The following is a 112,787-nucleotide window of genomic DNA, read 5'->3' on the forward strand; positions in this document are numbered from 1 at the left end:
GCGTCACCGTGCGCCCGATCGATCAGCTCGACGGGCTGCCCGGCTTCGCCGAACTGTTCCTCGAGAACGTCTTCGTGCCCGACGACCCGGCGAACCCCGCCGAGTCCGGCGTGATCGGCGAGGTCAACCAGGGCTGGAAGGTGGCCATGTCCACCGCCAACAACGAGCGAGGCCTGTCGCTGCGCTCCCCCGGACGGTTCCTCGCCACGACCGACCGGCTGCTCGACCTGTGGGGCACCGCCGAGGCCGACCTCGACGACCGCACCCGTGGGTCCCTGGCGGACCGCGTCGTGGACGCGTGGATCGGGTCGCGCGCCTACGAACTGAGCACCTGGAACACGGTCACGAAACTCACCGGAGGCGCCAACCTCGGTTTCGAGTCCTCCATCAACAAGGTCTTCTGGTCGGACTGGGACATCGCGACCCACGAGACCGCCCTGGATGTCCTCGGCACCGCCGGCGAGCTCGCCGGTGAGCAGTGGATGGACGGCTACCTGTTCGCCCTCGCCGGCCCCATCTACGCGGGCACCAACGAGGTCCAGAAGAACATCATCGCCGAGCGACTCCTCGGCCTCCCGCGCGGCTGAGAAGGCGGTTTTCTGAACATGCAGTTCGCACTCGATCCAGAGATCATCGACTTCGCCGGCAGCATCGACTCCCTGCTGGCCAAGTCCGACATGCCCACCGTGATCCGCTCGTGGGCCGCCGGTGACACGGCCCCCGGCACCGCCGTGTGGGGCCGCGTCGCCGAGACGGGCGCCGCCGCCCTGCTCATCGACGAGGCCGCCGGCGGCGCCGGCGCCACCGCGGTCGAGGCCGTGGCCGCGCTCGAGGTCCTGGGCCGCCACGCGGTGCCGGGTCCCGTCGTGGAGACCGTCATGGTGGCGCCCCGTATCGCCGCCGCCCTCGGCGGGGACTCCGACGCCGGGGACGTGGCCGGGGAGATCGCCGGCGGGGCGCTGGCTTCCGTCGCCGCGCCCGGGGTCTCCCCGTTCGCCCCCGACGCCCACGTCGCCGGGTACCTGTGGGTCGTCGACGACGACGAGGTGTTCACCGCCTCCGCCGGCGAGACCCGTCGGTCGGTCGACCGGGCCCGCACGGTGGCCACGCCCACCGCGGGCGCCCGCGCGGCCGCGGTGAGCACGACCGACCTCGTCAACCACGGCGCCCTCGGCACCGCGGCCCAGCTCCAGGGCCTCGGGCAGGCCATGCTCACGATGAGCGTGGACTACGCCACGCAGCGCAAGCAGTACGGCAAGCTCATCGGCGAGTACCAGGCGCTCAAGCATCAGCTCGCCGAGGTCGCGATCGCGCTGGAGATGGCCCGCCCGCTGCTGTGGGCCGGCGCGCTGGCGATCGCCGAGAACCCCGGCGACCCCGACGCCGCGGTCCGCGACGTCTCCGCCGCCCGCGTGGCCGTGGCGGACGCCGCCTACCTGGCCGCCCGCACGGCGCTGCAGGTGCACGGCGCGATCGGCTACACGCTGGAGCACGACCTGGGCCTGTGGCTGACCAAGACCCGCGCCCTGCAGACGGCGTGGGGCACCCAGAGCTACCACCGCGGTCGGGTGCTGGACTCACTGCGCGGCGAGGGTGCCGGAGCCGCGGGGACCGCCCGATGACCGCGCCCGCCACCCCGGCGACCGCCACCCCCGGTGTCGATACCGAGGAGCAGGCCGCGTTGCGGCAGTCCGTCGCCGCGCTGCTGGAGAAGAAGTCCGACTCCGCGGCCGTGCGCGCCGCGTTCTCCTCCGACGACGGGTACGACCCCGCACTGTGGGCGACGCTGGTCGACCAGATCGGGGCCGCCGCACTGTCGATCCCCGAGGAGCACGACGGCGCCGGGGCCACCTGGCTGGAGACCCACCTGGTGTGCGAGGAGCTGGGCCGACGCCTCACGCCATCCCCCATGCTCGGGTCGGCCGTCCTGGCCGCGCAGGCCGTGCTCGCCACCGGCGACGCCGACGCGTGCGCCCGCCTCCTGCCCGGAATCGCCGCCGGCGACCTGTCCGCGCTGTGCTGGGCCGGGCTCGACGGCTGGGCCACCCCGGGTGTCCGCGCCGACGTCACGGCGCAGGGCAATGCGACGCTCACCGGCACCGCCCACCACGTGCTCGGCGCCGACACCGCCGCCACGCTGCTCGTCGTGGCGGTCGCCGGAGACGAGGTCGGCCTGTTCGAGTTGCCCGCCGACGCAGCCGGCGTCACCGTGACCCGCGTGCCGGTGATGGACCCCACCCGCACCCTGGCGCGCGTGGAGTTCGACGGCGCCGCGGCCACCGCGATCCCCACCCGTCCGAGCTTCCTGTCCCGCCTGCGCGCCGCCGGGTGGGCCGCACTGTCGGCCGAGCAGGTCGGTGCCGCCCGCGCCGTACTGGACGCCACCGTGCAGTACACGCAGGAGCGCAAGCAGTTCGGCCGGGTCATCGGGTCGTTCCAGGCGCTCAAGCACCGGATGGCCGACATGTACGTCAAGGTCGAGACCGCCCGGTCGCTGTCCTACTCCGCCGCCGCCTCCGTCGCCGAGGCGCAGGCGCTCGGCGACGGGCCCGCCGCCGACGAGGCGGCCTACGCCGCGGAGATCGAGGCCGCCGCGGCCAAGGTCTACTGTTCCGAGGCCCTGCAGTGGATCGCCGGGGAGTCGATCCAGCTCCACGGGGGCGTCGGCATCACCTGGGAGTACGACGCCCACCTGTACTTCAAGAGGGCCCACGGGACAGCGCAACTGCTCGGACAACCGCACGAACTCCTCGCCGCCCTGGAGGTCGCGGCGGGGCTGTAGCCGGGGCCACTAGAATCACCCGCATGAGCCCCTTCCCCGCGCACGGACGGACCAACGACCAGCGGTCGGCCGAGGACCTCGCGGCCCAGGCCGGTCGCCTGCTCACCGACCTGCGGGTCTCACGGGTGGCGCCGGAGGATCTCGGTGCGTTCGCCGAGGCCGAGGCGCAGTCCGTCATCATCGACCGACTGGCCGTGGCGAGGCCCGGCGACCTCGTGTTCGGCGAGTGGGACCCCGACTCCCGCGCCCGGCTGGAGGCCGACCGCGTGTGGTTCGTCGATCCCCTCGACGGAGTGCGCTCCTACGTGACCGAGGGCCGCCCCGACTGGGCCGTCCACGTGGCCCTGTGGGAGAAGGACCCCGAGGGTGTCGGGGGCATCACCGCGTGCGCGATCGCCATGCCCGCCTACGGCCGGGTCCTCACCGGGCGCGGCGCCACCACCTATCAACCCACGTCGATCATCCGCGGCCCGCGGCCCGGACCGCTGGTGCCGCCCCGCGAGGACGACCGCCTGCGCATCGCCGTCTCCGAGGCCGAGCCTCCCGCGTTCGCCGAGGAACTCGCCGAGGAGCTCGACGCCTCCCTGGTCCACCTCGGATCCGGCGGCGGCAAGACCGCCACCGTGCTCGAGGGTGAGTGCGACGCGTACATCCACACCAGCGGTCACCACCAGTGGGACTCCGCGGCCACTGTGGGCGTGGTGCAGCAACGCGGCCTGCACGCCAGCGCCCTGGACGGCTCCGAGCTGGTCTACAACACCGAGCAGATCGAGTTCCCGGACCTGCTGGTGTGCACGCAGGACGTGGCCGAGACGATCATCGACGCGGTCCGCAGATACCTCTAGCGCTCCAGGCCGCGGTAGCCGGCGAACCGCTCCGCGATCAGCTCCTCGCTGAGCCCGTAGTCGGCGAGCGTGTAGCGGTGCGCGGGGGCGCGGTCGCCGGACAGGCTCTTGTCGTTCTCGGCCACCACGCCCGCGCGCACGTCCTCCGGCAGCTCCGTGCCGACGGCGCCGTAGACGCGCTCCACCACGCCGGCCGGATCTGCCAGCAGTTCATGGTGATCGACGTCGACGAACGTCGCCCGTGACGTCGGGTCCGCCTCGTGCCGGGCGCGGGCGGCGTCGAAGGTCTCGACGCCCCGCGCCCAGAAGTCCAACTGTGACTCACCTATGTATTGAGGGGTGAACCGCGTGGACCATTCCGCGGCGGTCTTGTGCGCGAGCGAGCACATCGACGCCATGGATTTGCGCGGATCGCGATGCGTCTGCACCACGACCGCGTCGGGGTAGACCTCGAGCAACGCGTCGAGGGCGAACAGGTGACTCGGGTTCTTGAGCACCCAGCGTCGCTCGGGATCATTCGCCCCGATGAGCTGGAGGTTCCGCTTGTGCCGCCGGTACGCGGGCACCCAGTCGGCGCCGGCCAGCCACTGCGAGTAGCCGTCGAGCCGGGCCAGGCACTCGTACGACGCCGACGTGAGCGACTGCCGCAGCAACTGCCAGCACTCCTCGAGGTCGTCCGCGGAGATGTAGTGCACGCCGCCGTAGTCGGGGTTCTCCGCCATGAAGCCGGAGTACAGGTCCCGTAGGCCGACGTAGGCGGGGTCGTCCTCCCACGTCTCGCGCGGCGGCCGCGGCTGCGGCACCTCGGTCAACCACAGTTCGAGCCCCTGGTTGGCGGGGTCCGCGCCCAGGAGCCGGTGCAGCGCCGTGGTGCCGGTGCGGGGCAACCCGGTGACGACGACGGGACGCTCGATCGCCACCTCCGCCCCGGCCGGGTCCGCCGAGAATCCCGCGTTCGCCAGCAACCGGGCGGTGAGCGCGCTCTTGAGGACCGACCGCCAGTACTTGCTGCCGGCCGGGGTCAGGCCCGCGTCGGAGTGCAGGGAGTCCAGCAGGATCCCCAGCGCCTCGCGGTGCCCGTCCTCGCCGTCGCCGAAGTCCTCGAGTCCGACCGTGCGCGAGGCACTGGCGTGCAGGTCCTCGACGGTGCCGACATGCACACGGTCCGTGTCGCCTCCGGCCGAGACGGTCATGAGAGTCCCCTCCGGGCGAACGCGTCCTGACGGGCGGCGATCCGCTCGCGCCACTGCTCCGGCGTCACCCGCAACTCCTCGTACCCGGGCACCTCGTCGGCGAGCCGCTCGAACGGCACCACCTTCACGGTGGGGCCCAGCTCCGATGTGATGGGATCTCCCACCCGCTGCCAACGGAACTGCATGATGCCCTCGCGGCGGCCCAGCGTCTCGACCCAGTTGGCCAGACCCGGGTCGCGCCCGGAGACCACCAGATGGATCAGTCCGTCGGAGGTGACGTGCGCCTGGTCGGCGGTGAGACTGGTCTGGTGGTGCACGTACTCCAGCGAGGCGTACCACATGCTGCCCAGCTGGAAGCCCTGGTAGGGCACCCCGGCGACGGGCACAGAGATCACCATGGCCTCGTCCGGACCGAGCTCGAAGACGCCCGCGGACGAGAACTGCGTGGTGAGCCCACCCGGCGTCTGCCGCGGTTCGTTCAGCGTGTTGCGGGCCTGGTCGCCGAAGAACCACTCCGGGAACGCCAGCCACGTCCGCAGCCGCCCGACGAGCGCCTCGGCGAGTTTGGCGTAGAACTTCTCCTGCCCGGCGAGCGTCACCGGCTCCGGTGCGGTGCCGACCGTGTCGAGTCTGCGGATGATCGCCGACCCGGCCTCCTCACGGCTCCAGTCGGAGTACACCTCGCGGACCGCGATCATGGACGATCCCGGGTGGAGCACCACGTAGCCGGCGTCGCCCTCGTCGTCGTCGTACCTCGCCGGTCCCAATCGGAAGCGATACCGGCCGTCGGCGTCGATCTCCAAGGCACGGTCGTCGAACGCCGCGTGCGACGCGGCGCGCTCGTCGGCCGAATACGTCCCGGCCATGACCTGGAACGACAGGTCCGCGGTGGTACCGCGCCGACCCTCGATCTCGTACTCGGCGCCGTCGGTGAGGTTGGCGTAGAAGTACAGCGTGTCCGGGTTGTCCAGGCCCATCTTGGTGTACGGGCCCGTGGCCTGGAACAGCTGTGGGTGACTTCGCCCGCGGTGCTGGCCGGTCTCGATGGCCCCCCGGATGGTCCCCAGCAGGTAGTCCAGGCCCTCCGCGACGTCCTCCTCGGTGTGGACGTGCGGCGTCGAGCGGATGATCTCCTCCGCCTCGGCCAACGCCTTGGCCAGCGGCTCCGTGGCCCGCCCGACCTCGCCCACCGGCCCGCTCACAGCCACGTGTAGGAGTCGGCGGAGGTGATGAAGTTCTCCAACTCCTCCTGCTCGGGCGTCGGATCGACCACGTCCTCCTCGATGCTGAGGTAGGCACCGCGGTAGAACAGCAGCGGGCGGATGTCGCGCTTGGTCGGGCCGAGGTTATCGACCCGCCCCAGCACGATCCAGTGATCGCCGCCGTCGAGGACCTGGTCGATCTCGCAGTCCAACCAGGCCATGACGCCGTCGATCACCGGCGAGCCCAGCGGGCTGGGCGACCAGTCGATCTGCGCGAACTTGTCGTCACCGCGGCGGCCGAACGTCGAGGAGACGTCCTCCTGTTCCTCGGACAGGATGTTCACCACGAACCGTCCCGCCTTCTCGATCCCCTTCCATGAACCCGAGGTCTTCATCGGGCAGAACAGCACCAACGGCGGCTCGAGCGACAGGGCCGAGAACGACTGGCAGGCGAAACCCACCGGCTTGTCGTCCTCGATCGCGGTGATGACGGTGATCCCCGTACAGAACTGTCCCAGTGCGTCACGCAGTTCACGGCTGCTGAAGGACTGGCCCTCCGGGCTCTCGTCGGTGCTGCTCATGTGGGTCGTCCTCCCTGGACTTTCGGCTCGTGAACTGTCTGCAAGGCCCAGCCTAGGCGGCTACTTGAACCCGACGGAGAAGTCGTGGCCCCACAGGCTCACGGCCGTCGACTCACGCGCCACCCACTTCTCGTCGTCCTCGACCTGCACGCCCTCACAGCCGTACTCGCAGTCGAAGCCTCCGGGCGTCTTCATGTAGAAGCTCAGCATCTTGTCGTTGACGTGCCGGCCGAGCGAGGCCGACATCCTCACCTTCTTGCGCGTCGCCCGGTCCAGCGCCAGCCCCACGTCGTCCGCGGTACCAACCTCGACCATCAGGTGGATGATCCCGGTCGGGTTGGGGAACGGGGTGAACGCCAGCGAGTGGTGCCGCGGGTTGCAGCCGAGGAACCGCAGCCACGCGGGCTCGCCGTCGGCCGGTCGGCCCACGATCTCCGGCGGCAGGCTCATCGAGTCACGCAGCGAGAACCCCAGGACGTCACGGTAGAACTCGAGCGCCGCGGTCTCGTCCGGGGTGGACAGGACGATGTGGCCCGCACCCTGGTCGCCGGTGACGAACTCGTGCCCGTACGGCGTCGGGATGCGACGGTGCTGCAGCGCGATGGTGTGGTAGATCTCCAGCGTGAACCCGGCCGGGTCCTGACAGGTGATCAGCCCGCGCACCTTGCGGTCGCGCGCCACCTCGGCAGGTGCGTCCTCCCAGGGCACACCGGCCGCGTCGAGGCGCCGCTTGACGTCCTCGAACTCGCCCTCGTTCGCACACTCCCAGCCCACCGCGGAGAGCGTGTCCTCCTCGCCGGGGACGATGATCCACCGGTGCGGATGATCGTCCATCCGGAAGTAGAGCGACTCGGGATCGTCGCCCGCTCCCACCACGAAGCCCAGCACCTTCGTGCCGTACTCGTGCCAGGCGGCCATGTCCGTGGCGAAGACCCGGACATACCCGAAATTGCTGATCGCCATAATTGCCAGTCCTTTCGATCCGAGAGGCGGATCAGACCATCGAGTCGGTGACCTTTTCGCCGAACTCGTTCTGTCCATACATGATGTACGCCTTGGTGGCCTCGTTGGCGGCGTGGACCCGCCCGGCGTTGGCATCCCGCCAGAATCGCTGGATCGGCGAGGTCTCCTCCAGGGCGCGGGCCCCGGAGTTCTGGAACAGCAGACCGATGGCGTCGATCGACCGCTGCGTGGCGCGGACCTGGTCGCGGCGGGCGCGCGTGCGGATCTCCATGTCCGGGTATCCGCCGGCGGTGATGATGTCCTGCTCCTCGCGCACGTTGCGCATGAGCTGCAGCCACGCCGCGTCGATGTCGCCGGCCGCCTCGGCCAGGCGCACCTTGGCGAACGGATCGTCCTTGACCGCGGTGCCGAACGCCGCGCGCACGCGCTCCCGCTGGTGCTCGCGGTGAACGTCATAGCAGCCGAAAGCCATGCCGACGATCGGCGTCGAGATGGTGGTGGGGTGGATGGTGCCCCACGGCATCTTGTAGATGGGGTTGGTGTTGACCTCGAGCCCCGGGCTCTTGGTGGCCGCCATGAGGCCGAAGGACAGCACGCGGTGCTCGGGGATGAGTGCGTCCTTGACCAGGATGTCGTTGGAGCCTGTGCCCTTGAGCCCGGCGACGTGCCAGACGTCGAGGATCTCGTACTGCGACTTCTCGACCAGGAACGTGCAGAAGTCGACCATCTTGCCGTTGTCGTCGAGCACCGGGCCGCCCACGAAGACCCAGTCGGCGTGATCGGAACCCGAGGACCAGGACCACTTGCCGTTGAGCAGCAGCCCGTCGGCGGTCTTCTTCGCCGCACCCATCGGCGCGTACGAGGACGAGATCCGCACCGTCGGGTCCTCGCCCCACACGTCCTCCTGCGCCTGCTGCGGGAAGAGCGCGAGGTGCCAGTTGTGGATACCGAGGATGCTCGCGCACCACCCGGTGGACGGGCACGCCGTCGCGATGGTCTTGACCGCCGTATAGAAGGTCTCCATGTCCGCCTCGTACCCGCCCCACTGGGCCGGCTGGCACAGCTTGAAGAAGCCGGCCTCGTCGAGTTCCGCGATGTTCTGGGGATGGACCTTGCGCAGGTCCTCCGTCTCCTGGGCCCGCTCGGCGAAACCGGGCAGCAGAGCCGTGATGCGGTCGATGACCTCGTGGGAGGCGTACTCGCTCATGTGAACCTCTCTGGCGTTCGTGGGAGTGATGCGGACTAGACTAGAACACGTTACAGTTTTGCACCAGGCAACCGCCGCCGAGCAAGAGCTTCTGGCACCCCGTGCCAGCACTTACGCACCCTGGTTGTGGCCTGCCCGCCCATTCTATAACCTGTTCTCATCCGGCTCACGCCCCTCAGGAGGAATCATGACCGCACCCGGCTCAGCCCCCGGAGCCGTCCGCGAGATCGACACCGGCGAGGTCCGGGATCGATACGCGCGCGGATGGCACTGCATCGGCACCGTCAAGGAGTTCACCGACGGCAAGCCCCACTCCATCCAGGCCTTCGGCACCAAGCTCGTGGTGTGGGCGAACGACGAGGGTGAGATCAACGTCCTCGACGCCTACTGCCGCCACCTGGGCGGCGACCTGTCCGACGGCTCCATCAAGGACGGCAACATCGCGTGCCCGTTCCACGACTGGCGCTGGGGCGGCGACGGCAAGTGCAAGGGCATCCCGTACGCCAAGCGCGTGCCCCTCCGCGCCAAGACCCGCTCGTGGATCACCAACGTCCAGTCCGGCCAGGTCTTCGTGTGGCACGACCACGAGGGCAACCCGCCGCAGCCCGAGGACGCCATCCCCGCGATCCCCGAGTACGAGACCGGCGAGTGGACCGACTGGCAGTGGAACCGCCTCGTGATCGAGGGCTCCAACTGCATGGAGATCGTCGACAACGTGGTCGACATGGCGCACTTCTACTACATCCACTACGCCTTCCCGACGTACTTCAAGAACGTCTTCGAGGGCCAGAAGGCCACGCAGTACCTCAACACCAAGGGCCGCCCGGACCACGACCCCTCCGGCGGCAAGTACGGCGACACCCTGCTCGAGTCGGAGGCCTCCTACTTCGGCCCGTCGTACATGATCAACCCGCTCAAGCAGATGTACGGCGGCTTCGAGACCGAGGCCATCCTCATCAACTGCCACTACCCGATCGACCAGAACTCGTTCGTGCTGATGTACGGCCTGTCAGTGAAGAAGCCCCAGGGCTTCGACGACGCCACCTCCGAGAAGATGGCCGCCAAGATCGCAACCTTCTTCGGCGAGGGCTTCCTGCAGGACGTCCGGATCTGGCAGCGCAAGTCGCAGATCGCCAACCCGCTCCTGTGCGAGGAGGACGGCCCCGTCTACCAGCTGCGCCGCTGGTACGAGCAGTTCTACGTGGACCGCGACAAGGTCACGCCGGAGATGACGGACCGCTTCGAGTTCGAGGTCGACACCACCGCCGCCAACCAGTACTGGGAGAAGGAGGTCGCCGAGAACATGGCCAAGCAGGAGGCTGGCGAGGCCGAGATCTCCGACGAGCAGACCCAGTACACGGGCATGGCCGAGGTCGCCGGCGAGGCCAAGGCGTCGCGGTCCGGCAAGTGATGTTCAAGCAGTTCGATTCGCGGCGCGCTCCCACGTGGGACGAGACCGACCCGGAGCGTGCCGCGAAGCTCCACTCGTACACCGACCTCGACCGCGAGACGTACACCCGGGCGGGCTTCCAGCCCGTGGAGTGCCGCGCCTGCGGCACCTGCGTGAAGGTGCGGAAGAACAGCGAGAAGCACACGTCGATCCAGTGGGCCGACGGGAGCGATCGCGCGTGCCCCGTCCTGACCGACTGGCGGGCGGGCGGCGAGCGACCCGAGGGCGAGGACACGTGTCCCCGGATGCTCGCGAGCATCCGCTACGCCTACGCCGAGGGCCTGATCACCCTCGCCGAGACCGTCGACCCGGCCGACGACGAACACATGGTGAACCCGCTGTACGTACCCGAGTAACCACCCGACGGCCGGCGACTTCCACTGAGCGAGAAAAACTCGGGGGGAGTCGCCGCCGTCTGGGATAGTGCCCCGCGACCCCCGTCCCCGCGTATCAAAGCGATAGGCTCCGCACACATGACCGACACCCCACAGCTCGGCTCCTTCGTCCGCGAACTCACGATCGCCGACGTGATCGAGGAGACCGCCGACGCCAAGTCGATCGTCTTCGACATCCCCGCCGGCTGCGAGGACGACTTCAGGTACACACCGGGGCAGTTCCTCACCCTGCGCATCCCCAGCGACCAGACCGGCTCGGTCGCCCGCTGCTACTCGCTGTCGAGCTCCCCCACCGAGGACTCCCAGCTCAAGGTGACCGTCAAGCGCACGATCGACGGCTACGGCTCCAACTGGCTGTGCGACAACGCCGAGGCCGGCCTGGCCATGCACGTCCTCGCGCCGTCGGGCATCTTCACGCCGAAGAACCTCGACCAGGACTTCATCCTCCTGGCCGCCGGGTCGGGCGTCACCCCGGTGATGTCGATTCTCAAGTCCGCGCTCGCGCAGGGCACCGGCCACATCGTCATGGTGTACGCCAACCGTGACGAGAAATCGGTCATCTTCAAGGACGAGCTGCAGGAGCTGCAGCGCACCAACCCCGACCGCCTCACCGTGGTCCACTGGCTCGAGTCCGTCTCCGGCATCCCGACCGCCGAGATGATCGGCAACCTCCTCCAGCCCGTCGCCGCCAAGCGCCACTCCTACATCTGTGGCCCCGCGCCGTTCATGGAGACCGTCAAGAACGGCCTGCGACGCTCCGGCGCCGACATGCACCTCATCCACACGGAGGTGTTCTCCTCCATCGAGGGCGATCCGTTCGCGGAGATCGTCATCGACGACACCCCGTCCGAGGACGGAGCCGGCCCCGCCACCGCGATCGTCGAGCTGGACGACGAGGTCCACGAGGTGTCCTGGCCCCGCCAGACCCCGCTGCTCGACGTCCTGCTCTCCAAGGGCATCAAGGCCCCGTTCTCCTGCCGCAAGGGCGAATGCTCCGCGTGTGCCTGCATCGTCAAGACCGGCGAGGTCGAGATGATCCACAACGGCATCCTCGACCCGGAGGAGGTCGAGGAGGGATACGTCCTGAGCTGCCAACTCCTGCCGAAGACCGACCGCGTCGAGGTGTCGTACTCCGAGTAGTCCCCCTCGCGCCACCAGGGCCACCCGCTCCACTCCCGGAGCGGGTGGCCCTTGTCGTCGTCGCCCCTCCCTCCCCACCGAAATCCCTGTGACGGTTGACACACCACAGCTGTGAACGTAGATTCACTGCCAGTGAGTGACCGCTCATTCACCGGTCCCGGAGGCATCCCGAACCGGTGGCAGGTTTCCCGGAGGGCCACGAATGGACTTTTCTCTCGACCAGGACCAGCGCGACTTCCAGAAGCTCGCGCGCGACTTCCTCGACGCCGAGGTCGTACCCCACCGTGCGGCCTGGGACCGCGCCGAGCAGGTCGACCGGGACCTGATCCCGAAGCTCGCCGACCTGGGGTTCTTCGGGCTCACCATCCCCGAGGAATACGGCGGCGCCGGCGGGGACTACATCACCTACTGCCTCGGCATGGAAGAACTCGGCCGGGCGGACTCCGCCGTCCGGGGGATCGTCTCCGTCTCCATGGGCCTGGTCGGCAAGTCGATCCTGAGCCACGGAACCGAGGAGCAGAAGCACGAATGGCTGCCCCGGATCGCCTCGGGCGAGGTCCTCGGCTGCTTCGGGCTCACCGAGCCGGGCAACGGCTCCGACCCCGGCACCCTCCGGACCCGGGCGGTCCGCGACGGGGGCGACTACGTGATCAACGGGTCGAAGGTGTTCATCACCAACGGCACCTGGGCCGACGTCTGCCTCGTGTTCGCACGGACCGGCGCCGAGGGCGCCCGGGGGATCTCCGCCTTCCTGGTGCCGACCGATGCGCCCGGCTTCGAGCGCACGGAGATCCACGGCAAGCTCGGGCTCCGCGGGCAGGCCACCGCCGAACTCTCCTTCTCCGACGTCCGGGTCCCCGCCTCCGCCCTCCTCGGCGGCGAGGCCGGGGAGGGAAAGGGCTTCGAGGTGGCCATGGCCTCGCTCGACAAGGGTCGCGTCTCCGTGGGGGCCGGCTGCGTCGGCATCGCCCAGGGCTGCCTCGAGGAGTCGGTCAGGTACGCCGGCGAACGCCGGCAGTTCGGGAACCCCATCGCCTCCTACCAGCTCATCCAGGACATGATCGCCCGGATGGCCGTGGACGTGGACGCGGCGCGGCTCCTCACGTGGCGCGCCGCCGACCTGCTCGAGCGCGGCGAGCCCTTCGGCGTCGAGGCCTCGATGGCCAAGTACCACGCCTCCGAGACCGCCGTCCGCGCCGCCAACGACGCGATCCAGATCTTCGGCGGATACGGCTACATCGACGAGTACCCGGTCGCCAAGTACATGCGCGACGCCCGGGTCATGACCCTCTACGAGGGCACCAGCCAGATCCAGAAACTCCTCATCGGACGCGCCGTCACCGGCGTCAGCGCGTTCGTCTGACCCCGCTTCCCCACGACTCACCCGACACCACGTCAAGGAGAACCATCATGAGCAGGACCTACTCGGACATCACCTACACCGTCGAGGACCGCGCCGCGATCATCACGATCAACCGGCCCGACCGCTACAACGCGTTCCGCGCCCAGACCGTCGAGGAGCTCACCTGGGCCTTCCGCGCCGCGATGGCGGACAGCGGCGTCTCCTCGGTCATCCTCACCGGGGCGGGCGACAAGGCCTTCTGCACCGGGGGCGACGTCAAGCAGCGTGCGGAGACGGGCGACTATGGCCCCTCGGAGTCCGGCATGTTCGAGATCGGCTACCTCCACAAGCTCATCCGCGACCTGCCCAAGCCCGTCATCGCCGCGGTCAACGGCGTGGCCGTCGGTGGGGGCCACGTCCTCCACGTCCTGTGCGATGTCTCGATCGCCGCCGAGAACGCACGGTTCGGCCAGTCCGGACCGAAGGTCGGCTCCTTCGACGCCGGCTTCGGCTCGGCTTACCTGGCCCGGATCGTCGGCGAGAAGAAGGCGCGGGAGATCTGGTTCTGGTGCCGCCTGTACTCCGCCCAGGAAGCGCTCGACATGGGGCTGGTCAACAAGGTGGTGCCCGCCGACCAGCTCATGACCGAGGCCAAGCAGTGGGCCGCCGAGGTCGCGGAGAAGAGCCCCACCGCGATCCGCTTCCTCAAGCAGTCCTTCAACGCCGACACCGACCACCAGGCCGGCTTCTCGAACATGGCGATGACCGCTCTCGACCTGTTCGCCTCGACGGACGAGGCCCAGGAAGGCGCCCGGGCGTTCGCCGAGAAGCGCCCCGCCGACTTCGCCCAGTACCTCTGACCCACCAGCCGACCTGACACCCGGGAGACCACCATGACCCACCGAACCGTCCTCGTCACCGGTGCCGCCTCCGGCATCGGGCGCGCCACCGCACTCGCCTTCGCCAGCCGGGGGCACCGGGTCCTCGCCGTCGACCTCGACGGCGAGGGCGCCCGGGCGACCGCCGCCTCGGACCCCGAGCGCATCACCGCATTCGCCTGCGACATCTCCGACCGCGGGCAGGTCGAGGCACTCCGGGACGACGTCACCGCGCAGGTCGGAGCCCCGGACGTCCTGGTCAACGCCGCGGGATGGGACCGCACCGACAAGTTCCTCAACGCGAGCCCTGAATTCGCCGAGAAGGTCGTGTCGATCAACTACATGGGACCCGTCCACCTGGCCTCGGTCTTCCTCCCCGCGATGACCGAGTCCGGCAACGGGGGGCGGCTGATCTACCTCGCCTCGGACGCCGGCCGCGTGGGCAGCTCCGGGGAGACCATCTACGCCGGGGCGAAGGGCGGCGTCATCGCCCTGACCAAGTCCCTGGCCCGCGAGATGGCCCGGTACGGGATCACCTGCAACTGCGTGTGCCCCGGCCCCACCGACACCCCGCTCTTCCGCGCGCAGGACGAGAAGCTGCAGGAGGCCCTCATCCGGGCCATCCCGCTCCGCCGGCTCGCCACCCCGGAGGAGGTCGCAGCGCCCGTGCTGTTCTTCGCCTCCGACGACGCCTCCTTCATCACCGGCCAGGTCATCAGCGTCAGCGGTGGCCTCACGATGGCGGGCTGACATGGAATACGATCCCGCACCGTACCGCCGGTTCTTCGAGAAGGACGTCACCTACATCAACGCGTTCTGGCGCAACACGCGCCGGTACGCACACCGGCCCGCACTCACCGAGCCGGACGGCACGACGCTCACCTACGCCGAGCTGGGCACCCGCGTCCGCCGCGTCGCCTCGGGACTGCTGGCGGCGGGCGTCGGCCCCGGCGACGTCGTCGCGTACCAACTGTTCAACGGCGTCGAGTTCGCCGAGCTGTACCTGGCGACCCAGGCGATCGGCGCGGTGGGCTCGCCCGTCAACTTCCGGCTCGCCGCCGGGGAGACCGCGTACATCCTCGGGCTCAGCGCCCCCAAGGCGTTCGTCTACGACACCTCGCTGAACGAGATGGTCACTGAGGTCTTCGACCACGCCACCCACCGGCCCGCGCTCATCGTCGGCGTGGGCGACCCCCCCGCCGTCGAGGCCGCCGGCAGCACGACCATCGCGTGGTCGGATCTGGCGGCGGAGGAGGTCGATCTCCCGGACACCGGCGTCACGGTGTGGGACGAGACCACCCGGCTCTACACCAGCGGGACGACGGGCATGCCCAAGGCCGTGCCGATGAACAACATGATCGAGGTCTTCTCGGCCCACGACGTGATCATGCACTTCCCCCTCTCGCCGGAGGACACCACGCTCAACATGACCCCGTGGTTCCACCGCGGCGGCCTCTACTCCGGCGGCCCCAACCCGACCTTCTACGTGGGCGGCCGGGTGATCCCCCTGCGTGCGTTCGAACCCGGACTCACTCTGGATCTGGTCGAACGCGAGAGCGTCACGTTCCTCATCGGCGCGCCGACCAACCTCGCCATGCTCGCCGCCGAACAGGAGCGGCGACCTCGCGACCTGTCCTCTCTGCGCGGGATCGTCACCATGGGGTCACCCCTCGAGCGGGAGGCCGCCCTGCGCTACCAGCAGGTGCTGAACCCGCGGATCTTCAACGGGTACGGCACCACCGAGGGGTTCTGGAACACCTTCCTGCGGCCCGGTGACGTGGCCGCCAAGGCCGGCACGGCCGGCAGCGCCTGTATCGACGACGACGTCCGGGTGGTCCGCCTGTTCGAGGACCGCCTGGCCGAGCCGCACGAGACCGTGGACCGCGACGGCGAGGACGTGGGCGAGGTGATCATCCGCTCCCCCAAGTGCGCGAACACCTACTTCAACGCCTCGGACAAGGAGAACGCGAAGTTTAACAACGGCTGGCTCCACATCGGCGACCTCGCCACCTGGGATGCCGAGGAGTTCGTCACGATCGTCGGCCGGAAGGACGACATGTTCGTCTCCGGCGGGGAGAACGTCCATCCGGTCCAGGTCGAGGAAGCGCTCAACAGCCACGACGGGGTGAGCGACTCACTCGTCGTGGGTGTCCCGCACGCCAAGTGGGGCCGGATGGTCGTCGCCTTCATCGTGCCGGCGCCCGGGGCCGACCTCACCGCCGAGGAACTCGACGCCCACTGCCGTGCCCACCCCATGCTCTCGGACTTCAAACGCCCCCGCGCCTACCGGTTCACCGACTCGCTGCCGGTCACCGCGACGGGGAAGAAGGTCCACTACAAGGCCTCACGCCAGGCCGCCCACGACTACGAAGCGGGCCTGTTCACCGACACACCCGCCGCCCACACCGCCACGAGGAGCTGACCAGTGACGCGCACTCTCTCCGCACCCCCCACCTTCGATCCCGTGGACCCCCTGTCCCTGGACTCGCTGCTCTCCGACGACGAACTCGCCGTCCGCGACACCGTCCGCCGGTTCTGCCAGGAGCACGTGACCCCCTACGTCGCCGACTGGTTCGAGGCCGGGGACCTCCCCGGCTACCGGGAGCTCATGAAGGGCTTCGGCGAGCTCGGCGTCCTGGGCATGCACCTGGACGGTTACGACTGCCCCGGGGCCTCGGCGGTCCACTACGGCCTGGCGTGCCTCGAGCTCGAGGCCGCCGACTCGGGTATCCGATCGCTGGTCTCCGTGCAGGGCTCGCTGGCGATGTTCTCCATCTACAACTGCGGAACGGAAGAACAGAAGGAACGTTGGCTGCCCGGGATGGCCGCCGGCGAGATCATCGGCTGCTTCGGCCTCACCGAGCCCGACGTGGGCTCCGACCCCGCCGCGATGAAGACGCGGGCCCGCCGCGACGGCGACGACTGGATACTCGACGGCCGCAAGATGTGGATCACCAACGGGTCGATCGCCGACGTCGCGGTGGTCTGGGCCCGGACCGAGGAGGGGATCCGGGGCTTCATCGTCCCCACCGACACCCCCGGCTTCCAGGGCAACACCATCCATCACAAGCTCTCGCTCCGCGCATCGGTCACCGGCGAACTGGTCCTCGACGGGGTCCGACTCCCCGCGGACGCCGTCATGCCGGAGGTCGTCGGCGTCAAGGCCCCGCTGTCGTCCCTCTCCGAGGCCCGCTACGGGATCATCTGGGGGGCCATGGGTGCGGCGCGCTCGGCCTGGGAGGCCGCGCGCGACTACTCAGTCCAGCGCACGCAGTTCGGCAGGCCGATCGCCGGATTCCAGCTCACCCAGGCCAAGCTCGCCGACATGGCCGTCGAGCTGCACAAGGGTCAGCTGCTCTCGCTGCACCTCGGCCGTCTCAAGGACGGGCCGGGACTCCGGCCCGAGCAGGTGAGCTTCGGCAAGCTCAACAACACCCGAGAGGCCCTCGAGATCTGTCGGACCTCGCGGACGATCCTCGGGGGCAACGGCATCTCGCTCGAGTACCCGGTGATCCGCCACATGGTGAACCTCGAGTCGGTGCTCACCTACGAGGGCACGCCGGAGATGCACCAGCTGGTGCTCGGACAGGCCTTCACCGGCCAGAATGCGTTCCGATGAGCGCCCGGGCGGGCTATGAGCCCGAACATCACGCGGTCCGCGAGGTCGCCCGGGGCTTCGTCACCTCGGTGATCGAACCCCGGCACGAGGAATGGGAGGCCGCACACGGGATCGACCGCTCGCTGTTCACCGAGGCCGGCACGCTGGGACTGCTGGGCTTCTCCGTCCCGGAGGAGCACGGAGGACCCGGCGTCGAGGACTACCGGTACAACGCCGTTCTCATCGACGAGGTCGCACGCTCCGGCGCGGCAGCCGAGGCGATCGCCTTCTCCCTGCAGAACGACGTGGTCCTGCCGTACCTGACGGACCTGACCACGCAGGAGCAGAAGGCGCGCTGGCTCCCCGGCGTCGTGTCGGGCGAGACGATCCTCGGGATCGCGATGACCGAACCCGGCACCGGTTCGGACCTGACCGGGATCCGGACGTCCGCCGTCCGGGACGGCGACTCGTACGTGCTCAACGGCGCCAAGACCTTCATCTCGAACGGCCAGAACGGCGACCTGTTCGTCGTGGCGGTGCGCACGTCGCCCGACCGACACGGCGGGCTGTCCCTGCTCGTCGTGGACGCCGACACCCCCGGCTTCTAGCGGGGCCGCAACCTGGACAAGATCGGGCTGCACGCGCAGGACACCTCGGAGCTGAGCTTCACCGACATGCGTGTGCCGGTGGAGAACCTCCTCGGCTCGGAGGGCGACGGCTTCGGCCACCTGGTCCACAATCTGCCCCAGGAGCGCCTCTCCCTGTCCGTGGGCGCGGTCGCCGCGGCCGAGGGGGTCTTCGCCAGGACCATCGAGTACGTCCGGGATCGCAAGGCCTTCGGCTCGCCCGTCTCGGAGTTCCAGAACACCCGGTTCGTCCTGGCCCAGATCTCCACCGAGCTCGACCTCGCGCGCACCTACCTCGAGGACTGCATCGCCGAGCACGTCTCGGGGCAGCTCTCGCCGGCCCGTGCCGCCAGGCTCAAGCTGTGGACCACCGAGCTGCAGGTCAGCGTCGCCGACAGGTGCCTGCAGCTGCACGGCGGGTACGGGTACATGCGCGAGTACCCGGTCTCCAGAGCCTTCGTCGACGCGCGGATCCAGACCATCTACGGCGGGACGAGCGAGATCATGAAGACGATCATCGCCAAGGACCTGGAGCTCTGATGACGCGCACCGTGGTGCATTACGGTGATGAACCGACCCTCACCACCAGATCAGGCGGGGAGCTCGACGAGAGGACCACACCGCTGATGACCGCCTCATCCAAGGACCACGAAGTCGATGCCGTGGTGCGTCGGGCCCGGGTCTCCTCCCGCCGCCGGCAGCTGCTCGACGCCGCCGTGGCCGTGATGGAGCGCAACGGCTTCCACCAGATGTCGATGCAGGCACTCGCCGATGAAGCGCAGGTCAGCGTGGGCCTGATCTACAAGTACTTCGACAGCAAGGAAGAGATCCTTCTCGACGCCATCGTCGGGATCCTCGAGGCGTTCTCCGATCAGCTCGCCCCGGCCATGGAGGCCGCCGGTGAGGACCCCGTGGACCGGATCGCCGCCGGGTTCGACAGGTACGTCCGGATCATCGACGCCAACCGCCACGCGGTGGCGCTCACGTACCGGGAGAGCCGGACCCTGCCCCCCGAGGGCCGGGCACGGATCATGGAACTCGAGGTGGCCACGGCCGCGCCGTTGCGCGCGGCGGTCGAGTCCGGCATCGCCGCCGGCGTCTTCGCCGCCGTCGACGTGGACCTGATGGTCTACGACCTCGTCATGCTCGCCCACGCCTGGGCGCTCAAGCACTGGCACTTCGGTCGTCTCTACGACCTCGACACCTACATCCACAAGCAGTTGCGGTTCGCGTTCAACACCCTCATCCCCGTTGACGGACGCGGGCCCTACCAGCACTACTTCACCCCGGAGCTGACATGACCTCCACCCTGCCCCAGACCTCCACCCTCGACGTCGCGATCTCGGACGGGATCTGCGTGGTCACCGTCGACCGCCCTGAGGTGCGTAACGCCCTCTCCGCGGACGTCATCGCCGACCTCACCGCCGTACTGGACCGGGTGGGCGACGACGACGAGGTCTCCGTCCTCGTCTTCACCGGCGCCGGCGACAAGGCGTTCATCGCAGGTGCCGACATCACCCAGCTGCAGCACTACACCCCGTCCACCGCGTTGGACTCCGCGATGCAGCGCGCCTTCGACGCGATCGAGGCGTTCCCCAAGCCGACCATCGCCGCGATCAACGGTTTCGCGTTGGGCGGCGGGTGTGAGCTCGCCATGGCGTGCGATATCCGCATCGCCTCCGAGCGGGCGAAGCTGGGCCTGCCGGAGGCCAACCTCGCCGTGCTGCCCGGTGCGGGCGGGACCCAGAGGCTGGCCCGGTTGGTGGGAACCGGCCGGGCGATCGAGATGATCCTCACCGGGCGCTTCATCGACGCGGAGGAGGCGTTGGGGATCGGACTGGTGACCTCGGTGACCGCGCCGGACGAGCTGATGGCCGCCGCGTACGAGACCGCGGCGGCGATCGCGGCCAAGGGGCCGTTGGCCGTCCGTCTCGCCAAATTGGTCATCCGCTCCGGGATGGACGCCGACCAGCGCACCGGCCTGGTGATCGAGCGCCTGGCGCAGGCCGTCCTCTACGGCAGCGAGGACAAGGCCGAGGGCACCGCCGCCTTCCTCGGCAAGCGGACCGCCGAGTTCGCGGGGCGGTGAGCGGGGTGTCGCCTGTCCGTACCGTCCTCGTGGTGGGTGCCGGGGCCATGGGCTCGCAGATCGCGATGGTCTGCGCCAACGCCGGGTTCGACGTGACGTGCACCGACCTCGACCAGTCCGCCCTCGATCGCGCCGGCGAGATGCTCCGGACACGGATGGACTCCAGCGTGGCCAAGGGCCGGATCACCGCCGAGCAGCGGGACGCCGCCTTCGACCGCCTCACCCTGTCGACCGACCGCGACACGGCCGCGCGGACCGCCGACCTGGTGATCGAGGCCGCGGTGGAGAAACTCGACGTCAAGCGCGCGCTGTTCGCCGAACTGTCCGCGATCGCGCCGACGACGGCGATCCTGGCCTCCAACTCGTCCTCGTTCGTCCCCTCCGCCATGGCGTCGGCGGTGTCGCACCCCGAGCGGTTCTGCAACCTGCACTTCTTCAACCCGGCTCTCGTCATGCGCTGCGTCGAGGTGGTGCGGGGACCGCAGACCTCCGACGCCACCATGGCGACCGCGACGGCGTTCGTCGAGGAGATAGGCAAGACGGCCGTGGTCCTGGAGAAGGAGATCCCGGGCTTCGTCGCCAACCGCATCCTCGGCGCCGTGCGCGACGAGGCGATCCACCTGCTCGAGGGCGGGTACGCGGACGTCGAGGCGATCGACACCGCCTGCCGGACCGCCCTCGGTTACCCGATGGGGCCGTTCGAGCTGATGGACCTCACCGGGATAGACATCGGGTACCTGGTCAAGAAGCAGCGCTTCGCCGACTCCGGGGATCCCGCGGACGCGCCCGCGGACTCGGTGACCCGTCTGGTGGACCGGGGCGACCTCGGCCGCAAGACGGGACGAGGGTGGTACGTCTACTCGGATTCCGGCGAGAAGGTGGCGGTCAACCCCCTGTGAGGCGACCGCGGCGAGGTCTCGTACCGATGGTGCGCGGGTGACAGACTGGGGAGCGTGAACTCCCCGGTCGTCGCCTTCACCTCGAAGTACGGTTCCACGCGCCGGTACGCCGTCGCCCTCGCGGAGCAGCTCAGCACGCCCGCCGTCGAACTGCCGACGCTGACCACCGCCCACGACGCCGACCCGTTGATCGTGCTCGCCCCTCTCTACGCGACACGCATCCTCGGGCGGCGTCGGATCATCCGGGCGATGCGCTCCGCTCCCGGACGCGCGGCCCTCGTCGTCGTCGGACTCTCCCCCGCCGACGACCCCGGGCGCGGAGACCTGGCCGCCAAGCTCGTCGCCTCGACCCGCCGCGCCGTCACCACCTTCCAGCTCCGCGGGGACCTCGACCCGGCGCGGCTCACCTGGCCCGACCGCGTCCTCATGGCCGCCCTGCGCCGCGAACTCCGCAGGACACCCGAGGCTCCCGCCGCGCAGCTGCTGCTGCACTCACGCCGTCTCCGATTGGTCGACGAGGCGACCCTCGAGCCGGTCGTGACCTGGGCACTCGGCGGGGCTAGGGTCGACCCGTGACAGCCACGACGCCCCCGCCCTGCCCCGAGTGCGCCTCGGAGTACACCTACGAGATACCGCCGCTCCTGGTCTGCCCGGAGTGCGCGCACGAATGGCCCGCGGACGGCGGCGGCACGAGCGGCGACGGTTCCGCCGAGTCCGACCCGGCGGTACGCGAGATCCGCGACGCCGTGGGTAACGTGCTCACCGACGGCGACACGGTGGTGGTGGTCAAGGACCTCAAGGTCAAGGGCGGCTCGGGGCCGATCAAGGTCGGCACGAAGGTCCGCAACATCCGGCTGGTCGACGGGCCGGGCGATCACGACATCGACTGCCGCATCGACGGCTTCGGCCCCATGCACCTCAAGTCGAGCGTGGTGAAGAGGGCCTGACACCGCCGCAGCCGCGCACCTGTCGGGACGGGTGCGCGGCTGCGGTGGGCAGAGTGGGGATCAGGCGTTCGCACGCTCCTTCTGGATCTCCAGCGCGATGTCGATGAGCTGGTCCTCCTGGCCGCCCACGAGTCGACGCTCACCGGCGCGGAGGAGGATCTCCGAGGCCGGCACGTCGTACCGCTGCGCGTGGCCCTCGGCGTGCTTCATGAAGGACGAGTAGCAGCCGGCGTAGCCGAGCATCATGGCCTGGCGGTCGACGACGCACTCGCTCGGCATGAGCGGGCGCACCACGTCCTCCGCGGCGTCGGCGATCTTGAAGAAGTCGACGCCGGTGGTGATGCCGAGCTTGTCGCACACGCCGACCAGTGCCTCGACGGGCGTGTTGCCCGCGCCGGCGCCGAACCGACGGGTGGAGCCGTCGATCTGCTGGGCGCCCGCGCGGATGGCCATGATGGAGTTGCCCACGCCGATGTCGAGGTTCTCGTGGCCGTGGAAACCGACCTGGGCGTCGTCACCGAGCTCGGCGACGAGAGCCGAGACGCGGTCGGAGACCTGGTCCATGACGAGCGCCCCCGCCGAGTCGACGATGTAGACGCACTGGCAGCCGGCGTCGGCCATGATCCGGGCCTGCTTCGCGAGCACCTCCGGCGGCTGGGTGTGGCTCATCATGAGGAAACCGACGGTCTCCAGGCCGAGGTCGCGGGCGTAGCCGAAGTGCTGGATCGAGACGTCGGCCTCGGTGCAGTGGGTGGCCACGCGGCAGATCGACCCGCCGTTGTCCCGGGCCTGGAGGATGTCGTCCTTGATACCCAGGCCGGGCAGCGTGAGGAATGCGATCTTGGCCTGCTTTGCGGTCTCGGCCGCGACCTTGATGAGGTCCTGGTCGTACGACTTGGCGAAGCCGTAGTTGAAGGAGGCGCCGCCGAGGCCGTCGCCGTGGGTGACCTCGATGACCGGGACGCCGGCGCCGTCGAGCGCGGCGACGACGTTGCGGACGTCCTCGACGGAGAACTGGTGCCGCTTGTGGTGCGAACCGTCGCGGAGCGAGGAGTCGGTGACCCGGATGTCGAGCTCGGAGCTGTACGCGCGGGCCTGGGCGTTGTGCGGGTTGGTCATGTCCATGTCTGTCACACTCCGAGCTTGGTCTTGGCGATGTCCTCGCCGACCTTGGTGGCGGCGGCGGTCATGATGTCGAGGTTGCCGGCGTACGGCGGCAGGAAGTCTCCGGCGCCCTCGACCTCGACGAAGATCGCGACGCGGGCCATGCCGCCGGTGATCTCGGTGGGAGGGTCGAACTGCGGCTCCTGGAGTAGGCGGTAACCCGGCACGTACTCCTGGATCTCCTTCTCCCGCGTGCGGATGGCGGTGGTGATGAGGTCGTGGTCCGCATCCTCGGGGATGGCGCAGAAGATCGTGTCGCGCATGATCATCGGCGGCTCGGCCGGGTTGAGGATGATGATGGCCTTGCCGCGCTTGGCGCCGCCCACTTTCTCGATCGCCAGCTTGGTGGTCTCGGTGAACTCGTCGATGTTGGCGCGGGTGCCCGGGCCGGCCGACTCGGAGGAGACGGAGGCGACGATCTCGGCGTATTCCACGGGCACAACCGAGGACACGGCGTGGACCATCGGGATGGTGGCCTGGCCGCCGCAGGTGACCATGTTGTGGTTGGGGGCGTCGACGTGCTCGTGGAGGTTCGCCGGCGGGATGACCATCGGGCCGACCGCGGCCGGGGTGAGGTCGATGGCGATGATGCCGGCCTCTTCGTACTTGGGCGCGTAGGCCTTGTGCACGTACGCGCTGGTGGCCTCGAACAGCAGGTCGGGCTTCTCGCCACCGGCCTCGATGGAGGTGAGCAGTTCGTCGGCGCCGCCCGCCATGCAGGTGAGGCCGTGGTCGGCGGCGCGCTTCATGCCCTCGGACTCGGCGTCGATGCCGATCATCCATTTGGGCTCGATGTACTCGCTGCGCTCGAGCTTGTACATGAGGTCGGCTCCGATGTTGCCGGACCCCACGATCGCGGCGGTGAGCTTGGTCTTGTCTGTCATGACGGAAGTGTCGCGCGGGCGGGCTCGCGGGACAACAGGTTGTGCCACTCAGTGAAATCGCGGCACTCCAGGGCGGTGCACGCCGGCACTCAGGCCGGCCGTGCGCGCGCCCGGGCCGCGCCCGGAGGGTTCGTGAGGTGACCGTCTGCGCTGATGAGCCGGTCGGCGAAGGCGTTCCACTCGCGTTCCCGTATGGCGTCGCGCGCACGGGCCAAGGGGCCCTTGGGTCTGGTGCGGTGTTGGTGTCCGGTGTCGGTGAGGATGATCAGTTCGCCGAGTGGGCCGGGCCTGTAGGCGTTGGTCCCGAACGTCTTCTCCCGGTGGTGTTTCCGACACAGGCAGACGAGGTTCCACTCGGTGGTCGGCCCGCCGAGTTCGGGATCCTTCGTGTTGAACGCGATCACATGGTCCACGTCACAGTCCTCCGCGGGAACCGAACACCCCGGATGTCGGCAGGTGCCGTCGCGCATGCGGATGCGCTCCGCCATCGCGGGGGTGATCAGGTAGCGCAGGGCGTGTTCCGGGGAGTCGAGCACGCCGGGGGCGGGGTCGACGAGTTCGAACCGCACGCGTGCGTCGGCGCCCTCCAGCAACTGCTGGCACAACCAGGAGTAACTGCTGTATGCGCCGTGCACGAATTCCACGCGGTTGGGCAGCCCCTGCGCGGCCGCGGCGATCACGCTCACCCGGATCGGCCGGCCGGCTGCGGCGGCGTTACCGAGCGACGGCCTGGGCATGTCCGCACCCACGGTGACCTCACCCAGCTCGATCGATCCGTCGTCCCCCGGGCCGGAGTCCGTCCCGCCGGCGTCGGCGGGCGCCGGGGCCGGGGCGGGCGCCGGGGCGTACACGGCGAGGGAGGCGAGAGCGTCGGCACGCAGCTGATCCAGCGTGCCGGGCACCCCGTCTCCGGAGGCAGCGCGGGCGTCGGTCTCGATACGTCCCCGCAGCAACTCCGCATCGGCCAGAGGCAGCTTCGCCCACATCGAGGCCATCCCGTTCCGGCCCGACCGGAACCGGACCGTACGCGTGAGCGCCGCCCGGGCCCGGGCATCCTCGGCGCCCTCCGGGTCGAGCCGGCCGACGGCCTCATCGATCCGGCCGTCCACCGAATTGCGAGTCGGCCGGTCACCGCCGTCCAGGTCGTCGACGATGCCCGCCACGACCTCGTCCTCCACGTCCGAGACGATCGAGTCGGGCACCTCGGCCAGCTTGCAGGCGATGTCGATGGCGAGCTGTTCGGGAACGACCCCGCGCTCCACCGAGGCCCGCAGTCGCGCGAGCCGCGAATGGATCTGGACCCCGGCGGTGACCAGACGCGCGGCGTGCCAGCACGTGAGCTGACAGGCCGCCACGAGATGGTCACGAGCCCTGGATTGCGGGTCCAACCGTGCGTATGCCGAACGTGCACGAGCACCGCTCCCGGCGACCCCTTCGGTGCGGTCGACGCCCGTGCCGACCTCATCCGCCCGGGACATCTGCTCGACCAGGGCCGCTGCCGCCTCCAGCCGGGTCGCACCTGCCCGGTTCTGCGCCAGGGTCGCGGCCCGTGCCGCCTCGCTCACCTCCGTCGAGTCGAGCCCGCCCAGGGATTCCGGAACCGCGAACAGTGACTTCGTCGTCGACAATTCCCCCACCCCCCTCGCGCTCGATTTAGAACTTGTGTTCGACAGTACGGCACTGCAGGTGTTAGCGCAAGCGTTCGATCCGCCCGGCCTCCGGTGTCCGACCCGCGCGCTACACTCACCGCATGACCGAGCCCCCCTCTTCTCCCGTCGACCGCGCCTTCGAGGTGCTACGCGTGACGGCGGGCGGGACAGGGATGACGCTCAGTGAGATCGCGCGCGAGACCGGGCTGGCCAAGTCCACGACGCTGCGCCTCCTGGCCGCGCTCGAGCGCAACGACGCGGTGACGAGGATCGGGCAGCGCTACCGGCTGGGGCCGTTGGTGCACGAGCTGGACCCGATCCCGGTCTCGCCGGCGTACGAGCGGATCCGCCGGGTGCTCACACCGTTTCTCGCGCACCTCTTCGAGGCCACGCGCGCGACCGTTCACCTGGCCACCCTGCACGGCGACGAGGTGGTCTACCTCAACAAGTTGCACGGGCCGCGGCCGATCCCGTCGCCGTCGCGGATCGGCGGCGGCCTGCCGGCGTACTGCACAGGGGTGGGAAAGGCGATGCTGGCGTTCGACGAGGCAGCGGCCGAGCGCGTGGCGCAGGAGCCGTTGGTCGAGTGGACGGACACCACTGTGACCTCCCCCGACGCCCTGGCGGTGGAGCTCGCCGAGATACGACGGAGGAGACGCGCGATCGACCGCGCCGAGCTCACGCCCGGCCTGTACTGCGTGGCGGCGCCGGTGTTCGACGACGACGACGAGGAGCGCGCAGGCGGGACGCGGGCCGTCGCCGCGTTGTCCGCCAGCGCGGCGGACGAGAGCGCGCTGGCCCGGCTCGAGCCGCTGGTCACCCGCGTCGCCGCGGCGGCCGGTCGCGCGCTGGCCGCGGACGGTTAGCGGAAGTCCATGGTGACGTCGCCCAGCCCGGCGAACTCGGCGCGGAAGCTGTCGCCCGGGGCGGCGTCCATCGCGCGGATCGCGGTGCCCGGAAGGATCACGTCGCCCTTGCGCAGACGGACACCGAACTTGGCGACCGTCGACGCGAGCCACCCGACCGAATTGAGCGGGTTACCGAGCACCGCGTCGGAACGCCCGGACGCGAGGAACTCGCCGTTCTTGTAGAGGGTCGCGTCGATCGCCGCGACGTCGATGTCCGCGAGCCGGACCCGCTGCTCGCCCACCACGTAGCCACACGACGAGGCGTTGTCCGCGATCGTGTCGGGCAGCGTGATCTTCCAGTCCCGGATGCGGGAGTCGATCAACTCGATCGAGGGGACGACCCACTCGATCGCCGCGGCGGCCTCCTCCTGGGAACATCCCTCCGGCGGGATGTCGGCGCCCAGGATGAAGCCGACCTCCACCTCGACCCGCGGGAAGCAGAACCGGGCCGCCTCGATCGCGGTGCCCTCGGGGTATTCCATCGTGTCGAGCAGATGCCCGTAGTCGGGCTCGTCGACGCCCATCATCTCCTGCATCGCCTTGGACGCCAGGCCCACCTTGTGGCCGGTCACCACCGCGCCGGCATCGAGCCTGCGGCGGATGTTGACCAGCTGGATCTCGAAGGCGTCGTCCGGGGTCATGTCAGGATGGTCGTCGGTCAGCGGCGCGATCGGCGCGACGTCCGACTCGGCGTCCCAGAGTCGCTGGGCAAGTGTGGCGCGGGTCTCCTCGTTGAGCATGAGGGGGATGCTACCTGGGCCGTCTGGCGCCACGGCGCTCAGTTCTATAACGTGTTCTACATGGCAGATCAGGAATTCGACGTCGTCGTCGTCGGCAGCGGTGGAGCAGGCATGACGGCCGCCCTCGCTGCAGCAAAGAAGGGCCTCAGCGTGGTCCTCGTAGAGAAGGCCCCGCACTACGGAGGCTCCACCGCGCGCTCCGGCGGCGGCGTGTGGATCCCCAACAACTCCGTGCTCCGACGCGACGGCGTCCTGGACACCCCGGAGGCGGCCCGCACGTACCTCCGCTCGATCATCGGCGACGCGGTGGAGCCCGAGAAGATCGACACCTACGTCGACCGCGGTCCCGAGGTCCTGGACTTCGTCCTCGCCAACAGCCCCCTGCGGTTGGAGTGGGTCAAGGACTACTCCGACTACTACCCCGAGGCTCCCGGTGGGCGTCTCGGCGGCCGGTCCGTCGAGCCCAAGCCGTTCGACCTCCGCCAGCTCGGGTCCGAGGCCGACAAGCTGGAGCCGGGCTACGCCAAGGCGCCGGTCAACATGGTGGTGATGCAGTCCGACTACCGCTGGCTCAACCTCCTCCAGCGTCCGCACACCAAGGGCATCAGGCGTTCGATCCGGGTCGCCCTCCGGATGTTCCTCGCCAAGGCGCGCGGGCAGAACTCGGTGGGGATGGGTCGCGCGCTCATCGCCGCGATGCGCAAGGGCCTGCTCGACGCCGGCGTTCCGGTGTGGCTCGAGACCCCCATGACCGGCCTGGTCACCGAGGGTTCGGGCACCCAGGAGCGCGTCGTGGGCATCACCGTCACCCGCGGCGGCGAGGAGGTGACCCTCCGTGCGCGACTCGGCGTGGTGATCGGGTCCGGTGGCTTCGAGCACAACCAGGAGATGCGCGACAAGTACCAGCGTCAGCCCATCCCCACCTCGTGGACGGTCGGGGCCGCGGCCAACACCGGTGAGGGCATCGAGTACATGGAGAAGACCGGCGCCTCACTGTCCTTCATGGAGGACGCTTGGTGGGGTCCGACGATCCTGCTGCCGCGCGGCCCCTGGTTCGCGCTGGCCGAGCGCTCGCTGCCGTGCTCGTTCATGGTCAACTCCCGTGGTGAGCGGTTCATGAACGAGTCGCTGCCCTACGTCGAGGCCGGCCACAAGATGTACGGAGGCGAGTTCGGGCAGGCGCCCGCCGGGCAGGAGGGAACCCCCGGCGAGAACGTCCCGGCCTGGATCATCTTCGACCAGGAGTACAAGAACCGGTACCTCTTCGCCGGCCTCCAGGCCAAGCAGCCGCTGCCCCGGAAGTGGCTCGAGACGGAGAACTTCCACAAGGCGGACACCCTCGCCGAGCTCGCCGGCCTCATCGGCGTGCCGGCGGAGGCGCTCGAGCGGACCGCCGAGAAGTTCAACGGCTTCGCCGCCAAGGGCGTCGACGAGGACTTCAGCCGCGGCGAGTCGGGGTACGACCACTACTACGGCGACCCGACCAACAAGCCCAACCCGAGCCTCGGCCCGGTCCGCAAGGCGCCGTTCTACGCCGCCAAGATGGTCCCGGGCGACCTCGGCACCAAGGGCGGTGCGAACACCGACGTCCACGGCCGGGTCCTGCGCGAGGACGGCTCCGTGATCGAGGGACTCTACGCCGCGGGCAACGCCTCCTCGCCGGTCATGGGCCACACCTACGCCGGCCCGGGCGCCACCATCGGCCCCGCGATGGTCTTCGGCTACCTCGCCGTGGAGAACATGCTGGCCTCCGCCCCCACCACCGCCAAGACAGGAGTCTGACGTGCCGATCGACCTCGACAAGGCCCTCGGGGCCGAGCTGCCCTCGCAGGAGTTCTCCTGGACCGCCTCCGACGTGGCGCTCTACGCCCTGTCCGTGGGCGCGGCCGCCGACCCGATGGACACCACCGGGCTCGAGTACGTCCACGACACCGCTCCCAAGGTGCTGCCGTCGTTCGCCACCGTCGCCGCGACGATGAACGTCACCGAGGCCCCCCGCGTGTCCTTCCCGGGCGTGGAGATCGACCTGGCCAAGGTCGTCCACGGCAGCCAGTCGGTGAGACTGCACCGGCCCATCCCGGCGGCCGGAACGGCGACGACGACGACGACGATCGCCGAGATCCAGGACAAGGGCTCGGCCGCGGTGATCATCCAGGAGTCCGAGACGGTCTCCGCCGACGGTGAGAAGCTGTGGACCTCGCGCTCGGGCATCTTCGCCCGGGGCGAGGGTGGCTTCGGCGGCGATCGCGGGACCTCCGAGAAGGTCGAGTACCCCGAGCGGGAGGCCGACCACACGATCGAGGTGGCCACGCTCCCCCAGCAGGCGCTGTTCTACCGCCTCTGCGGCGACCGCAACCCGCTGCACTCCGATCCCGCGTTCGCCGAGGCGGCCGGGTTCCCCCGCCCGATCCTCCACGGCCTGTGCTCGTACGGCCTGGTCCTGCGGGCGGTCGTGGATCAGGTGCTCGGCGGCGACGTGGCGCGCGTCGGCGGCTACGGAGTCACCTTCGGCGGAATCTTCTTCCCCGGCGAGACCATGCGCATCCGGGTGTGGGAGGAGGGCTCGCGACTGCTCGTGGCGGCGACCGTCGCCGAGCGCGACGACGCCCCCGTGCTGAAGAACGTGGTGGTCGACCTCGCCTGACCGGCGCTGGTGGAGCGGCTCAGCAGAGCTCGCGGAACTGCTCCACCAGCCGGAGGCGACCCGGGGCGTTGAGCGCCATCGGGGTGACGGTGAGTGTGGTGGCGCCGGCCTCGCGGAACGCCTCGACGCGCTCGGCCACGTACCCCGCCGGGCCGATGAGAGAGACCGAACGGACCAGTTCGTCGGGCACGGCCGCGGCGGCCTCGTCTTTCTTGCCGTCCAGGTAGAGGTCCTGGATACGGGCGGCCTCGGCCTCGTAGCCGTAGCGGCAGGCGAGCTCGTTGTAGAAGTTCTTGCCGCGCGCACCCATGCCGCCGATGTAGAGGGCCAGGTGCGGGCGCACGAAGTCCAGGTAGCCGGGGACCTCGTCCTCCTCGCAGATCGCCAGCGCGGGCCCCGCGTAGACCTCGAGCTCGCCCAGTGACGGATCGCGCTTCTCCCGGCCCCTGGCCAGCGCGTCGCCCCACGCCACGTCCGCCTTCTCCGGGTGGAAGAACAGCGGCTGCCAGCCGTTCGCGACCTCGGCCGCGAGCTCGACGTTCTTGGGGCCCAGGGCGGCGAGGATGATCGGGATGTCCTCGCGCACCGGGTGGTTGATGAGCTTGAGCGGCTTGCCCAGGCCGGTGCCCTGATCGGCGGGCAGGGGGATCTGGTACTTCTTGCCGTCGTGGACGACCTTCTCGCGGCGCCACACCTTCCGGCAGATCTCGATGATCTCGCGCGTGCGGGCCAGCGGCGCGTCGTACTTCACGCCGTGGAAACCCTCGACGACCTGCGGTCCGGAGGCGCCCAGACCGAGGGTGAAGCGACCGTCGGAGACGTAGTCCAGGCCCGCCGCGGTCATCGCGGTGAGCGTGGGCGTGCGGGTGTAGATCTGCAGGATGCCCGAGGCCAGCTCCATGGTGGATGTCTTGGCCGCGAGGTAGCCGAGCTGGCTGACCGCGTCGAACGAGTAGGCCTCGGGGACGAACGCGATGTCCAGTCCCGCCCGCTCGAGGTCGGCGGCCTCCGCGGCCGTCTCGGCGAATCCGCCGCTGTAGTTGAGAGCCATTCCGATGCGCATGCGCGCAACGCTACCGGGGGGTCCGGTCGCCGCGGATCACCGCGTCGACCTCGCCGCCGATCCGCACGAAGACCCCGACCCGGCGCCGCAGCGGCGTATCGGTGCGCTCGTATCCCACCAGCCGCATCCCCGCGTCGGAGGCGACCTCCAGGACGGTGTGCTCGGGCAGGTCGACGTCGGAGGTGGGGACGACGACGAGGTCGGCGGTCCCCAGCATCCGGGCCAGTCGCAGTCGGCGCGTCGGTTCGTCCCCCCGGCGACGCAGCCACCGGCGCACCGCGACCACGCCGGCCGCGATCCCCCACGCGACGAGCGGGAGCAGCGCCACGAGCGTGAGCACCCAGCCGGGGCTCACCGCCGCACCGCCACGCGGGTGAACCGCATCGGGTCCAGCCAGGGGCCCCGCTGCACGAGTGCCCGCGTGCCCCCCACCGGTTCCAGGCCCCTGGACCGGGCCGCCGCGTAGACGACCGACCGGGGTAGCCGTAGCTCCCAGGGGCGGATGACCACCTCGTCGTCGTCGCCGTCGAGCCGCACCGCGAGCGCACGGGCGCGCCGACCGTGCCGGCCCCGATACCACCGCGCCGGGTCGATTTTCCGCATGCAACGGATCGTACGGGGCCGTAGGCTCGCCCCCATGGCACCGAAGCCCGGCCTTCAGTCCGAGTCACACCCCGCCGATCCCCGTGCGGCCGATCCGGAGCTCACCGACGACGGGCACGTCGTCGAGCCCAGCGCGGACGACTACCGTCACGCCACCGAACTCGAGATCAACCACGACTGGTACAAGTCCGCGGTGTTCTACGAGGTCCTGGTGCGGGCCTTCTACGATTCCGACGGCAACGGCACCGGCGACCTGCGCGGGCTCATCGAGAAGCTCGACTACCTCGAATGGCTCGGCGTGGACTGCCTGTGGCTGCCGCCGTTCTACGACTCGCCGCTGCGCGACGGCGGGTACGACATCCGCGACTTCCGCACCGTGCTGCCGGAGTTCGGCACCGTCGAGGACTTCGTGGAGCTCCTCGAGCAGGCGCACAGCCGGGGTATCCGGGTGATCACCGACCTGGTCATGAACCACACCTCCGACACCCACGCGTGGTTCACCGAGTCCCGCACCGACCCCGACGGCCCGTACGGCGACTTCTACGTGTGGTCGGACCACGACACGCGCTACCCCGAGGCGCGCATCATCTTCGTGGACACCGAGTCCTCCAACTGGACCTACGACCCGGTGCGCGGGCAGTTCTACTGGCACCGCTTCTTCTCCCACCAGCCCGACCTCAACTACGACAACCCCGAGGTCCAGGAGGCGATGATCGACGTCCTGCGCTTCTGGCTGGACCTCGGCATCGACGGCTTCCGGCTGGACGCCGTGCCGTACCTGTTCGAACGCGACGGCACCAACTGCGAGAACCTGCCCGAGACGCACGACTTCCTGCGCCGCTGCCGGGCCGTGGTCGAGGAGGAGTTCCCCGGTCGCGTGCTGCTGGCCGAGGCAAACCAGTGGCCCGACGACGTGGTGGACTACTTCGGCGAGTCCGAGGTCGGCGACGAGTGCCACATGGCGTTCCACTTCCCGCTCATGCCGCGCATCTTCATGGCCGTGCGGCGACAGTCGCGGTTCCCCGTCACCGAGATCCTCGCCCAGACCCCCGACATCCCGTCCTCGGCGCAGTGGGCGATCTTCCTGCGCAACCACGACGAGCTGACCCTCGAGATGGTCACCGACGAGGAACGCGACTACATGTACGCGGAGTACGCCAAGGACCCGCGGATGAAGGCCAACATCGGCATCCGTCGGCGCCTGGCCCCGCTGCTCGAGGGCGACACCAACCAACTCGAACTGTTCACCGCGCTGCTGCTCAGCCTGCCGGGGTCGCCGATGCTGTACTACGGCGACGAGATCGGTATGGGCGACAACATCTGGCTCGGCGACCGCGATGCCGTCCGCACTCCGATGCAGTGGAGCCCCGACCGCAATGCCGGGTTCTCCCGCTGTGATCCGGGCCGGTTGTACCTGCCCGCGATCATGGACCCCCTGTATGGCTACCAGGGCGTCAACGTGGAGGCGCAGATGAACTCCACCGCCAGCCTGCTGCACTGGACGCGGCGCATGATCCACGTCCGCAAGAGCCACCCGGCGTTCGGGCTGGGCGAGTTCACCGACCTCGGCGGGTCCAACCCGTCGATCCTGTCCTACCTGCGCACGCACGGGTCCGAGAGCGCCGGGGCCGACGTGATCCTGTGCGTCAACAACCTGTCGCGCTTCCCGCAGGCGGTGCGCCTGGACCTGGCGGAGTACGCCGGCCACCAGCCCGTCGAGCTCACCGGCGGGGTGCCGTTTCCCGAGGTCGACGCCGACCCGTACCAGCTCACGCTGCCCGGGTACGGCTTCTACTGGCTCGAGCTGCGCAGCCCGGAGGAGGGACTGTGAGCATCACCCCGATCGGCGACGACACGATCGCCCGACTGCTCACCGACTGGCTGCCCGAACAGCGGTGGTTCGCCGGCAAGGGGCTGGAACTCACCGGAGTGCGGATCACCCGGCGCGAGGTGTTCCTGGACGATCCCGAGGTCCTGGTCGAGCACCTGCTGGTGGATCTCGAGGTGGACGGTCGGCCCCAGCGCTACCAGGTGCCGATCGCGACCGCGGCCGAGTTGCCGGGTGACCGACGGGCGTTCCCGTTGACCCCGGAGGGCGCCTCCCCCGTGATCTACGACGGACTGCGCGACCCCCGCGGCACCGAGTCCCTGCTCCGCCACCTGGCCGGGCAGGACGAGGTCGGCGGGCTGCGGTTCCGACTGGTCCCCGGCGCCACGCTGCCCGAGCCCACGTGGGGGCGGCTGCTGGAGGGTGAGCAGTCCAACTCGTCGCTGGTGTACGGCGACGACCTCATGGTCAAGGTGTTCCGGCTGGTCCAGCCGGGCGTGAACCCCGACGTGGAGCTGCACGCCGCGCTGGCCGACCGGGAGTGCCCGGCGGTGGCGGCGCTGCGGGGATGGGTGGAGTTGGACGACGACGACACCGCCGCCGGCGACACCGGGGCCGGGCCCACCACGCTCGCCATGGCCCAGGAGTTCATGGCCGGGGCGGCGGACGGGTGGGCGATGGCCACGGCGAGCGTGCGCGACCTGTTCGCCGAGGCCGACCTGCTCGCCGAGGAGGTCGGCACCGACTTCGCCGACGAGAGCTTCCGGCTGGGCGCGGCCGTCGCGCAGGTGCACGAGGACCTGGCGGCGGCGACCGGGGTGAGCACCCGGGACGGCACCGATCTGGTGGCGTCGATGCGGGCCCGCCTGGATGCCGCGGTGGCGGAGGTGCCGGAGCTGGCGGAGTTCGCCGATGCGGCCCGGGCGGTCTTCGACGAGGTGGCGGGATCCGGCCCGGTGCGGGTGCACCGCATCCACGGCGACCTGCACCTCGGCCAGACGCTGCGGGCCCCGGACCGGTGGATCGTCATCGACTTCGAGGGCGAGCCGGCCGCGCCCCTCGCCGAGCGACGGGTGGCCGACGCCCCCGCCCGCGACGTGGCCGGCATCCTGCGCAGTCTCGACTACGCGGCACAGCACACCCTGGTCGGTGTGGAGGACCGGCAGCTGCGGTTCCGGGCCCGCGAGTGGCGCGACCGCAACGTCGACGCCTTCTGCGCGGGGTACGCCGAGGTCGGTGACTCCGACCCGCGCGAGACCGGTGCGCTGCTGCGGGCCTACACGCTCGACAAGGCGCTGTACGAGGTCGTCTACGAGACGCGGAACCGACCCGGCTGGGTCGCGGTGCCGATGGGCGCGGTGCGGCGCATCCTCACCGCGGACTGACACGTCTGTCGCCCACCCGGCCGGTCGGGCGGGTGGGCGACAGGGGCGACACCGTGAGGCGTCAGTTGCTCGAGATCCGCTCCTTGGCCCACTTGTAGTCGGCCTTGCCCGCGGGCGAGCGTCGGATCTCGGGGACGTCGACGATCACCTTGGGGACCTTGTAGTTCGCCAGGGACTCGCGCAGGAACACCGAGAGCTCCTCCTGCTCGGCCGACATGCCCTCGCGGAACGACACGACCGCGGCGACCTTCTGGCCGTACCGCTCGTCGGGAGCACCGGCGACCAGCGCGTCATGGACGGCCGGGTGCGCCTTGAGCGCCTGCTCGACCTCCTCCGGGAACACCTTCTCGCCACCGGTGTTGATGCAACCCGAGCCGCGGCCCAGGAAGACGATGGTCCCGTCCTCGCGGATCTGGCCCATGTCACCGAGCACCGCCACCCGCTGGCCACCGACCTCCGGGAAGGTCTTGGCGGTCTTCTCCGGATCGTTCCAGTAGCCGAGGGGGACGTGGCCGCGTCGGACGATGTACCCGACCTCGTCCGACCCGGGCGTGATCGGACGGTTCGACTCGTCGATCACCCCGAGGCGCGGGGTGGGGGCCAGGAGCATCTCACCCTGCTCGTTGAGGTTCATCTCGCCGTCGTTGCCGGTCTCGGACGCGCCGAAGTTGTCGCGGATGATGACGTTCGGGAACGCCTCGATCAGCCGGTCGCGGGAGGTCTTGGACCAGATGCCGCCGCCGGACGCGACCATGAACATGGCGCTGAAGTCCTTGGTCTCCTTGGCCGCGAGCAGGGCATCGGTGATCGGGACCGCCATGCCGTCGCCGACGAACATCAGCAGCTGGGCCTTGTACTCGGCGGTCGCGTCCACGATCACCTCGGCGTCGAAGTCGCGGAACATGACCAGGTGGCCGCCCAGGTTGACGAAGGTCAGCAGGGTGAACAGGCCGGCGCCGTGCATGAGCGGGGCCGAGATGACGATCTTGAAACCGCCCTCGGGCGAGACGTTGTCCGCGACCTCCTGCGGGCTGTGCCGCTTGTCGCCGTACGGGTTACCGCCGGACAGGCACGCGTAGTAGTAGTCCGACATGTGCCACTGGACGCCCTTGGGGAACCCGGTGGTGCCGCCCGTGTAGACGATCCAGTGGTCGTCGCCGCGCACGGGATCGAAGTCGCGCTCCGCAGACTGTCCCGGCAGCTCGGCGTCCACGTCGACGACCGTCAGGCCGTTCTCGGCGCAGGCGTCGGCGAGGACCTGCGGGACGCCACCCACGACGAGGACCGTGCGGGCGGTCTCGAGCTTGGGCACGGCGGCGGCCATGGTCTCCGCGAACTCCGCGTCGACCAGGACGGCGACCGACTGCGAGTCGTTGAACAGGTAGACCAGCTCGGCCGGGGTGTAGCGGTAGTTGACGTTGATCCCGGCCACCCGGATCTTCATGGCCGCGACGATGGCCGCCATGTGCTCGGCGCTGTTCTTCATGTACAGCGCGATATGGCTCTGCGGCTCCGCACCGTGGGCCTTGAGGAGATGACCCATCCGGTTGGCGAGCTCGTCGATCTGACGGTAGGTGTAGTCGACCCCGTCCATCGTGAGCAGGAGGTTGTCCGGGATCTTGTCGGCCACGGCCTCGAAGACGGCGGCCTCGTTCATCTCCGGATTGGTCCCGGCGAGGGGATCGGTGGACTGGTCGGCTGCTGCATCAGTCATCGGGCGGGTCCTTTGCACGCGGGGGGCTAACTGTGTCGTCTCTCACATTGTGACCTGAACTTGTTCTCATGTCCAGACGCCGGTCTGACCTGCGCCGATTCCAGATTGCTGGAACAGGTTCTATTCACTATAGGCGGCCGCACCGGCAGGTCGCTGCAGCGGTGGGGCCGGGGAGGGCCTACATTGCGAACATGAGCGGATCACGGTCCAGAAATCCCGGCCCGCCGTACGACGGCGGTCTCCGGCTGCCGCGTTCGACGGGGTCGGGTGACGTGCCGCAGGATGGCCGTCGCTCGTCGGCGCGGGAGGCCGACCGGCCCTCGCGGCGGCGCGGCCCGACCCTGCACGGCCCGTCCGAGCAGGGCACTCTGCGGTCCCGCGGGCTCGCGGGAGGGCTGCGGATGTTCGTCCGCCCGGCGCTGGACAGGATGCCCGCGACGGACGTCTCGCTCGGCCGCCTGCGTGCGCTGACCTCCGGCGCCGGGCGGGCGGCCGCCCTGGAGAGCACCAACGACTGGTCCGGGGACGGGCCCGTGCCCGGCCTCTGGGTGGGCCGCAAACGCTTCTTCGACTCGGACAAGGTCATTTTCCACATCCACGGGGGTGGCTTCACGTTCGGATCGCCGTGGTCGCATAAGGCCCTGGCGTCGAGGATCGCCAGCGAGACCGGCGTCCCCGTGTTCCTGCCGGACTACCGACTCGCCCCGGAGCACCCGCACCCGGCAGCCACCGAGGACACGATCGCCGGGTGGGAGTGGCTGCTGGAGATGGGCTTCCCGGCCGAGAACATCGTGGTCGCCGGAGATTCCGCGGGGGGCAATCTGGCGATGCAGCTGGTCGCCCACCTCGAGCGGACCGGGGCGGCGATGCCCGCCGGCGTCGTCCTTCTCTCCCCGTGGGTCGACCTGGACTTCACCGACATGACCGCGCGGGACCGGGCGCGCAAGGACCCCTTCCTCGCGCTGGGCCTGGCCGAACTGTGTCGTCGCCAGTACGCACCGGGTGTGGACACGGACGATCCGGCGATCTCCCCGATCAACTACGAGCCCTCGCCCGACTGGCCGCCGTTCCTCATCCAGTGCGGCGGCGAGGAGATCTTCAGCGGGGGGATCGAGAAGATGGCCGAGAACTTCGCCGAGCACGGGGTGCGCCACGAGTTCCAGCTGTGGCCCCACCAGTTCCACGTGTTCCAGGTCTTCCACCCCCTCGTCCCCGAGGCGAAGATCGCGGTGCGGGACATCGGATCGTTCGTGCGCGGCTGCCTGCGGGGCTGAGCCACTCGGGCAGGCCACGCCCGAGGGCGGCAGCCCGCCCCGAGGCCGCCGTCAGACGGTGAGCACCAGGCCCGAGGTGGGCACGCCGGTGCCCGCGGTGACGACGAGCTTCTCGGCGCCGGGGACCTGGTTGACCGAGTCACCGCGGAGCTGACGGACGCCCTCGGCGATGCCGTTCATCCCGTGGATGTAGGCCTCCCCGAGCTGGCCGCCGTGGGTGTTGAGCGGCAGCCGTCCGCCCACCTCGAGCGCGCCGGGCTCGCGGACGAAGTCCTTGGCCTCACCGCGACCGCAGAAGCCCAGCTCCTCGAGCTGCATGAGGACGTACGGGGTGAAGTGGTCGTAAAGGACGGCCATGTCCATGTCGTCGGGGCGCAGCCCGGACTGCTCCCAGAGCTGGTTGCCGACGATCCCCATCTCCGGCAGTCCCGCGAGCTCGGGGCGGTAGTACGAGGTCATGATGTACTGGTCCGGCCCGGACCCGGACGCCGCCGCCGCGATCGACACCGGCCGGTTCGGCAGGTCACGGGCCCGCTCGGGCGTGGTCACCACGATCGCCTGACCGCCGTCGGACTCCTGGCAGCAGTCGAGCAGGTGCAGCGGCTCGGCGATGTACCGCGAGTTCTGGTGGTCGGCCAACGTGATCGGCTTGCCGTGGAAGAACGCGGCGGGATTGGCCGCGGCGTGCTTGCGGTCGACCACCGCGACCCGGCCGAAGTCCTCGCTCGTGGCGCCGTACTCGTGCATGTAGCGCTGCGCGACCATGGCCACGAACCCGGCCGGGGTGGACAGGCCGTGCGGGTAGGAGAAGGCGTTGTCCGTGCCGGAGGAGTTGACCTGCTGCACCAGCGCCGAGTTGACCTGGCCGAAGCGCATCCCGGAGCGCTCGTTGAATGCGCGGTAGCAGACCACGACCTCGGCCACGCCGGTCGCCACGGCCATCGCGGCCTGCTGCACGGTCGCGCACGCCGCGCCGCCGCCGTAGTGGATGCGGGAGAAGAAGTTCAGGCTGCCGATCCCGGCGGCCCGGGCCACCGCGATCTCGGTGTTGGTGTCCATGGTGAACGACACCAGGCCGTCGACGTCCGAGGGCTGCAGCCCGGCGTCGGCGACGGCCGCCTGCACGGCCTCGGCGGCCAGCCGCAGCTCGGAGCGGCCGGAGTCCTTGGAGAAGTCGGTCGCGCCGATGCCGACGATCGCCGCCTTGTCTGAGAGAGAGCTCATCAGGCCGGGTCTCCGTTCATGTAGAGGGTCGCCGTGGAGGTGACGTGCGCGCCCAGCGAGTCGGTGCCGACGATCTTCAGCGTGACCAGCCCGTCGTCGTCGACCCCGGTCACCTCGCCGGCGAGGGTGAGGGAGTCGTAGGCGTACCAGGGCACGCCCAGGCGCAGCTTGATGGACGTGATGCGGGCGCGCTGGCCCGCCCAGTCGGTGACGAACCGCTGTACCAGACCGGTGTCGGTGAGGATGTTGACGAAGATGTCCTTGGACCCCTTGGCGTGGGCCAGGTCGCGGTCGTGGTGGACGTCCTGGAAGTCCCGAGTCGCCAGGGCGGACGCCACGATGAACGTCGGTGTGCCCTCGATGGTCAGCTCGGGGAGCCGGCCCCCCACCGCCACGGCGGGCGGGGTGGCCGGACAGACGGTACGGTGCTCGCTCACTTGACGGCCCCTTCGGTCCTTGCGGGTGACCCCGCGGATTCCTGACGGTCGACAGGGCGTGCGCCGGCCGGGCGCCAGGCGTACAGCGTCCACGGGTCGGTGCCGAACGCGGCGTCGGCGGAGGAGTCGCCGGGCATGTCGAGGAACTCCACCTCGACCTCGATGCCGATCCGGACCTCCGCCGGCTCGATGTCGCGCAGCTCGCCGAGCATGCGCACTCCCTCCTCCAGCTCCACCAGCGCGATGACGAACGGGAACCTGGTGCGGCCCGGCACGCGCGGGGCGTGATGGACCACGAAGCTGTACACGGTGCCGCGGCCGGAGGAGACCACGTAATCGGTCTGCTCGGACTTGTCCTTCCACAGCGCCGGGACGGGCGGGTGCTGCAACGAGCCGTCCTCGCGGGTCTGGATGCGCAGCTCGTGGGCGGCGACGCCGGCCCAGAAGAACTGCGTGTCGTGCGAGACCGACGGGCGCAGGACCTTGCCCACCACCAGGTCGTCGGTGGCCGAGCCGGAGCTGGCCACGATCTGGTCGGCGGGCGCCGGCTCGGGCTCGGCGGGCGCCGGCGCGGGCTCGGCGGGCTTCGCCGCGGGGCGGAACTTGAGGATGCGGAAGTCCATCTCCGCGACGACCTCGTCACCGACGCGCCAGTAGTTGCGGGTGGTGAAGAACCAGCCCTCCCCCAGGCCCGTGGTCTTGGGGCCGACCACGTCCACCAGGACGGACTCGATGGTCACCTCCTCGCCCGGGCGGGTGTATCGGTGGTAGGTGGAGTCGCAGTTGGTCGCGACGACCGAGGTGAAGCCCTCGGCGTCGAGGAGGTCGGTCATCCGACCCAGCGGGTCGTCGGCCTCACGGGTCTTCCCGAGCCCGCGCATGGTCCACACCTGCGCCATGGCCGGCGGTGCGACCGGTCCGCCGTGTCCGGCCGCGCGTGCGGCCTCCTCGGAGGAGTAGATGGGGTTGGTGTCACCGATCGCCTCGGTCCAGTTCCGGATCATCGGCGTGTTGATCGGGTCGCGGCCCGCACGGCGGGCGCTCCCGCCGGCGGCGCGGACCTCCTCGGCGGCGGCGAGGATACGGGCGGCCTGCTCGTCACTCATGGGTACCTTCTCGGTGGATCAGGGGGATGGTCTCTAGCGGGCGGTGCGGGGCATGCCGAGGCCACCCATGCAGGTCAGTTCGCGCATGACCTCGTTGACACCGCCGCCGAAGGTGATCACCACGTTGCGCTTGTTCATCATGTCGAACCAGCGCTGCAGCGCCGCGGTGTCGGGATCGGTGGGGTCGCCGAAACGGCCGAGCAGCTCCTCGACGATCCGGCCGACGTGCTGGATCTCCTCGGTGGAGAACACCTTCGAGGCCGCGGAGTCGCCCATCGACGGGTTCTCGCCCACCGAGGAGACCTTCCAGTTGAGCAGCTCGTTGAGCCGGACGATCGCGAAGATCTCCGCGAGTCCGCGCCGCACCTCGGGCCGGTCCAGGTGGCGGACCCCGTCCGGGCCCGTGCCGCGGGCCCAGGCGGCCAGCTCGTCGTAGTACCCGCCCGGACGCCCGGACGGCGCGAGCATGACGCGCTCGTGGTTGAGCTGGGTGGTGAGCATCTTCCAGCCGCCGTCGACCTCGCCCACCACCATGTCCGCCGGGACGCGCACGTCCGAGTAGTAGGTGGCGTTGACGTGATGGGCGCCGTCGCAGGTGATGATCGGGGTGAACGAGAATCCGGGGTCGGTGGTGTCGACGATGAAGATCGTCAGCCCGCGATGGCGCGAGTCCGGGGTCCCGGTGCGGGCGGCCAACCAGATGTAGTCGGCGTGGTGGCCACCGGTGGTCCACATCTTCTGACCGTTGATGATCCAGTCGCCGGTGGCCTCGTCACGCCTCGCGGTCGTGCGCAGGGCGGCCAGGTCGGTGCCGGCGTCGGGCTCGGAGTAGCCGATCGCGAAGTGGATCGACCCGTCGAGGATGCCGGGCAGGAACTTCGCCTTCTGCGCCTCGCTGCCGTACTTCTGCAGGGTCGGGCCCACGGTCTGCAGCGTCACCGACGGCAGCGGCACGTCCGCACGCGTGGCCTCGTTGGTGAAGATCTGCTGCTCGATGTGGCCGAAGCCCTTGCCGCCGTACTCGGCGGGCCAGCCCACGCCCAGCCAGCCGTCGCGGCCCATGCGCGTGATGATCTCGGCGTAGGTGTCGCCGTGACGGGTGGTGGCGATGTCCGCCGCCTCCTCCGGCGAGATGAGCGTCGAGAAGTACTCGCGCAGCTCGGCCTGCAGTGCGCGCTGTTCGGGCGTGAGGTCGATGAACGCGCCGTCGGCGTCGGCCGGGGTGGCGTCCGCGGCGGGGGCGGCACCGCCCGCCTCGATCCTGTCGACCGGGTCCGCGGCGAGCGCGGCACCGAGCGCGTCGAGGTGCAGCTGCGCGCCGCCGACGAACCGTGCCAGGTCCTTGACCGCCGAGGCGTATCGGAACATGGGGTAGGTGACGTCCACGCCCACGCCGCCGTGCAGGTGGTGCAGGAGCTGGACGGCCCGCGGGCCCTCGGCCGCCAGCCAGTAGGCGCCGATCGTGGGGTCGGACTCGTAGCGGTCCCCGGACCCGGCCACCCCCTCGGAGATCCGCCAGGACACCGACTGCGCGATCACGTGGAGCGTCTGCGAGACGATGTACACGTCCGCGAGCTCCTGCTGGACCGCCTGGAACGACCCCAGCGCCTTGCCGAACTGCTGACGTTCCTTGAGGTAGCCGGCCGTCATCTCCAGCGCGCCGCCGATGAGACCGTCCCCGTGCGCGATACAGGCGGACAGGACGAGACGTCGGAACACCTCGAGGACGGGTTCCGATCCCGAGCCGCGCAGCACGTCGTCGTCGTCGACCCCGGTGGCCTCGAACCGCATCGCGTACTCGGGCACCCCCAGGGAGCCGAGGGTGGGCGTCAGGGTGACGCCCGGGGCGTCGGGGGCGACGACGACGAGTGCGGCGCCCCCGGACGTGGACACCGGCACGAGGACCGAACGGGCCTGGGCCGCGTACCGCACCGACGTGGCGGTCCCGGTGAGCTTCCCACCCTCGAGCCGCACGGTGGGCTCGAGCGGCAGTGGGCGTCCGGGCTCGGCGACGGCGGCGGTGAGGATGCGGCCGTCCTCGATGCCCTCGAGAAGCCGGGCCTGCTGGTCGGGGGTGCCCAGCGCGACGATCGGCGCCACGCCGAAGCCCAGGGTCTCCAGGACGGGGATCACCACTCCGGCGCGGCCGACCTCCTCGAGCACCACCGCGATGTCGGCGGGCGTGAGGTCGTCCCCGCCGAGGGCGGAGGGCAGGCCCAGGGAGAGCAGACCGGACTCGGCGAACGCCGCCCACAGTCGCTCGTCGAAGCCGGCGTCGTCCACGCCGCGGCTGGGTAGCGCGGTGAGCAGTTCCTCGGCCGGGGCGGCCGTCGACAGTGCGCCGGCCACCGCCTCGGCGACGGCAGCCTGGGTCTCGGTACGGGTGAAGTCCACGGGGGTCAGTCCTTAATCGGGAGGGGGTCGGTCACGTGCTCGAACTAGTCCCTGGGCAGGCCGAGGATGCGCTCGCCGACGACGTTGAGCAGGACCTGCTCGGTGCCACCGGCGATCGACAGGCAGCGGACCATGAGGAACTTGCGTCCCTGCTCGGTGAATTCGACGCCGCCGGCGCCGGTGAGCTGCAGACCGAACTCGGCGATGTCCTGACGGTGGCGCACACCCACGATCTTGCGGACCGAGGACTCGGCGCCCGGGCCCGAGCCGGCGAGGCTGCGCAGCGCGGTGCGCAGGTCGAGGAGGTTTCCGACGACGCCGTCGGCGACGTGCTTGCCGAACTCGTCGAGCACGAGCGCGTCGTCGGCCACACCGGCTGCGTTGATCAGCCCGATGATCTCCTCCGCCGCGTCGCCGAGCGACGAGCCACCGCCCATGGCCACGCGCTCGTTGGCCAGGGTGGTGCGGGCGATCTTCCAGCCGTCGTTGACCGTGCCCACCTGGAACTCGTCGGGGACGAAGAGGTCCTCGAGGTAGACCTCGTTGAACAACGCCTCACCGGTGATCTCGCGCAGGGGTCGCGTGCGGATGCCCTCGGAGCGCATGTCCACGAGGAAGTACGTGATGCCCTTGTGCTTGGGGGCGCCGGAGTCCGTCCGGGCCAGGCACATCGCCCAGTCGGCCTCGCGGGCCAGGGAGGTCCACACCTTCTGTCCGTTGAGCTTCCAGCCGCCGTCGACCTTCTCGGCGGTGGTGCGCAGGGCGGCGAGGTCGGAGCCGGCGCCGGGCTCGGAGAACAGCTGGCACCACCTGATCTTCCCGGCCATCGTGTCGCGCACCAGCAGATCGGCGTGCTCGGGGGCGGCCTGCAGGATGGTCGGCACCGCCCAGCCGCCGATCGTGATGTCGTGGCGGGTGACTCCGGCGGCCTCGAGTTCCTCGTCGATGAGCAGCTGCTCGGCCGGGCTGGCACCGAGGCCCCACGGCTCGGGCAGGTGCGGCATGAACAGGCCCGTGTCGGCGAGGGCACGCTTGCGCTCGTCGCCCTCCACGGCCGCGACCTTCGCCACCAGGGCGCGGATCTCCTCGCGCTTGGCGTCCAGCCCGTCGATCTCGGACAGGTCGATGTCGAGGTGGCGGCGCCTGCCGGCGAGGGTGAGCTCGGCCAGGCTGCGTCGCCAGCGGGCGGAGCCGCCGATGATCTGGCGCAGCGCGCTCGCGCGCCGCATGTAGAAGTGGGCCTCGTGCTCGAAGGTGAAGCCGATACCGCCGAGGATCTGGATGCAGTCCTGGGAGTTGCGCACGGCGTTGTCGAAGGCCAGCGCCCCGGCGACCGCGGCGGCGACGGGCAGCTCGGAGTCGGTGGCGGTGAGGTCCTCCGCCGCGACGGCGGCGTCCCACGCCAGCGCGCGGACCTGCTCGGTGCGGCACAGCATGTCGGCGGCGAGGTGCTTGATGGACTGGAACGAGCCGATCGTGCGCCCGAACTGCTCGCGGATCTTGGCGTAGTCCACCGCGGTGGCGAGCGTGTAGTCGGCGACGCCCGCGGCCTCGGCGGCGGCCAGGGTGACGAACAACTGGTGGACGTGTGCGGTGGTGACGCCCTCGAGGACGCGGTCGGCCGGGATCGTCACGCCCTGCAGGCTGACGTGGCCGATCGACGCCGAGATGTCGTACGGGGTCGCCGGGGTGACGGTGAGCCCCGGCGTGCCCGCCTCGAGAAGCGCCCAGCGGGTGGCGCCGTCCACCTCGACGGGCAGCAGCAACCCTCCGCCGGGGGTGCCGCCGTAGGCGACGCCGGGATCGCCCGTGATCTCCCCCGACCCGTCCAAGGTCGCGGTGCCGATGCCCAGGCACACCCCGACGGGCAGGCCGCCCTCGGCGATCGTCTCACCCAGCGCGTTGGCGACGGCTCCGCCTGCGCGCGAGACCAGGACACCGGTCAGCGCGGTGGACAGGACCGGGCCGGGCGCCATTTTCGCCGCGGCCTCCTCGAGCATGCACGCCAGGTCGACGATCTCGGCGCCGGCGCCACCGTGCTCCTCCGCGATGGCGACGCCGAACAGTCCGAGTTCGGCGAGCTGGGGCCACAAGGCCGTCCAGGCTTCCGGATCGTCTTCCTGGGCGCGTACCGTGGCCACGGGATCGGCGGACCTGGCCCAGGCCTTGATCGAGTTCTGGATCTCGGTCTGATCCGGGGTGGTGGCGATACTCACTGCTGGGCTCCTCGGGCGCGACGGGATTTCCGTACTCGGCGCGGGCCCGCTGACCCGCGCGCTCCACGCCATAATAGAACGTGTTCTAGGTATCGTGTTCTAGAATGCACCAGAAGGGTCCCCGACGCACACCCGGGTCCCGCCCCAGCCCGCCGGGATGCCCCGCCGACCCGATCCGACCAGCGCAGAAGGTTTCGCCTCCATGACCAAGAGCTCAGCCGGGACCCGTACCGCCGCCGCGCCGGACCCCGCCGCCCGGAGCGACGAGCCCACCACGTCGTCGCAACGCGAGCGCCGTCGGCGGATCCTGGACGCGACCCTCGCCCTGGCCGCCAAGGGCGGCTACGAGGCCGTGCAGATGCGTGCCGTCGCCGAGAAGGCCGAGGTCGCGGTGGGCACCCTCTACCGGTACTTCCCGTCCAAGGTGCACCTGCTGGTCTCGGCGCTCGCCCGTGAGTTCCGTCGGCTCGACCAGCGCACCGAGCGGTCAGCCCCGCCCGGCGACACCGCGCAGGAGCGGATGAAGGTCGTGGTGGAGATGATCACCAAGTCCATGCAGCGCGACCCGAACCTCACCGAGGCGATGACGCGCGCCTTCATGTTCGCCGACGCCTCCGTGGCCAACGAGGTCGAGGAGGTCGGCTTCTACATGGACCGGATCCTCGCCCGCGCGATGGCCCAGGGCACCCCGGACGAGGTGCAGCTCTCGATCGCCCGGGTCGTCTCCGACGTGTGGATGTCCAACCTCGTGTCGTGGCTGACCCGCAGGTCGTCGGCCGCCGAGGTCGCCACCAGGCTCGGTCTCACCATCGATCTGCTGCTGGGCAGCGACGACTCTCCCCGCCGGGCCCGGATGCACACCGCGATCGGCAACGGCCACGACACAGACTCGGACTCCGACCCCGGCGAGATCGGAGAGGGCAGAGACTCAGCCGGCTGACAACCCGCCCAGAGCGGCACCGCAACCGCTCCCGAAGATGGCGTCTCGCCTGCCCATCGGGGCACGCGAGACGCCATGTCGAGGGGCGACGGGCCCGGGCGGTTGCGTAGGGGGCGGTCAGGGCACGACGACCGGCGGCACCGTCCGGACCGGCCCGGAGACGTCGGCGATCCACCGCAGCGGGCCCCGGCTCGGATCCCAGCCGGTGAGCAGGTCGGCGACCTTGGCGGTCATCTCGCGGCCCAGGCGGAGGAACGAACTCTCCGGCTGGTCGTCGACCTCCCCGAGGATCAACCACCACGCCCAGGCGACGGCACCGGCGTTGGCGACGAAGTCCGGCAGCACCGCGATCCCGCGGGCCGTGAGGTCGAGTTCCGCGTCGGCCGTGGTGGCGGCGTTGGCCGCCTCGACCACGATCGATGCGGTGACCTCGGTGCAGTTGTCCGCGGTGATGGCGTACGAGACGGCGGCGGGCACGAGCACGTCCACGTCCATGCCGAGGATCCGGTCGCGGTCCAACCGCTGCACCCGGGCGGGGACGGCCGAGCGGTCGATCTCCCCGAAGCGGTCGCGGGTCGCCAGCAGCGCCGGGACGTCGAGTCCCGCCGGGTCGTAGAGGGTGCCGGCGGCGTCTGCCAGTGCGACGACGCGCATGCCGGCCTCGTGGAGGTACCACGCGGCGCCGCCCCCCATCGTGCCCACGCCCTGGACGGCCACCGAGGTGCGCTCGATGTCCCAGCCCCGGACGTACGCCGCCGCGAGGCACGCCTGCGCGACCCCGTAGCCACCGATCACATCGCCGAGCAGCCCGCCCGGAACCCCGGCGTTCAGCCCGCGGAAGATCCGGTCGGCGGTGGCGGCGGGATCGGCCGACCGCTCGATCGCCGCGTGATAGGACTGCCGCATCCCCAGTCGGGCGAACACCTCGTCGATCAGGTGCTGCGGGACGCCCAGATCCTCGGCGGTGACCCAGTGTCGGTCGAGGAACGGCCGCATGGCCTCGCAGAACCGGCCGAGCACGTCGATGGCGCGGGGGTCCTTGGGGTCGAAGTCGATGCCGCCCTTGGCCCCGCCGATGGGCAGGTCGAACGCCGCCGTCTTGCGGGTCATTCCGCGGGCCAGGTCCTCGACCTCGCGGAGAGTGCACCCGGCGCGCATACGGGTCCCGCCGGTGGCCAGACCGCCGACGAGGGTGTCGACCACGAGGTAACCCCGCGCCCCGGTCTCCTCGTCCTCCCAGTGCAGTCGCAGGTAGGGCTCACGGCTCGATCGGCTCGCGCTCTCCGGAGCGGCGGGCACGGTCTGGGGGGCTGACCCGGTATGACCGGTGGTGCCCGGGATCTCGATGGACGTCATGGTGCTCGCCTCCTCGGCGACCTCGTCCGCCGGCGGGTCCGGCGGGGATGTCCCCAGCATGCGAGCATGCGTCCCGGGGGTCCAGCGAGACTTCGTGGACCTGACCGTTCACTTTTCCTGCACGATGCGGCCGCGCGCTCCTACGCTCGGGGAATGGAGCCGTCACTGCACCGGCTACGGCTGCTCGCCGAGTTGGAGCGCCGCAGCACCGTCACCGCGGTCGCGGCCGCGCTGGGGTACACCGTCTCGGCCGTGTCGCAGCAACTCTCGTTGCTCGAGCGGGAGGCGGGGACCCCGCTGTTCGAGAAGCGGGGTCGCGGGCTCGCGCTGACCGAGGCGGGGCTCATACTGGCCGGGCACGCGCGGACGATCCTGTCCGCCGTGGAGGACGCCGGTCACGCCATGGAATCGGCCCGTGCGGGCGTCGGCACGAACCTCACCGCCGGGGTGTGGGCGTCGGTGGCCGTCACGCTGCTGCCCGCCGGGATGCGGATCCTGGCGCGCGACCACCCGGGCATCGTGGTGCGGACCCGGGAGCTCGCCCCGGAGGACACCACCGGCGCGGTCCGGGACGGCTCGCTCGATCTGTCGTTCGTGCTGGACTACTCCAGCTACGTGATGGCGGACGTGACCGACCTGGTGCGGGTGCCCATCGCGAGGGAGTCACTGCACGCGGTCGTCCCCCGCGGCTTCGTGGACTCGACCCGACTGTCGCTGGCCGACCTCTCCGGGGCGCCGTGGGTCGTCGCGCACCCGCGGTCGCACTTCGGTCGCGCGGTGCGGATCGCCTGTCGCGAGGCGGGGTTCGAACCCGACGTGCGGCACGAGGCGGGCGAGCAGTCCACGGCGCTGTCCCTGGTCGCCGCGGGCCTCGGGGTCACCCTGGCCTCCGACCTCGGGCTGAGCACCTTCGGCGCGGACGTGGAGGTGATTCCCCTGACCGACGAGCTCACCAGGACGGTGTCGATCACCTATCGCCGTCGGGACGCCCGGCGGCGACCACTGCAGGCGTTCGTCGAGGCGTTCACCGACGGCGCGCGCGAGGTCGGCCTGGACCCCGCCTGACTCCGGCGCACCGATGCCGGGTCCCGCACCCGCGGGGCCCGGCACCGGTGTCCGGCTCAGGGCCGGCGCGCGAGGAAGTCCGGCCGCGGCGGGGTGCCCGCGAACGGCTCGGTCAACTCGTTCTCCACACTGTTGAACACGATGAACACGTTCGCCCGGGGCAGCGGCGTGATGTTGCCGCCCGAGGCGTGCAGGGCGTTGCAGTCGAACATCGTCATCGATCCCGCCCCGCCCGTGAGCACGTCGAGACCGTGGCGCTCGTACATCTCGGAGATGTGCTCCTCGGACGGGACGCCGATCTTCGGCGACGTAGAGACGAGCGATTCCTTGTAGTAGTTCTCCGGAGTCTCACCCGCGCACTGCACGTAGTACTTGTGCGTGCCCGGCATGATCATCAGGGGCCCGTTGTAGGTCTCGTTGGGTGTGAGCGCCAGGGAGGCGCTGCACGCACGCGGCCGGGGCATACCGTCCTCGGCGTGCCAGGTCTCGAAGTCCGAGTGCCAGTAGAAGGCGCCGCCGGCGAATCCGGGCTTGTAGTTGAGCCGGCTCTGGTGGACGTAGACGTCCGAGCCGAGGATCTGCCGGGCCAGGTCGATCGCGCCGGATCGCTCGACCGCCTCCCACACGACCTCACTCAGGTCGTGGACGTCGAAGATCGAACGGACGGCCTCGCTGCCGGCCTCGCGGATGATCCGGGGGTCGCCGGCCATCTGTGGATCGGATCCGATGCGGTCGATCTCGGCCAGGCAGGCGTCGATCCGCTGCCGGTCGAGTGCGCCCTCACGCTGGATGTAGCCGCGCTCGCCGAACTGGAGGACCTCGGGATCCTCGCTGCGTCCCCACAGGACGGGGTCACGGCGCTCGACGATCTCCGGTCGCCCGCTCACGCGGGACTGGTAGTCATCTACGGCAATGGTCATTACGACTCCTTTCTCTCCTCAGCCTGAAAACCCCGGCTGACTCGGGAAAAGCGAGGGGTGCCACCCCTCGCGGAGCCGACCGTATCCGTCGAGATGACCACGGACAACCGCTCAGCCGCTGACGTATCCTCGACCTTTATCCACAATCGGGCCGGGGGTCCCGCCGCCGACCCACGTGCGCAGGTGGTCGAGGAACTGCCCGGACAGTGTGTCCCGCCACCCCACGACGTCGCCGGACATGTGGGGACTGATGTGCGCGCCGTCGAGGGTCCAGAGCACGTCACCGTCGGGGAGGGGTTCGACGACGAGGACGTCCAGGTGCGCCGAGAGCCTGCCCGTCCCGATCTCGCGCGTGAGGGCCTCCTGATCGACCAGCTCTCCGCGACCGACGTTCACCACGTGGGCGCCGTCGGGCAGGGCGGCCAGTTCCGCGGGGCCGAGCAGCCCCCGGGTCGCGTCGGTCAGCGGCGCCACCATGACGAGATGGTCCACGTCGCCGAGATGCTCGGACAGGTGCGCGGAATCCAGGACGCGGCCGAAGTCCTCGTCGTCGTCGCGCGGTCGACGTCCGGCCCCGCTGACGTCGAGCCCGACCGCCCGCAGTAGCCGCGCGGTGGCCCGTCCGATACCGCCGGTGCCCACCACCAGGGCGCGCCGGCCGGCCACCCGGGTGGTCTCGCGGTGGCGCCACCGACCCGCGCGCTGCAGCGCCTCGGTCTCGTGGAGCCGTTTGTCGTGGGCCAGGACGCAGGCCAGGACGTACTCGGCGATCGGCCCGTCGAAGACCCCGCGGGCGTTGGTGACCAGCACGTCGGAGTCGCGCAGCTCGTCGAAGAGGAGCTTGTCCACCCCGGCGGCGGCCACGTGGACCCACCGCAGCGCGTCGGCGGCGTGCCAGGCGGAGGCCAGGGCGTCGGAGAAGATGTCCCACACCAGCAGGATCTCGGCCCCGGGCAGAGCCTGCGCGAGGGTGTCGGCCGTGCACTCGCGCACGTCGGCGAGCTCGCGGATCAGCGCGAGGGTGGTGGGGGGCTCGACGCCGTCCGCGGTGAGGACGACGACGGTCGGCCGGGTGCCCGGGTCGTGGTTGCCCGGGTCGCGGTGCGGCTGCGTCATGGCCCCACCGTAACGCGCCGGCCCTCACGCGAACCAGGATCGTCGGATTGTTGACAATCGACCGTGGCGCGCCACACACTGGCACCCATGACCGCGCACCTGTCGCCCCATCTCAAGCAGGCCACGCCCGTCGTGGTGGACCACGCCCTCGGCTCGTGGATCCACGGCACCGACGGCCGCGACTACCTGGACTTCACGACCGGCATCGGCGTGACCAGCACCGGCCACTGCCACCCCGCCGTGGTCGCCGCGGCACGCGAGCAGTGCGGGAAGATCATCCACGCGCAGTACACGACCGTCATGCACCAGCCGCTGTTGGAGCTCACCGAGAAGCTGGGCGAGCACCTGCCCGAGGGGATCGACTCGGTCTTCTACGCCAACTCCGGATCCGAGGCAGTCGAGGCCGCGGTCCGGCTGGCCCGCATGGCCACCGGCCGGCCCAACATCGTCACCGTCCAGGGCGGCTTCCACGGCCGCACCGTCGCCGCCGCCAGCCTCACCACCGCGGGCACCCGCTTCTCCGCCGGGTTCTCCCCGCTCATGGGTGGAGTCGTGATGACCCCGTTCCCGCACGCCCTGCGCCACGGGTGGACGGAGGACGACGCGATCGACTTCGCGCTGGCCGAGCTCGACTACCTCATGGCCACCCGGGTCGACGCCCGCGAGATCGCGGCCTTCCTCATCGAACCCGTGCTGGGCGACGGCGGGTACATGGCCACTCCCCCGCGCTACCTGGAGGGACTGCGCGAGCGCGCCGACCGGACCGGCGCGCTGCTGATCCTCGACGAGGTCCAGGCCGGCATCGGGCGCACCGGCCGGTTCTGGGGTCACCAGCACACCGACGGGCTCGTGCCGGACATCATCATCACCGCCAAGGGCATCGCCTCGGGCTTCCCCATCTCCGCGATCGCCGCACCCTCCGCCCTCATGGCCAAGGCCTGGCCGGGGTCGCAGGGCGGCACCTACGGCGGCAACGCGGTCGCCGCGGCGGCCGGGGTCGCCACCCTCGGCGTGGTCGAGCGCGAAGGCCTGGTGGACAACGCCGCCGCCCGCGGAACCCAGCTTCTCGACGGGCTCCGGCGTACCCTCGGCGACGTGGGCGAGATCTGCGACATCCGCGGGACCGGGCTCATGCTGGGCGTCGAGTTCGGCGACGCAGGCGCGCCCGCCGGCAGCTCCGGTGCGCTCGAGGCCGCCCGCCTGGCCGCGGCGGTGCAGCAGGCGTGCATCGACGAGGACCTGCTCACCCTGACCTGCGGCCCGACCGGTTCGGTCGTGCGCCTCATCCCCGCGCTGGTGGTGACCGCCGACGAGGTGGACGCTGGTGTCGAGCGCTTCACCCGCGCCGTGCACCGGGTGTGCGACGGGGCGGCGTGACCTCCCACGTCGCACCGGACGCCCCCGGGCGGGCGCTCGTCGGCGCGCTCGTGGACGCGGGTCTGGCGCCCGAGTCGGACCCCCGCCGGATCGCCGAGTACTCCTACGACGCCTCGAACTACCGGGTCGTGCCCGCCGCCGTGCTGTTCCCGCGGTCGGAGAGCGAGGTCGCCGCCGCCCTGGCCGTGTGTCACCGGCTCGGGGTTCCCGCGACCGCCCGTGGCGGCGGCACGTCGATGGCCGGGAACGCGATCGGCACCGGCCTGGTCCTGGACCTGTCCCGGCACATGAACCGGGTCCTCGAGGTGGACGAGGCGGCGGGGACCGTCACCGCCGAGGCCGGCACCGTGCTCACGGCCCTGCGCGAGGCCGTCCACGCCGCCACGGGCGACCGCCTGACCTTCGCCCCGGACCCCTCGAGCCAGTCCCGCGCCTGCCTGGGCGGCGCGATCGGCAACGACGCGTGCGGCAACCACTCCGTGCGCCACGGCCGGACCGCCGACCACGTCGAGGCGCTGCGGATCGTCACCGCCGACGGACTGCGCCTCACCGCCACCCGCAGCGGCGTCGAGGCCACCGATCCGGCCGACGCGCCCGCCGCCGCCCGCGCCGAGCACCTCACCACACGGTTGCAGGACCTGACCGCCGACCACCTGGCCGCCATCCGCACCGAACTCGGCCGCCTCCCCCGCCAGGTGTCCGGCTACCACCTGCGTCACCTGCTGCCCGAGGAGGGCTTCGACGTGGCGCGGTCCCTCGTGGGCTCCGAGGGCACGTGCGCGATCGTCACCGCCGCGACCGTGCGGGCCGTCCCCCGTTCCGCGCGCACCGGGCTGGCGGTCGTGGGGTACGCCGACGTGGTGGACGCTGCGCGGGACGTGCCAGCCATCCTGCGACACCGCCCCACAGCCGTAGAGGGCATCGACGAGGTGATCGTCGCGACGATGCGGGAGCGGCGCGGCGCGGACTCGGTCGCCGAGCTGCCGCGCGGCCACGCGTGGCTGTTCGTGGAACTCGATGACGACGGGAGTGACGACGACGGGGGCGACGACGGGGGTGACGACGACGAGGCCGGCGCCGGCGGTCGTGGGCTCGACGCCCGGGTGGCCGAACTGGCCGACGAGCTGACGCGGGACGGCCACGCTCTCGAGGTCCTCGTCGTGACCGATCCCGTGGCCCGCGCGGACCTGTGGCGGGTGCGCGAGGACGGCGCGGGGTTGAGCTCGAGGCTGACCGATCCGGCGACGGGCGCGACCATCGAGTCCTGGCCCGGCTGGGAGGACTCCGCCGTCGCCCCCGAGCGGCTCGCCGACTACCTCGCCGACTTCCGGGATCTCCTGGCCGGGCACGAGCTCACGGGCGTCATGTACGGGCACTTCGGGGCGGGCTGTATGCACATCCGCATCAGCTTCGACCTGCGCTCGGAGGCGGGCCGGGCCGTCATGCGCGCGTTCTGCACCGACGCCGCCCACCTCGTGGTGCGGCACGGCGGGTCGCTGTCCGGGGAGCACGGCGACGGCCGCGCCCGCTCCGAGCTGCTGCCGGTGATGTACTCGCCCGAGATGCTGGACGCCTTCGCCCGCTTCGCCGGACTCTGGGACCCGGCGGGGATCCTCGCCCCGGGCGGCCTGACCGCCACCCGGCCCCTCGACGCCGATCTGGCCCTGGCCGGGGTGGGCCGACGCGACCTGGGCCTGCTCACCTCGCCGGACGGCGCCCACCCGGTCCAGGCCTGCATCGGCGTGGGCCGCTGTCGCACCACCTCCGGCGGTGTGATGTGCCCGTCCTTCCGGGCCACCGGGGACGAGAAGGACTCCACCCGCGGTCGGGCCCGCGTCCTGCAGGAGGTGGTCCGCGGCACCCTGCCGATCGACGACCCGGCCGTCGAGGAGTCGCTCGAACTGTGCCTCGCGTGCAAGGCGTGCTCCTCGGACTGCCCGACCGGCGTCGACATGGCCACCTTCAAGTCCGAGGCCCTGCACCGTCGCTACACGCGTCGAGTGCGACCGACGGCCCACTACTCCCTGGGCCTGCTCCCGCTGTGGCTGCGCGGCACCGTCCGCGCGGCCGGGCCGATCAACGCCCTGCTGGGGACCCGCGCCGGCCGCGCCGCGGCACGGATGGGCGGCCTGAGCACCGAGCGCACCCTGCCCCGCTTCGCGACCGCCCGTCAGCTGCGCGAGGAGCTCGCCCGAGTCCCGGAGAGCGTGTGGACCGTCCGCGAACCGGAGCCGGGGCGCACCTCCGCGGAGGTCGTGCTGTTCCTCGACTCGTTCACCCGCGGACTGCGCCCCGCGGTCGCCGGCGCCGCCGCCCGCGTGCTGGGCGGCACGCACACCTCCGTCGCCTGCACGGCCGACCAGTGCTGCGGGCTGACCCACGTCACCACCGGCCGACTCGACGCCGCACGCCGCACCATGACCTCGACCGCGCGCCGCCTCGACGCGATCCGCGGGCCGGGCGGGGAGGAGGTCCCCGTCGTCGTCGTCGAACCCTCCTGCGCCGCCACCCTCCGCGAGGACCTCCCCCGCCTGCTCGCCGACACCCCCCACGCGGACGCCGCACGCCGCGTGGCCGCCCGTGTCCGCTCCTCCGCCGACCACCTCGGCCGACTCGCCGCCGAGGGCCGCGCCCCCGCGTGGCCCGGCGGCGCGCCCCCGGACCGCGTCACCGTCCAGACCCACTGTCACGAGTACGCGACCTTCGGCAACCGCGTCCAACGCGCCACGCTCACCGCCCTCGGCGTGGGCTCGGTCCGCGAGGCGACCGGCTGCTGCGGCGTCGCCGGCGACTTCGGCTTCACCGCCGGCCACGAGACCGTCACCGCGGCCGTCGCCGAACTCGCCCTCGCCCCCGCCCTGCGCGCCGACACCGACGCCCCCGTCCTCACCGACGGGTTCTCGTGCGCCACCCAGGTCGATCACCTCGGCGCCGGCGACCCCACCACGGGACCCGGCCGCGCCGGCCGTCACCTGTTCGAACTGCTCGACCCCGACCCCCGTCCCGACCCCAGACCCGCACCCACCAGGAGGCCCACATGACCCGCTCCGCAACCGACATCATCGGTGCCCTCGGGACCGGCATCCACGTCGACGGGGCCTGGCGCGACGCCGCCTCCGGCGCGACGTTCGACGTGGTCAACCCCGCGACCGGTGAGGCGATCGCGACCATCGCCGACGGTGGGGCCAGTGATGCCGCCGCCGCGATCGAGGCCGCCGGTCGCGCCCAGCCGTCGTGGGCGGCGGTCCCCGCCCGCGAGCGGGCCGAGATCCTGCGCCGGGCCTACGAGCTGATCGTCGAGCGCGCCGACGAGCTGGCGCTGCTCATGACCACCGAGATGGGCAAGCCACTGGCCGAGGCGAAGGGCGAGGTGACCTACGGCGCCGAGTTCTTCCGCTGGTTCTCCGAAGAGGCCTGCCGCATCCGCGGCGACGCCCGCCGTTCCCCCGACGGCAAGACCCGGCTCATGGTCACCCACGAGCCCGTGGGACCGTGCATCCTCATCACCCCGTGGAACTTCCCCCTGGCCATGGCCACCCGCAAGATCGGACCCGCCATCGCCGCCGGCTGCACCATGGTCTTCAAGCCCGCCAACCTCACGCCGCTGACCTCGCTGTACGTGGTGGACCTCCTGCGCGAGGCGGGGCTGCCCGGCGGCGTCCTCAACGTGGTGTGCACGACCGACGCCGGCGGCGTGGTGGAGCCGTGGATCGACTCCGGCATCGCCCGCAAGCTGTCCTTCACCGGATCCACGCCCGTCGGCCGCACGCTCCTCGAGCAGTGCGCGCGCGGGGTGCTGCGCACCTCCATGGAGCTCGGCGGCAACGCGCCGTTCGTGGTCTGCGAGGACGCGGACATGGACACCGCCGTCGCCGCGGCGATGGCCGCCAAGATGCGCAACATGGGCGAGGCCTGCACGTCCGCCAACCGGATCCTCGTGCACCGCTCGGTACTGGACGAGTTCGGTCGGCGCCTGACCGAGAAGATGTCCGCCCTGACCGTGGGCGACGGCACGACCGACGGCACCGACGTGGGCCCCCTGGTCGAGGAAAAGGCCGTCACCAAGGTCGTGGACCTGGTCGACGACGCCGTGGAGCGCGGGGCCGAGGTGCTGACCGGCGGCTCGCGCCTCGAGGGGCCCGGCTACTTCTACCCGCCCACCGTTCTCACCGGTGTCACTCCGGACGCCGAACTGATGTCGACCGAGATCTTCGGCCCCGTCGCCGCCCTCGTGCCGTTCGACACCGACGACGAGGCCGTGACACTGGCCAACGACACCGAGTTCGGCCTGGTCTCGTACGTGATGACCGAGAACCTCGACCGCGCCATGACCATGTCCGAGCGGCTCCAGGCCGGCATGGTCGGCATCAACGTCGGCGTGGTGTCCAACCCGGCCGCCCCGTTCGGCGGCATCAAGCAGTCCGGGCTGGGGCGCGAGGGCGGGCTCAGCGGGATCGAAGAGTTCGTCGAGACCAAGTTGGTCGCGATCCCCGTGCGCTGAGCCGACCCGAACCGAGCCGACCCGCTGGCTCCCCTAGCCGGTGCGCACGCGGCCGGCCCGGCGGTGACGCTCGGCCTCGGTCATCCCGCCCCAGACGCCGTACAGCTCACGCTGGGCCATCGCGTGCTGGCGGCACGCGTCGATGACGGGACACTGCCCGCAGAGCTTCTTGGCGGCGGCCTCCTTGCGGCGCCGCGTCGACTTGGCCTCGTCCTCCGAGTTGTAGAAGAGGTCCGGGATCTCGCGGCACATCCCGGAGTCGGCCCACGCCCACCGATCGTCGAGTCTGGTCATCGCTGTCTGCATCATGGTTCCCCTCGCCGTCCGGTCCAGCTTCCGATGTCCCCGGGGGATTCGGCACACCCCCAGGGGTGGGATGGGTCACAACTGCTAATGTCCCTTCATGAAGGTCCGGGTCTCGGTGGTCAACGACTACTCGCTGGTCGTCGCCGGTGTGGAGGCCCTGCTGGGTCCGTACGCCGACCGGGTGCACGTGGTGCCGACCCATCACGCGACCGACGTCGCCACGCCGGTCGACGTCGCCCTGTTCGACACCTTCGGCTCCGGCCCCGGGTGGCAGCAGCGGTGCGCCGAACTCGCCCGTGACCCGCAGATCGGCGCGGTGGCGGTCTACTCGTTCATCACCGATCCGAAGGCCGTCGACGAGGCGCTGGCGGCCGGGGCCCGGGGTTTTCTCGCCAAGTCCCTGATCGGGGACGAGCTGGTCAGCGGTATCGAACGCATCGCTGCCGGTGAGCGCGTCACGGTGATCGACCGGGAGGACTCCGGGCCGGCCGCGCCGTGGCCCACTGGCGGTGTGGGCCTGACCCCCCGGGAGGCGGAGATGTTGGCGCTCATCACCCAGGGCCGGTCGAACGAGGAGATCACCGCGGCCTGCTACCTGTCGATCAACACCGTGAAGTCCTACATCCGGGACGCCTACCGCAAGATCGGGGTGACGACCCGGCCGCAGGCCGTGGCGTGGGCACTGCGGAACGGCCTCGGGTCGAGCCACTGAGCTCCGTGCCCTGACCGCCGTCCCCCGAGCTACGCGCCCTCGCTGACCCTGGCCAGCCCGTCCCGCATGTGGTCGACGAGCAACGTCCGGGCCCGGAGTCGGTCGCCCGAGCGCACCGCGTCCGCGATCGCGCGGTGCTCCGTGAGCCTGGACGCGGCGTCGGTATAGGTGCTGCGCATCGCGTGGAGGCACATACTCGTCTCCACCACCACGGTCTCGTGCACCCGCGACAACCGCGGGCTCCGCGCGGCCTCCACCAGCGCGTGGTGGAAGTCCAGATCCGCCGCCACCATGGCCGCAGACCGGGGTTCGTCGGCCAGCGCCGCCATGGCGTCGACGGCCGCGTCGAGGGCGTCGGCAGTGGCCTCCCCCAGACCCAGATCGAGCACCCGCTCCAGAGCACCGGTCTCGATGGTCGTCCGCAGCAGGTACATGTCCTCGACGGCGTCGGGCGTCAGGTCGGCGACGAACAGTCCGCGATTGCGGTGCGAGACGAGCAACCCCTCCTGGGTGAGCCGCTGCATCGCCTCGCGCAGCGGGCCGCGACTCACGCCGAGCGAGCGTGCGAGAGCGGCCTCGCCCAGTTGTGTCCCGGGGGCCAGCGAGCCGTCCGCGATGCCCCTCCGCAGAGCGCGCGCGATGAGGGACGGCGTCGACTCCTGGACGACGGGTTCCAGTCCCGCGGTCGAGTCGATCACGGCCGACCGTCCCCCGGCCGCTCCGCCGCGTGGACCCGCGGGGTGGGCACGACCTGACCGAGCGCGGCCTCGAGTGCGGCACCGACCCGGATCACCAGTCGGTCCTCGAACCGCGCCCCCACCACCTGCAACCCCACGGGAAGGCCCGCGTCGGTCGTCCCGCAGGGGACGCTCAGCGCCGGCTGCTGGGTCATGTTGAACGGATAGGTGTACGGCGTCCACGATGTCCAGTCGGGACTGTGCCAGCCCGGCGGCACGTCCGATCCCGCAGCGAAGGCGGCGATCGGCGTGGTGGGCGTGATGAGGATGTCGTGGGCCCGGTGGAAGTCTGCCATCCGCGCGCCCAGGGCCATCCGCACCGCCACGGCGTCGAGATAGTCGGCGGCGGAGTAGTCGTGGTACCGCCCCAGCGCCTCGCGCATCGACGGGTCGACGTGGTCGACGGCGCCCGGCCCGTGGGGTGCGAGGACCGCGGCGAGACCGGCGAACCACAGGACGTGGAACGCGTCGACCGGGTCGGTGATCCCGGGGTCGACCGTCTCGACCCGCGCTCCCAGCGATTCCAGTACGGCGACCGCGCGTCCGACCTCCCGCTCGACCTCCGGGTCGGTGGTGCCGAAACCGAGGTCGGGACTGTACGCGACGCGCAGTCCCTCGAGTGGGCGGTCCCCGCGTGAGCCGTCGACGGCCGCGGCGAGGTACCCGCCCGGACCGGGGGTCGTCGCGCGCGCCGGCACCGCCGACCAGTCGCGGGGGTCCGGACGCAGCAGGGTGTCCATGAACGCCGCCGTGTCGGCGACCGTGCGGGTCATCGGCCCGGCGTGCGCGAGCGTGCCGAACGGGCTGGACGGGAACATGGGGATCACGCCGTAGGTGGGCTTGAGCGCGACGATCCCGCAGAACGCGGCGGGGATGCGCACCGACCCGCCGCCGTCGGTGCCCAGTGCGAGCTGGCCGAGCCCGGCGGCGACCGCGGCCGCCGCCCCGCCGCTGGATCCGCCCGGGGTGAGGCCCGGGTCGTGCGGATTACGGGTGATCCCGGTGAGCGTGTTGTCCGTGACCCCCTTCCACGCGAACTCCGGGGTGGTGGTCTTGCCGATCACCACGCACCCGGCCTCACCGACCGCCGAGGTGACGGGGGCGTCGTCGGGCCACGAGGCGGGATCGGACGCACCGGGCTTGTCGGCCAGGAGCCGGGAACCCCGGAGCGTCGGGACGCCGCGGGTGTAGAAGATGTCCTTGATCGTGGTGGGGACGCCGTCCAGCGGGCTCAGCGGTTCACCACGGTGGTACCGCTCCTCGGACGACCGCGCGGCCGTCAGCGTCGCGTCACGATCGACGTGACAGAAGGCGTTGATCTCGCCGTCGACCCGATCGATCGCGGTGAGCACCTCCTCGGCGGCATCGACCGGGGAGAGTTCGCCCCGGCGGTAGCCGTCGGCCAGTTCGAGGGCCGTGTGCGACAGGGTCATCGGCGCGCCTTCCATGGAACCGTCTGATTGTCGACAATCCTACAGGCGGCCGGGTCACGGTCAAGCGTCACGCCACACGGGGCGGGTCACCGTTCGAGGACGGCCTTGAGGAACGTGCGTGTCCGGTCCTGCTTGGGATCGGTGAAGATAGCCTCGGGGGTGCCCTCCTCCACGATCTTGCCCTGATCGAACACCAGCACGCGGTCGGCCACGTCGCGGGCGAACCCCATCTCGTGGGTCACGATGAGCATCGTGATGTCGGTGGACTCGGCGATCATCCGCAGCACCCCGAGCACGTCGGCGACCAGCTCGGGATCGAGAGCTGAGGTGACCTCGTCGAGGAGCAGGATATCGGGATCCATCGCCAGCGCCCGGGCGATGGCGACCCGCTGCTGCTGCCCGCCCGACAGCGTGGTCGGGTGGGCGTTCTCCTTGTCCGCGAGACCGACCGTGTCGAGGAGCTCACGTGCCCGCTCCACCGCCTCCCCCTTGGACCGCCCCAGGACGTGGATCTGCGCCTCGGTGATGTTCTCGAGCACCGTCATGTTGGGGAACAGGTTGAACTGCTGGAACACCATCCCGATCTTCGAGCGGACGGCGCGCAGGTGCTTCTGGGAGGCCTTGACCAGCTTGTCGCCCTTGAACTGGTGGGTCAGGGGTTCGCCCTCCACCCAGATCACGCCGTCGTTCGCCTCCTCGAGGGTCATCAGCAGGCGCAGGATCGTCGTCTTGCCCGACCCGCTGGGGCCGATCAGCGCGACCCGCTCGCCCCGCTGCACGGTGAAGTCGAGGTGGTCCAGGACCACGTGGTCGCCGAACTGCTTGACCACCTTCTCGAACACCACCATCGGCGACTCGCCGCCTGTCGGCGTGCTCGGCCGCGTCGGCGTGCTGGGGTCAGTAGACAAGGGACTTCTCCAGTCTCCGGATGAGGATCGAGGTCGGGTAGCTCGCGAGCAGGAAGATCACCCCGGCGAGGGTGATGGGCTCGAGGTACTGGAAGTTGCGGGCGCCGTACTGCTGCGCGGCGGTCACCATCTCCACCACCGTGATCGCGAACAGGAACGGGGTGTCCTTGAACAGGGAGATCGCGTAGTTGCCGAGCGCCGGGACCGTGTTGCGGATCGCCTGGGGCAGGACGACGGCGCGCCACGTGCGCCCCGCGGGGAGTGACAGCGCCCGGGCGGCCTCCCACTGCCCGGTCGGGACCGCGTCGATGCCCGCGCGGTACACCTCCGCCATGTAGGTCGCGTAGTGCACGCCGATCACGGCGATGCCGATCTGCAGCGCGGTGAACTGCGGCAGCAGGAAGTACGCGAACAACAGTTGGACGACGAGAGGGGTCAGGCGGATGAACTCGGTGACCAGGCGCAGGGGCACGGTGATCACGGCGGGCGCGGCGCGACGCACCATCGCGACGACCAGTCCCAGCACCGCGGCGATGAGGAAGCCGACGACGGTGGCCAGCAGGGTGATCCGGAACCCCTCCAGCAGGATCGGGATGCTCTCGATGGCGCGTTCCCAGCTCCAGTCGACGCTCATCGGCCCACCCCCACTGCCTCGTTGACCCGTTCGGGTCGCAGGCTGAGCACCTCACGGAGCGACGGCCCCGCCCCCAGGCGGGACTTCGCCCGGACCTCGAGGAGATTCATGAACAGGGTGAGGACGTACGCGATGACGAAGTAGAGGATCAGCCCGACGCCGAAGGCGAACACCGTGTCGCCGGTCACGCGGCGCAGCTCCCCGATGTGGAAGGTCAGGTCCTGCAGCAGGATGAAGCTGGCCAGCGCGCTCCCCTTGAGGAGCTGGACCAGGAGGTTGTTCAGCGGCGGGATCATCTGCACCCACGCCTGCGGGAAGACGACCTTGGACATGCGATGCCAGGGCGAGAAGTTCAGGGCGACCGCGGCCTCCTTCTGCGGGGTCGGGACGGCGGCCAGCGAGCCACGGACCACCTCGGCGGCGTACGCGCCGTAGTTGAGTCCCAGCGCCAGGATTCCGCAGAAGAGCGGATCGAGTTCGTAACCGAGCAGCGGCAGCACGAAGAACAGCCAGAACAGCTGCACCAGCAACGAGGTGCCCCGGAAGAACTCGACGATCGTCCTCGACACCCCGCGGATCACCATGAGGCGGGACCCGGCCGCCACGCCGAGGACCAGCGCCATGGCGAAGCCCAGCGCCGCACCGCCCAGTGTCAGATAGATGGTGGTGACGATGCCTTCCTGGAAGCGGGGCCACGCCTCCAGGAAGGCCTCGATGTTACTTTCCACGGTCGTTCGTCACCGGACTCCGTGCACCGTCACTCGCCGGCGCAGAGGTCGGCGGTCGTCAGCGAGGGGTCGGGGAGCTCCCCCTCGGTGAACCCGAACTCACCCACGATGGAGAGGTACTTCTCCGGATCGGAGGTGATCTTGGCCAGTTCCTCGTTGTAGGCGTCGAGGAGCTCCTGGTCGTCGGTGCGGAACACGGTACCGCCCGCGCCGACCTGCGGCTCACCGTTGATCTCCGCGACGAACGACTCGGTCACCTCGACGGGGGCGTCGGGGTTGTTGTTCTTCATCCAGTTCAGCGAGATGCCGGTCAGGGCGAAGACGTCGGCGCGCCCGGAGGTGACCGCGTCCATCCCGTCCTGGGGGGTCGCGACCTGCATGCTCTCGATACCCAGCTCGGAGGCGTAGTCGGACTCGATCGCCCCCGTCATCGTCGCGAGCCGCGCACCGCTCTCGGCGACGGACTGCATGTCCGTGAGGTTCATCGGGTTGCCCTCCTCGACCATGAGGGCGGTGGTGTAGTTGAACTCGGGCTCGCTGAACGCGGCCTGCTCGCAGCGCTCCGGGAGGATCGACATGCCCGCGCTGACCACGTCGAAGCGGTTGGCCTGGAGACCGGGGATGAGGGCACCGAAGTCCGCGTTCACGCCCTCGACGGTGTCGATGCCCAGATTCCCGAAGATCTCGCGGTGGAGGGCCACCGTGGCGCCGGTCAGCTCGCCGTTCTCCTCGAAGGAGTAGGGCGCCTCACCGGCGAAGCCGACCGTCACGCTGCCGCGGTCCTGCAGAGTCTCCAGCAGGCTCGAGTCGTCGTCGGAATTGGTTGATGTACAGCCCGTGAGCCCCAGGCCGACCACCGCGGCGGCGGCGATCACGCTCATCGGACGACGGCGTACGGATGTCCTCAACACTGATGGTGCCATGGTCTTCTCACCTTCCGGTCGCGGTCGGACACTGGGCGCACCCGGTGCCCGATCCTCTGCGCTCACCGGTACGTCCTTCCGACGCCCGACTTCAGCCTTTGAGTCTCCTTAACGTAACACGCGTCATATGACGCGCCGGGCGCTTTCGCGGTGCCCGGGTCCGGGCGGCGCGCTTATCCTGACGTCCATGACCACCGCCGAGACCCTGGACGAGGCGCTGCGCCGCGCCGCCGACGCCCCCACCCTCGTGGTGGCGTGCGACTACGACGGCACGCTCGCCCCGTTCGTCGACGACCCCACGAAGGCCGTGCCCGCCCCCGGTGCCGCGGACGCCCTGGCGAGACTGGCGGGGCTGCCCCGGACCACCGTCGCCCTGCTGTCCGGCCGTAACCGCGCGGCACTGGCGGAGGTGAGCGGCGCCGACGCCCCGGTGGTCCTGGTGGGCAGCCACGGGTCGGAGTGGGAGGGTGGTTTCGACTCCCCCCTCGACGACGACGAGGTGGCGCTGCTGTCCCGGGTGCGGTCCGCCCTCGAGGAGATCGTCTCCCGCACCCCCGGGGCGCACGTCGAGACCAAGCCGACGGCCGCCGTCCTGCACGTCCGCCCGGTGGCCGATCCCGCGGAGCGGGAACGTGCGCAGGCCGAGGCGATGGCCGGGCCGGCCGCACTCGACGGGGTGTTCGTCACCGAGGGCAAGAACGTCGTGGAGATCGCCGTGCGGGAGGCGAGCAAGGGCGCGGCCATCGAGACGATGGTCGAGCAGACCGGAGCGGAGGTGGCGCTGTTCATCGGCGACGACGTCACCGATGAGCGCGGCTTCGCGCGCCTGCGACCGCAGGACGTCGGCGTCAAGGTCGGCGAGGGCGAGACGGCGGCCGCGCACCGCGTCGCGGACATCCCCGCCGTCGTGGAGCTGCTCGACACTCTCGCCGATCTGCGGGGCTGACACCCCCGGATGTGCACGCTCGCCGCGTCGCGGATCTACACTTAACGACAACGGTTCCCATTACTACGAGAGTGGTCCACGCGATGTCGTCCTCCTCACCCGCCCGCACCTCCCCCGCCCGCACGCCCCGCGCGCTGGCCCTCGCCGCGGCCGCCCTCCTGGGCGGGGGCGTGCTCACCGCCTGCGGCACCGACGGCGACGCCGGCACGGGCGACGACGGGCCGACCGTCGTCGCCTCGACGACCGTCTACGCGGACATCGCCGAGCAGGTCGCCGGCGGCAACGCCTCGGTGGAGTCGGTGATCTCCGACCCGGCCGCCGACCCGCACTCCTACGAGGCCAGCCCTGCGGATGCCGCCGCGGTCGCGGGCGCCGACCTGGTCGTCTACAACGGTGCCGGTTACGACGCGTTCGTGGACATGGCCCTGGACAACGCCGGGGACGTCCCCGTCGTGCGGGGGGTCGACGAGTTCGAGCGGGTCACCGGTGCCTCCGTGGCCGAGGACGATCACGGTGACGAGGGCCACGGCGAGGACGGCCACGACGAGGACGCTCACGCCGACGAGGGGCCCGCCGGCGACCACAGCGGGCACGCACACGAGGACGGTGCCAACGAGCACGTGTGGTTCAGCCTGCCCACCGCCGCCGCCGTGGCCGAGCGGGTGGCCGAGGAACTCGCCGCGATCGACTCCGGCAACGCCGAGCAGTACCGCGACAACGCCCGCGCCTTCGCCGACGCCCTGACCCCGCTCGAGGCGCGGCTCGACGAGATCCACGACCGCGGCCACTTCCCCTACGCCCAGACCGAGCGGGTCGGCGCGCACCTGTTCGAGGCCGCGCACCTGACCGACCTGACGCCGCGCGGGTTCCTCGCCTCCGTCGAGGACGACACCGACCCGTCCGCCGCCGACCTCGCCGCCATGCTCGACCTGCTGGCCGAGCGACGGGTCGCGTTCCTGGCCTTCAACACCCAGACCGAGACCTCCGTGACCGCCCGCGTCCGCGACGCGGCCGAGGACGCCGACCTCGTCGTCGTCGACCTCACCGAGACCCTCCCCGAGGGCGCCGACTACATCGGCTGGATGACGGGGATCGTCGACGACCTCTCCGGCGCACTGGCCGACGCGACCCCGGTGGGCGACGGTGGCCACTGAACCCGGGTCGGGCCACGCCCGCGGCGCCCCCGGCCCCGGACCGGTCGTCGCGCTGCAGGGCGTGACGGTCTCCCGCGGCGGCCGCACCCTCATCCGCGACCTCGACCTGGAGATCGCCCCCGGCGAGTTCGTGGCCGTCCTCGGACCCAACGGCGCCGGCAAGACCACCCTGCTCAAGGTGCTGCTCGGCGAACACCGGCCCGACTCCGGCACCGTCCTCGTCGACGGTCGCGCCCCCGGCGACCGCGGCACCCACCTCGGCTACGTACCGCAACAGCGCGCCTTCGACCCCGGCATCACCCTGCGCGGACGCGACCTCGTGTCCCTCGGGATCGACGGCACCCGCTGGGGCCCCGGTTGGCCGTCACGGCGCGCCGGAAAGCGGCGCATCGTCGACGACGCCCTCACCAGGCTCGCGGCCGGAAAGCTCGCCGACAAGCCACTCGGCCGGATGTCCGGCGGCGAGCAACAACGCGTGCGGGTCGCCCAGGCCATCGCGTGCGACCCGTGCGTCATGCTCTGTGACGAACCGCTGCTCAGCCTCGACCTCACCGGTCAACGCACCGTCGCCTCCGTACTCGACCACCGACGCCGCGAGCACGACACCGCGGTCGTGTTCGTCACCCACGAGATCAACCCGGTGCTGCCGATGGTCGACCGGATCGTCTACCTGGTCGACGGCCGGCACCGCATCGGCACCCCGGACGAGGTCTTCACCACCGAGGTCATGTCCGAGCTGTACTCCTCCCCCGTCGAGGTCCTGCGCGTGCGCGGACAGATCATCGTGGTGGGCGACACCCAGCACCTCGTCGCAGAACCCTGGTCGAGCGGGCACCACCACCACGATGACGACGCCGCAGGCGGCCACGACCACGGACATGGAGCGCACTGATGGACCGACTGCTCGAGATCCTCGGGTCCATCGCCGACACCGAGACCACCGCGTACCTGCTGGAGCAGGACTTCGTGCTCTACGGCCTTGCCGCGATCGCACTGCTCGGCCTGCTCTCCGGTGCGATCGGGCCGTTCATCGTGATGCGGCAGATGTCGTTCTCCGTGCACGGCGCCAGCGAGCTCGCCCTCACCGGCGCAGCCGCCGCGCTGCTGTTCGGGCTCAACCTGGGGCTGGGCGCCGTCCTGGGGTCGGTGATCGCTGCACTGATGTTCGGTCTGATGGGCTCCCGGGCGTCCCAGCGCGACAGTTCGATCGGCGTGGTCATGGCGTTCGGACTCGGCCTGGCCGTGTTGTTCATCCATCTCTACCCCGGCCGCTCGGGGACGAGCTTCTCCCTGCTCACCGGGCAGATCGTGGGAGTGTCCGAGCACGGGCTGGTGCAGATGGCGGTGGTCGCGGCCATCATCGTGGGCGCGCTGATCGTGCTGTACCGGCCACTGGTGTTCTCGTCGGCCGACCCCGAGGTCGCCGAGGCGCGGGGCGTCCCGGTGCGGGCCATCAACATGGTCTTCGCCGTGCTCGTGGGGCTGGCCGCCGCGCAGGCCGTGCAGGTCGTCGGCGCACTGTTGGTCCTGTCCCTGCTCATCACGCCCGCCGCCGCCGCAGCCGCCGTCACCTCCAGCCCGCTGCGGGCGATCGGGCTGACGATCCTGTTCGCCGAGATCGCGGCCGTCGGGGGGATGCTGCTCTCCCTCGCGCCGGGCGTGCCGGTCTCGGTGTTCGTCACCACGATCTCGTTCGTCATCTACCTCTCGTGCCGCGGTGTCGCGGCGGTGCGGCGATGACCGGGGGTGCCGGGGGTGCCGGGGGTGCCGGGGCGGACGGTGCTGGGCCGGACGGTGCTGCCGGAGGGCACGACGATGCCGCCGAACTCGAGGCCATCCGGGCCACCTATCCAACCCTGAACTGGGACTCCGCCGAGCGGATCGACGAGGGCTGGGACCACGTCGTGATGATCTGCCGCGGGTGCTCCGGGGCGGATGCGCACGGCCACCGCGAACTGGTGTTCCGGTTCCCCGCCGACGACCAGGCCCTCGCGCAGCTGCCGACCGAGATCGCGGTCCTCGATCACCTGGCGGGACGCGTCGACGCCGCCCTCCCCCACTACTCTCACGTACCCGCGCACGGCCGCTTCGCCGGGTACCCGCTGGTGCGCGGGCAGCGCCTCACCCCGGAGCTGTTCGACAGCCTGCCCGCCACCGAGAGAACGACACTCGCCGCCCAACTCGGCGCGCTGCTGGCCGCGCTGCACATCCAGGACACCTCGGCGCCCCCGATCGACCGGGTGCCCCACTCCTACCAGCCGGAGAACCTGGACTTCGTCCGCGGGATCGTGCACAACAACCTGCCGGCGGTGTTCACCGACGCCGAGATGGCCACGGCCAGGGAGATCTGCGACGAGGTCGGGGCGCTGCAGTCCACCCTCCTACCGCGGGTGCTGCTGCACAACGACGTCTACGTCCGACACCTGTACTGGGACCGCGGTCAGGCGGCCGGGCAAGCGGCCGGCGGGCTCGGAGGGCCGGTGGGGTCAGTGGGCCCGGCAGGCTCGGCGGACCCGGCAGGCTCGGCGGACCCGGCAGGCTCGGCCTCATCGACTTCACCGACATGTGCCTGGGCGACCCGGCCGTCGACTTCGCCGAGCTGTACGAATACGGCCCGCGCTTCGTCGAGGACGTGCTGGCCCACTACACCGGGCGGGCCGACGAGACCTTCCTCGACCGGGCGTGGACCTACCAGCGGTTCGCCGCGCTCTACATGATCGCCGGCCACCTGTACTACGGGGTGGAGTCCTGGGAGCACGCCCGGTCGGCGTTCGACCGGTGCCGCTCCCCGCGCCGGCCGCGGGCCTGACACCCTCCGCGGGACGGTCCCTGCGCCCGACCTGCGCCCGCATCTACAGCCGCTCCCGCGCCTGGCGTCTCGCTCACGCGCCTGCTCGGCCAGCCCACAGCCGCTCGTCGGCATGGCGTCTCGCGCGCGCATCGGGGCAGGCCAGACGCCATGCCGGCGAGCGAACGTTCAGGCGCGTGTGCGAGACGCCAGGCGCGGTAGCGGATGCCGCGGACCAGCGCGCTGGCGGGCCGGGCGGACCAGCGGATGCCGCGGGCCGGGCGGGCCGGGCTCCCGCCTCGGCGGGTCAGCGCTTGACGCGCCGCTGCCGAGCGAACTCCGAGAGCACGACGCCCGCCGCCACCGAGGCGTTGAGGCTCTCGACCTCGGACGCGATCGGGATGGACAGGATCGAGTCGCAGTTCTCGCGGACGAGGCGGGACAGGCCCTTGCCCTCGGAGCCCACGACGATGACCGTGGGGCCGGTGCCGTCGTAGTCGTCCAGCGAGACGTCGCCCCCGGCGTCCAGGCCGACGAGCTGCGCGCCCTGCTTGGCCCAGTCGAGCAGGGTCCGGTTGAGGTTGGTCGCCTTGGCCACGGGCAGACGGGCCGCGGCGCCGGCCGAGGTGCGCCACGCCACCGCGGTGATGGACGCGCTGCGCCGCTCGGGGATCAGCACGCCGTGCCCACCGAAGGCCGCGACCGACCGGATGACGGCGCCGAGGTTGCGCGTGTCGGTGATGTTGTCGAGCGCCACCAGCAGGGCCGGCTTCGAGGAGTGCATGGCGCTCTGAATGAGGTCGTCCGGGTCGGCGTACTCGTAGGGAGGCACCTGGAGACCGATCCCCTGGTGCATGCCGTTGGAGGTCATCCGGTCGAGATCGTGGCGGGGCACCTCGAGGATCGAGATCCCCTTGTCGGCGGCGAACCGCACGGCCTCGGTGAGCCGCTCGTCGTTGTCGGCCCCCACCGCCACGAACAACGCCGTCGCCGGGACTCCGGCGCGCAGGCACTCCACGACCGGGTTGCGGCCCACCACGAGTTCGGGCCCGTCGGCCTTCTTCTGGGCGTACTGGCGGCGCTGCTGGGCACCGTCCGACTTGCGCGACGCGGCCTTGGCCTTGCGGTGCGCCGGGTGGTAGGTCCGGTCCTCGGCCTTGGGGGTGGCGCCGCGCGCCTCGAGCCCGCGACGGCGCTGGCCGCCGGAGCCGACGACCTGTCCCTTCTTGGTGCCGGATTTGCGGATCGCTCCGCGCCGGCTCGAATTGCCCGCCATGTCAGTCCTTCCGGTTGGCGAGCGACCACTTCTGGCCGTCCGCGGTGTCGGCCACCTCGATACCCGCCGCGACCAGTCGGTCACGGATGGCGTCGGCGGTGGCGAAGTCCTTGTTCGCCCGCGCGTCGGCGCGGGCCTCGAGTTCTGCGCGCACGAGGAGATCGAGTGCTGTCAACGCCGCGTCCTCCCCACCCCCGGCGGAGGTCCACTGCGGGTCCAACGGGTCGACGCCCAGCACCGCGGTCATCGCCCGCACGGACGATGCCGCCGCGAGCGCCGCGTCGAGATCCCCCGACGACAACGCGGTGTTGCCGGCGCGGACCCGGCCGTGGATCTCCGCCAGCGCGGCGGGGACCCCGAGATCGTCGTCCATCGCGGCGGCGAACGCGTCGGTCCACTCGCCGACCGGGACGTCGCCCCCCGGTGCCGTTCCCGACCCGATGGCCTCGTTCACCCGGTGCACGAGCGCCTCGATCCGGCGATAGGCCGCGGCCGCCTCCTGCAGTGCCTCGGGAGAGTATTCCAGCATCGACCGGTAATGCGCACTTCCGAGGTAATAGCGCAGTTCCACGGGGCGGACGGCGGTGAGGATGTTGGGCACGCTGAGCACGTTGCCCAGTGACTTGCTCATCTTCTCGCCGGCCATCGTCACCCAGCCGTTGTGCAGCCAGAAGCGGGCGAACCCGTCGCCGGCGGCGTGGGACTGGGCCGCCTCGTTCTCGTGGTGCGGGAACTGCAGGTCCAGCCCACCGCCGTGGATGTCGAAGGTGTGACCGAGGTACCAGGTGGCCATGGCCGAGCACTCGAGGTGCCACCCGGGCCTGCCGTCGCCCCACGGGGTGGGCCAGGCGGGCTCGCCGGGCTTGGCGGCCTTCCACAGGGCGAAGTCCCGCGTGTCGCGCTTACCGCGCAGGTCGGCGGACTCGCCCTGGTCGACCTCGTCGAGTCGGTGTCCGGACAGGTGCCCGTAGTCGCCCTCGGGCGCGGCCGACCAGGCGGCGACGTCGAAGTAGACGCTGCCCTCGGCCGGATACGCGAAACCCCGCTCGATGAGCCTCTCCATGTAGTCGATCATCTGGGTCACGTGCCCGGTCGCGCGTGGCTCGGTGGACGGCGGCAGCACGCCGAGCGCGTCGTAGGCGCGGGTGAACTCGCGCTCGTGGGTGGCCGCCCATTCCCACCACGGGCGCCCGTTCTCGGCGGCCTTGGTGAGGATCTTGTCGTCGATGTCGGTGACGTTGCGCACGAACGCCACGTCGTAGCCGCATCCGAGGAGCCAGCGGCGCAGGATGTCGAACGCGACGCCGGAGCGGACGTGGCCGATGTGCGGGACCGACTGGGGGGTGGCTCCACAGAGGTAGACGGACGCGTGCCCTTCCCGGACGGGGGTGAACTCCCTCAGGGAGCGGGCGGCGGTGTCGTACAGATGGAGCGTCACGGGTGCCGAGTCTACCGGTGTCGGGCCGTCAGGCCCGGTACACCAGTGCCGTGGCCACGGCGGAGACCCCCTCACCGCGGCCGGTGAAGCCCATGCCGTCGGTGGTGGTGGCGGAGACGGAGACCGGGGCGCCGATGATCTCGGACAATCGCTGCTCGGCCTCGGTACGGCGCGGCCCCATCTTGGGCCGGTTGCCCACCATCTGCACGGCGGCGTTGCCGATCACCCACCCGTGCTCGTCCAGCTCGGCCACCGCTTCCCGCAGCAGGCGCTCGCCCGAGACGTCGTCGTACTCGGGTCGTCCGGTGCCCACCAGCGCGCCGAGGTCGCCGAGGCCCGCCGCCGAGAGCAGGGCGTCGACCAGGGAGTGGGCGACCACGTCCCCGTCGGAGTGCCCCTCGCACCCGTTGTCCTCGGGGAAGTGCAGACACGCCATCATGCAGCGCTTTCCGGGCTCCACGCGGTGGGCGTCGGTGCCGATCCCCACGCGGGGGATGACGGGTCCGGTCACGGGTCCTCCTGGATTCGGCCCGCGGGGACGGGGGGCGCCGAGCCGGGACGGGATCCGGCGAGTTCCGTCAGCGCGCGGGCATGGTCGGTGGCGGTGGTGATCTTGAACGCGAGCGCGTCTCCCTCGACGGTCGCGACCCGTTGCCCGATCCGTTCGACCAGGCCGGCGTCGTCGGTGGCGATGTCCCCGGCCGCGTCATAGGCGGCGAGCAGGACGTCGGGAGCGAATCCCTGGGGTGTCTGGACGGCGCGCAGCCCGGAACGGTCGGGGGTGCCCACGACGTAGCCGTCGACGTCGACCTGTTTGACGGTGTCGACGACCGGGAGCACCGGCACCACGGCGACCTCGCCGGAGCGCACGGCCTCGACGACGCGCCGCGTCGGTGCGGCGGGGGTGAGGCACCGCGCCGCGTCGTGCACCAGCAGGACGTCGTACACCGCCGCGCCGGCATCACCGTGGGTGGCGGTCAGCGCCGCGAGCCCGTTGCGCACGGAGTCGGTGCGCTCCGCGCCGCCGGTGGCGACGACGACGAGGTGGTCATCGTTCCGGAGTCGGGCGAGCATCGACTCGGCTTCCCGGACGCGGTCCGACGGGACCACCACCACCACATCGTCGACGGCCCCCGAGTCCAGCAGGCCGGCGACGGCCCGCTCCAGCATCGTCCGGCCGTGGAGTTCGACGAAGGCCTTGGGCAGTCCCGCGCCGAGCCGGAGCCCGGAACCGGCCGCGGGAACGACGGCGGCCACCCTGCCCGTGGGGGCGGGGTGGCCGTCCGGACCGTGTCCGATCACTCCGACGGTCGCGTCACGCCGGTGCGGCGGAGCCCAGGACCTCGCCGAGGAGGGCGTCAGCGCGTTCCTCGTCCGAGCGCTCGGCGAGCGCGAGCTCGCCGACGAGCACCTGGCGCGCCTTGGCGAGCATGCGCTTCTCGCCCGCGGACAGGCCACGATCGAGATCGCGGCGCCAGAGGTCGCGCACGACCTCGGCGACCTTGTTGACGTCACCGGAGGCGAGTTTCTCGCCGTTGGCCTTGTACCGACGCGACCAGTTGGTGGGCTCCTCCGCGTGCTCGGTGCGCAGGACCTCGAAGACCTTGTCCAGGCCCGCCTGGTCCACCACGTCGCGAACGCCCACGTACTCGGCGTTCTCGGCCGGTACCTTCACCGTGAGGTCGCCCTGTGAAACCTTGAGGACGAGGTATTCCTTCTCGGTGCCCTTGACCGTCCGCATCTCGATCGCCTGGATGGTGGCGGCGCCGTGATGCGGGTAGACGACGGTGTCGCCGACCTTGAACTCCATGAGTGGCTTTCCCCTTTCGACCGCCCTATCTTAGCACGCCCTCAGTGCAGGCGTTTTCCGTTTGCGCAGGTCAGCAACGTGTACAGGCTGACGAGGGAATCCCACGGGTGCGAGGGGGCCACTCTGACGCCGGTCTGGACGGGCCGTGGACTACGATGAGACCGGCCTGAGAGACGACCATCCCCGAGGAGCCTGACGTGACTTCACCGAACACCGGCCTGCGCCGCACCGCGCTCGTAGTCCTGGCCGTGGGCGCCGCCCTCGGGGCGTCGGCCTGCAGCGCCGGCCAGGTCTCCCAGACCGCCAACCAGGTCGCCGCGGTCGACGGTGGACGGGGTTCCGCGGGCGACCTGCACGTCAACGACCTGCAGGTGGTCGTCCCCGAGAACGGTGGCGAGGCCCGCGTCGGATTCGTCGCCTCGTTCACCGGCTACGGCCTCGGCGAGGCCGTCTCCCTCGATCAGGTCGAGATCGACGGCACCCCGGTCCAGCTCGGCGAGACCCGGCCGCTGCAGCGTGGCTGCACGATCGTCGTCGACGCGACCGAAGGCGCAGAGCCCGCCCCCGCACCGGAGGGCGTCTGTGTCGAGCAGACCACCGCGACCCTCCCCTCGGCCGACGACCTCGACGTCGGGGTCTCCGTGCCCGCCACCGTGAGCTTCTCCAACGGCGACCGGATCGAGACCGAGGCCGCCGTCGTGGGCGAGCTCGTCGAGGCCGGCGAGTACACCCGTCCGACGGAGTACGCCGGCGAGTCCGAGGAGCACTGACACGTCCGCCCTCTCCGCCCGCTCGGCCGACGGTTCACCGGTCGACCCCGACATGCGGGCCGTCCTGCGGCGACTCGCCCCGGGCACCCCGCTGCGTGACGCACTCGACCGGATCCGCCGTAGCGGCACCGGGGGGCTCGTGGTGCTCGGTGACGATCCCGCCGTCCGGGCCATCTGCGACGGCGGTGTCGACCTCGACGTCGAGTTCGCACCCGCCCGACTGCGGGAACTGAGCAAAATGGACGGCGCCGTGGTGCTGTCCACCGATGGCTCCCGGATCACCCGCGCCAACGTCCACCTGGTCCCCGACCCGTCGCTGCCGGCCGTCGAGACGGGCACCCGTCATCGCGCCGCCGAGCGCACGGCGCTGCACACCGGCGTCCCCACGGTGGCCGTGTCGGCGTCGATGACCACGGTGACCGTCTACGCCGGCGGACTGGCCCGGGTGCTGGCCGACCCGGTGGTCCTGCTGGCCCGGGCCGACCAGACGGTCGCCACGATGGAGCGGCACGGCGCCCGCACCGCCCGTGCCCGCGCCCGGCTCGACCGGGCGGAGATGGGTGACTACGCCTCGGTGCGCGACGTCGTGACCATGGCCCAGCGCCTGCTCAGGCTCGAACGCCTGGGCGCCGAACTCGCCGAGCTCACGGTGGAGATGGGTGAATACGGGCGCCAGACAACCCTGCAGCTCGAGGAACTGCTCTCCGACACCCCCGATGAACTGTGGGGCCTGGTCGCGGACCACCTCCGCGTGGAGGCCGTCGACGGCGATGCACGCCCGATACCGACACCGGAGCAGGTCACCGCCGGGCTCGAGCGACTGGCCGCGTTGACCGACGCCGACCTGCTCCTGCCCGCGCCCGTCGCCCGCTGCCTGGGGCTACCGGCCGAGCCCGAGGACCTGGACGAGCACGTCACCGCCCGCGGACACCGCATGCTCGCGCACATCCCTCGCCTGCGGCCGGTGCAGATCACGGCGCTGGTCGAACGTTTCGGATCGGTGCCCGCACTGCTGGCGGCCGAGCAGTCGGACTTCGCCGACGTCGAGGGCGTCGGCGCGCTGTGGGCCCGCCACGTCCGGCAGCGCCTCACCGGCCTGGGCACCGGCTGACGACCACCGCGGCGCCCCATCGCTCGGCGCGGGCCCGGTCAGGACCCGGTCAGGATTCGGGGGCCTCGACCACGTTGAAGGTGGAGGCCGGGCTGAAGACGTTCCCGACCAGTGCGTACACCTGGTAGGCACCGACCTCGACTGGCGTCCGGTCCGACTCGGAACACGCGCCCTCGGCGGACCGTCGGCCGGTCCAGTCGATCTGACGCGGCTCCGGCTCATCGGGGCGCAGCTCGACCTGGTCCTCCTCGCGCGGCGTGGTGCAGTCGATGCTCGACCACACCTTGGAGTTGTCGTCGAGCCGGTAGACCTCGAACGACAGCGGCGCCTCCGACAGGTCCCGGTCGCACGTGGTGTCCGAGACGTTGACGATGTTGACGAAGAAGCGCACGTCGGAGCCCACGGGCACGTTGGGCTCGGCCGGCCACACGTCCAGACGGAGATCCTCGTCCGCGCACCGGCCCCGCGAGGCGCCTCCGTCGTCGTCCCGCTCGGTGGTCGCGGAGGTGGACGTCTCCGAGGTCTCGACGGCCCCGGTCGTGCCGTTCTCCCCGCCCGCGGCGGTCTCCTGGGTGTCGGTCCCGCTGTCGCGGGAGGCGAGGAACAGCGCGAGCACCACCACGACCACGGCGATGACGGCGACGACGACCGCGGCGACGCGGCGACGCACATAGACTTCGCGCGGTAGGGGGCCCTGGGGTTCCTGCACGGGTCCAACTCTAGAGCCGCGCGGGTGCCCCACCTGCCCGTCGGCGCGGCGTGTCCCTCAGACCGGGTGGCCGCCGGGCCGCCGGGCCGCCGGAGGGCGTCAGATGGCGACCATCTCCTCACCGGGGCCGTGGGGGACGTCCTCGACCTCGCCCAGGACGCTGCGCAGGTAGGCGCGGCCGTCGGAGAGCTTGTAGGTCACGCCGACGATCGCGAGTTCGCCGTTGTCGATCCGCTCGCTGATGATCTTGGAACGCTGCTCGAGCAGCTCACCCGTCTCGAGCACGTGGCGCGCCTCGAAGTCGTCGATACTGCTGAGCCCCTCGCGACGCCCGTTGAGGATCGACGGCGACACCTTCTCCACCACGTCGCGCAGGAAGCCCGGCGGGATCTCACCGGTCGCGAGCGCGTCCACGGTCGCCTTGACCGCGCCGCAGCTGTCGTGCCCGAGGACCACGATCAGCGGCGTGTCCAGCACGTGGACGGCGTACTCGATCGACCCCAGCACGGCGGTGTCGATGATGTGACCGGCCGTGCGGATGACGAACAGGTCACCGAGCCCCTGATCGAAGATGATCTCGGCCGCCACCCGGGAGTCCGAGCACCCGAACAGGACCGCCTTGGGGTGCTGCGCGGCGACGAGCTGCTCACGTCGCTGGGTATTCTGGCTGGGATGACGCATCTCGCAATCGACGAAGCGGTGGTTGCCGTCGCGGAGCGAGGCCCATGCGCTGATCGGGTTGGTATGAGGCATGGCTCATATTGTGCACCGCCGACCCCGAAAGACGGACGTTGACCTCCCTCGACACACCCGCGCTCCTCTCCTGGTTCGACCGCGTCGGCCGCCCGCTGCCGTGGCGCGGTGACGGGGTCGGCGCATGGGAGATCCTGCTCTGCGAGGTCATGAGCCAGCAGACCCCCGTTGCCCGGGTCGAGCCCGTCTGGCGGGCCTGGCTCGACCGCTGGCCCGGCCCCGCCGAACTCGCCGCCGCCGCCCCGGCCGACGTGATCCGCATGTGGGGCAAACTCGGCTATCCACGCCGCGCGTTGCGGCTCCGCGAGTGCGCCCTCGCCGTCGTCGACCTCCACGACGGCCGGGTCCCCCACGACGTCGACCAGCTGCTCGCGCTGCCGGGCGTCGGCGACTACACCGCGCGCGCGGTCGCCTGCTTCGCCTACGGGCGGCGAGTCCCCGTGGTCGACACCAACGTCCGCCGGGTCGTCGCACGCGCCGTGCGCGGCGTCGCGGAGGCGGGGCCCCCGTCGACGCGACGCGACCTGGCCGCCGTCGAGGCGCTGCTGCCGGACGACCGCGAGCGAGCCGTGGCGTTCTCCGTGGCCGTCATGGAGCTCGGTGCGCTGGTGTGCACGGCCCGGGCCCCCCGCTGCGACGACTGCCCCCTCGCCCCCACCTGCGTGTGGCTGGCCGCGGGCCGACCCGAGTGGGACGGCCCGCGGCGCAAGGTGCAGACGTTCGCCGGCACCGACCGGCAGGTGCGGGGGCTGCTGCTGGACGTCCTGCGCGACGGCGACAGTACCGCCGCCCGCAGCGCCCTGGACGCGGTGTGGCCCGACGCGACCCAGCGCGACCGGGCACTGGACTCGCTGCTCGGCGACGGGCTCGTCGTCCGCGTCGGCGAGCACTACTCACTTCCCGCGTAGGCCCGCCTGGGTAGGCTCGGCCCATGGCCGTCGTGAAGATCAATGCCCTGAACGTCCCGCCGCAGGCCGGCGCCGAGCTCGAGCGCCGCTTCTCCGAGCGGGCGCACACCGTCGAGAACTCGCCCGGATTCCTCGGTTTCCAGCTGCTGCGCCCCACCGGCGGCGAGACCCGCTACTTCGTGGTGACCACCTGGGAGGACGAGGAGTCCTTTGCCGCGTGGCGCGACGGGGACGCCCGGGCCGCCCACGCCGGCGAGCACGGCAAGCCCGTCGCCGAGGGCGCGAACCTGCTGGAGTTCGACGTCGTGATGGACGTCAAGCCCTCCGCCTGACACCCTCCGCCTGACACCCTCCGCCTGACACAGCCGCCCCGTTCCCGAGCGGGGAGAACGAGAACGACCCCCGCCTCGTGGCGGGGGTCGTTCTCTGCGTCAGCCGCTCGGGCTCTGCGTCAGCCGCTCGGGGCGGACCGGCACCGGATCAGGTGGTGGCGGGAGCCGCCCCGCCGCCGGAACCCGAGGGCCCGCCGGTGGAGCCGCCACCGAAGCCACCGGAGGTCGGCGGCAGCGAGTCACCCGGGCCGGCCTCGCCGGTGGGAGCGACACTCGCCGTGATCGCCTCGCCCTCGCGGTCCGCGGGGGCGTCGGGACGCGGGGCGCCCGAGAAGGTGAACTTCGCGTCCTCGGTCTTGTCGGACTCACCGTCCCAGCCCTCGACGTCGACCGTGACCAGCTCGCCGGCCGCGACCTCGCCGAAGAGGATCTTCTCCGAGAGCGTGTCCTCGATCTCGCGCTGGATGGTGCGACGCAGCGGCCGCGCACCCAGGACCGGGTCGAAGCCCCGCTTGGCCAGCAGCTGCTTGGCCCGATCGGTGACCTCGATGGTCATGTCCTTGGCCTTGAGCGCCACGCCCACACGGCTGACCATGAGGTCGACCATCTGGACGATCTGCTCCTGCGTGAGCTGGTGGAACACGACGATCTCGTCGATACGGTTGAGGAACTCCGGGCGGAAGTGCTTCTTCAGCTCGTCGTTGACCTTCTGCTTCATCCGCTCGTAGGCGTCCTCGGTGTTGTCGGAGGACTGGAAGCCCATCCCGACGGCCTTGGAGATGTCCCTGGTCCCGAGGTTCGAGGTGAAGATCAGCACGGTGTTCTTGAAGTCCACCATGCGTCCCTGACCGTCGGTGAGACGGCCGTCCTCCAGCACCTGGAGAAGGGTGTTGTAGATCTCGGAGTGGGCCTTCTCGATCTCGTCGAACAGGACCACCGAGAACGGCTTGCGCCGCACCTTCTCCGTGAGCTGGCCACCCTCCTCGTAACCGACGTACCCGGGGGGCGCGCCGAAGAGCCGCGAGGCGGTGAAGCGGTCGTGGTACTCACCCATGTCGATCTGGATGAGCGCGTCGTCCTCGCCGAACAGGAAGTTCGCCAGGGCCTTGGACAGCTCCGTCTTACCGACACCGGACGGGCCGGCGAAGATGAACGAGCCCGAGGGACGCTTGGGATCCTTGAGCCCCGCACGCGTGCGGCGGATCGCCCGCGAGACCGCCTTGATGGCGTCCTCCTGGCCGATGATCCGCTTGTGCAGTTCGTCCTCCATGCGGAGCAGACGGGTGGTCTCCTCCTCGGTGAGCTTGAAGACGGGGATACCGGTCCAGTTGCCCAGGATCTCGGCGATCTGCTCCTCGTCGACCACGGCGGCCACGTCCATGTCGCCCGCGCGCCACTGCTTCTCGCGCTCGGCACGCTCGGCGATGAGCTTCTTCTCCGTGTCCCGCAGCCCGGCGGCCTTCTCGAAGTCCTGCGCGTCGATCGCGGACTCCTTCTCACGGCGCGCGTCGGCGATCTTCTCGTCGAACTCGCGCAGGTCCGGCGGAGCGGTCATCCGCTTGATGCGCATGCGGGCACCGGCCTCGTCGATGAGGTCGATGGCCTTGTCCGGCAGGAACCGGTCGTTGATGTAGCGATCCGCCAGCTGGGCCGCCGCGGCCAGGGCCGAATCGGTGATGGTGACCCGGTGGTGGGCCTCGTAGCGGTCCCGGAGCCCCTTGAGGATCTCGATGGACAGCTCGACGCTCGGCTCGGGCACCTGCACCGGCTGGAAACGACGCTCGAGCGCCGCGTCCTTCTCGATGTGCTTGCGGTACTCCTCGAGCGTGGTGGCACCGATGGTCTGCAGCTCACCGCGGGCCAGCTTGGGCTTGAGGATCGACGCCGCGTCGATCGCGCCCTCGGCGGCACCGGCCCCGACGAGGGTGTGGATCTCGTCGATGAACAGGATGATGTCGCCGCGCTGGTTGATCTCCTTGAGGACCTTCTTCAGGCGTTCCTCGAAGTCACCGCGGTAACGGGACCCGGCCACGAGCGAGCCCAGGTCAAGCGAGTACAGCTGCTTGTCCTTGAGGGTCTCGGGGACCTCGTTGTTGACGATAGCCTGCGCCAGGCCCTCGACGACGGCGGTCTTGCCCACGCCGGGCTCACCGATGAGCACCGGGTTGTTCTTGGTGCGCCGGGAGAGCACCTGCATGATGCGCTCCACCTCCTTGGCGCGACCGACGACCGGGTCGAGCTTGCCCTCCATGGCGGCCTGGGTGAGGTTGCGACCGAACTGGTCCAGGACCGTCGACGACGACGGGGTCCCGGCCTCGCGGCCACCGGAGCCGGCGGGCGTGCCCGAGGCCTCGGCCTCCTTGCCCTGGTACCCGGACAGCAGCTGGATGACCTGCTGGCGCACCCGTGTGAGGTCCGCGCCGAGCTTGACCAGCACCTGGGCGGCGACGCCCTCGCCCTCACGGATGAGGCCGAGCAGGATGTGCTCTGTGCCGATGTAGTTGTGGCCGAGCTGCAGCGCCTCGCGCAGGCTCAGCTCCAGGACCTTCTTGGCCCGCGGCGTGAACGGGATGTGCCCGCTGGGCGCCTGCTGGCCCTGGCCGATGATCTCCTCGACCTGACTCCGCACCGCTTCCAGCGAGATCCCGAGGGACTCGAGGGCCTTGGCGGCCACTCCCTCGCCCTCATGGATGAGACCCAGCAGGATGTGCTCGGTGCCGATGTAATTGTGGTTGAGCATCCTGGCCTCTTCCTGGGCCAGGACGACGACGCGACGCGCGCGGTCGGTAAACCGTTCGAACATCGTGCTACCTCACATTCCTCGGTTTTTCACCACTGTAGTGGCCGGTTCTGACGCTCTGCACCGCAGGAGCAGCACGAGGCCCGTCACCAGTGTTCAACGTGGCAGGTCGGGGATCGATTGCACGATCGTGTACGCCGTCAGCGAACGCCCCGCAACGGGCCGGATCCCCGGCCACTAGGGTCGTCGCCATGAGCTACGCGATCGGCGGCCGGGCGCCGTGAGCGCGTTCGATCTCGACCGCATCGGCCGCGGGCTGCCGTTCGCCCGGGCCCTGCCCGCCCTGCGGGACGCCCTCGCCACGTCGGGCACCGCGGTGGTCCAGGCACCACCCGGCACCGGCAAGACGACACTCGTCCCGCCCGCGGTCGCCGACGCGGTGTCGGGGCGGGTCGTCGTCACCCAGCCCCGACGGGTCGCCGCCCGTTCGGCCGCCCGGCGGCTGGCCGCGCTCACGGGGACCGGGACCGGTGACGTGGCGGGCTACACGGTCCGTGGGGACTCGCGTGTCGGCAGGGACACCCTCGTCGAGTTCGTGACGCCGGGGGTGCTGGTGCGCCGACTGCTCGCCGATCCCGACCTGCCCGGTGTCGGGGCCGTGGTGCTCGACGAGGTCCACGAACGCGACGTCGAGTCCGACCTGGCCTTCGCACTGCTGTGTGAGGTGCGGCAGCTGCGCGACGATCTGCCGGTGGTGGCGATGTCCGCGACGGTGGAGGCAGGGCGCTTCGCCCGGCTGCTCGGCGGCGGGACCGCGGCCGGGGACACCGCGGCGCCGGTCGTCGACGTCCCTGCGGAACTGCACCCACTGGAGATCCGGTACGCCCCGCCGCCGGCGGCCCGCCTGGACGCCCGCGGGGTCACCGACGCCTTCCTGGACCATGTGGCCGCGGTGACGGCGCGCGAGGTCGCCGCGAGTGGCGTCGACGCACTGGTGTTCCTGCCGGGTGTGCGCGAGATCGAGCGGGTCGTGCGCGCGCTGTCGGGGAGGTCGGGCGACGCGGTCGAGGTCCTGCCGCTGCACGGCGGGCTGGACGCCGCTGCGCAGGACCGGGCGGTCTCGGGTTCCGGGAGACGGACCGGGCCGGGCGACGCGGTGCTGCCGCGGATCGTGGTGTCGACCGACCTGGCGGAGTCCTCGCTGACGGTGCCCGGGGTACGACTGGTGGTGGACGCGTGCCTCAGCCGCGAACCGCGCCGGGACACCGCGCGGGACATGACCGGGCTGGTGACGGTCTCGGCGTCGCGGGACTCGTGCGTCCAGCGCTCCGGACGGGCCGCCCGGCTCGGCCCCGGCGTGGCGGTGCGCTGCCTGACGGAGCAGGAGTACTCGCACCTGCCCGACCACCGCACCCCGGCGATCGCGACGTCCGACCTGACGACGTTCGCGCTCGATGTGGCCTGCTGGGGTGCTCCCCGCGGCGAGGGGCTGGCGCTGCCCGATCCGCCGCCGTCGGGGGAGATCGCCCGCGCCGAGGCGGTGCTGCACGGCCTGGGCGGGGTCGACGACGACGGCCGCGTGACCGACCGCGGGCGCGACCTGGCACGGGTGCCGGCCGATCCGCGTCACGCCCGGGCGCTGCTCGACGGCGCGGGGCTCGTCGGGGCGACGACGGCCGCCGAGGTGGTCGCGATGCTGGCCTCGGGTCGGCGCTCGCCCGGCGGTGACCTGGTCGCGGACCTGCGGGCACTGCGGTCGGGACGCGCGCCGGACGCCTCGTCGTGGGAGCGGGAGGTCCGCCGCCTCGAGCGGATCGTGCGGGGCGACCGCGGTGCCAGCCGGGCCGACGGCCGGGGCGGGAACGGCGGGCGCGGGAACGGCGGGAGCGGCCAGCCGGGAGGAGGGATCCCGCTGGCGGACGCCGTCGGGACGGTCGTGGCGCTCGCCCACCCGGACCGCGTCGCGCGCCGACGCGGCGACCAGTACACCTTCGCCTCCGGGACCGGCGCGGTGGTGCCGCCGGGTTCCGCACTGGCGGGCCACGAGTGGCTCGCGGTCGCCGAGGTCGGGCGTGCCTCCGGGCGTGCGGCGGGAGAGGCCGGCGCGGTGATCCGCGCGGGCGCCGCCGTGGACCGACCGGCTGCGGAACGTGCGGCGTCACACCTCCTCGACGACGACGAGACGGCCGTCTTCGACCGTGGTTCGGTGGCGGGGCGGCGCATCCGGCGGCTCGGCGCGATCGAGCTCTCCTCCACACCGGTCCGGACCTCGCCCGCGGCCGCCGGGCGGGCGGTGGCGGCGGCGGTCCGGGCCGGCGGACTCGCCGCGCTGGGTCCCGACGACGACGCGGTCCGGCTGTGGCGCCGTCTCGGGCTCGCGCACCGGGAGCTCGGCCCGCCGTGGCCGGACGTGTCCGCCGACGGGCTGGCGGAGCGGCTGGACGACTGGCTCGGCCCAGAGATCGACGCCCTCGCCCACGGTTCCCGGCTGGCGGGACGAGACCTCGGCCCGGCGCTGCGCCGACTGCTGCCCTGGCCCGAGGCCGGTCGGTTCGATGAGCTGGTGCCCGACCGCCTGCAGGTGCCCTCCTCGTCGTCGTACCGCGTCGATTACCCCGAGGTCGGCTCCGATGACCCGCCGGTGCTGGCGGTGAAGTTGCAGGAGTGCTTCGGCTGGACCACCTCCCCCCGCGTCTGCGACGGCCGGGTGCCCGTGACCGTCCACCTGCTCTCGCCCGCCGGCCGGCCGCTCGCGGTGACACGGGACCTGGCGTTCTTCTGGCGCGAGGCCTATCCCGGGGTGCGCGCGGAGATGCGGGGGCGGTACCCCAGACACCCGTGGCCGGAGGATCCCATGTCCGCCGAGCCGACACGCCGGACGAACCGCCGGCGATGACCGGCGGTGGTGATCGGCGGTGGATCCCCGGGCGACCCAGGACTAAGATGTGACGTAAACCACAAGCGCACATTCGTGCCGGAAGGGTGATCGACATGACCGCGTACACGCCTCGCGCGCCCCACCGCGAGGACCGCTCCGAGACGTCCCCCTCCCGCGACGGGCTCATCCCGCACGTGCGGAACCGGATCGGTGCCCTCATCGCGGTGGCGGGCCTCGGAGCGGCACTGCTCAGCCTCTACCTCCCGTGGCTCTCCACCGACGGGGGCGGACAGATCACGGCGATCGGCATCACCGAGATCATCGACGTCCGCGGCGTCGCTCCGGTCCTCTTCCTCGGGCTGGTCCTGATGTCCTTCCTGGTGGCGGTGACCACGGTGACCCGACTCGGCGCCTTCGCCTACGCGAGCGCGATCGTGGCGCTGGCCGTGCTCGCCGCCCACCTCGCATTCGTGTGGACGCTCGGCTCCTCCACCGGCAGCGCGGACCCGATCCTGGCGGGGCTGCCGTCCGACGCATCCGTGACGTTCGGCCCCTACGTGGCCGCGCTGGGGTTCGTCCTCGTGTTCGCCGGGTCCGTATGGGCGGCCCGCGCCGCCGACTACCTCTTCCCGGACGTCGAGGCGGGGCGACACCTCCGCGACTGAGCGACACCGGCCGACGCGGGCCCGCCGCATCGGGTGGATGCACTGACGGTTCGGGCATATCATCAGGTCAGGACCACACAGGCGGCCCGGCGTCGCCGAAAGGCGATCCTCATGGCCGCGTACACACCTCCCCCACCCCACCGGATCCCCCTCCCCACGAGGACCCCCACCCGGACCAAGGTCATATCCCGCGGACGGAGTCGGCTCTGCGCACTGGTGGAGGTCGGAGGCCTGGCCGTCGCCCTGCTCAGCCTCTACCTGCCCTGGTTGAGCACCGGGCGGGGCGAGCAGATCACCGCGCTGGGGATCACCGACCTCATCGACGTCCGCAGCGTGGCACCCGTGCTCTACCTGGGCCTGGTGGGAATGCTCCTGTTGGTGGCGGCGACCGCGGGGACGCGACTGGGCGCGTTCGCACTGGCCGCCGCGGTGGTCGCGGCGGGCGCCCTGGTCGGACACCTCGCGTTCGTGTGGATCCTCATCGCCTCCACGGGGGAGGCGGAACCCATGCTGTCCGGCCTGCCGGCGGACGCGTCGGTCACCTTCGGGCCCTACGTGGCGGCCCTGGGCTTCGTCACGGTGGCGGCGGTGTCGGCGTGGGCCGCCTTCACCGCCGAGTACGTCCACCCCGACCCCGGTTCGGGCCACCGGACGATGGACGCGCGGGTGATCTAGTACGGGTGATCTAGAAGACCACCACCGTGTCGCCGACCTGCAGCCGATCGAAGAAGGTGGCGGCCGCGGGCTGGTCCAGGCGGATGCAGCCGTGCGACTCGACCGTGGGGTCGCCCTCGTGGAACGCGATCCCCCCGACGAAGTACACCGCGTAGGGCATGGGCGCGTTGTCGAACAACCGGCTCACCTCGTGCCGCACCTTTCGCGTGACCTGATAGGTCCCCCTGGGGGTCTCCCAACCGGCCATGCCGTGGGACATCCGCACCGGCCCGTAGCTCAGACGCTCCCCGGACTGCAGCCACGCCCGGTTCCCGTCCAGGTCCACACACGCAGCCGCGGTACGCGGGCACGGGCTCTGCGGGGTCGGGTCCGGAGGCGGAGGCGGGGCGGGCTGCGGTGAGCGGGCCTGGGACGGGGCGAGGCCGGGTGGCGGGGCGATGCCGGCGGCGGCGAGCGAGCCGCCCACCGAGGTCCGCACCTGCTCCTCCGCCTGCGCCGAGCCCGCCTGTGCCTGGTCCACCACCTGCTGCACCTCTGCCGGGAGGCCGACCGGTAACTGCGCGGACGCCACCGGGGCCGCCCCTCCGACGGCGATCAGCGCGGCGGCCACCACCGCTCCCGCGCGCGATAAGAGTGTGTCCATCCCCGGATTATCGCCCACCCGGATCGCCCGGACGTGCGACTCGCAATCACGTTCCGGTCTCGTCCCCACGGACGGACCCGCGGCGGGAGGGTGCCGAGCGGGGCCCGGGAGTTCGCGGGCCGGCTGACCCGCGGGCGGGGAATGGATAGGGTCGCGGCATGGCCTCTCGGAGTAGTACCACCGGCCGGGTTCGCCTGCTGGCACTCGGCGCCGCCGCGCTGCTCGGCGCCTCCGCCGCCGGGACCGCGTCCGGGGTGTCGCCCTCGGCCACCCCGCCCGCCGACGCCGCCGGTGTCACGGAGACGGACACCCGGATCGTGACCGATGCGCCCCCGCAGCCGGTGGCCGTCGACGAGCAGATGGTCCGCTCGGTCGCCCACCGGGTCCTGGAGGAACAGGGGCGGCCGGCCCACCTGACCGACGTGGACCTCGTCGCCCGCGACGTGCTGGCCGGCGGCCCCGTCGAGGCCGGAGAGGTGGACGAACTGACGCGTCAGACCCTGCTCGGGAACGGTCCCGGCGCCCCGGACACCGTCGGCGAACCCGCGCCATCCCGGTGCCCACCGACCGCCCGGGCGTGCGTCGACGTCGACGGCAAGCGGGCCTGGATGGTCGACGACGGGGAGATCACCTACGGTCCCGTCCCCGTGACCACCGGCATGCCCGGCTACGAGACCGCGCGGGGCGCGCACCGGATCCTGCGGCACGTGCGCCACGACCACAGCCGGGTCTTCGACTCCCCGATGCCGTACTCGACCTACTTCACCGTGGACGGCATGGCATTCCACCAGGGTCGGCTGGACGAACCGTCCCACGGGTGCGTCCACCTGGGCCAGCAGGCGGCCGCACACTTCTTCGAGCAACTGAGGGTCGGAGACGAGATCGTCGCATTCTGACCACGGGGCGGGGCGATCGTTGTGCACCTGAGCCTGGCCCGGCCGTGCGTGTCGGTCTAGCGTCGTGGGCATGACAGGTCCCCCGCTGCCGCTGCCACGGCTCTCGGCCCCGGCGACGCGCGCCCTGGCCACCGCGGGAATCACCGACCTGCGGCACCTCGACGGCACCCCGGAGAAAGACGTCCTCGCGCTCCACGGGGTGGGACCGTCCCAGCTCGGCGTCCTGCGCGAGGCGCTGACCGCCGCCGGGCTCGCCTTCTCCGCCCCCGTGTCCCGGCCCGCGGCCACCGGCCGCAACGACAACACCACGCTACTACCCACCGGGGCGCCGCCGAGGCAATGGATCGAGGGCCTTCCCACCGCTCGGCGCGTCGACGACGGCCTGCGACTGCTCGCGATGTTCGACGAGATCACCGGGGAGCCGGCCTCGATGTGGGCCGGTTCGATCGTCGGATACGGACACAGCCACTACGTCTACGACAGCGGCCGGGAGGGCGACACCTTCGTGGTGGGCTTCAGCCCGAGGTCGTCGGCGACATCCCTCTACGGGCTCCTGGGCGGGCCGGACGAGGAGGAGCAACTGGCCCGACTCGGCCCCCACAAGAGCGGAAAGGGCTGCCTCTACGTGACCAGGCTCGACCGGATCGACGCCCGCGCGCTGCGCGACATGGTCGAGTCCGCGTGGGGCCGGCGGGCGGCCGGCGCGGGGGCGCCTTGACCGGCGACCCGAGCGCCGGCCGGGCCGCAGCCCCACCCGGCCGCCGCCGTCAGTCGCGCGGCAGCGGCTTGACCATCGGGAACAGGATGGTCTCGCGGATGCCCAGGCCGGTCAACGCCATGAGCAGTCGGTCGATCCCCATCCCGAGCCCGGTGGTCGGCGGCATGCCCTGCTCCATCGCGGCGAGGAACTCCTCGTCGAGCACCATCGCCTCGTCGTCACCCGCCGCCGCGAGCCGTGCCTGGTCCTCGAAGCGCTGACGCTGGATGACGGGATCGACGAGCTCCGAGTAGCCGGTCGCCAGCTCGAATCCGCGGACGTACAGGTCCCACTTCTCCGTGACCCCGCGGTCGGTGCGGTGATCGCGGGTCAACGGCGAGGTCTCCACGGGGAAGTCCCGCACGAAGACCGGTCCGTCGAGCTGATCGCCGCACAGGTGCTCCCAGAGCTCCTCGACGAGCTTGCCGTGCAGCCACCCCTGGCCACTGGGGACCTCGAGACCGACCTTCCCCGCCAGTTCGGTGAGCTCGTCGACCGTCGAGTCGACCGTGACGGGGTCCTCGTCGTCGTCCCCCACCACCCCGGGGTGCTTGGCGCGCAGCGCCTCGTTGAGGGACGGGTACATCCGCATCTCGCGCCACTGCCCGCCGAGGTCGTACTCGGTGCCGTCGGCGAGCGTGACCGTCGTGGAGCCGAACACCGCGTGCGCGACCTCCTGGATGACCTCGCGGATCATTGTGGCCGAGGTGTCGTAGTCCCCGTAGGCCTGATAGGTCTCGAGCATCGCGAACTCGGGACTGTGGGAGGAGTCCACGCCCTCGTTGCGGAAGTTGCGGTTGATCTCGAAGACCCGCTCGATCCCGCCCACCACGCACCGCTTGAGGAACAGCTCGGGGGCGATGCGCAGGTAGAGGTCCAGATCGAGCGCGTTGGAATGGGTGATGAACGGCCGGGCCGCCGCGCCGCCGTGCAGCGTCTGCAGCATCGGCGTCTCCACCTCGAGGAAGCCGCGCCTCTCCAGCGCGTCACGCAAGGCGCGGACCACCTTGATGCGGGTGATGGCGTTGCGGCGGGCGGCGTCCCGCATGATCAGGTCGGTGTAGCGCTGGCGGACGCGCGTGTCCTCGCTCAGCTCCTTGTGCGCCACCGGCAGCGGGCGCAGCGACTTGGCCGCCAGCACCCAGGAATCGGCCATGACGGACAGCTCACCGCGCTTGGACCGGACGACCCGGCCGGTCACCGAGACGTGGTCACCCAGGTCGACGTCCTGCTTCCACGCGTCGAGCCGCTCCTGGCCCACGTTGGCGAGCGAGAGCATCACCTGCAGCTGCGGCGTGAGCGGTCCCACCTCCCCCTCCGCCACCGGGGCGGACAGGTCCGCCGACGGGTCGAGACCGTCCTGCAGGCGCACGAAGCACAGCTTGCCGGTGTTGCGGATGAACAGGACCCGGCCCGCCACCGAGACCCGGGCGTCGGTCTCCTCACCCGGCTCCAGCGCGGTGAAGCGGGGGTCCGAGGTGATCTCGGCGAGCCCGTGGGTACGGGGGACCTCCACCGGGTAGGCCTGCGCCCCGGAGTCGAGGATGCGCTGCCGCTTGTCGCGGCGGATGCGCAGCTGCTCAGGGGTGTCGTCGGCGGGCTCACCGGTGGCGGCCCCGGGCGCGGCGGGAGTCGAATCGGTCACGACTGTCGAGGATAGTCGTGACCGGCCCGGGGACCGAACCCGTGGGCTGCGACCCGTCGGCCTCAGGCCATGTCGAGGACGTGCAGCTCCAGTCGGTCGGACAGCGCCTCGATCGCGGCGGCGGCGCGCACACTGTTGCCGTGCTCGTCCAACCGGGGCGAGTACGCGGCCACCCCGAGCCGGCCGGGCACCACCGCGAACAGGCACCCCGAGACGCCGCTCTTGGCGGGCAGACCGACCTGGTAGACCCAGTCCCCGGCCGCGTCGTACATGCCGCACGTGAACATCACACTGTTGGCGTATCGCACCGCCCGTCGACCCAGGACCTGCTCGCCGTCACCCGGCAGCCGCCCGCCGCCCGCGAACATCGCGGCCATGTGCGCCAGCTCGCGGGTGTCCACCCGGATCGCGCACTGCCGACCGTACCCGGACACCACCTGGTGGGGGTCGTCGGCCAGGGTGCCCTCCTCCGCCAGCAGATGCGCGAGCGCCTGGTTCCGGTGGGCGCTCCGGGACTCGATGTCGATGATCTGCTGGTCGACCTCGACCTCCCGGCCCACGAGGCGGGAGAACATCACGCGGATCTGTTCGAAACGGGTGTCCTCGTCGTCGCCCTCCTCCCCCACCAGCGCGTGCGCGGCCAGCGCGCCGGCGTTGACGAGGGCGTTGGGGGCGCGGCCCGTGCCGGCCTCGAGGGAGATCTCGTTGAACGGGTCCCCGGAGGGTTCCACCCCGATCCGCTTCGCGACCACGTCGACGCCCTTCTGGTCCAGCGCGAGCGCGTAGACGAACGGTTTGGACGCGGACTGCAGGTCGAAGAGCGTTTCGTCATCGCCGGCCGAGACGACGTGGCCGTCCAGGTCGCAGACCGCCAGCGCGAGGGCGTCGGGGTGGGGGTGCTCGTAGTCGCCGAGGTGGGGGACGACGTCGCCGGAGACGTCCTCCCGGACCTCGTCGAGGATCTCGGCCAGCAGGTCTGCGGAGATGTCCGTCATGGTGCGACCGTACCGGCGCCGGCGTGCCGACGCCCCCGGTCGACCAAGCTCAGTGTGCCGAGATGGCCGAGCGCTCCCGCAGCAGGTGGTCGGCCCCGGAGAGCAGGGCCAGCGCCCGGGCGGCCCGGAGTGCGTCGTGGCCGCCGTCCACCGCGCGGACACCGCGGACGCCACGCGAATGGAGCTCCAGGGCGAACAGTTCGGCGTCGAGGCCGTCGTCGCTGACGAGGACGACCGCCCTGCCGTCGGTGACGGCGGAGAGCGGCGCGGCCGATCGGGGGTCGAGCAGATCGACGACGGGCCGGGCCTCCACGGCGACGGCGCCCGCGAGCACCCCCTGGCGCTCACGCTGGGCCCGGGACCGGATGTCGACGACGAGGGCGCCCGCACGGACCGCCGCGGGGTAGTCGCCGGCGGCGAGGGTGGTCGAGACGCCCGTGCTGAACGACGTCGCCGTGGCGGGGGTTCCCGCAGTGGCGGAGGTGGTGCTGAAGCTGGTGGTCATGCGGTGCTCCCGGAAGAGGTGAAGGCGGCTGGGGCGTGGCGGGGGCCTGCCGGTCGGGGACACCTGTGCTGGACGCGCGCGGAGGCCACCGGACCGGCCGGGGGCATTCGTCGCGTTGTCATGCGGCCATAGTAGACAGACCGGTCTATCTACCGCAAGGGCCGCTCGCGCGCGCACGGGGCCGGCGCACGGGGTGGGCGCACGGGGCCGGCGCACGGGGCCGGCGTGGCGGTCGACACTGGCGCCCGGCCGGGTAGTTGATGCATCATGTATGTGAGAGAAGGAGAACCATGACCGCCTCGCCCCCCTCGACCGCCCGTCAACCCGCCGTCTTCATCGGCCACGGCGTTCCCCTCAACGCCCTCGAGGAGAACGAGTGGACCCGCCAGTGGGCCGCCCTCGGCGCATCCCTGCCCGAGCGGCCGCGGGCCGTACTGGCCGTGTCGGCGCACTGGTACATAGGCGCCACGGCGGTCACCGCGATGTCGGCGCCGCGCACCATCCACGACTTCTACGGCTTCCCCCGCGAGCTCAACGAGTTCGAGTACCCCGCCGCGGGCGCCCCGGAGCTCGCGGCCGAGGTGGCCGAGGCCGTCAAGCCCACCTGGGTCGGCGCCGACCAGGACTCCTGGGGCCTCGACCACGGGACGTGGTCCGTCCTCACGCACGTGTTCCCCGACGCCGACGTGCCGGTGGCGCAGTTGTCGGTGGACGCGTCCAAGCCGGCGGGTTACCACTTCGACCTGGGCACCCGGCTGGCCGCCCTGCGGGATTCGGGCGTCCTCGTGCTGGCCAGCGGCAACGTGGTGCACAACCTCGCGGCGGTGGACCCGTCGCTCGGCGACGCGGGCACCGACTGGGCCCACCGGTTCGACGACCACGCACGGGAACTGCTCACCACGCGCCCCGAGGACGCCCTCGCGCTGACCGAGCACCCGGACGCCCGGCTGGCCGTGCCCACGGCGGACCACTTCCTGCCGCTGCTGTACACGGCGGGAATGGCGGCGGGCTCCAGCGAGACGCTCGACGCGTTCACCAGGGGCTACGCCTGGGGTTCGGTCTCCATGACCAGCTACCGCTCGGCGGCCTGAGCCCGGAGCCCCGGGCCCGGCCACCCTCCCGCGTCCGGCGGCCGGGCGGGCCTGAGCCACGGCCCCGGCATCCGCTCGGCCGCCTGCTCGGCCCCGACAGTCGCCTCTCTCGATGGCGTCTCGCGCGCCCCGCGGTGCAGGCCAGACGCCATCGCCGCGGGCGGCTGCGTTTCCGGCGGACAGGAGCGCGAGCGGGAGTCCACGCGCGGGAGCCCCTGCGTGCGTGGGAGGACCTCGGCGAGCTGCTCAGCTCAGGAATTGCGCTCGAACACCAACCGCAGGCCCTCCAGCGCCAGTTCGGGCTCGACGTCGGTGATGGTCCGGGATTCCTCCGCCACGACGTCCGCGCGCAGCCCCGTGAGGACGACGGAGGCGTCGGCGAGCTCGGGGACGTCGGTGCGCAGTCGGTCCACGAGTGCGTCGATCTGGCCGGCGAACCCGATCACGATGCCGGCCTGGAGTGCCGCGACGGTGTTCTTGCCCAAGGCTCCCTTCGGCCGCACGACCTCGATCTTGCGCAGGGCGGCGGCGCGCTCGGCGAGGGCGTCGACGGAGATGTCGATGCCGGGCGCGATCGCCCCACCGAGCAGCTCGCCGCGGGCGGAGACGGCGTCGACGGTGGTCGCCGTGTCGACGTCGACGACGACGACGGGCCCCTCGAACAGCGTGTGGGCGGCCAACGCGTTGACCACGCGGTCCGAGCCCACCTCCCGCGGGTTGTCGACCTTGAGCGGCACCCCGGTCTTCACCCCGGGCGCGACGACGACGGCCGGAAGTCCCGGCCAGTAGTCGGCGGCCATCCGGCGCAGTTCCCCGGTGACAGACGGGACCACGGACATCGCGGAGATTCCGGTGAGCTGCTGCGCGCAGTCCCCCAGCAGGCCGCGGATGGTCAGGGCGAGTTCGTCCGAGGTCACCGCCGGTGACGTGCGCATACTCCAGGTGCGCACGAGTGGCCCGCCGCCCGGGGGGAAGATGCCGAGCCGGATGTGGGTGTTGCCGACGTCGACGGTGAGCAGCATCTTCTGTCCGCGCTGCCTAGACGGCGGCGGGCTCCGGCACGCGGGGGTTCTTCAGACCCGAGCCCTCGGGCACGTCCGCGGGGTCGGTGCCCTCGGTGAGCATGCGGTTGTCGCCGTCGACGAACACCACGCGGGGGGAGTAGACCCGCGCCTCGGCGTCGGACATCTGGGCGTAGGCGATGATGATGACCAGGTCGCCGGGGTGCACGAGGTGGGCGGCGGCGCCGTTGATGCTGATCACGCCGGAGCCGCGCTCGCCGGTGATGGCGTAGGTGGTCAGGCGGGCGCCGTTGTCGATGTCGACGATGTCGATCTGCTGGCCCTCGAGCAGGTCGGCGGCATCCATGAGGTCGGCGTCGATCGTGCAGGAGCCGACGTAGTGCAGGTCGGCCTGGGTGACGGTGGCACGGTGGATCTTGGAGTGGAGCATGGTGCGCTGCATCTACTGGCCTTCCTCGAGGTCTCGGGCCATCTCGGCCTGTTGGGCGGCGACGGTGGCCTCGGCGGCGGCGACGAAGCCGGTGCCGATCGCCACGCCGACGTTGTCGATGAGTCTGGTGGTCCCGATGCGGGCCGCGACGAGGAGCCTGCCGGGACCCTCCTCCGGCGGTTCCCCGAGGTCCCCGGCGCGCAGCTCGAGGTAGTCGATCGTGATCTGCGGCCGCTCGTCCAGGACCGCGCGGGCGGCGTCGACGACGGCCCGGCGCCCGCCCTTCGCGGCGAACGTCCCCGCCACGAGGGCGGCGTTGAGGACGGTGGCCAGTTCCCGCTCCTCGGCGGACAGGTAGCGGTTGCGGGAGCTCATCGCCAGCCCGTCCGACTCCCGGATGGTCGGGACGCCGACCACACGCACGTCCATGTCCAGGTCCGCCACCATCTGGCGGATGAGCACCAACTGCTGGTAGTCCTTCTCCCCGAAGAACGCCTGGTGGGGGGAGACGATGTTGAACAACTTGTTCACCACGGTGAGCATCCCGGCGAAGTGGCCGGGTCGCGCGGCCCCGTCGAGGATCTCACCGGTCGGGCCGGGCTGCACCGTCGTGCGGGGGCCGTCCGGGTACATTGTGGCCGCGCTGGGCGCGAAGACGAGTTCCACGCCGGCGTCGGCGAGCCGGGCCACGTCCTCGTCGAGGGTGCGGGGGTAGGCGTCGAGGTCCTCGCCGGGCCCGAACTGCATCGGGTTGACGAAGATCGACACCACCACGACCGACCCCGGCGTGCGGCGGGCCGCCTCGACCAGCGCGAGATGCCCCTCGTGGAGGGCGCCCATGGTGGGGACGAACGTGATCTGCTTGCCGACCTTGCGCAGCGACTCGGTGACCGCGCGCAGCGAGGACGGGTCGTGGTGGATGGTCAGCTCACCCCGGTTGTATCCGGTGTTCGGGCGACCGGGGACCGCGGTCCGGACCGCGAAGGTGGCGGGGGTCATCGAAGCTGCTCCGTGAGGTCGGGGGCCAAGAGGTCGGTCACGTCGGCTCCGGCCCCGACGCGGTCGGCGGTGCGCAACGCGAGCGCCCGGTAGCCGGCGGCGATTCCCCCGTCGACGTCCTCGAGGGCATCGAGGTGGCGGGAGACCGTGACGGCGTCACCGCGCATCACCGGACCGGTCAGGGCCGAGTCCCCGGAGGCCAGGACGTTGTCGAGGGCGACCCGCAGGAGCGGCTCCAGGGTGCGGCGCGCGAGCGCCTCCGCGTCCTGCCCGAGCATGCCGTCGGGATCGCCCTCGACTCCGCCCCCGGGCAGGACGGCGAACGACGCGGCGAGCGCCTCGGCGGCGTCGTTGACGAGGGTGACGAAGTGGTTGGCGCCGTGCGCGAGGGCCGCGTGGTAGAGGGCCCGATGGGATTCGGCGACGGTGACGGGCAGGCCACCGGTCTCCATGACCAGCATCTGGCCGACGACCAGTCCGATCTCGTCCGGGGAGGTGAGCGCCCACGAGCACCCCTCCATGCGGTCGATATCGGCCGCTCCCCCGGTGAAGGTCATGGCCGGGTGCGCGGCGACGACCACGGCACCGGCGTCGGCGGCGGGGCGCAGGACCTCCGCGCCCACCGCGCCGGCCACGTGGACGACGATGTGGCCCGGACGGAAGGCGTTCGCGTCGGCGAGCTCGGCCACGACCCCGGATAGGGCCGAGTCCGGCACCGCGAGGATGAGGAGTTCGCCCGCCGCCGCCGCGTCGGCGGGATCGGTGATGCGGGCCTCGGGGAGGCGGCGGGCAGCGAGGTCCCGCGACTGCGACGAGCGTGCGACGAGGGCGGAGACGACGTGTCCCCGCCGCTCGAGCGCGGCGCCCACAGCGGTGCCCACGCGACCCGCGGACACGAGGCCGATGGACAGGCGGGCAGGGGGTGTTCCGGTGACGCCGTGGTCGGACATCTCAGGGTGCTCCAGTGCTCGATCCGTTCCAGGCCCACTCACTGATGGCGGGTCCCGGACATCTCGCAGGCGAGAGTAGTCGCGGCTGCGGCCACGAGCAGCATCGAGTGGCGTACTTCACACAACCGATGCGAGGGGCGGCGCCTCCGTCGGCGCGGCTCAGTCCTCCGCGCGACGGCGGCGGCGGCCCGATGTGGATTCGAACCCCTCCCCCAGCCGCGCCATGAGTTCTGCCACCGACAGACCCGAGCCCTCGCCGTGGCGACTCGGCGAAGCCGACTCGGCGGCCGGGGCCTGCGTCGACTGCGACCGCGGCTGCGTGGCCGTCTCGCCGGCCGTGGCGGGCGACTCGTGTTTGCCGGCCTTTTCGGAGGGGGTGGGCGACTCGTGTTTGCCGGCCTTCTCCGAGGAGCCGGACGCGGCCGCGCCCCCGGACGCCACCGGGGGTCCCAACGCGGCGGTCTTGTCCGACGTGGCGCCCTCGACGGCCGACGCCGCGGGCCGGGAGCTCGTGCTCGTGCTCGTATTCGCGGGCGTACGCGCGGGCTCGGGCGAGCTGGCGGGCTCGGGCCGTGCCTGCGGTCGCGAGGTGGCGCCGGAGCCGAAGCCGGAGCTGCTGCCGGCAGCGGAACGCGCATCGCGCGCGCCGGACGTGGGGCGCACCGCCGGGCGACGGGGGTCCCCCGCCGGCGTGTCGGACCGGGACTCCCGATCGGAGACCGGGGTCAGTCGCTCGGTGCGCTCGGTGCTCGGGGTGACGTCCGGACCGACGCCGGAGGCCGATGATGCGGGGGACCGCGTCGCGCCGGAAGCGGAACGGGGACCCGCGACCGGGCCGGAGTCCGATCCCGGGGCACGCCGACGGGGCGCCACCCGCTCGGACGGGACGGACGGCAGCGACGATCCCGCACCCAGCTGCCCGGCGGGACCGAGCCCACCGACCGCGAAGCGGTCCTCGGGGAGACTGACGCCCAGTGCGCCGAGCTGCTCGCGCAGCGCCGCGATCTCTTGCCTCAGTGCGACGATCGAGTCACTGGTCTCGGCGCGCACCGAGGCCCGCAGGTCCCGCTCCACGACGAGCTCGTGCTCCCGGCGGGCGGAGATCTCCCTCTCGAGCTGCAGTTCGTAGACGGTGTGCAGGTCGCGGACCCTGGCGGCCTCGGTGGCGGCCTGCCGCCGGTACCGGGCGACGAGGAACGCGCCGATGAACGCGGCCCACAGTGCGGAGAGTGTCCCGATGCGCATCCAGACCGGGTTGTCGGAGAAAACCATCACGACCGTGGCGATGATCGCCAGGAGGAGCAGCACCCCCAGGGCGATGTTCGCCAGTCCACGATCGTCGCCTCGCGCGGGGCGAGCTGACCGGGGCTTGTCCATCGCGCCGTCGGAACTCATGCCCCGCATGATACGCGGAGAATCACGGGTCACACGGGTAACCAGCGCGTGTCTGCGGTAACGGGGGCGGGCATGAGAGGACCGGTCCGGCTCGGGCCCCTCAGGCGGGGTCGGCGAGGCCGCCGTTCTCGTCGTCGTCGGGGGGCGTCTCACACGCCGATTCGAGGAAGAGTCCCGCCGCCACCAACACCGCGCCGGACACCAGGACAGCGACTGACGCGGGCAGCTCCGCGCCCGCCACCGCGAGGTCGCCGAGCCGTGACAGGAAGTACAGCGTCAGCCCGGCCCCTGCCCCGGCGCCCGCGGCGCCGAGCACGGCGGAGGCCTGTCCGAGAGCGGCGCTGCGGGCGATGGTGAGCGGGTGCATCTGGCTGCGGTCCTGCCCGACGCCGCCGTCGGAGATCGCGGCGCGGATCCGCAGGGACAGCAGCACGTCGACCACCGCGATCGCCACGAGGGTCACCCAGCCGAAGCCGATCGGGGTCACAGCGCCGAGGAAGGACCCGGTGAGAACGTAGGCGGCCACCGCCGCGACGAGCGCCACCAGGACGAGGGTGGACTTCGCGACACGCGTCATGTCACTCCCCCCGGGCCGCGGGGCGCCAACGGATCGGGCAGCCGGCGCACCGCGGCGACGTCCCCGGGATCGAGCGCGTCGAGACACTCCCGGACCGGCACCCCGTCCAGCCGGGCGGCCGGGTCGATCTCCAGCCACGGGACCATCACGAAGGCCCGCTCGGCCGCGCGGGGGTGCGGCAGCGTGAGCCTCGGGTCGTCGGACGCCACCGGCTCACCGCCCAGCTCGGCAGTCACCACGTCCACGTCGAGGGTGCGCGGACCCCAGCGCACCTCGCGGGTCCGGCCTGCGGCCCTCTCGCGGGCGAAACCCCACTCGAGGACGTCGGTCGGGGAACCGGGATGGTCGACGACGAGGACGGCGTTGAGGAAGTCGTCCTGCTCGACGCCGCCCCACGGCGGGGTGGCGTACACCGACGAGACCGCGCGCAGGATGCCGTCCGCGGCCGCGGCGTCGACGACCCCCCGCAGCAGCGAGAGAGCGTCCCCCTGGTTGCCGCCGATCGACAGCACCGCCCGGCAGCTCACCGCGCTCCCCCCGCGGCGCTCCCGCCCGCGCGCGAGCGGTGGGCCACGACGGCGACGTCGGCGAACTCCGCCGGGATCGGCGCCTGGGGCTTGTGCAGGGTCACCTCCACCGCGTCCGCACCGGGGGCCATCTCCATGATCCCGTCGGCGATCCGCGAGGCGACGGTCTCGATGAGGTCGAGCGATGGTCCGGCCACCACATCACGAGCGAACAGGGCCAGCGCCCCGTAGTCGACGGTGTCGGCCAGGTCGTCGGACGCGGCGGCGGCCGTGAAGTCGGTCCACAGGACGAGGTCGACCAGGAAGTCCTGGCCGTCCCGCTTCTCGTGCTCGAAGACCCCGTGCGTGCCGCGCACCTTCAGGCCCCGCAGTTCGATCCGGTCGAGTTCGCTGCGATCCGCCATCAGTTCACCCCCGCCCGTCCGGCCGCCCACGCGGCGGCCACCCTCACCGCGTCCGCACTGGGGCCCACGTCATGGACCCGGACCGCCCACGCGCCGGCGGCGGCGGAGAGCGACGTGATCGCGGCCGTCGCCGGATCGCGGCCCGCCACCTCGCGCGGTCGGGCGTCCGATCCGGGCAGCAGCGACCCGAGGAACCGTTTGCGGGACGCGGCGACGAGTACCGGGAACCCCAGCTCGATCAGTCGGTCCAGCCCGTGCAGCAGCGCCCAGTTGTCGTCGGCGTCCTTGGCGAAGCCGAGGCCCGGGTCGAGCACGATGCCGGCGGCGTCGACCCCCGCGGCGATCGCGGCGTCGGCGCGGCGGGCCAGGTGGTCACGCACCGCACCCACGACGTCCCCGCCGTAGTCGGATCGGCCTCCCGCGCCGGCGCGGTACTCGTCCGGAGACACCCAGTGCATGAGGATGACGGAGGCGCGGTATTCGGCCACGACCCTCAACATGTCGGGGTCGGCGAGCCCGCCCGAGACGTCGTTGACGATCGCCGCGCCCTCCTCGAGGGCACGCGACGCCACCCCGGCGCGCATCGTGTCCACCGAGACCGGCGCGAGGCCGGACACCGCACGGACCAGCGGGACGACCCGCTGCTCCTCGTCCGACTCCTCGACGCGGAGGGCGCCGGGCCGGGTGGACTCCCCACCGATGTCGATGAGGTCGGCGCCGTCGGAGACCATGCGCCGAGCGTGCGCGACGGCGTCGTGATGCGCGAGGTGGCGCCCACCGTCGGAGAAGGAGTCGGCCGTGACGTTGAGGACGCCCATCACCGCGCACCGGTCCGGGCGGGGCAGCAGACCGGGCGCGCTCACGTCCCGCGCAGGAGGCCGAGCGCCTCCGCCCTGGTGGAAGCGTTGGTTCGCATGTTGCCGCGGACGGCCGAGGTCGTGGTGACCGCCCCCGCCTTCCGGATCCCCCGCATCGACATGCACAGGTGCTCGCACTCGATCACCACGAGCACGCCCGAGGGTGCGAGCCTGTCGACCAGCGCGTCGGCGACCTGACTGGTGAGCCGTTCCTGGACCTGCGGCCGCTTGGCGTAGAGATCCACCAGTCTGGCGAGCTTGCTCAGACCGGTGACCGCCCCGGACTGTCCCGGGATGTAGCCGATGTGGGCGACGCCGTGGAAGGGCACCAGGTGGTGTTCGCAGGTCGAGTAGATGGGGATGTCCCGCACCAACACGAGCTCGCGGTGGTCCTCGTCGAAGGTCCTGGACAGCACCTCCGACGGGTCGGTGTACAGCCCGGAGAAGACCTCGCGGTAGGCCCTGGCCACCCGCGCGGGTGTGTCCTGCAGCCCCTCGCGCTCCGGGTCCTCGCCCACGGCGATCAACAGCTCGCGGACCGCGGCCTCGGCGCGCTCGGCATCGAAGACCCGCCCCGTGGGGAGCGACCGGGCATCGGCGGCGGGTATGTGGTCAGGCGTCGTCATTCTTTCCTCTTCTCGCACGGAGTCGACCGTGCGGTCAGTCCTCACGTTCCCACGGCGCACGCCAGTCGGCGTCCTTGTCCTCACGGCGGTGCGAACCGCGGTCCACGGGGCCCCGGGTCGACCCGCCGGACGCGTCGCCGTCACGGCCGTCACCCACCGCCGACCACGCCCGGGTCGGGGCCTCGGACGGCCCCTCGCTCCGACCGGCCCGTTCCGGACCGTCAGCGCTCCCGGATCGGTCCGTGCTCCCGGTGCCGTCGATGCTCCCGGGGGCGTCGTTCCTCTGCAGGCCCTCCGGCGCGGCCGGCAGGCGGGTGGTCTCGGCCCCGCTCGGCCCCCGGTCACCGTGGTGCGCGGGCTGACGCGGGGGCCAGCCCGGCGCCGACCAGCCCGGGGGCGGCGGCGTGCCGTAGGCCGGGATACCGGTCGGACGTTGCCCGCCGCCGGCGGTCGCGCCGCGGCCCGAACCGCCACCGGGCATCCCCACCGGGGCGCCCACGCCGTTGCGGTCACCCCCGTGGTCGCCGGGGCCGTCCGCCTCGCCCGGATCACGGGCGTCCTCGGCGTCGCGGCCGGCCGGGAGGACCGGCATGGCGAACGGATCGGTCACCGGCGGGGGCCACGGCTCGCCACGCTCCTTGGCCAGTTCCCCCGGGGTCTTGATGGGCGGACGGGCCGACGGGATGCGTCCACCGAAGTCGTCGAACTCGGTGATCCGCGGCCGCTTGACCACGTCGGCGAACAGCCTCTCGAGGTCGTCCTGCCGCAGGGTCTCCTTCTCGAGGAGCTCGCCCGCGACCGCGTCGAGGATGTCGCGGTTGGACTCGAGGACCTGCCAGGCCTCGGTGTGGGCCGAGTCGATGATGCGGCGCACCTCGTCGTCGATGATCTTGGCGACCTCGGGCGAGTACTCCCCCGCCGCGGAACCGCCGCGGCCGAGGAACGGATCCCCGCCCTCGCCGCCGTACTTCACCGCACCGAGCTTCGCGCTCATGCCGTACTCGGCGACCATCGTCCGCGCGATCCGGGTGGCCTGCTCGATATCCGAGCTGGCGCCCGAGGTGGGCTCACCGAAGACGTACTCCTCGGCGGCGCGGCCACCCATCGCCATGACGACGCGGGCGATCATGTCCGCCCGGGTCATCAAGGACTTGTCGTCCTCGGGGACCACCAGTGCGTGACCACCGGTGCGCCCACGCGCGAGGATGGTGACCTTGTGGACGGGCTCGAGGTCCTCCATCGCCCACGCCGCCAGCGCGTGGCCGGACTCGTGGTACGCGGTGACCTTCTTCTCGTGCTCGCTGATCACACGGTGCTTGCGGCGGGGTCCGCCCACCACCCGGTCGGTGGCCTCCTCGAGGATGTCGATGTCGATCTCGTCGCGACCCAGCCGGGCCGCGAGCAGGGCGCCCTCGTTAAGCACGTTGGCCAGGTCCGCGCCCGACATCCCGATCGTGCGCCTGGCAAGCGAGGTCATGTTGACGTTCTCGGCCAGCGGCTTCCCCGCGGAGTGGACGGCGAGGATCGCCTCGCGACCCTTGAGGTCGGGATTGGTCACCGGGACCTGGCGGTCGAAACGGCCCGGCCGCAGCAGCGCCGGATCGAGGACGTCCGGACGGTTGGTCGCGGCGATCATGATGACGGTCTCGCGGTCGCTGAACCCGTCCATCTCGACGAGGAGCTGGTTGAGCGTCTGCTCACGCTCGTCGTGGCCGCCGCCGGTGCCCGAGCCACGGTGCCGACCCACCGCGTCGATCTCGTCGACGAACACGATGCAGGGCGCGTTCTGCTTGGCCTTCTCGAACAGGTCGCGCACCCGCGACGCGCCGACACCGACGAACATCTCGACGAAATCCGAACCCGAGATCGAGTAGAACGGCACCCCGGCCTCACCCGCGACCGCGCGGGCCAGCAGGGTCTTGCCCGTTCCGGGCGGGCCGTAGAGCAGCACACCGCGCGGGATCTTGGCGCCGAGACGCTCGTAGCGCGCCGGGTTCTGGAGGAAGTCCTTGATCTCGTTGAGTTCCTCGACCGCCTCGTCCTCGCCCGCGACGTCGGCGAACGTGGTCTGGGGCATGTCCTTGGTGAACTCCACGGCGCGCGACTTGCCCACGCCGAACAGCCCGCCCTTGCCGCCCTGCATGCGGGACATGAAGTAGAACAGCAACCCGAACAGGATGAGCATCGGCAGCAGGAACGAGAGCATCTGCGACAGGAAACCCTGCTGGTTGACCGCGGTGTCGTACTTCTCCGGCTCCGCCGCGGCCACCCGGTCGAAGACCTGGTCCGCCGCCCGCTCCGGGTACTTGGCGAGGAGCTTGTCGGTCTCGTCCGCTCCGTCCTCCGGGGCGATCGGGGTCTCGAGCGTGAGCCGGAGCTGCTGCTCCCGGTCCTCGATCAGCGCCTCTTTCACGTTCCCCGCGTCGACCTGCGCCAACGCCACCGACGTGTCGACCTCGGCGTAGTCACGGTCATCGCCCGTGAAGAACGAGAAGCCGACGATCGCCAGGATGATCACGCCCGCGATCGCGACGTTGCGGAAGACGGTATTGCTCTTGCGTTCCATTCGGTCCTCGTGTGGAAGGACGGCCCAGCCGGTCGACGGGCCCGGTCGTGCATCCGACTTCGTCGGTATCGCCCCAGGCTACCCGCCGAGTGGGGCCTCCCACCGTGATGATCGCCATGGGCGGACACCGCCGGGGTCGTACGATCATGGCCGTGACCACCGACCCCCTCTCCGCCGCCGAGACCGCCGAGGCCGTACGCACCGGTGCCGTCGGCGCGCTGGCCACCCTCGATGCGGCTTTCGACCGGGTGGGCGACCTCGACCCCTCGCTGCACGCCTTCACCTCCCTGCTGCGGGCGGACGGCCGCGCGGCCGGGGCCGCCGTCGACGCCGCGAGCCCGGCCGACCGTGCGGCACTGCCCCTGGCCGGGGTACCGCTGGCCGTCAAGAGCACCGTCACCCTGGACAACCCGGTCGTCGCCCCCCTGCTGGCCGCGGGCGCGGTGCCGGTGGGCATCACCGCGGCACCCCAGTTGTGCGCCTGGGGGATGACCGATTCCGACGCCCACGGCATCACCCGCAATCCGCGCGACCTCGCCCTGTCCGCCGGCGGGTCCTCCGGGGGGTCCGCGGCGGCGGTGGCCTCGGGCATGGTCCCGCTCGCGGTGGGTGACGACGGGATGGGGTCCCTGCGCATCCCCGCTGCGGCGTGCGGGATCGTCACCATCAAGCCGGGGCCCGGCGTCGTCCCCACCCGCCTGGCCGGCGACAACTGGGGCGGCCTGGCCGAATCCGGTCCGCTGGCCAGGACCGTCGGCGACGTCGCGCTGGCCCTGTCGGTGATGGCCGGTCGTCCGGAACTCGCGGACGTCGGACCCGTCCCCGGCGGGACGCGTATCGGCATGTCCGTGGCCAGCCCGATCCGGCTGGGCCGCGATCTGGTGCGCATCCACGCCCCCTGGACGCGCGCGGCGCGGGAGGCCGCGGAGGTGCTGCGGGGGGCCGACCTCGTCGTCGTCGACACCACCCTGCCCTCCCCCACCGACCCCGTGCTCTATCTTGCGCGCTGGACCACCGGCGTCGCACGGGCGGCGGAGGACGAGAACCTGCCCCTGTCCGCGATGGAGCGACGCACCCGGCACCACGCACTGCTCGGCCGAACGGTCTTCCGTCGCGGCGGCGCGGGAGACGGGGACACCCGCTGGAACCGTGGCGTGGAGACGCTCCGCGCGGAGGTCGAACGGGCGATGGACTCGGCGGGGATCGACGTGTGGCTCACCCCGTCGCTGGCGGACGTGCCACCCGAGGCGACCGACTGGCACCGACGCTCCTGGGGCCGGTCACTGTGGGCGTCGATGAGGTTCTCCCCGTTCACCCCGCTGGCCAACGTGCTCGGTTGGCCCGCCGTGTCCGTCCCGTGCGGCACCACCCACACCCCCCTCGGCCGGGTCCTGCCCACCTCGGTCCAGCTCGTCGGGCGGCCCGGTTCGGAGGCGACACTGCTCGCGCTGGCGGCGGTGATCGAGAGCGGCGGTCGCTGACACCGGCCGGCAGGGGCGGGTCGGCGGGCCGCGTGGCGTCAGTCCTCCGGCAGGTCGGCGAACCTCTTCTTGACGTCCCGGTACCACCCGAGTGACTGCCGCGGCCGCCGCCACCGGGTCTTCATGTCCTCGCGCGCCGGCACGTGGGCGTCGTCGCCGGCCCCGACGCGCTCCTTGAGGTGGGCGTCCTGGGCGTTGATCACGTCGTCCGCGGTGTCACCGCGGTGCGGCAGATCGCAGGGGCCACCCAGGTCCTTGCAGGTCATGGTCTTCATGGGGTCGATCCTCCCTGTCCGGGCGACGCCGGAGCGCGTCGCCTCACCCTGATGACGAGCGGGCGGCCGGAACTGTGACCGCCCCGCTCATCTCGGCTCGCCGTCGCTGCGGCGGCGGATCGCGGCGAGCACGTCCGGGTCCGCACGGAAGTCGATGCGGCTGACCACGCCGCCGGCGATCCGGAAGTCGAACGCCACCCGGGCCACGCCGCGATCGAACCACGCCGCGCCCGGCCGCCCGTGGACGAACACCGGCAACGCCGCGGCGGCTGCCCCGTCGAAGAACTCCGCCACCGCGTCGCGGCCCTCGATGCCGACCGGGGTACCGAGACTGACGGCGATCGGATCACCGACCACCACCACGTCCGGCGCGAGGAGACCGAGCAGCCGGGTGAACTCGCCGTTGCGCGCGGCGTCGAGGAAGGCGTCGACGACGAGCCAGTCCACCTTCCGGGCGCCGGGACCCGCTCCCGCGAGCTTCGCACGCGCCCTCGACGCCTGTTTGCGGGCCGCGGCCGGTGAGCAGTCCAGCACGTCGGCGATCGTGGCGAAGTCGACCGAGAACGAGTCGTGCAGCACGAACACCACCCGCTCGGCCGGGGCGAGTCGGTCGAGCACGACGTGCAGCGCCGCGCCCATGGAATCCGCGAGGAGCACCTCCTCGGACGGGCCCGGCTCCGGCGCCGGCCTGTCGACGGGCTCCGTCGGGGGCGGGACGACGGCCTTGAGCCGGTCCAGGCAGAGGCGGGTCACCACGGTGGTGAGCCAGGCCGGGAGTGAGTCGACCGCCCGCGTGTCGGCCCGCGCCAGCCGGAGCCACGCCTGCTGCACCACGTCCTCGGCCTCCGCCGGGTCGCCGAGCACGCGCGCGGCGATCCGGACGAGCCGGGGGCGTTCACTCTCGAATTCGGAGGTGCGGTCCATACCCCTCGCTAGGCGCTCGTGTACTGCTGCACGATCCGGCGCTTGACCAGCTTGCCGGTGGGGGTGCGGGGCAGTTCGTCCACGAAGTCCAGGCCCCGCGGGATCTTGAAGTCGGAGATCCTCCCGCGCAGGGCGCCGAGGATCTCGTCGGCGAGGCCGGGGTCGCCCGCACGGTCGGCGGCCGGTACCACCACGGCGTGCACCCTCTCGCCCATCTCCTCGTCCGGGATCCCGATCACGGCGACGTCCTCGACCGCCGGGTGCAGGACCAGGGCGTTCTCGATCTCCTGCGGGTAGATGTTCACCCCGCCCGAGATGATGGTGAACGCCTTGCGGTCGGTGAGGTAGAGGAAGCGGTCCTCGTCGAGGTAGCCCACGTCGCCGAAGGTGGACCAGTTGGGGTGCTCGGGGTGGAAGACGGACGCCGTCTTCTCCGGGTCACCGTGGTACGAGAAGGTGCCCTCGTCCTGCTGCCAGTAGATGGTGCCGATCTCGCCGGTGGGCACCTCGTTGCCCTCCTCGTCGCAGATGTGCGCGATGCCCTTGAGCCCGTCGCGACCCACCGAACCGGGGCGTTCGAGCGCCTCCTGCGAGTTGATGAACGTGATGCCCATGCCCTCGGTGGCCGAGTAGTACTCGTGGACCACCGGGCCCCACCACTCGATCATCCGTCGTTTGACCTCGGGCGGGCACGGCGCGGCGGCGTGGATCGCGTGGGTCATGCTGGACACGTCGTAGCGCGCCCGCGTCTCCTCCGGCAGCTTGAGCATGCGCACGAACATCGTCGGCACCCACTGCGAGTGCGTCACCCGGTACTCCTGGATGAGCCGCAGCGCCTCCTCCGCGTCGAAGCGGTCCATGAGGATCACGGTCCCGCCGACGGAGTTGACCACGCCGCAGAACCGCAGCGGGGCCGCGTGGTACAGCGGTGCCGGGCACAGGTAGACGCTGTCGGCGTCGAAGGCGTACAGGAAGCTGAACACCGGCGTGTAGCTGTCCGGCACCTCGTCGATCTGCCCTTCGGGCGGGTCGACGCGCACGCCCTTCGGCCGGCCGGTCGTGCCGGAGGAGTAGAGGAAGTCGTGGCCGCGGGGCTGGTCGGCGGGCGGCTCGGTCGACCTGCCCTCGAGCAGCGTCCGGTAGTCCTCGAACCCCTCCAGCGCGCCGCCGAACACCACGCGGTGCTCCACGCCCGGATGCGCCTCCGGGGAGACGTCGACGTGGTCGGCGACCGGGGCGGAGACGAACAGCGCCCGGGCCCCGCAGTCGCCGATGATGTACGACGACTCGTCCGCAGTGAGGTGGTGGTTGATGGCCGCGATGTACAGGCCGCAGCGCAGCGCCCCCCAGTAGATCTCCAGCATCTCCAGGGTGTTGTCCGAGACCACGGCGATCGTGTCGCCGGGACGCAGCCCCCAGTCGTCGGTCAGGAGATGCGCGAGCTGCGCGGAACGCGCCTCGAGCTGGGCGTACGTGATCTGCTCCCCCGTCGCCGGGCGGATGGCCGCGGGCTTGTCGGGAGTGGTGGCGGCGAAGGTTCCTGGAAACATGCTGCCAGACTAACCGCTGAACGTGATCTGGATCACGAATCAGGCAGACACGTGTCCAGCAGTCGTCGCGTCAGGAGTACATGCGCGGGTGCAGCCTGCCGATGTACGGCAGATCGCGGTAGCGCTCGGCGAAGTCGAGGCCGTAGCCCACGACAAACTCGTTGGGGATGTCGAACCCGATCTCGAGGATGTCCAGGTCCGCCTTCACCGCGTCGGGCTTGCGCAGCAGGGTGACGATCTCCAGCGACCGCGGGTTGCGGGTGCGCAGGTTGCGCATGAGCCAGGACAGGGTCAGCCCGGAGTCGATGATGTCCTCGACGATGATCACGTCACGGTCGGCGATGTCGCGGTCGAGGTCCTTGAGGATCCGCACCACACCGGAGGAACTGGTGGAGGAGCCGTACGAGCTGACGGCCATGAACTCCATCTCGGACGGGATGGGCAGGGCCCGGGCGAAGTCGGAGACGAAGATCGCGGCGCCCTTGAGGACGGCGACCAGCACGACCTCCTTCTCGACGTTCGCGTAGCGCTCGCCGACGGTGGCGGCCATCTCGGCGATCCGCTCGCGGATCGACTCCTCGTCGAGCAGGACCGATTCGATCTCGTCCGCGTACTTGTCCGTGGTCATCTACGTCCCCGCTCCGCTCGCCCGGTCGTTCTCCAGGACCACCTTTCCACGTCGGCGCCGGGCGACCAACCTGGCCGAGGGCCCCGCCCCACCCGCGCCCGCGGGCCCGGTGCCACCGACCGCCACCCCGCCCTGCCCGCGCCAGTCGGTGACGAGCGCGGCCACCGCCGTCAGGTGCGCGTACGTGGGTGAGGTGACTCCCCGCGCCAGCAGCCAGCGGCGCAGGACCCGGGTCAGCACGGCCGTCGACAGGGGTTCCAGCCGGCTCACCTCCAGGGCGCCGTCGTCGCCGACGGGCACGGCCGCCGCGAGACGCTCCAGCTCGTCGTCGTCGACCCCCAGCAGTGACGCGGTGCGCGCCAACCCCTCCGCGACACCGCCACCCAGCACGTCCTCGAGCAGCGGCAGGACCTCGTGCCGCAGGCGCACCCGGGTGAACGCCGGGTCGGTGTTGTGCGGGTCCTCCCAGAACCCCAGGCCGAGGTCGCGGCACGCGGCGCGGGTGTCGGCGGCGCGGACCCCCAGCAGCGGGCGCCCCCACGGTGCGTCCCACGGCGCCATCCCGCGCAGCGAGCGGGCGCCGGAGCCGCGGCCCAGCCCCAGCAGGACGGTCTCTGCCTGGTCGTCGAGGGTGTGGGCGAGCAGCACGGGCCGTCCGCGGCGCGCGGTGTCGAGCGCGGTGTAGCGCGCCGCGCGGGCGGCGGCCTCGGGGCCGGAACCCCTCTGATCCACGACGACGACGAGGACCTCCGCCTCTGCGCCGAGCCCGCGGGCCGCGGCGGCCGCGTCCCGGGCCACGGCGTCCGACCCCTCCTGCAGACCGTGGTCCACCACGAGGGCGGTCACGGCGGCGAACTCGACGGCGGCCGCGGCGGTCAGCGCCAGCGAGTCCGCTCCCCCGGACAGTCCGACGCACACCTCGTCGCCGAGCTCGGGGTGGGCGCGGCGGAACGCCCGCAGCGCCGCGCGCACGGTCCAGGCCGGGCCGGTCCAGGCCGGGCCGGTCCACTCCCCGCCGGGCCGGTCCCCACCGGGCCGGGCGGGGTGCCGGCGAGCGGGGTCAGCGGCAGCCACAGGCGCTGATCTCGGCGGCGATCCGGTCGAGGACCGGGCGCGCGACGGCGGGGTCGGTGCCGGAGGACAGCAGGGCGAAGCTCATGGTGCGGCCGTCGGTGCTGGTCACCGAGCCCGCGAGGGTGCTCGTCCCGGCGAGGGTGCCGGTCTTGGCGCGCACCCAGCCGGCGCCGGCGGCGGCGGGGCCGGTGAACCGGTCGACCAGCGTCCCCGACCCGGCGGCCACGGGCAGGGTGTCGAGCAGGTCCCGCATCTCGCGGGTCGCGTCGGGCGCGGAGGCGGTGCGCAGGACGTCGGTGAGGACCGCCGCCGAGATGCGGTTGCCGTTGCTCATCCCGGAGCAGTCGTCCAGGCGCACCCCGGACATGTCGAGACCGCGCTCGGTGAGGGTGTCGAGCACGGCGGCGGTCCCGGCGGCGAAGTCGGCCGGACCGTCCGGGTCGCGGTCCAGGGCCACCTCGCGGCAGATCGCCTCGGCCAGCACGTTGTCGGAGTGCACGAGCATCGAGCGGAGGCGATCGGTGAGCTCCGCCGACGACACCCTGCCCAGCTCCTCGGTCGTCTCCACCGGGTCGGAGGCGACCCGCACGCGCTCCGGGTCCACGCCCAGTTCGCGGGCCAGGGCCCTCCCGGCCGCGAGGGCGGGTTCGGTCGTGCGGGGCGAGTACTCGTCAGCCGGGTCGAGGCGGCCGGAGTCGAGCATCCACGCCTCGATGGGCGCGATGTTGCCGGCCGGGATCTCCGACGGGGGCCAGCCGCGGCCCAGTCGCGGCCCCGTGTACGGGCCCGGGTCCACGACGATGCGCGCCGGGGTGAGCCCGGCATCGCGGACGACGTCGGCGGCCTGGGTGAGCGTGGCCGCGCCGGGGAAGAGCGGTCCGGGCTCGGCGCCACCGGACATGGTGGGGTCGCCGCCGGGGACCACGACGAGGGTGTCCGGCTCGGCGCCGCGGGCGAGGACCGTGTCGACGCGGGTGTCGCCGGGCAGTCTGCTCAGCGCGGCGACCGCGGTGAGCAGCTTGGTCGTGGACGCGGGGACCTTGGCGTCGCGAGGGCGGCGCTCCCAGAGGACCTGTCCGGTCGCGTCGTCGACCACGCTGGCGGTGAGGTCGCCGACCGCCGGAGACGCCGCGAGGGGGCCGAGGATCTCCTCGAGGGCGGCGGGGTCCGGCAGAGGCGCCGAGTCGTCCGCCGCGTGCAGTCCGGGGTTCAGCTCCGCCGTGGTCTGCGCGGGGGCGCCGACGACCGCGCGGACGTCGTCCTCTACGTCGGTGAACAGCGCCGCCGCGACGAGCCCGGCGACCAGGAGTACGACGACGACGAACACGACCCCCGCCCGCCACACGAGCCCACGCCCGCGCCACACTCCGCGCTCGGTCACTCGTGCCCACCCTCCCGGACGCTGTCGCCTCCACTGTCACCGCCACCGGTCGCCACCGGCGGCTGCCGACGCTACCCTCGCCTGCCGTGCGTCGGACCCACGCTAGCGGCCCGCGTGACGGCGGCCACCCCCGGCGCCGGGGCCGCCTACTAGAATCGGCCCGGATTGTCCGGGAGAGCCGTCCCGGGTCCGGAGAATGACGATTTGTGAGGTAGCCCGTGACCGTCGAAGTGACCATCGAGATCCCCAAGGGTTCGCGTAACAAGTACGAGATCCACCACGAGACCGGCAAGATCTATCTCGACCGTTTCCTCTTCACCTCGATGGGCTACCCGGCCGACTACGGCTACATCGACAAGACCCTCGCCGACGACGGTGACCCCTGTGACGCCCTGGTCCTGCTCGACGAGTCCGTCTTCCCCGGCGTGATCGTCAAGTCGCGCGTCGTGGGCGTCTACACCATGTCCGACGAGGCCGGTGGCGACGACAAGCTGCTGTGCGTCCCCGCCCTGGATCCGCGCTGGGAGCACATCCAGGACGTCGACGATGTCCCGGACTTCGAGCTCAAGGCGATCGAGCACTTCTTCCTGCACTACAAGGACCTCGAGCCGGGCAAGCATGTCACCCCGGGCGAGTGGCGGGACAAGGCCCATGGCGAGAAGCTCATCGCCGAGGGCCTCGAGAACTTCACCGAGCACCCCGAGGAGAAGGCCGAGCCCTTCCGCGGCTGACACCGTCTGGCCCGGCACCGGCCGCCTGCCGGGCCGTGCCGGGCCGTGCCGTGCCGTGCCGTGCCGTGCCGCGACGCCGAGAAGAGCATTTCGCTCGTGTCGCCCGAGTAGCGATGTGCGAAACACTCTTCTCGGCGGGGCTGGCTCCTCTGTGGGGCGCTCCTCTGTGGGGCGCTCTTTGTGGGGCGCGGTCAGCGGCCGGTGTACCGCGCCTCGCGCTTCTCCAGCGTCGAGCCGATGGCCTCCATCATGTCCGCCGAGGCCAGGAAGCCGGCGTTCCACGTGGCGACGTAGCGGTTGGACTCGTAGATCGGCCCCTCGATCGCCCGGTTGAGGACCTCGCGGGTGCCGCGGACCACCAGCGGCGGGTTGTCCGCGATCTCGGCGGCCGTGGCGTGGGCCGAGTCCAGCACCCCGGCGGCGTCCTCGGCGACGTGCGTGACCAGTCCGTAGCGCAGCGCGGTCTCCGCGTCGATGTCGCGCCCGGTCAGCGCCAGCTCGCGGGTCAGCCCGGAGCCGATGATGTACGGCAGTCGCCCGAGCGAGCCCATGTCGGCGACGATGCCCACCTTGACCTCACGGACCGAGTAGCTCGAGTCCGCCGAACCGTGGCGGACGTCGCAGGCCGAGATGAGGTCCATGCCGCCGCCGATGCAGCGACCCTGGATCGCGGCGACGGTGGGCGTCCTGGCGGACGCGACCGCGTCGACGGCCTGACGCATGTTCTCCACGAAGTCCAGGATGCGCTCGTTGCGCGAGGCGTCCGGGGTCGTGTCCTCGGGCAGGAACTCCATGAACTGCGGCATCATCGCCATCAGGTCCAGGCCGTACGTGAAGTTGCGGCCCTCGCCGGCGAGCACGACGGCGCGGACCCCGGGGTCGGCGTCGAGCTCGGCCATCACGCGGGGCATCTCGGCCCAGAAGTCCGGGCCCATCGCGTTGTTGCGCCCCGGGCCGATCAGCGTCACCTGGGCGACGTGCGGGTGACGGGCACCCTTCTCGATACGGACGGAGGCGTACTCGCCGGGAACGGCTGAGGTGTCTGGAGTGCTCATGGCCCCAGCCTGCCACGGGCCCCTCAGGCGCGGGCTCGCGAGGCACGGGAATCGGGCATGACGAACCACAGGATCACGTAGATGAGCAGCTGCGGACCCGGCAGCAGGATCGAGGCCACGAACAGGAGGCGGACCAACGCTGGGTCCAGCCCGAAGTAGTCGGCGAGCCCACCGCACACGCCGCCGATCCAGCGGTCCTCCGACCGCATCAGTCGCTTGGGCCCGGAATCTGGGGAGTAGGTCATGACGTCACACCTCGTCGTCGTCGTCGGGACAGGAAGATCGGGGACCTCTCCCCGGTGACCTCCACTCTCCTCCCCCACGACCCGGTCCACATCGGGGAAAGACCCGATTCTGAGACCCTGATCCGGCGTCGGGGTTCCGACCGGGCGGATCAGGTGTGGAACTCGCCGCAGTCCACCGTAAGGGTCTGGCCCGTGACCGCCGAGGCGGCGTCGGAGAGCAGGAACAGCACCGGGTCGACGATCTCGCGCTCGGAGGGCAGGCGCCGCAGATCCATCTTCTCTGCGGTGTGGGCGTAGACGTCGTCGACCGTGCCGCCGTACTTGGTGGCCAGGTGCTCGAAGTACGCCTTGAGCGTCTCGCCGTAGATGTACCCGGGCGCCACGGTGTTGACGCGGATGCCCCGCGGGCCGAGCTCGGTGGCCAGGGAATGGCCCAGCGCGACGAGCGCGGTCTTGGCGATCTTGTAGCCCGCGTAGCGCTCGCGGGAGTGGTGGATCACCGCGGAGGCCATCATGACGACGGACGCGCTGGCGGGGGCCGCGCCTGTGGCGGAGTCGGCGGCGGCAGCGGAGTCGGCGGCGGCAGCGGAGCCGGCTGCGGTCCCGGTGGCGGGAGCGGCGCCGGCCTCGAGCAGCGGGGTGAACTCCTGCGTGGTGCGCAGGGCGCCGAGCACCGACAGGTCGATCCCGCGGGAGATCTGGTCGTGGTCTGTCTGCGCGAGCGGCTTCATGCTGGGCACCGCGAACGCGCTGTAGACCAGACCGTGCACCGCATCGGTGTGACCCTCCACCGACTCCCGCAACGCTCGCACCGACTCCGGGTCGGTGGCGTCCACGGCCGCGGCGATCGCGCTTCCGCCAGCCGCACGGACCTCCTCGGCGATCTCGACGACCCGCGACTCCGTGCGGGCGGCGACGACCACCGTCGCCCCCTGTGCGGCGGCCTGCAGGGCGAGCGTGCGGCCGAATCCCGGACCCGCTCCCACGATCACGATGGTCTTGTTGCTGAGGTTCTCTGTCATCCGCCTCACTTAACCAGCCCGGGTGACCGCGGCGGGCAGTTCACCTACGCGGGATACGATCCGCGGGTGGCCACCATTCCCGCGCAGTATCTTCGCAGCTCACACGCCGCGGAACCCCGGACACTCCTCGACGTGTTCGACGCCGCGGCGACCCGCCACCCGGACGCGCCGTGCATCGACGACGGCACCCGCGTCCTGAGCTACGACGAGGTGGCGCGGACGATCCACACCTCCGCCCGGTGGATGCACGACCAGGGCGTCGTCGCCGGCGACCGGGTCGGCATCCACATGCCCTCGGGCTCCGTGGACCTCTACCTGGCAATCCTCAGCACCCTCGCCGCCGGCGCGGCGTACGTGCCCGTCGACGTGGACGACCCCGCCGAGCGCGCCGAGCTGGTGTTCGGTCAGGCGCAGGTCGCGGCCGTCTACACCGCCGACGGCATGCTCGTCACCGATCCCGGCCGCACCACCGCACCCTCGCGACACCGCGGCCCGACGGTGGACGACGACTGCTGGATCATCTTCACCTCCGGGACCACCGGCCTGCCCAAGGGTGTGGCCGTGACGCATCGCAGCGCCGCGGCGTTCGTCGACGCCGAGTCCCGGCTCTTCCTCACCGGCGCGCCGCTGGGCCCCGGCGACCGGGTCCTGGCGGGGCTGTCCGTGGCGTTCGACGCCTCCTGCGAGGAGATGTGGCTGGCCTGGGCCCACGGGGCGTGCCTCGTACCCGCGCCGCGCTCGGTCGTCAAGTCCGGCCTCGACCTCGGCCCGTGGTTGCGGGATCGGCGGATCACCGTCATCTCCACGGTGCCGACCCTCGCCTCGATGTGGCCCGATTCGATGCTCGCCGGTATCCGGATGGTGATCCTCGGCGGCGAGGCCTGCCCTCCGGAACTGGCCGAACGCCTGGTCGGTGACGGTCGCGAGGTGTGGAACACCTACGGCCCCACCGAGGCGACCGTCGTCGCCTGCGCGGTCCGGCTGGACGGCGTCGGTGAGGTGTCGATCGGGCTGCCGCTGGACGGCTGGGACCTCGCGGTGGTCGATGCGGCGGGCGATCCGGTGGGCTACGGGGAGTCCGGCGAGCTGGTGATCGGCGGGGTCGGCCTGGCGCGATACCTGGACCCCGAGAAGGACGCCGAGAAGTACGGGCCCATGCAGACCCTGGGCTGGGAGCGCGCCTACCGCTCCGGCGACGTGGTCCGACTCGAGGCCGACGGCCTGTACTTCAACGGCCGCGTCGACGACCAGGTCAAGATCGGCGGCCGCCGCCTCGAGCTGGGGGAGGTCGACACCGCCGTGTCCGCCCTGCCCGGGGTGAGCGCCGGCGCCGCCGCCGTGAAGAAGACCGACGCCGGCCAACCGGTGCTCGTCGCGTACCTGGTGGCCGAGCAGCCCGACCAGTTCGACCTGCCCGGCGCGGCCGGCCTCCTGCGCGAGCACCTGCCCGCCGGCGTGGTCCCGCGCCTGGCCCTGGTCGACGAGCTGCCGACCCGCACCTCCGGCAAGGTCGACCGCGCCGCCCTGCCGTGGCCGCTGGCCCAGACGTCGGCCGCC

107 protein-coding genes and 3 pseudogenes (2 of these 110 cut by a window edge) are annotated in these 112,787 nt (G+C 71.5%); 49 read left to right on the forward strand and 61 right to left on the reverse strand.

Annotated features, from left to right (window positions below; all coding sequences use genetic code 11):
• The 4 genes in view from CK206_RS07655 to CK206_RS07670 are tightly spaced (at most 23 nt apart) and all read left to right on the forward strand, a layout consistent with a single transcriptional unit that may run on beyond the window.
• Positions 1–587, forward strand: partial view of an acyl-CoA dehydrogenase family protein gene (locus CK206_RS07655; RefSeq protein WP_096906047.1) — the 3' portion only. Its footprint begins 583 nt before the window's first position; 587 of the gene's 1,170 nt are visible here — the last part of the coding sequence; its start codon lies off the left edge, out of view; its stop codon occupies positions 585–587.
• 18 nt (positions 588–605) lie between these two features.
• Positions 606–1,622: an acyl-CoA dehydrogenase family protein gene (locus CK206_RS07660; RefSeq protein ID WP_096906048.1), complete on the forward strand. Its 1,017-nt coding sequence runs from the start codon at positions 606–608 to the stop codon at positions 1,620–1,622.
• Positions 1,619–2,782: an acyl-CoA dehydrogenase family protein gene (locus tag CK206_RS07665; protein WP_096906049.1), complete on the forward strand. Its 1,164-nt coding sequence runs from the start codon at positions 1,619–1,621 to the stop codon at positions 2,780–2,782. The genes CK206_RS07660 and CK206_RS07665 overlap by 4 nt, the downstream gene beginning before the upstream one ends.
• Positions 2,783–2,805: 23 nt before the next feature.
• Positions 2,806–3,627 carry an inositol monophosphatase family protein gene (locus tag CK206_RS07670; protein WP_067711783.1) on the forward strand — a complete coding sequence of 274 codons (822 nt, stop codon included), beginning with the start codon at positions 2,806–2,808 and terminating at the stop codon, positions 3,625–3,627.
• On the opposite strand, the gene CK206_RS07675 is transcribed toward CK206_RS07670, so the two are convergent.
• From CK206_RS07675 to hsaA, 5 genes are read right to left on the reverse strand one after another with little or no spacing between them, the layout of a single operon-like run.
• Positions 3,624–4,820, reverse strand: a complete 1,197-nt coding sequence (locus tag CK206_RS07675) for a sulfotransferase (protein ID WP_096906050.1) — start codon at positions 4,818–4,820, stop codon at positions 3,624–3,626. The genes CK206_RS07670 and CK206_RS07675 overlap by 4 nt on opposite strands.
• Positions 4,817–6,028 carry a hypothetical protein gene (locus CK206_RS07680; RefSeq protein WP_254050516.1) on the reverse strand — a complete coding sequence of 404 codons (1,212 nt, stop codon included), beginning with the start codon at positions 6,026–6,028 and terminating at the stop codon, positions 4,817–4,819. The genes CK206_RS07675 and CK206_RS07680 overlap by 4 nt, the downstream gene beginning before the upstream one ends.
• Positions 6,019–6,603 carry a 3-hydroxy-9,10-secoandrosta-1,3,5(10)-triene-9,17-dione monooxygenase reductase subunit gene (gene hsaB / locus CK206_RS07685; RefSeq protein WP_067711778.1) on the reverse strand — a complete coding sequence of 195 codons (585 nt, stop codon included), beginning with the start codon at positions 6,601–6,603 and terminating at the stop codon, positions 6,019–6,021. The genes CK206_RS07680 and hsaB overlap by 10 nt, the downstream gene beginning before the upstream one ends.
• Before the next feature lie 60 nt (positions 6,604–6,663).
• On the reverse strand, positions 6,664–7,566 hold the full coding sequence (gene hsaC, locus CK206_RS07690) for an iron-dependent extradiol dioxygenase HsaC (protein ID WP_096906051.1): 903 nt from the start codon (positions 7,564–7,566) through the stop codon (positions 6,664–6,666).
• Between the two features lie 31 nt (positions 7,567–7,597).
• A complete protein-coding gene (gene hsaA / locus CK206_RS07695; protein ID WP_096906052.1) occupies positions 7,598–8,773 on the reverse strand; it encodes a 3-hydroxy-9,10-secoandrosta-1,3,5(10)-triene-9,17-dione monooxygenase oxygenase subunit in 1,176 nt (391 codons plus the stop codon).
• A gap of 187 nt (positions 8,774–8,960) precedes the next feature.
• Here hsaA and CK206_RS07700 point away from each other — a divergent pair, with 187 nt between their 5' ends.
• The 14 genes and pseudogenes from CK206_RS07700 (at position 8,961) to CK206_RS07765 (ending at position 22,137) form a co-directional block, all read left to right on the forward strand.
• Entirely contained in the window at positions 8,961–10,184 is a 1,224-nt protein-coding gene (locus CK206_RS07700; protein WP_096906053.1) for a Rieske 2Fe-2S domain-containing protein, read from the forward strand.
• Positions 10,184–10,579 (forward strand): hypothetical protein, encoded by a 396-nt coding sequence (locus tag CK206_RS07705; protein WP_096907350.1) that lies wholly within the window; start codon positions 10,184–10,186, stop codon positions 10,577–10,579. Before CK206_RS07700 ends, CK206_RS07705 begins: the two co-directional genes overlap by 1 nt.
• A gap of 117 nt (positions 10,580–10,696) precedes the next feature.
• Positions 10,697–11,758 (forward strand): ferredoxin--NADP reductase, encoded by a 1,062-nt coding sequence (locus tag CK206_RS07710; protein WP_096906054.1) that lies wholly within the window; start codon positions 10,697–10,699, stop codon positions 11,756–11,758.
• A 202-nt stretch (positions 11,759–11,960) separates the two neighbouring features.
• Entirely contained in the window at positions 11,961–13,121 is a 1,161-nt protein-coding gene (locus CK206_RS07715; RefSeq protein WP_096906055.1) for an acyl-CoA dehydrogenase family protein, read from the forward strand.
• Between the two features lie 47 nt (positions 13,122–13,168).
• Positions 13,169–13,960 (forward strand): enoyl-CoA hydratase-related protein, encoded by a 792-nt coding sequence (locus CK206_RS07720; RefSeq protein WP_096906056.1) that lies wholly within the window; start codon positions 13,169–13,171, stop codon positions 13,958–13,960.
• A gap of 33 nt (positions 13,961–13,993) precedes the next feature.
• A complete protein-coding gene (locus CK206_RS07725) occupies positions 13,994–14,728 on the forward strand; it encodes an SDR family NAD(P)-dependent oxidoreductase (RefSeq protein WP_096906057.1) in 735 nt (244 codons plus the stop codon).
• Between the two features lies 1 nt (position 14,729).
• On the forward strand, positions 14,730–16,400 hold the full coding sequence (locus CK206_RS07730) for a class I adenylate-forming enzyme family protein (RefSeq protein ID WP_096906058.1): 1,671 nt from the start codon (positions 14,730–14,732) through the stop codon (positions 16,398–16,400).
• A 3-nt stretch (positions 16,401–16,403) separates the two neighbouring features.
• Complete coding sequence (locus CK206_RS07735; RefSeq protein ID WP_096906059.1) at positions 16,404–17,597, forward strand: acyl-CoA dehydrogenase family protein; 1,194 nt, start codon at positions 16,404–16,406, stop codon at positions 17,595–17,597.
• Positions 17,594–18,742 (forward strand): annotated as a pseudogene (locus CK206_RS07740) (acyl-CoA dehydrogenase family protein). The gene CK206_RS07735 and the pseudogene CK206_RS07740 overlap by 4 nt, the downstream one beginning before the upstream one ends.
• 86 nt (positions 18,743–18,828) lie before the next feature.
• Complete coding sequence (locus CK206_RS07745) at positions 18,829–19,503, forward strand: TetR/AcrR family transcriptional regulator (RefSeq protein ID WP_096907351.1); 675 nt, start codon at positions 18,829–18,831, stop codon at positions 19,501–19,503.
• Entirely contained in the window at positions 19,500–20,291 is a 792-nt protein-coding gene (locus tag CK206_RS07750) for an enoyl-CoA hydratase/isomerase family protein (protein ID WP_096906060.1), read from the forward strand. Before CK206_RS07745 ends, CK206_RS07750 begins: the two co-directional genes overlap by 4 nt.
• 5 nt (positions 20,292–20,296) lie before the next feature.
• A complete protein-coding gene (locus CK206_RS07755; protein ID WP_254050517.1) occupies positions 20,297–21,190 on the forward strand; it encodes a 3-hydroxyacyl-CoA dehydrogenase family protein in 894 nt (297 codons plus the stop codon).
• A gap of 54 nt (positions 21,191–21,244) precedes the next feature.
• Positions 21,245–21,766 carry a flavodoxin domain-containing protein gene (locus tag CK206_RS07760; protein ID WP_096906061.1) on the forward strand — a complete coding sequence of 174 codons (522 nt, stop codon included), beginning with the start codon at positions 21,245–21,247 and terminating at the stop codon, positions 21,764–21,766.
• Complete coding sequence (locus CK206_RS07765) at positions 21,763–22,137, forward strand: zinc ribbon domain-containing protein YjdM (protein ID WP_096906062.1); 375 nt, start codon at positions 21,763–21,765, stop codon at positions 22,135–22,137. Before CK206_RS07760 ends, CK206_RS07765 begins: the two co-directional genes overlap by 4 nt.
• A gap of 60 nt (positions 22,138–22,197) precedes the next feature.
• Here CK206_RS07765 and dmpG read toward each other — a convergent pair whose 3' ends face one another.
• The 3 genes from dmpG to CK206_RS07780 form a co-directional block, all read right to left on the reverse strand.
• Positions 22,198–23,262, reverse strand: coding sequence for a 4-hydroxy-2-oxovalerate aldolase (gene dmpG / locus CK206_RS07770; protein ID WP_096906063.1), 1,065 nt, complete (start codon positions 23,260–23,262; stop codon positions 22,198–22,200).
• 5 nt (positions 23,263–23,267) lie between these two features.
• Positions 23,268–24,185: an acetaldehyde dehydrogenase (acetylating) gene (locus tag CK206_RS07775; protein WP_096906064.1), complete on the reverse strand. Its 918-nt coding sequence runs from the start codon at positions 24,183–24,185 to the stop codon at positions 23,268–23,270.
• Positions 24,186–24,274: 89 nt separating this feature from the next.
• The gene (locus tag CK206_RS07780) at positions 24,275–25,822 is read right to left on the reverse strand and encodes an HNH endonuclease signature motif containing protein (protein ID WP_096906065.1); all 1,548 of its coding nucleotides are present in this window, start codon (positions 25,820–25,822) and stop codon (positions 24,275–24,277) included.
• 113 nt (positions 25,823–25,935) lie between these two features.
• On the opposite strand from CK206_RS07780, the gene CK206_RS07785 reads away from it, so the two are divergent.
• A complete protein-coding gene (locus CK206_RS07785; RefSeq protein ID WP_096906066.1) occupies positions 25,936–26,700 on the forward strand; it encodes an IclR family transcriptional regulator in 765 nt (254 codons plus the stop codon).
• Here the strand turns inward: CK206_RS07785 and CK206_RS07790 are convergent.
• A complete protein-coding gene (locus CK206_RS07790; protein ID WP_096906067.1) occupies positions 26,697–27,482 on the reverse strand; it encodes a 2-keto-4-pentenoate hydratase in 786 nt (261 codons plus the stop codon). The two genes, CK206_RS07785 and CK206_RS07790, sit on opposite strands and share 4 nt — an antisense overlap.
• Positions 27,483–27,533: 51 nt before the next feature.
• Between CK206_RS07790 and kstD the strand changes: the two genes are divergently transcribed.
• Both kstD and CK206_RS07800 read left to right on the forward strand, forming a co-directional pair.
• Positions 27,534–29,264 carry a 3-oxosteroid 1-dehydrogenase gene (kstD, locus tag CK206_RS07795; RefSeq protein WP_096906068.1) on the forward strand — a complete coding sequence of 577 codons (1,731 nt, stop codon included), beginning with the start codon at positions 27,534–27,536 and terminating at the stop codon, positions 29,262–29,264.
• A gap of 1 nt (position 29,265) precedes the next feature.
• The gene (locus CK206_RS07800) at positions 29,266–30,126 is read left to right on the forward strand and encodes a MaoC/PaaZ C-terminal domain-containing protein (protein ID WP_096906069.1); all 861 of its coding nucleotides are present in this window, start codon (positions 29,266–29,268) and stop codon (positions 30,124–30,126) included.
• A 19-nt stretch (positions 30,127–30,145) separates the two neighbouring features.
• On the opposite strand, the gene CK206_RS07805 is transcribed toward CK206_RS07800, so the two are convergent.
• The 3 genes from CK206_RS07805 to CK206_RS07815 are packed head-to-tail and all read right to left on the reverse strand — an operon-like array spanning position 30,146 to position 31,792.
• A complete protein-coding gene (locus tag CK206_RS07805; RefSeq protein ID WP_096906070.1) occupies positions 30,146–31,189 on the reverse strand; it encodes an LLM class F420-dependent oxidoreductase in 1,044 nt (347 codons plus the stop codon).
• Positions 31,190–31,199: 10 nt separating this feature from the next.
• Positions 31,200–31,544, reverse strand: a complete 345-nt coding sequence (locus tag CK206_RS07810; RefSeq protein ID WP_096906071.1) for a hypothetical protein — start codon at positions 31,542–31,544, stop codon at positions 31,200–31,202.
• Positions 31,541–31,792 (reverse strand): hypothetical protein, encoded by a 252-nt coding sequence (locus CK206_RS07815; protein ID WP_067711720.1) that lies wholly within the window; start codon positions 31,790–31,792, stop codon positions 31,541–31,543. Before CK206_RS07815 ends, CK206_RS07810 begins: the two co-directional genes overlap by 4 nt.
• Before the next feature lie 34 nt (positions 31,793–31,826).
• Here CK206_RS07815 and treS point away from each other — a divergent pair, with 34 nt between their 5' ends.
• Both treS and CK206_RS07825 read left to right on the forward strand, forming a co-directional pair.
• Positions 31,827–33,623, forward strand: a complete 1,797-nt coding sequence (treS, locus tag CK206_RS07820; RefSeq protein WP_096906072.1) for a maltose alpha-D-glucosyltransferase — start codon at positions 31,827–31,829, stop codon at positions 33,621–33,623.
• Positions 33,620–35,005 (forward strand): hypothetical protein, encoded by a 1,386-nt coding sequence (locus CK206_RS07825; protein ID WP_096906073.1) that lies wholly within the window; start codon positions 33,620–33,622, stop codon positions 35,003–35,005. The genes treS and CK206_RS07825 overlap by 4 nt, the downstream gene beginning before the upstream one ends.
• Before the next feature lie 61 nt (positions 35,006–35,066).
• Here CK206_RS07825 and CK206_RS07830 read toward each other — a convergent pair whose 3' ends face one another.
• A complete protein-coding gene (locus CK206_RS07830; RefSeq protein WP_096906074.1) occupies positions 35,067–36,719 on the reverse strand; it encodes an AMP-binding protein in 1,653 nt (550 codons plus the stop codon).
• 191 nt (positions 36,720–36,910) lie between these two features.
• Between CK206_RS07830 and CK206_RS07835 the strand changes: the two genes are divergently transcribed.
• Entirely contained in the window at positions 36,911–37,993 is a 1,083-nt protein-coding gene (locus tag CK206_RS07835; protein WP_096906075.1) for an alpha/beta hydrolase, read from the forward strand.
• A 51-nt stretch (positions 37,994–38,044) separates the two neighbouring features.
• On the opposite strand, the gene CK206_RS07840 is transcribed toward CK206_RS07835, so the two are convergent.
• The 6 genes and pseudogenes from CK206_RS07840 to CK206_RS07860 all read right to left on the reverse strand — a co-directional run bounded on the left by CK206_RS07840 (position 38,045) and on the right by CK206_RS07860 (position 45,370).
• Complete coding sequence (locus CK206_RS07840; protein ID WP_096906076.1) at positions 38,045–39,217, reverse strand: lipid-transfer protein; 1,173 nt, start codon at positions 39,215–39,217, stop codon at positions 38,045–38,047.
• Positions 39,217–39,654, reverse strand: coding sequence for a MaoC family dehydratase (locus CK206_RS07845; protein WP_096906077.1), 438 nt, complete (start codon positions 39,652–39,654; stop codon positions 39,217–39,219). Before CK206_RS07845 ends, CK206_RS07840 begins: the two co-directional genes overlap by 1 nt.
• Complete coding sequence (locus tag CK206_RS07850) at positions 39,651–40,760, reverse strand: bifunctional MaoC family dehydratase N-terminal/OB-fold nucleic acid binding domain-containing protein (RefSeq protein ID WP_096906078.1); 1,110 nt, start codon at positions 40,758–40,760, stop codon at positions 39,651–39,653. Before CK206_RS07850 ends, CK206_RS07845 begins: the two co-directional genes overlap by 4 nt.
• Positions 40,761–40,793: 33 nt before the next feature.
• Positions 40,794–41,957 carry an acyl-CoA dehydrogenase family protein gene (locus tag CK206_RS20720; RefSeq protein ID WP_307872397.1) on the reverse strand — a complete coding sequence of 388 codons (1,164 nt, stop codon included), beginning with the start codon at positions 41,955–41,957 and terminating at the stop codon, positions 40,794–40,796.
• 102 nt (positions 41,958–42,059) lie between these two features.
• Positions 42,060–43,154, reverse strand: a pseudogene (locus CK206_RS20725) (acyl-CoA dehydrogenase family protein); the annotation flags it as partial.
• 44 nt (positions 43,155–43,198) lie between these two features.
• Positions 43,199–45,370 (reverse strand): acyl-CoA dehydrogenase, encoded by a 2,172-nt coding sequence (locus CK206_RS07860; protein ID WP_096906080.1) that lies wholly within the window; start codon positions 45,368–45,370, stop codon positions 43,199–43,201.
• A 202-nt stretch (positions 45,371–45,572) separates the two neighbouring features.
• Between CK206_RS07860 and kstR the strand changes: the two genes are divergently transcribed.
• Positions 45,573–46,310, forward strand: coding sequence for a cholesterol catabolism transcriptional regulator KstR (gene kstR / locus CK206_RS07865; RefSeq protein ID WP_096906081.1), 738 nt, complete (start codon positions 45,573–45,575; stop codon positions 46,308–46,310).
• A gap of 117 nt (positions 46,311–46,427) precedes the next feature.
• On the opposite strand, the gene CK206_RS07870 is transcribed toward kstR, so the two are convergent.
• Complete coding sequence (locus tag CK206_RS07870) at positions 46,428–47,666, reverse strand: Glu/Leu/Phe/Val dehydrogenase dimerization domain-containing protein (protein WP_096907353.1); 1,239 nt, start codon at positions 47,664–47,666, stop codon at positions 46,428–46,430.
• Positions 47,667–47,819: 153 nt separating this feature from the next.
• Between CK206_RS07870 and CK206_RS07875 the strand changes: the two genes are divergently transcribed.
• Positions 47,820–48,731, forward strand: coding sequence for a LysR family transcriptional regulator (locus tag CK206_RS07875; RefSeq protein WP_067711690.1), 912 nt, complete (start codon positions 47,820–47,822; stop codon positions 48,729–48,731).
• Positions 48,732–48,787: 56 nt separating this feature from the next.
• On the opposite strand, the gene thpD is transcribed toward CK206_RS07875, so the two are convergent.
• Entirely contained in the window at positions 48,788–49,651 is an 864-nt protein-coding gene (thpD, locus tag CK206_RS07880; RefSeq protein WP_096906082.1) for an ectoine hydroxylase, read from the reverse strand.
• 111 nt (positions 49,652–49,762) lie between these two features.
• Complete coding sequence (locus CK206_RS07885; protein WP_096906083.1) at positions 49,763–50,767, reverse strand: D-2-hydroxyacid dehydrogenase; 1,005 nt, start codon at positions 50,765–50,767, stop codon at positions 49,763–49,765.
• An 87-nt stretch (positions 50,768–50,854) separates the two neighbouring features.
• On the opposite strand from CK206_RS07885, the gene CK206_RS07890 reads away from it, so the two are divergent.
• The 3 genes from CK206_RS07890 to CK206_RS07900 are packed head-to-tail and all read left to right on the forward strand — an operon-like array spanning position 50,855 to position 56,645.
• A complete protein-coding gene (locus CK206_RS07890) occupies positions 50,855–52,144 on the forward strand; it encodes an aspartate aminotransferase family protein (protein ID WP_096906084.1) in 1,290 nt (429 codons plus the stop codon).
• The gene (locus CK206_RS07895) at positions 52,141–55,185 is read left to right on the forward strand and encodes an FAD-binding and (Fe-S)-binding domain-containing protein (RefSeq protein ID WP_254050518.1); all 3,045 of its coding nucleotides are present in this window, start codon (positions 52,141–52,143) and stop codon (positions 55,183–55,185) included. Before CK206_RS07890 ends, CK206_RS07895 begins: the two co-directional genes overlap by 4 nt.
• Positions 55,182–56,645: an NAD-dependent succinate-semialdehyde dehydrogenase gene (locus tag CK206_RS07900; protein ID WP_096906086.1), complete on the forward strand. Its 1,464-nt coding sequence runs from the start codon at positions 55,182–55,184 to the stop codon at positions 56,643–56,645. The genes CK206_RS07895 and CK206_RS07900 overlap by 4 nt, the downstream gene beginning before the upstream one ends.
• Before the next feature lie 33 nt (positions 56,646–56,678).
• Here CK206_RS07900 and CK206_RS07905 read toward each other — a convergent pair whose 3' ends face one another.
• On the reverse strand, positions 56,679–56,951 hold the full coding sequence (locus tag CK206_RS07905) for a WhiB family transcriptional regulator (RefSeq protein WP_167507195.1): 273 nt from the start codon (positions 56,949–56,951) through the stop codon (positions 56,679–56,681).
• A 97-nt stretch (positions 56,952–57,048) separates the two neighbouring features.
• Between CK206_RS07905 and CK206_RS07910 the strand changes: the two genes are divergently transcribed.
• A complete protein-coding gene (locus CK206_RS07910; protein ID WP_096906087.1) occupies positions 57,049–57,663 on the forward strand; it encodes a response regulator transcription factor in 615 nt (204 codons plus the stop codon).
• 29 nt (positions 57,664–57,692) lie between these two features.
• Here CK206_RS07910 and CK206_RS07915 read toward each other — a convergent pair whose 3' ends face one another.
• From CK206_RS07915 to ehuB, 6 genes are all read right to left on the reverse strand, one after another.
• Positions 57,693–58,361, reverse strand: a complete 669-nt coding sequence (locus tag CK206_RS07915; protein WP_069388851.1) for a GntR family transcriptional regulator — start codon at positions 58,359–58,361, stop codon at positions 57,693–57,695.
• Positions 58,358–59,833 (reverse strand): amidase, encoded by a 1,476-nt coding sequence (locus CK206_RS07920; protein ID WP_096906088.1) that lies wholly within the window; start codon positions 59,831–59,833, stop codon positions 58,358–58,360. The genes CK206_RS07915 and CK206_RS07920 overlap by 4 nt, the downstream gene beginning before the upstream one ends.
• Positions 59,834–59,919: 86 nt before the next feature.
• Positions 59,920–60,681 (reverse strand): ectoine/hydroxyectoine ABC transporter ATP-binding protein EhuA, encoded by a 762-nt coding sequence (ehuA, locus tag CK206_RS07925; RefSeq protein ID WP_096906089.1) that lies wholly within the window; start codon positions 60,679–60,681, stop codon positions 59,920–59,922.
• A 49-nt stretch (positions 60,682–60,730) separates the two neighbouring features.
• Entirely contained in the window at positions 60,731–61,375 is a 645-nt protein-coding gene (gene ehuD, locus CK206_RS07930; RefSeq protein ID WP_069388849.1) for an ectoine/hydroxyectoine ABC transporter permease subunit EhuD, read from the reverse strand.
• Positions 61,372–62,103 (reverse strand): ectoine/hydroxyectoine ABC transporter permease subunit EhuC, encoded by a 732-nt coding sequence (ehuC, locus tag CK206_RS07935; protein WP_067711660.1) that lies wholly within the window; start codon positions 62,101–62,103, stop codon positions 61,372–61,374. Before ehuC ends, ehuD begins: the two co-directional genes overlap by 4 nt.
• A gap of 29 nt (positions 62,104–62,132) precedes the next feature.
• Positions 62,133–62,984 (reverse strand): ectoine/hydroxyectoine ABC transporter substrate-binding protein EhuB, encoded by an 852-nt coding sequence (ehuB, locus tag CK206_RS07940; protein WP_216824123.1) that lies wholly within the window; start codon positions 62,982–62,984, stop codon positions 62,133–62,135.
• A gap of 229 nt (positions 62,985–63,213) precedes the next feature.
• Here ehuB and otsB point away from each other — a divergent pair, with 229 nt between their 5' ends.
• The 6 genes and pseudogenes from otsB (at position 63,214) to CK206_RS20735 (ending at position 67,935) form a co-directional block, all read left to right on the forward strand.
• Positions 63,214–63,972 (forward strand): trehalose-phosphatase, encoded by a 759-nt coding sequence (gene otsB / locus CK206_RS07945; RefSeq protein WP_096906091.1) that lies wholly within the window; start codon positions 63,214–63,216, stop codon positions 63,970–63,972.
• A gap of 83 nt (positions 63,973–64,055) precedes the next feature.
• Complete coding sequence (locus CK206_RS07950; protein ID WP_096906092.1) at positions 64,056–65,126, forward strand: metal ABC transporter solute-binding protein, Zn/Mn family; 1,071 nt, start codon at positions 64,056–64,058, stop codon at positions 65,124–65,126.
• A complete protein-coding gene (locus CK206_RS07955; RefSeq protein ID WP_096906093.1) occupies positions 65,116–66,018 on the forward strand; it encodes a metal ABC transporter ATP-binding protein in 903 nt (300 codons plus the stop codon). Before CK206_RS07950 ends, CK206_RS07955 begins: the two co-directional genes overlap by 11 nt.
• Positions 66,018–66,866, forward strand: a complete 849-nt coding sequence (locus tag CK206_RS07960; RefSeq protein WP_096906094.1) for a metal ABC transporter permease — start codon at positions 66,018–66,020, stop codon at positions 66,864–66,866. The genes CK206_RS07955 and CK206_RS07960 overlap by 1 nt, the downstream gene beginning before the upstream one ends.
• Positions 66,867–67,033: 167 nt before the next feature.
• Positions 67,034–67,498, forward strand: a pseudogene (locus CK206_RS20730) (phosphotransferase); the annotation flags it as partial.
• A 191-nt stretch (positions 67,499–67,689) separates the two neighbouring features.
• A complete protein-coding gene (locus CK206_RS20735; RefSeq protein ID WP_371606851.1) occupies positions 67,690–67,935 on the forward strand; it encodes a hypothetical protein in 246 nt (81 codons plus the stop codon).
• A gap of 286 nt (positions 67,936–68,221) precedes the next feature.
• On the opposite strand, the gene rlmB is transcribed toward CK206_RS20735, so the two are convergent.
• From rlmB to CK206_RS07990, 5 genes are read right to left on the reverse strand one after another with little or no spacing between them, the layout of a single operon-like run.
• Positions 68,222–69,190 carry a 23S rRNA (guanosine(2251)-2'-O)-methyltransferase RlmB gene (gene rlmB, locus CK206_RS07970; RefSeq protein ID WP_069390413.1) on the reverse strand — a complete coding sequence of 323 codons (969 nt, stop codon included), beginning with the start codon at positions 69,188–69,190 and terminating at the stop codon, positions 68,222–68,224.
• 1 nt (position 69,191) lies between these two features.
• Positions 69,192–70,628, reverse strand: a complete 1,437-nt coding sequence (gene cysS / locus CK206_RS07975; RefSeq protein ID WP_096906095.1) for a cysteine--tRNA ligase — start codon at positions 70,626–70,628, stop codon at positions 69,192–69,194.
• Positions 70,629–70,656: 28 nt separating this feature from the next.
• Positions 70,657–71,139 carry a 2-C-methyl-D-erythritol 2,4-cyclodiphosphate synthase gene (ispF, locus tag CK206_RS07980; protein ID WP_069390411.1) on the reverse strand — a complete coding sequence of 161 codons (483 nt, stop codon included), beginning with the start codon at positions 71,137–71,139 and terminating at the stop codon, positions 70,657–70,659.
• On the reverse strand, positions 71,136–71,927 hold the full coding sequence (gene ispD, locus CK206_RS07985) for a 2-C-methyl-D-erythritol 4-phosphate cytidylyltransferase (RefSeq protein ID WP_235027740.1): 792 nt from the start codon (positions 71,925–71,927) through the stop codon (positions 71,136–71,138). The genes ispF and ispD overlap by 4 nt, the downstream gene beginning before the upstream one ends.
• A gap of 16 nt (positions 71,928–71,943) precedes the next feature.
• A complete protein-coding gene (locus tag CK206_RS07990) occupies positions 71,944–72,438 on the reverse strand; it encodes a CarD family transcriptional regulator (protein WP_067711635.1) in 495 nt (164 codons plus the stop codon).
• Positions 72,439–72,635: 197 nt separating this feature from the next.
• Between CK206_RS07990 and CK206_RS07995 the strand changes: the two genes are divergently transcribed.
• Positions 72,636–73,208, forward strand: a complete 573-nt coding sequence (locus CK206_RS07995) for a hypothetical protein (protein ID WP_067711632.1) — start codon at positions 72,636–72,638, stop codon at positions 73,206–73,208.
• A 52-nt stretch (positions 73,209–73,260) separates the two neighbouring features.
• Complete coding sequence (gene disA / locus CK206_RS08000; protein ID WP_067711629.1) at positions 73,261–74,319, forward strand: DNA integrity scanning diadenylate cyclase DisA; 1,059 nt, start codon at positions 73,261–73,263, stop codon at positions 74,317–74,319.
• 49 nt (positions 74,320–74,368) lie between these two features.
• Here the strand turns inward: disA and CK206_RS08005 are convergent, their stop codons facing one another.
• Complete coding sequence (locus CK206_RS08005; RefSeq protein ID WP_067711627.1) at positions 74,369–75,028, reverse strand: hypothetical protein; 660 nt, start codon at positions 75,026–75,028, stop codon at positions 74,369–74,371.
• 99 nt (positions 75,029–75,127) lie between these two features.
• Positions 75,128–75,781: a carbonic anhydrase gene (locus tag CK206_RS08010; RefSeq protein WP_069390409.1), complete on the reverse strand. Its 654-nt coding sequence runs from the start codon at positions 75,779–75,781 to the stop codon at positions 75,128–75,130.
• A gap of 38 nt (positions 75,782–75,819) precedes the next feature.
• On the opposite strand from CK206_RS08010, the gene CK206_RS08015 reads away from it, so the two are divergent.
• Positions 75,820–76,689: an A/G-specific adenine glycosylase gene (locus CK206_RS08015; RefSeq protein WP_096906096.1), complete on the forward strand. Its 870-nt coding sequence runs from the start codon at positions 75,820–75,822 to the stop codon at positions 76,687–76,689.
• Positions 76,690–76,712: 23 nt separating this feature from the next.
• Complete coding sequence (locus CK206_RS08020; protein ID WP_067711618.1) at positions 76,713–77,021, forward strand: antibiotic biosynthesis monooxygenase; 309 nt, start codon at positions 76,713–76,715, stop codon at positions 77,019–77,021.
• 148 nt (positions 77,022–77,169) lie between these two features.
• On the opposite strand, the gene CK206_RS08025 is transcribed toward CK206_RS08020, so the two are convergent.
• On the reverse strand, positions 77,170–79,824 hold the full coding sequence (locus tag CK206_RS08025) for an ATP-dependent Clp protease ATP-binding subunit (protein WP_096906097.1): 2,655 nt from the start codon (positions 79,822–79,824) through the stop codon (positions 77,170–77,172).
• 217 nt (positions 79,825–80,041) lie between these two features.
• Here CK206_RS08025 and hrpB point away from each other — a divergent pair, with 217 nt between their 5' ends.
• From hrpB to CK206_RS08040, 3 genes are all read left to right on the forward strand, one after another.
• Positions 80,042–82,657, forward strand: a complete 2,616-nt coding sequence (gene hrpB, locus CK206_RS08030; RefSeq protein ID WP_096906098.1) for an ATP-dependent helicase HrpB — start codon at positions 80,042–80,044, stop codon at positions 82,655–82,657.
• A gap of 95 nt (positions 82,658–82,752) precedes the next feature.
• The gene (locus CK206_RS08035) at positions 82,753–83,304 is read left to right on the forward strand and encodes a hypothetical protein (RefSeq protein WP_069389613.1); all 552 of its coding nucleotides are present in this window, start codon (positions 82,753–82,755) and stop codon (positions 83,302–83,304) included.
• Positions 83,305–83,415: 111 nt separating this feature from the next.
• Positions 83,416–83,979 (forward strand): hypothetical protein, encoded by a 564-nt coding sequence (locus tag CK206_RS08040; RefSeq protein ID WP_096906099.1) that lies wholly within the window; start codon positions 83,416–83,418, stop codon positions 83,977–83,979.
• 10 nt (positions 83,980–83,989) lie between these two features.
• Here the strand turns inward: CK206_RS08040 and CK206_RS08045 are convergent, their stop codons facing one another.
• The gene (locus CK206_RS08045; protein ID WP_143337705.1) at positions 83,990–84,622 is read right to left on the reverse strand and encodes a L,D-transpeptidase; all 633 of its coding nucleotides are present in this window, start codon (positions 84,620–84,622) and stop codon (positions 83,990–83,992) included.
• A gap of 158 nt (positions 84,623–84,780) precedes the next feature.
• Here CK206_RS08045 and CK206_RS08050 point away from each other — a divergent pair, with 158 nt between their 5' ends.
• Both CK206_RS08050 and CK206_RS08055 read left to right on the forward strand, forming a co-directional pair.
• The gene (locus tag CK206_RS08050; protein ID WP_096906101.1) at positions 84,781–85,518 is read left to right on the forward strand and encodes a L,D-transpeptidase; all 738 of its coding nucleotides are present in this window, start codon (positions 84,781–84,783) and stop codon (positions 85,516–85,518) included.
• A gap of 70 nt (positions 85,519–85,588) precedes the next feature.
• Positions 85,589–86,236: a DUF1801 domain-containing protein gene (locus CK206_RS08055; RefSeq protein ID WP_096907355.1), complete on the forward strand. Its 648-nt coding sequence runs from the start codon at positions 85,589–85,591 to the stop codon at positions 86,234–86,236.
• A gap of 49 nt (positions 86,237–86,285) precedes the next feature.
• Here the strand turns inward: CK206_RS08055 and lysS are convergent, their stop codons facing one another.
• The 3 genes from lysS to CK206_RS08070 form a co-directional block, all read right to left on the reverse strand.
• Positions 86,286–87,920, reverse strand: a complete 1,635-nt coding sequence (gene lysS, locus CK206_RS08060) for a lysine--tRNA ligase (protein WP_096906102.1) — start codon at positions 87,918–87,920, stop codon at positions 86,286–86,288.
• A gap of 62 nt (positions 87,921–87,982) precedes the next feature.
• Positions 87,983–88,915, reverse strand: coding sequence for a glutaminase A (gene glsA / locus CK206_RS08065; RefSeq protein ID WP_096906103.1), 933 nt, complete (start codon positions 88,913–88,915; stop codon positions 87,983–87,985).
• A 49-nt stretch (positions 88,916–88,964) separates the two neighbouring features.
• Positions 88,965–89,420 (reverse strand): rhodanese-like domain-containing protein, encoded by a 456-nt coding sequence (locus CK206_RS08070; protein ID WP_096906104.1) that lies wholly within the window; start codon positions 89,418–89,420, stop codon positions 88,965–88,967.
• Positions 89,421–89,710: 290 nt separating this feature from the next.
• On the opposite strand from CK206_RS08070, the gene ygiD reads away from it, so the two are divergent.
• The gene (gene ygiD / locus CK206_RS08075; protein ID WP_096906105.1) at positions 89,711–90,511 is read left to right on the forward strand and encodes a 4,5-DOPA dioxygenase extradiol; all 801 of its coding nucleotides are present in this window, start codon (positions 89,711–89,713) and stop codon (positions 90,509–90,511) included.
• Positions 90,512–90,762: 251 nt separating this feature from the next.
• Here the strand turns inward: ygiD and CK206_RS08080 are convergent, their stop codons facing one another.
• The 11 genes from CK206_RS08080 to ftsH all read right to left on the reverse strand — a co-directional run bounded on the left by CK206_RS08080 (position 90,763) and on the right by ftsH (position 100,864).
• Positions 90,763–91,533, reverse strand: a complete 771-nt coding sequence (locus CK206_RS08080) for a type III pantothenate kinase (RefSeq protein ID WP_067711588.1) — start codon at positions 91,531–91,533, stop codon at positions 90,763–90,765.
• A 16-nt stretch (positions 91,534–91,549) separates the two neighbouring features.
• Positions 91,550–91,975, reverse strand: coding sequence for an aspartate 1-decarboxylase (gene panD, locus CK206_RS08085; protein ID WP_096906106.1), 426 nt, complete (start codon positions 91,973–91,975; stop codon positions 91,550–91,552).
• A complete protein-coding gene (gene panC / locus CK206_RS08090; protein ID WP_096906107.1) occupies positions 91,976–92,962 on the reverse strand; it encodes a pantoate--beta-alanine ligase in 987 nt (328 codons plus the stop codon).
• Positions 92,959–93,912, reverse strand: coding sequence for a Rossmann-like and DUF2520 domain-containing protein (locus CK206_RS08095; protein ID WP_096906108.1), 954 nt, complete (start codon positions 93,910–93,912; stop codon positions 92,959–92,961). The genes panC and CK206_RS08095 overlap by 4 nt, the downstream gene beginning before the upstream one ends.
• Before the next feature lie 159 nt (positions 93,913–94,071).
• Positions 94,072–95,307 carry a DUF6779 domain-containing protein gene (locus CK206_RS08100; RefSeq protein WP_216824124.1) on the reverse strand — a complete coding sequence of 412 codons (1,236 nt, stop codon included), beginning with the start codon at positions 95,305–95,307 and terminating at the stop codon, positions 94,072–94,074.
• Between the two features lie 100 nt (positions 95,308–95,407).
• The gene (locus CK206_RS08105) at positions 95,408–95,884 is read right to left on the reverse strand and encodes a DUF3180 domain-containing protein (RefSeq protein ID WP_096906109.1); all 477 of its coding nucleotides are present in this window, start codon (positions 95,882–95,884) and stop codon (positions 95,408–95,410) included.
• Positions 95,881–96,411: a 2-amino-4-hydroxy-6-hydroxymethyldihydropteridine diphosphokinase gene (folK, locus tag CK206_RS08110; RefSeq protein ID WP_069389587.1), complete on the reverse strand. Its 531-nt coding sequence runs from the start codon at positions 96,409–96,411 to the stop codon at positions 95,881–95,883. Before folK ends, CK206_RS08105 begins: the two co-directional genes overlap by 4 nt.
• Complete coding sequence (gene folB / locus CK206_RS08115; RefSeq protein WP_069389588.1) at positions 96,408–96,815, reverse strand: dihydroneopterin aldolase; 408 nt, start codon at positions 96,813–96,815, stop codon at positions 96,408–96,410. Before folB ends, folK begins: the two co-directional genes overlap by 4 nt.
• On the reverse strand, positions 96,815–97,633 hold the full coding sequence (gene folP, locus CK206_RS08120; protein WP_096907356.1) for a dihydropteroate synthase: 819 nt from the start codon (positions 97,631–97,633) through the stop codon (positions 96,815–96,817). Before folP ends, folB begins: the two co-directional genes overlap by 1 nt.
• 41 nt (positions 97,634–97,674) lie before the next feature.
• Complete coding sequence (gene folE, locus CK206_RS08125; RefSeq protein WP_069389722.1) at positions 97,675–98,298, reverse strand: GTP cyclohydrolase I FolE; 624 nt, start codon at positions 98,296–98,298, stop codon at positions 97,675–97,677.
• A gap of 34 nt (positions 98,299–98,332) precedes the next feature.
• Positions 98,333–100,864, reverse strand: coding sequence for an ATP-dependent zinc metalloprotease FtsH (gene ftsH, locus CK206_RS08130; protein ID WP_096906110.1), 2,532 nt, complete (start codon positions 100,862–100,864; stop codon positions 98,333–98,335).
• Between the two features lie 146 nt (positions 100,865–101,010).
• Between ftsH and CK206_RS08135 the strand changes: the two genes are divergently transcribed.
• Positions 101,011–102,345, forward strand: a complete 1,335-nt coding sequence (locus tag CK206_RS08135) for an amidase (protein WP_305790957.1) — start codon at positions 101,011–101,013, stop codon at positions 102,343–102,345.
• Positions 102,346–102,383: 38 nt separating this feature from the next.
• Here CK206_RS08135 and CK206_RS08140 read toward each other — a convergent pair whose 3' ends face one another.
• The 6 genes from CK206_RS08140 to dacB form a co-directional block, all read right to left on the reverse strand.
• Positions 102,384–102,620 (reverse strand): DUF1059 domain-containing protein, encoded by a 237-nt coding sequence (locus CK206_RS08140; RefSeq protein ID WP_096906112.1) that lies wholly within the window; start codon positions 102,618–102,620, stop codon positions 102,384–102,386.
• 87 nt (positions 102,621–102,707) lie between these two features.
• Entirely contained in the window at positions 102,708–103,544 is an 837-nt protein-coding gene (locus CK206_RS08145) for a sigma-70 family RNA polymerase sigma factor (RefSeq protein WP_096906113.1), read from the reverse strand.
• 8 nt (positions 103,545–103,552) lie between these two features.
• Positions 103,553–105,094, reverse strand: a complete 1,542-nt coding sequence (locus tag CK206_RS08150; RefSeq protein ID WP_069389308.1) for an acyl-CoA synthetase — start codon at positions 105,092–105,094, stop codon at positions 103,553–103,555.
• A 70-nt stretch (positions 105,095–105,164) separates the two neighbouring features.
• Positions 105,165–105,722, reverse strand: a complete 558-nt coding sequence (hpt, locus tag CK206_RS08155; RefSeq protein ID WP_096906114.1) for a hypoxanthine phosphoribosyltransferase — start codon at positions 105,720–105,722, stop codon at positions 105,165–105,167.
• Positions 105,723–106,694, reverse strand: a complete 972-nt coding sequence (gene tilS, locus CK206_RS08160) for a tRNA lysidine(34) synthetase TilS (RefSeq protein ID WP_096907357.1) — start codon at positions 106,692–106,694, stop codon at positions 105,723–105,725.
• 88 nt (positions 106,695–106,782) lie between these two features.
• A complete protein-coding gene (gene dacB, locus CK206_RS08165; protein WP_254050520.1) occupies positions 106,783–108,177 on the reverse strand; it encodes a D-alanyl-D-alanine carboxypeptidase/D-alanyl-D-alanine-endopeptidase in 1,395 nt (464 codons plus the stop codon).
• A 218-nt stretch (positions 108,178–108,395) separates the two neighbouring features.
• Here dacB and CK206_RS08170 point away from each other — a divergent pair, with 218 nt between their 5' ends.
• On the forward strand, positions 108,396–108,908 hold the full coding sequence (locus CK206_RS08170) for an inorganic diphosphatase (protein ID WP_067711556.1): 513 nt from the start codon (positions 108,396–108,398) through the stop codon (positions 108,906–108,908).
• 191 nt (positions 108,909–109,099) lie between these two features.
• On the opposite strand, the gene CK206_RS08175 is transcribed toward CK206_RS08170, so the two are convergent.
• The 3 genes from CK206_RS08175 to CK206_RS08185 all read right to left on the reverse strand — a co-directional run bounded on the left by CK206_RS08175 (position 109,100) and on the right by CK206_RS08185 (position 111,230).
• Positions 109,100–109,963, reverse strand: coding sequence for a crotonase/enoyl-CoA hydratase family protein (locus tag CK206_RS08175; RefSeq protein ID WP_096906115.1), 864 nt, complete (start codon positions 109,961–109,963; stop codon positions 109,100–109,102).
• A gap of 23 nt (positions 109,964–109,986) precedes the next feature.
• Complete coding sequence (locus CK206_RS08180) at positions 109,987–110,208, reverse strand: PspC domain-containing protein (RefSeq protein ID WP_096906116.1); 222 nt, start codon at positions 110,206–110,208, stop codon at positions 109,987–109,989.
• A 149-nt stretch (positions 110,209–110,357) separates the two neighbouring features.
• The gene (locus CK206_RS08185) at positions 110,358–111,230 is read right to left on the reverse strand and encodes an SDR family oxidoreductase (RefSeq protein ID WP_096906117.1); all 873 of its coding nucleotides are present in this window, start codon (positions 111,228–111,230) and stop codon (positions 110,358–110,360) included.
• 66 nt (positions 111,231–111,296) lie between these two features.
• Between CK206_RS08185 and CK206_RS08190 the strand changes: the two genes are divergently transcribed.
• Positions 111,297–112,787 carry the beginning of a Pls/PosA family non-ribosomal peptide synthetase gene (locus tag CK206_RS08190; RefSeq protein ID WP_096906118.1) on the forward strand. The gene runs 2,358 nt beyond the window's last position, so only the first 1,491 of its 3,849 coding nucleotides appear in the window; it begins with the start codon at positions 111,297–111,299; the stop codon falls past the right edge of the window.

The sequence above is a fragment of the Dietzia sp. WMMA184 genome, assembly GCF_002441635.1.
Taxonomy (GTDB): Bacteria; Actinomycetota; Actinomycetes; order Mycobacteriales; family Mycobacteriaceae; genus Dietzia; species Dietzia kunjamensis.

Excerpts from the sequence above, each read along its gene's own strand:
- CK206_RS08010 (WP_069390409.1), bottom strand. The coding sequence starts at position 75,781 with ATGCCTCATACCAACCCGATCAGCGCATGGGCCTCGCTCCGCGACGGC.
- CK206_RS08135 (WP_305790957.1), top strand. The coding sequence starts at position 101,011 with ATGGCCGTGACCACCGACCCCCTCTCCGCCGCCGAGACCGCCGAGGCC.
- ehuB (WP_216824123.1), bottom strand. The coding sequence starts at position 62,984 with ATGAGCGTGATCGCCGCCGCCGCGGTGGTCGGCCTGGGGCTCACGGGC.
- CK206_RS07745 (WP_096907351.1), top strand. The coding sequence starts at position 18,829 with ATGACCGCCTCATCCAAGGACCACGAAGTCGATGCCGTGGTGCGTCGG.
- hpt (WP_096906114.1), bottom strand. The coding sequence starts at position 105,722 with ATGACCACGGACAAGTACGCGGACGAGATCGAATCGGTCCTGCTCGAC.
- CK206_RS07835 (WP_096906075.1), top strand. The coding sequence starts at position 36,911 with ATGAGCGGATCACGGTCCAGAAATCCCGGCCCGCCGTACGACGGCGGT.
- CK206_RS07910 (WP_096906087.1), top strand. The coding sequence starts at position 57,049 with ATGAAGGTCCGGGTCTCGGTGGTCAACGACTACTCGCTGGTCGTCGCC.
- ftsH (WP_096906110.1), bottom strand. The coding sequence starts at position 100,864 with ATGGAACGCAAGAGCAATACCGTCTTCCGCAACGTCGCGATCGCGGGC.
- CK206_RS07890 (WP_096906084.1), top strand. The coding sequence starts at position 50,855 with ATGACCGCGCACCTGTCGCCCCATCTCAAGCAGGCCACGCCCGTCGTG.
- CK206_RS07905 (WP_167507195.1), bottom strand. The coding sequence starts at position 56,951 with ATGCAGACAGCGATGACCAGACTCGACGATCGGTGGGCGTGGGCCGAC.
- thpD (WP_096906082.1), bottom strand. The coding sequence starts at position 49,651 with ATGACCATTGCCGTAGATGACTACCAGTCCCGCGTGAGCGGGCGACCG.
- CK206_RS07815 (WP_067711720.1), bottom strand. The coding sequence starts at position 31,792 with ATGCGGAAAATCGACCCGGCGCGGTGGTATCGGGGCCGGCACGGTCGG.
- kstR (WP_096906081.1), top strand. The coding sequence starts at position 45,573 with ATGACCAAGAGCTCAGCCGGGACCCGTACCGCCGCCGCGCCGGACCCC.
- ygiD (WP_096906105.1), top strand. The coding sequence starts at position 89,711 with ATGACCGCCTCGCCCCCCTCGACCGCCCGTCAACCCGCCGTCTTCATC.
- CK206_RS08045 (WP_143337705.1), bottom strand. The coding sequence starts at position 84,622 with ATGGACACACTCTTATCGCGCGCGGGAGCGGTGGTGGCCGCCGCGCTG.
- CK206_RS07960 (WP_096906094.1), top strand. The coding sequence starts at position 66,018 with ATGGACCGACTGCTCGAGATCCTCGGGTCCATCGCCGACACCGAGACC.
- CK206_RS07665 (WP_096906049.1), top strand. The coding sequence starts at position 1,619 with ATGACCGCGCCCGCCACCCCGGCGACCGCCACCCCCGGTGTCGATACC.
- CK206_RS08185 (WP_096906117.1), bottom strand. The coding sequence starts at position 111,230 with ATGACAGAGAACCTCAGCAACAAGACCATCGTGATCGTGGGAGCGGGT.
- CK206_RS07850 (WP_096906078.1), bottom strand. The coding sequence starts at position 40,760 with ATGAGTGACGAGCAGGCCGCCCGTATCCTCGCCGCCGCCGAGGAGGTC.
- rlmB (WP_069390413.1), bottom strand. The coding sequence starts at position 69,190 with ATGGCGGGCAATTCGAGCCGGCGCGGAGCGATCCGCAAATCCGGCACC.
- CK206_RS07705 (WP_096907350.1), top strand. The coding sequence starts at position 10,184 with ATGTTCAAGCAGTTCGATTCGCGGCGCGCTCCCACGTGGGACGAGACC.
- CK206_RS07670 (WP_067711783.1), top strand. The coding sequence starts at position 2,806 with ATGAGCCCCTTCCCCGCGCACGGACGGACCAACGACCAGCGGTCGGCC.
- CK206_RS08070 (WP_096906104.1), bottom strand. The coding sequence starts at position 89,420 with ATGACCACCAGCTTCAGCACCACCTCCGCCACTGCGGGAACCCCCGCC.
- hsaA (WP_096906052.1), bottom strand. The coding sequence starts at position 8,773 with ATGAGCGAGTACGCCTCCCACGAGGTCATCGACCGCATCACGGCTCTG.
- otsB (WP_096906091.1), top strand. The coding sequence starts at position 63,214 with ATGACCACCGCCGAGACCCTGGACGAGGCGCTGCGCCGCGCCGCCGAC.
- ehuA (WP_096906089.1), bottom strand. The coding sequence starts at position 60,681 with ATGGTGGTGTTCGAGAAGGTGGTCAAGCAGTTCGGCGACCACGTGGTC.
- CK206_RS07700 (WP_096906053.1), top strand. The coding sequence starts at position 8,961 with ATGACCGCACCCGGCTCAGCCCCCGGAGCCGTCCGCGAGATCGACACC.
- ehuD (WP_069388849.1), bottom strand. The coding sequence starts at position 61,375 with ATGAGCGTCGACTGGAGCTGGGAACGCGCCATCGAGAGCATCCCGATC.
- CK206_RS20735 (WP_371606851.1), top strand. The coding sequence starts at position 67,690 with ATGTGCCTGGGCGACCCGGCCGTCGACTTCGCCGAGCTGTACGAATAC.
- CK206_RS07840 (WP_096906076.1), bottom strand. The coding sequence starts at position 39,217 with ATGAGCTCTCTCTCAGACAAGGCGGCGATCGTCGGCATCGGCGCGACC.
- glsA (WP_096906103.1), bottom strand. The coding sequence starts at position 88,915 with ATGACGGACATCTCCGCAGACCTGCTGGCCGAGATCCTCGACGAGGTC.
- CK206_RS07900 (WP_096906086.1), top strand. The coding sequence starts at position 55,182 with ATGACCCGCTCCGCAACCGACATCATCGGTGCCCTCGGGACCGGCATC.
- folB (WP_069389588.1), bottom strand. The coding sequence starts at position 96,815 with ATGGCGGATCGCAGCGAACTCGACCGGATCGAACTGCGGGGCCTGAAG.
- CK206_RS07990 (WP_067711635.1), bottom strand. The coding sequence starts at position 72,438 with ATGGAGTTCAAGGTCGGCGACACCGTCGTCTACCCGCATCACGGCGCC.
- CK206_RS07775 (WP_096906064.1), bottom strand. The coding sequence starts at position 24,185 with ATGACAGACAAGACCAAGCTCACCGCCGCGATCGTGGGGTCCGGCAAC.
- folE (WP_069389722.1), bottom strand. The coding sequence starts at position 98,298 with ATGACGACGCCTGACCACATACCCGCCGCCGATGCCCGGTCGCTCCCC.
- hsaC (WP_096906051.1), bottom strand. The coding sequence starts at position 7,566 with ATGGCGATCAGCAATTTCGGGTATGTCCGGGTCTTCGCCACGGACATG.
- CK206_RS08105 (WP_096906109.1), bottom strand. The coding sequence starts at position 95,884 with ATGACGCGTGTCGCGAAGTCCACCCTCGTCCTGGTGGCGCTCGTCGCG.
- CK206_RS07750 (WP_096906060.1), top strand. The coding sequence starts at position 19,500 with ATGACCTCCACCCTGCCCCAGACCTCCACCCTCGACGTCGCGATCTCG.
- CK206_RS08180 (WP_096906116.1), bottom strand. The coding sequence starts at position 110,208 with ATGACCTACTCCCCAGATTCCGGGCCCAAGCGACTGATGCGGTCGGAG.
- CK206_RS07660 (WP_096906048.1), top strand. The coding sequence starts at position 606 with ATGCAGTTCGCACTCGATCCAGAGATCATCGACTTCGCCGGCAGCATC.
- panD (WP_096906106.1), bottom strand. The coding sequence starts at position 91,975 with ATGCAGCGCACCATGCTCCACTCCAAGATCCACCGTGCCACCGTCACC.
- CK206_RS07870 (WP_096907353.1), bottom strand. The coding sequence starts at position 47,666 with ATGACGTCCATCGAGATCCCGGGCACCACCGGTCATACCGGGTCAGCC.
- folP (WP_096907356.1), bottom strand. The coding sequence starts at position 97,633 with ATGGGCGTCCTCAACGTCACGGCCGACTCCTTCTCCGACGGTGGGCGC.
- dmpG (WP_096906063.1), bottom strand. The coding sequence starts at position 23,262 with ATGGACATGACCAACCCGCACAACGCCCAGGCCCGCGCGTACAGCTCC.
- CK206_RS08100 (WP_216824124.1), bottom strand. The coding sequence starts at position 95,307 with ATGAGTTCCGACGGCGCGATGGACAAGCCCCGGTCAGCTCGCCCCGCG.
- CK206_RS07710 (WP_096906054.1), top strand. The coding sequence starts at position 10,697 with ATGACCGACACCCCACAGCTCGGCTCCTTCGTCCGCGAACTCACGATC.
- CK206_RS07875 (WP_067711690.1), top strand. The coding sequence starts at position 47,820 with ATGGAGCCGTCACTGCACCGGCTACGGCTGCTCGCCGAGTTGGAGCGC.
- CK206_RS08050 (WP_096906101.1), top strand. The coding sequence starts at position 84,781 with ATGGCCTCTCGGAGTAGTACCACCGGCCGGGTTCGCCTGCTGGCACTC.
- CK206_RS07830 (WP_096906074.1), bottom strand. The coding sequence starts at position 36,719 with ATGACTGATGCAGCAGCCGACCAGTCCACCGATCCCCTCGCCGGGACC.
- CK206_RS08055 (WP_096907355.1), top strand. The coding sequence starts at position 85,589 with ATGACAGGTCCCCCGCTGCCGCTGCCACGGCTCTCGGCCCCGGCGACG.
- CK206_RS07730 (WP_096906058.1), top strand. The coding sequence starts at position 14,730 with ATGGAATACGATCCCGCACCGTACCGCCGGTTCTTCGAGAAGGACGTC.
- CK206_RS08020 (WP_067711618.1), top strand. The coding sequence starts at position 76,713 with ATGGCCGTCGTGAAGATCAATGCCCTGAACGTCCCGCCGCAGGCCGGC.
- CK206_RS08035 (WP_069389613.1), top strand. The coding sequence starts at position 82,753 with ATGACCGCGTACACGCCTCGCGCGCCCCACCGCGAGGACCGCTCCGAG.
- CK206_RS08095 (WP_096906108.1), bottom strand. The coding sequence starts at position 93,912 with ATGTCCGACCACGGCGTCACCGGAACACCCCCTGCCCGCCTGTCCATC.
- CK206_RS08080 (WP_067711588.1), bottom strand. The coding sequence starts at position 91,533 with ATGCTGCTCACCGTCGACGTCGGCAACACCCACATCCGGCTCGGCATC.
- CK206_RS07885 (WP_096906083.1), bottom strand. The coding sequence starts at position 50,767 with ATGACGCAGCCGCACCGCGACCCGGGCAACCACGACCCGGGCACCCGG.
- CK206_RS08040 (WP_096906099.1), top strand. The coding sequence starts at position 83,416 with ATGGCCGCGTACACACCTCCCCCACCCCACCGGATCCCCCTCCCCACG.
- hsaB (WP_067711778.1), bottom strand. The coding sequence starts at position 6,603 with ATGAGCAGCACCGACGAGAGCCCGGAGGGCCAGTCCTTCAGCAGCCGT.
- CK206_RS07675 (WP_096906050.1), bottom strand. The coding sequence starts at position 4,820 with ATGACCGTCTCGGCCGGAGGCGACACGGACCGTGTGCATGTCGGCACC.
- CK206_RS08145 (WP_096906113.1), bottom strand. The coding sequence starts at position 103,544 with ATGGACCGCACCTCCGAATTCGAGAGTGAACGCCCCCGGCTCGTCCGG.
- CK206_RS07805 (WP_096906070.1), bottom strand. The coding sequence starts at position 31,189 with ATGCGCATCGGAATGGCTCTCAACTACAGCGGCGGATTCGCCGAGACG.
- CK206_RS07720 (WP_096906056.1), top strand. The coding sequence starts at position 13,169 with ATGAGCAGGACCTACTCGGACATCACCTACACCGTCGAGGACCGCGCC.
- disA (WP_067711629.1), top strand. The coding sequence starts at position 73,261 with ATGCGGGCCGTCCTGCGGCGACTCGCCCCGGGCACCCCGCTGCGTGAC.
- CK206_RS08025 (WP_096906097.1), bottom strand. The coding sequence starts at position 79,824 with ATGTTCGAACGGTTTACCGACCGCGCGCGTCGCGTCGTCGTCCTGGCC.
- CK206_RS08140 (WP_096906112.1), bottom strand. The coding sequence starts at position 102,620 with ATGAAGACCATGACCTGCAAGGACCTGGGTGGCCCCTGCGATCTGCCG.
- CK206_RS07715 (WP_096906055.1), top strand. The coding sequence starts at position 11,961 with ATGGACTTTTCTCTCGACCAGGACCAGCGCGACTTCCAGAAGCTCGCG.
- CK206_RS08150 (WP_069389308.1), bottom strand. The coding sequence starts at position 105,094 with ATGTTTCCAGGAACCTTCGCCGCCACCACTCCCGACAAGCCCGCGGCC.
- treS (WP_096906072.1), top strand. The coding sequence starts at position 31,827 with ATGGCACCGAAGCCCGGCCTTCAGTCCGAGTCACACCCCGCCGATCCC.
- CK206_RS07785 (WP_096906066.1), top strand. The coding sequence starts at position 25,936 with ATGACCGAGCCCCCCTCTTCTCCCGTCGACCGCGCCTTCGAGGTGCTA.
- CK206_RS07950 (WP_096906092.1), top strand. The coding sequence starts at position 64,056 with ATGTCGTCCTCCTCACCCGCCCGCACCTCCCCCGCCCGCACGCCCCGC.
- CK206_RS08175 (WP_096906115.1), bottom strand. The coding sequence starts at position 109,963 with ATGAGCACTCCAGACACCTCAGCCGTTCCCGGCGAGTACGCCTCCGTC.
- panC (WP_096906107.1), bottom strand. The coding sequence starts at position 92,962 with ATGACCCCCGCCACCTTCGCGGTCCGGACCGCGGTCCCCGGTCGCCCG.
- CK206_RS07920 (WP_096906088.1), bottom strand. The coding sequence starts at position 59,833 with ATGACCCTGTCGCACACGGCCCTCGAACTGGCCGACGGCTACCGCCGG.
- CK206_RS07790 (WP_096906067.1), bottom strand. The coding sequence starts at position 27,482 with ATGCTCAACGAGGAGACCCGCGCCACACTTGCCCAGCGACTCTGGGAC.
- CK206_RS07725 (WP_096906057.1), top strand. The coding sequence starts at position 13,994 with ATGACCCACCGAACCGTCCTCGTCACCGGTGCCGCCTCCGGCATCGGG.